The 115,343-nt window shown below is 58.8% G+C and carries 92 protein-coding genes, 1 tRNA gene and 2 pseudogenes (1 of these 95 running past the window's edge); 43 read left to right on the top strand and 52 right to left on the bottom strand.

Annotated features, from left to right (window positions below):
- A protein-coding gene (locus ACYVAC_RS14505; protein ID WP_461098417.1) for an NFACT RNA binding domain-containing protein crosses the window boundary here: on the top strand, positions 1-1,139 show its 3' portion. The gene continues 424 nt to the left of window position 1, outside the view; 1,139 of the gene's 1,563 nt are visible here — the last part of the coding sequence; the start codon falls outside the window, past its left edge; it ends in the stop codon at positions 1,137-1,139.
- Positions 1,140-1,181: 42 nt separating this feature from the next.
- Here ACYVAC_RS14505 and ACYVAC_RS14500 read toward each other — a convergent pair whose 3' ends face one another.
- The 18 genes and pseudogenes from ACYVAC_RS14500 to ACYVAC_RS14415 all read right to left on the bottom strand — a co-directional run bounded on the left by ACYVAC_RS14500 (position 1,182) and on the right by ACYVAC_RS14415 (position 24,808).
- Positions 1,182-2,381 (bottom strand): glycosyltransferase family 1 protein, encoded by a 1,200-nt coding sequence (locus ACYVAC_RS14500; RefSeq protein WP_461098416.1) that lies wholly within the window; start codon positions 2,379-2,381, stop codon positions 1,182-1,184.
- A gap of 129 nt (positions 2,382-2,510) precedes the next feature.
- On the bottom strand, positions 2,511-4,058 hold the full coding sequence (locus ACYVAC_RS14495) for a sensor histidine kinase (RefSeq protein WP_461098415.1): 1,548 nt from the start codon (positions 4,056-4,058) through the stop codon (positions 2,511-2,513).
- A 284-nt stretch (positions 4,059-4,342) separates the two neighbouring features.
- On the bottom strand, positions 4,343-4,771 hold the full coding sequence (locus tag ACYVAC_RS14490; protein ID WP_461098414.1) for a VOC family protein: 429 nt from the start codon (positions 4,769-4,771) through the stop codon (positions 4,343-4,345).
- A 14-nt stretch (positions 4,772-4,785) separates the two neighbouring features.
- On the bottom strand, positions 4,786-6,792 hold the full coding sequence (locus ACYVAC_RS14485) for a M1 family aminopeptidase (protein ID WP_461098413.1): 2,007 nt from the start codon (positions 6,790-6,792) through the stop codon (positions 4,786-4,788).
- Positions 6,793-6,836: 44 nt separating this feature from the next.
- Positions 6,837-7,514, bottom strand: coding sequence for a DUF4230 domain-containing protein (locus tag ACYVAC_RS14480; RefSeq protein WP_461098412.1), 678 nt, complete (start codon positions 7,512-7,514; stop codon positions 6,837-6,839).
- Positions 7,515-7,616: 102 nt separating this feature from the next.
- Positions 7,617-9,227 (bottom strand): ribonuclease Y, encoded by a 1,611-nt coding sequence (gene rny / locus ACYVAC_RS14475; protein WP_461098411.1) that lies wholly within the window; start codon positions 9,225-9,227, stop codon positions 7,617-7,619.
- Between the two features lie 101 nt (positions 9,228-9,328).
- Positions 9,329-9,601, bottom strand: coding sequence for a cell division protein ZapA (gene zapA, locus ACYVAC_RS14470; RefSeq protein WP_461098410.1), 273 nt, complete (start codon positions 9,599-9,601; stop codon positions 9,329-9,331).
- 55 nt (positions 9,602-9,656) lie between these two features.
- Positions 9,657-10,007, bottom strand: coding sequence for a hypothetical protein (locus tag ACYVAC_RS14465; protein ID WP_461098409.1), 351 nt, complete (start codon positions 10,005-10,007; stop codon positions 9,657-9,659).
- A 62-nt stretch (positions 10,008-10,069) separates the two neighbouring features.
- The gene (gene pheT, locus ACYVAC_RS14460; protein WP_461098407.1) at positions 10,070-12,529 is read right to left on the bottom strand and encodes a phenylalanine--tRNA ligase subunit beta; all 2,460 of its coding nucleotides are present in this window, start codon (positions 12,527-12,529) and stop codon (positions 10,070-10,072) included.
- A gap of 87 nt (positions 12,530-12,616) precedes the next feature.
- The gene (locus ACYVAC_RS14455; protein ID WP_461098406.1) at positions 12,617-15,187 is read right to left on the bottom strand and encodes a hypothetical protein; all 2,571 of its coding nucleotides are present in this window, start codon (positions 15,185-15,187) and stop codon (positions 12,617-12,619) included.
- A gap of 271 nt (positions 15,188-15,458) precedes the next feature.
- Entirely contained in the window at positions 15,459-16,736 is a 1,278-nt protein-coding gene (locus ACYVAC_RS14450; RefSeq protein ID WP_461098405.1) for a sensor histidine kinase, read from the bottom strand.
- A pseudogene (locus ACYVAC_RS14445) lies at positions 16,733-18,041 on the bottom strand (sigma-54-dependent transcriptional regulator). Before ACYVAC_RS14445 ends, ACYVAC_RS14450 begins: the two are co-directional and overlap by 4 nt.
- Before the next feature lie 16 nt (positions 18,042-18,057).
- Positions 18,058-19,230, bottom strand: a complete 1,173-nt coding sequence (locus tag ACYVAC_RS14440; RefSeq protein WP_461098404.1) for an FtsX-like permease family protein — start codon at positions 19,228-19,230, stop codon at positions 18,058-18,060.
- A 44-nt stretch (positions 19,231-19,274) separates the two neighbouring features.
- On the bottom strand, positions 19,275-20,525 hold the full coding sequence (locus ACYVAC_RS14435; protein WP_461098403.1) for an ABC transporter permease: 1,251 nt from the start codon (positions 20,523-20,525) through the stop codon (positions 19,275-19,277).
- Positions 20,526-20,529: 4 nt separating this feature from the next.
- A complete protein-coding gene (locus ACYVAC_RS14430) occupies positions 20,530-21,228 on the bottom strand; it encodes an ABC transporter ATP-binding protein (protein ID WP_461098402.1) in 699 nt (232 codons plus the stop codon).
- Between the two features lie 43 nt (positions 21,229-21,271).
- On the bottom strand, positions 21,272-22,744 hold the full coding sequence (locus ACYVAC_RS14425) for a TolC family protein (RefSeq protein ID WP_461098401.1): 1,473 nt from the start codon (positions 22,742-22,744) through the stop codon (positions 21,272-21,274).
- On the bottom strand, positions 22,741-24,000 hold the full coding sequence (locus tag ACYVAC_RS14420) for an efflux RND transporter periplasmic adaptor subunit (RefSeq protein ID WP_461098400.1): 1,260 nt from the start codon (positions 23,998-24,000) through the stop codon (positions 22,741-22,743). Before ACYVAC_RS14420 ends, ACYVAC_RS14425 begins: the two co-directional genes overlap by 4 nt.
- 178 nt (positions 24,001-24,178) lie before the next feature.
- Positions 24,179-24,808 carry a DUF1684 domain-containing protein gene (locus ACYVAC_RS14415; RefSeq protein ID WP_461098399.1) on the bottom strand — a complete coding sequence of 210 codons (630 nt, stop codon included), beginning with the start codon at positions 24,806-24,808 and terminating at the stop codon, positions 24,179-24,181.
- 222 nt (positions 24,809-25,030) lie between these two features.
- Between ACYVAC_RS14415 and ACYVAC_RS14410 the strand changes: the two genes are divergently transcribed.
- From ACYVAC_RS14410 to ACYVAC_RS14400, 3 genes are all read left to right on the top strand, one after another.
- Positions 25,031-25,438: a sugar 3,4-ketoisomerase gene (locus ACYVAC_RS14410; protein WP_461098398.1), complete on the top strand. Its 408-nt coding sequence runs from the start codon at positions 25,031-25,033 to the stop codon at positions 25,436-25,438.
- Complete coding sequence (locus ACYVAC_RS14405; protein ID WP_461098397.1) at positions 25,435-26,523, top strand: DegT/DnrJ/EryC1/StrS family aminotransferase; 1,089 nt, start codon at positions 25,435-25,437, stop codon at positions 26,521-26,523. The genes ACYVAC_RS14410 and ACYVAC_RS14405 overlap by 4 nt, the downstream gene beginning before the upstream one ends.
- Before the next feature lie 158 nt (positions 26,524-26,681).
- Positions 26,682-27,863 (top strand): alpha/beta hydrolase family protein, encoded by a 1,182-nt coding sequence (locus ACYVAC_RS14400; RefSeq protein ID WP_461098396.1) that lies wholly within the window; start codon positions 26,682-26,684, stop codon positions 27,861-27,863.
- 146 nt (positions 27,864-28,009) lie between these two features.
- Here the strand turns inward: ACYVAC_RS14400 and ACYVAC_RS14395 are convergent, their stop codons facing one another.
- Positions 28,010-30,424 carry a prolyl oligopeptidase family serine peptidase gene (locus ACYVAC_RS14395; protein ID WP_461098395.1) on the bottom strand — a complete coding sequence of 805 codons (2,415 nt, stop codon included), beginning with the start codon at positions 30,422-30,424 and terminating at the stop codon, positions 28,010-28,012.
- A gap of 241 nt (positions 30,425-30,665) precedes the next feature.
- Here ACYVAC_RS14395 and ACYVAC_RS14390 point away from each other — a divergent pair, with 241 nt between their 5' ends.
- The 3 genes from ACYVAC_RS14390 to ACYVAC_RS14380 are packed head-to-tail and all read left to right on the top strand — an operon-like array spanning position 30,666 to position 32,524.
- Positions 30,666-30,953 (top strand): YciI family protein, encoded by a 288-nt coding sequence (locus ACYVAC_RS14390; protein ID WP_461098394.1) that lies wholly within the window; start codon positions 30,666-30,668, stop codon positions 30,951-30,953.
- A 50-nt stretch (positions 30,954-31,003) separates the two neighbouring features.
- Positions 31,004-31,693, top strand: a complete 690-nt coding sequence (gene hxpB, locus ACYVAC_RS14385; RefSeq protein ID WP_461098393.1) for a hexitol phosphatase HxpB — start codon at positions 31,004-31,006, stop codon at positions 31,691-31,693.
- 27 nt (positions 31,694-31,720) lie between these two features.
- Positions 31,721-32,524 (top strand): PhzF family phenazine biosynthesis protein, encoded by an 804-nt coding sequence (locus tag ACYVAC_RS14380; protein ID WP_461098392.1) that lies wholly within the window; start codon positions 31,721-31,723, stop codon positions 32,522-32,524.
- Here the strand turns inward: ACYVAC_RS14380 and ACYVAC_RS14375 are convergent.
- Positions 32,515-33,795: an N-acetylmuramoyl-L-alanine amidase gene (locus ACYVAC_RS14375; protein WP_461098391.1), complete on the bottom strand. Its 1,281-nt coding sequence runs from the start codon at positions 33,793-33,795 to the stop codon at positions 32,515-32,517. The genes ACYVAC_RS14380 and ACYVAC_RS14375 overlap by 10 nt on opposite strands.
- Before the next feature lie 249 nt (positions 33,796-34,044).
- Here ACYVAC_RS14375 and ACYVAC_RS14370 point away from each other — a divergent pair, with 249 nt between their 5' ends.
- The 8 genes from ACYVAC_RS14370 (at position 34,045) to ACYVAC_RS14335 (ending at position 43,430) form a co-directional block, all read left to right on the top strand.
- A complete protein-coding gene (locus ACYVAC_RS14370) occupies positions 34,045-34,545 on the top strand; it encodes a GNAT family N-acetyltransferase (RefSeq protein ID WP_461098390.1) in 501 nt (166 codons plus the stop codon).
- Positions 34,546-34,580: 35 nt separating this feature from the next.
- Positions 34,581-34,901: a DMT family transporter gene (locus ACYVAC_RS14365; protein WP_461098389.1), complete on the top strand. Its 321-nt coding sequence runs from the start codon at positions 34,581-34,583 to the stop codon at positions 34,899-34,901.
- Between the two features lie 131 nt (positions 34,902-35,032).
- The gene (locus tag ACYVAC_RS14360; protein ID WP_461098388.1) at positions 35,033-35,410 is read left to right on the top strand and encodes a hypothetical protein; all 378 of its coding nucleotides are present in this window, start codon (positions 35,033-35,035) and stop codon (positions 35,408-35,410) included.
- 271 nt (positions 35,411-35,681) lie between these two features.
- Positions 35,682-38,018, top strand: coding sequence for a TonB-dependent receptor (locus tag ACYVAC_RS14355; protein WP_461098387.1), 2,337 nt, complete (start codon positions 35,682-35,684; stop codon positions 38,016-38,018).
- Positions 38,019-38,046: 28 nt separating this feature from the next.
- Positions 38,047-39,675 (top strand): PepSY domain-containing protein, encoded by a 1,629-nt coding sequence (locus ACYVAC_RS14350; protein ID WP_461098386.1) that lies wholly within the window; start codon positions 38,047-38,049, stop codon positions 39,673-39,675.
- 137 nt (positions 39,676-39,812) lie between these two features.
- A complete protein-coding gene (gene hemW, locus ACYVAC_RS14345) occupies positions 39,813-40,946 on the top strand; it encodes a radical SAM family heme chaperone HemW (RefSeq protein WP_461098784.1) in 1,134 nt (377 codons plus the stop codon).
- Between the two features lie 95 nt (positions 40,947-41,041).
- Positions 41,042-41,878, top strand: a complete 837-nt coding sequence (mtgA, locus tag ACYVAC_RS14340) for a monofunctional biosynthetic peptidoglycan transglycosylase (RefSeq protein ID WP_461098385.1) — start codon at positions 41,042-41,044, stop codon at positions 41,876-41,878.
- A gap of 136 nt (positions 41,879-42,014) precedes the next feature.
- Complete coding sequence (locus tag ACYVAC_RS14335; protein WP_461098384.1) at positions 42,015-43,430, top strand: glycoside hydrolase family 125 protein; 1,416 nt, start codon at positions 42,015-42,017, stop codon at positions 43,428-43,430.
- Between the two features lie 65 nt (positions 43,431-43,495).
- On the opposite strand, the gene ACYVAC_RS14330 is transcribed toward ACYVAC_RS14335, so the two are convergent.
- Positions 43,496-43,828, bottom strand: coding sequence for an MGMT family protein (locus tag ACYVAC_RS14330; protein WP_461098383.1), 333 nt, complete (start codon positions 43,826-43,828; stop codon positions 43,496-43,498).
- Positions 43,828-44,406, bottom strand: a complete 579-nt coding sequence (locus ACYVAC_RS14325) for a DUF3109 family protein (protein ID WP_461098382.1) — start codon at positions 44,404-44,406, stop codon at positions 43,828-43,830. The genes ACYVAC_RS14330 and ACYVAC_RS14325 overlap by 1 nt, the downstream gene beginning before the upstream one ends.
- Before the next feature lie 234 nt (positions 44,407-44,640).
- On the opposite strand from ACYVAC_RS14325, the gene ACYVAC_RS14320 reads away from it, so the two are divergent.
- Both ACYVAC_RS14320 and ACYVAC_RS14315 read left to right on the top strand, forming a co-directional pair.
- Entirely contained in the window at positions 44,641-45,804 is a 1,164-nt protein-coding gene (locus ACYVAC_RS14320) for a glycoside hydrolase family 88/105 protein (protein ID WP_461098381.1), read from the top strand.
- Positions 45,801-48,731 (top strand): glycosyl hydrolase, encoded by a 2,931-nt coding sequence (locus ACYVAC_RS14315; protein ID WP_461098380.1) that lies wholly within the window; start codon positions 45,801-45,803, stop codon positions 48,729-48,731. The genes ACYVAC_RS14320 and ACYVAC_RS14315 overlap by 4 nt, the downstream gene beginning before the upstream one ends.
- Positions 48,732-48,811: 80 nt before the next feature.
- Here the strand turns inward: ACYVAC_RS14315 and ACYVAC_RS14310 are convergent, their stop codons facing one another.
- The 4 genes from ACYVAC_RS14310 to ACYVAC_RS14295 all read right to left on the bottom strand — a co-directional run bounded on the left by ACYVAC_RS14310 (position 48,812) and on the right by ACYVAC_RS14295 (position 52,906).
- On the bottom strand, positions 48,812-51,148 hold the full coding sequence (locus tag ACYVAC_RS14310; RefSeq protein WP_461098379.1) for a LysM peptidoglycan-binding domain-containing protein: 2,337 nt from the start codon (positions 51,146-51,148) through the stop codon (positions 48,812-48,814).
- 68 nt (positions 51,149-51,216) lie between these two features.
- The gene (locus tag ACYVAC_RS14305) at positions 51,217-51,858 is read right to left on the bottom strand and encodes an O-methyltransferase (protein WP_461098378.1); all 642 of its coding nucleotides are present in this window, start codon (positions 51,856-51,858) and stop codon (positions 51,217-51,219) included.
- Positions 51,859-51,957: 99 nt separating this feature from the next.
- Positions 51,958-52,410: a D-aminoacyl-tRNA deacylase gene (gene dtd / locus ACYVAC_RS14300; protein WP_461098377.1), complete on the bottom strand. Its 453-nt coding sequence runs from the start codon at positions 52,408-52,410 to the stop codon at positions 51,958-51,960.
- Positions 52,411-52,492: 82 nt separating this feature from the next.
- Positions 52,493-52,906: a response regulator gene (locus ACYVAC_RS14295; protein WP_461098376.1), complete on the bottom strand. Its 414-nt coding sequence runs from the start codon at positions 52,904-52,906 to the stop codon at positions 52,493-52,495.
- 611 nt (positions 52,907-53,517) lie between these two features.
- On the opposite strand from ACYVAC_RS14295, the gene ACYVAC_RS14290 reads away from it, so the two are divergent.
- The gene (locus ACYVAC_RS14290; protein WP_461098375.1) at positions 53,518-54,828 is read left to right on the top strand and encodes a GAF domain-containing sensor histidine kinase; all 1,311 of its coding nucleotides are present in this window, start codon (positions 53,518-53,520) and stop codon (positions 54,826-54,828) included.
- 38 nt (positions 54,829-54,866) lie between these two features.
- Here ACYVAC_RS14290 and mgtE read toward each other — a convergent pair whose 3' ends face one another.
- The 3 genes from mgtE to ACYVAC_RS14275 form a co-directional block, all read right to left on the bottom strand.
- On the bottom strand, positions 54,867-56,219 hold the full coding sequence (mgtE, locus tag ACYVAC_RS14285; protein ID WP_461098374.1) for a magnesium transporter: 1,353 nt from the start codon (positions 56,217-56,219) through the stop codon (positions 54,867-54,869).
- A 45-nt stretch (positions 56,220-56,264) separates the two neighbouring features.
- Positions 56,265-57,086, bottom strand: a complete 822-nt coding sequence (rsmA, locus tag ACYVAC_RS14280) for a 16S rRNA (adenine(1518)-N(6)/adenine(1519)-N(6))-dimethyltransferase RsmA (protein ID WP_461098373.1) — start codon at positions 57,084-57,086, stop codon at positions 56,265-56,267.
- A 384-nt stretch (positions 57,087-57,470) separates the two neighbouring features.
- Entirely contained in the window at positions 57,471-58,385 is a 915-nt protein-coding gene (locus ACYVAC_RS14275; protein ID WP_461098372.1) for a site-specific tyrosine recombinase, read from the bottom strand.
- Positions 58,386-58,510: 125 nt separating this feature from the next.
- On the opposite strand from ACYVAC_RS14275, the gene aroQ reads away from it, so the two are divergent.
- The 10 genes and pseudogenes from aroQ (at position 58,511) to ACYVAC_RS14225 (ending at position 67,076) form a co-directional block, all read left to right on the top strand.
- Positions 58,511-58,933, top strand: a complete 423-nt coding sequence (gene aroQ, locus ACYVAC_RS14270) for a type II 3-dehydroquinate dehydratase (protein ID WP_461098371.1) — start codon at positions 58,511-58,513, stop codon at positions 58,931-58,933.
- A gap of 182 nt (positions 58,934-59,115) precedes the next feature.
- Positions 59,116-60,030: pseudogene (locus tag ACYVAC_RS14265) on the top strand (aminotransferase class V-fold PLP-dependent enzyme); the annotation flags it as partial.
- 164 nt (positions 60,031-60,194) lie between these two features.
- On the top strand, positions 60,195-60,770 hold the full coding sequence (locus tag ACYVAC_RS14260; RefSeq protein ID WP_461098370.1) for a MarC family protein: 576 nt from the start codon (positions 60,195-60,197) through the stop codon (positions 60,768-60,770).
- An 86-nt stretch (positions 60,771-60,856) separates the two neighbouring features.
- The gene (locus tag ACYVAC_RS14255) at positions 60,857-61,330 is read left to right on the top strand and encodes a pyrophosphohydrolase domain-containing protein (RefSeq protein WP_461098369.1); all 474 of its coding nucleotides are present in this window, start codon (positions 60,857-60,859) and stop codon (positions 61,328-61,330) included.
- 8 nt (positions 61,331-61,338) lie between these two features.
- Entirely contained in the window at positions 61,339-62,601 is a 1,263-nt protein-coding gene (gene pepT / locus ACYVAC_RS14250; protein ID WP_461098368.1) for a peptidase T, read from the top strand.
- 75 nt (positions 62,602-62,676) lie between these two features.
- On the top strand, positions 62,677-63,639 hold the full coding sequence (locus ACYVAC_RS14245) for an MBL fold metallo-hydrolase (RefSeq protein ID WP_461098367.1): 963 nt from the start codon (positions 62,677-62,679) through the stop codon (positions 63,637-63,639).
- 217 nt (positions 63,640-63,856) lie between these two features.
- Positions 63,857-64,492: a ribonuclease H1 domain-containing protein gene (locus ACYVAC_RS14240; protein WP_461098366.1), complete on the top strand. Its 636-nt coding sequence runs from the start codon at positions 63,857-63,859 to the stop codon at positions 64,490-64,492.
- The gene (locus tag ACYVAC_RS14235) at positions 64,492-65,187 is read left to right on the top strand and encodes a tRNA1(Val) (adenine(37)-N6)-methyltransferase (RefSeq protein WP_461098365.1); all 696 of its coding nucleotides are present in this window, start codon (positions 64,492-64,494) and stop codon (positions 65,185-65,187) included. Before ACYVAC_RS14240 ends, ACYVAC_RS14235 begins: the two co-directional genes overlap by 1 nt.
- 82 nt (positions 65,188-65,269) lie before the next feature.
- On the top strand, positions 65,270-66,262 hold the full coding sequence (locus ACYVAC_RS14230; RefSeq protein WP_461098364.1) for a glycosyltransferase family 2 protein: 993 nt from the start codon (positions 65,270-65,272) through the stop codon (positions 66,260-66,262).
- Between the two features lie 202 nt (positions 66,263-66,464).
- Entirely contained in the window at positions 66,465-67,076 is a 612-nt protein-coding gene (locus ACYVAC_RS14225) for an inorganic pyrophosphatase (RefSeq protein ID WP_461098363.1), read from the top strand.
- 72 nt (positions 67,077-67,148) lie between these two features.
- On the opposite strand, the gene ACYVAC_RS14220 is transcribed toward ACYVAC_RS14225, so the two are convergent.
- A complete protein-coding gene (locus ACYVAC_RS14220; RefSeq protein ID WP_461098362.1) occupies positions 67,149-68,150 on the bottom strand; it encodes a nitrilase-related carbon-nitrogen hydrolase in 1,002 nt (333 codons plus the stop codon).
- A 190-nt stretch (positions 68,151-68,340) separates the two neighbouring features.
- On the opposite strand from ACYVAC_RS14220, the gene bshB1 reads away from it, so the two are divergent.
- Positions 68,341-69,060, top strand: coding sequence for a bacillithiol biosynthesis deacetylase BshB1 (bshB1, locus tag ACYVAC_RS14215; RefSeq protein WP_461098361.1), 720 nt, complete (start codon positions 68,341-68,343; stop codon positions 69,058-69,060).
- An 84-nt stretch (positions 69,061-69,144) separates the two neighbouring features.
- Here bshB1 and ACYVAC_RS14210 read toward each other — a convergent pair whose 3' ends face one another.
- From ACYVAC_RS14210 to ACYVAC_RS14195, 4 genes are all read right to left on the bottom strand, one after another.
- Positions 69,145-70,137 carry a hypothetical protein gene (locus tag ACYVAC_RS14210; RefSeq protein WP_461098360.1) on the bottom strand — a complete coding sequence of 331 codons (993 nt, stop codon included), beginning with the start codon at positions 70,135-70,137 and terminating at the stop codon, positions 69,145-69,147.
- 33 nt (positions 70,138-70,170) lie between these two features.
- Positions 70,171-72,906, bottom strand: a complete 2,736-nt coding sequence (locus tag ACYVAC_RS14205) for a hypothetical protein (RefSeq protein ID WP_461098359.1) — start codon at positions 72,904-72,906, stop codon at positions 70,171-70,173.
- Positions 72,907-73,015: 109 nt separating this feature from the next.
- Positions 73,016-74,407 (bottom strand): protoporphyrinogen/coproporphyrinogen oxidase, encoded by a 1,392-nt coding sequence (locus tag ACYVAC_RS14200; protein WP_461098358.1) that lies wholly within the window; start codon positions 74,405-74,407, stop codon positions 73,016-73,018.
- A gap of 81 nt (positions 74,408-74,488) precedes the next feature.
- Positions 74,489-75,250, bottom strand: coding sequence for a glycosyltransferase family 2 protein (locus ACYVAC_RS14195; protein WP_461098357.1), 762 nt, complete (start codon positions 75,248-75,250; stop codon positions 74,489-74,491).
- Between the two features lie 261 nt (positions 75,251-75,511).
- Between ACYVAC_RS14195 and ACYVAC_RS14190 the strand changes: the two genes are divergently transcribed.
- The 6 genes from ACYVAC_RS14190 to ACYVAC_RS14165 all read left to right on the top strand — a co-directional run bounded on the left by ACYVAC_RS14190 (position 75,512) and on the right by ACYVAC_RS14165 (position 83,254).
- Positions 75,512-75,844: a winged helix-turn-helix domain-containing protein gene (locus ACYVAC_RS14190; protein ID WP_461098356.1), complete on the top strand. Its 333-nt coding sequence runs from the start codon at positions 75,512-75,514 to the stop codon at positions 75,842-75,844.
- Between the two features lie 81 nt (positions 75,845-75,925).
- The gene (locus tag ACYVAC_RS14185) at positions 75,926-78,478 is read left to right on the top strand and encodes a TonB-dependent receptor (protein WP_461098355.1); all 2,553 of its coding nucleotides are present in this window, start codon (positions 75,926-75,928) and stop codon (positions 78,476-78,478) included.
- 122 nt (positions 78,479-78,600) lie between these two features.
- Complete coding sequence (locus ACYVAC_RS14180; RefSeq protein ID WP_461098354.1) at positions 78,601-79,707, top strand: alkene reductase; 1,107 nt, start codon at positions 78,601-78,603, stop codon at positions 79,705-79,707.
- 86 nt (positions 79,708-79,793) lie between these two features.
- Positions 79,794-81,176 (top strand): MFS transporter, encoded by a 1,383-nt coding sequence (locus ACYVAC_RS14175; RefSeq protein WP_461098353.1) that lies wholly within the window; start codon positions 79,794-79,796, stop codon positions 81,174-81,176.
- Between the two features lie 43 nt (positions 81,177-81,219).
- Positions 81,220-82,431, top strand: coding sequence for a mannonate dehydratase (uxuA, locus tag ACYVAC_RS14170; protein ID WP_461098352.1), 1,212 nt, complete (start codon positions 81,220-81,222; stop codon positions 82,429-82,431).
- 43 nt (positions 82,432-82,474) lie between these two features.
- Positions 82,475-83,254: an SDR family NAD(P)-dependent oxidoreductase gene (locus ACYVAC_RS14165; RefSeq protein ID WP_461098351.1), complete on the top strand. Its 780-nt coding sequence runs from the start codon at positions 82,475-82,477 to the stop codon at positions 83,252-83,254.
- An 80-nt stretch (positions 83,255-83,334) separates the two neighbouring features.
- Here ACYVAC_RS14165 and ACYVAC_RS14160 read toward each other — a convergent pair whose 3' ends face one another.
- The 10 genes from ACYVAC_RS14160 to rpe form a co-directional block, all read right to left on the bottom strand.
- Positions 83,335-84,486, bottom strand: coding sequence for an acyltransferase family protein (locus ACYVAC_RS14160; protein ID WP_461098350.1), 1,152 nt, complete (start codon positions 84,484-84,486; stop codon positions 83,335-83,337).
- Positions 84,486-86,222: a hypothetical protein gene (locus tag ACYVAC_RS14155; protein ID WP_461098349.1), complete on the bottom strand. Its 1,737-nt coding sequence runs from the start codon at positions 86,220-86,222 to the stop codon at positions 84,486-84,488. Before ACYVAC_RS14155 ends, ACYVAC_RS14160 begins: the two co-directional genes overlap by 1 nt.
- Before the next feature lie 10 nt (positions 86,223-86,232).
- Positions 86,233-87,141 carry a transketolase family protein gene (locus tag ACYVAC_RS14150; protein WP_461098348.1) on the bottom strand — a complete coding sequence of 303 codons (909 nt, stop codon included), beginning with the start codon at positions 87,139-87,141 and terminating at the stop codon, positions 86,233-86,235.
- A gap of 100 nt (positions 87,142-87,241) precedes the next feature.
- On the bottom strand, positions 87,242-87,997 hold the full coding sequence (locus ACYVAC_RS14145) for a class I SAM-dependent methyltransferase (protein WP_461098347.1): 756 nt from the start codon (positions 87,995-87,997) through the stop codon (positions 87,242-87,244).
- A 137-nt stretch (positions 87,998-88,134) separates the two neighbouring features.
- Complete coding sequence (locus tag ACYVAC_RS14140) at positions 88,135-90,132, bottom strand: NAD-dependent epimerase/dehydratase family protein (protein ID WP_461098346.1); 1,998 nt, start codon at positions 90,130-90,132, stop codon at positions 88,135-88,137.
- A gap of 162 nt (positions 90,133-90,294) precedes the next feature.
- Complete coding sequence (locus ACYVAC_RS14135; protein WP_461098345.1) at positions 90,295-91,104, bottom strand: transketolase; 810 nt, start codon at positions 91,102-91,104, stop codon at positions 90,295-90,297.
- A gap of 22 nt (positions 91,105-91,126) precedes the next feature.
- A complete protein-coding gene (locus ACYVAC_RS14130) occupies positions 91,127-92,944 on the bottom strand; it encodes a glycosyltransferase family 39 protein (RefSeq protein ID WP_461098344.1) in 1,818 nt (605 codons plus the stop codon).
- 30 nt (positions 92,945-92,974) lie between these two features.
- A complete protein-coding gene (locus tag ACYVAC_RS14125; RefSeq protein ID WP_461098343.1) occupies positions 92,975-95,044 on the bottom strand; it encodes an OmpA family protein in 2,070 nt (689 codons plus the stop codon).
- A 160-nt stretch (positions 95,045-95,204) separates the two neighbouring features.
- The gene (locus ACYVAC_RS14120; RefSeq protein ID WP_461098342.1) at positions 95,205-96,614 is read right to left on the bottom strand and encodes an alpha-amylase family glycosyl hydrolase; all 1,410 of its coding nucleotides are present in this window, start codon (positions 96,612-96,614) and stop codon (positions 95,205-95,207) included.
- A gap of 42 nt (positions 96,615-96,656) precedes the next feature.
- A complete protein-coding gene (gene rpe / locus ACYVAC_RS14115) occupies positions 96,657-97,322 on the bottom strand; it encodes a ribulose-phosphate 3-epimerase (protein WP_461098341.1) in 666 nt (221 codons plus the stop codon).
- 240 nt (positions 97,323-97,562) lie between these two features.
- Here rpe and ligA point away from each other — a divergent pair, with 240 nt between their 5' ends.
- Positions 97,563-99,656: an NAD-dependent DNA ligase LigA gene (gene ligA, locus ACYVAC_RS14110; protein WP_461098340.1), complete on the top strand. Its 2,094-nt coding sequence runs from the start codon at positions 97,563-97,565 to the stop codon at positions 99,654-99,656.
- Between the two features lie 47 nt (positions 99,657-99,703).
- Entirely contained in the window at positions 99,704-100,603 is a 900-nt protein-coding gene (gene dapA / locus ACYVAC_RS14105; RefSeq protein WP_461098339.1) for a 4-hydroxy-tetrahydrodipicolinate synthase, read from the top strand.
- A gap of 79 nt (positions 100,604-100,682) precedes the next feature.
- On the opposite strand, the gene ACYVAC_RS14100 is transcribed toward dapA, so the two are convergent.
- The 3 genes from ACYVAC_RS14100 to ACYVAC_RS14090 form a co-directional block, all read right to left on the bottom strand.
- Positions 100,683-100,877, bottom strand: coding sequence for a hypothetical protein (locus ACYVAC_RS14100; protein ID WP_461098338.1), 195 nt, complete (start codon positions 100,875-100,877; stop codon positions 100,683-100,685).
- Between the two features lie 97 nt (positions 100,878-100,974).
- Positions 100,975-103,164: a carbohydrate binding family 9 domain-containing protein gene (locus ACYVAC_RS14095; protein ID WP_461098337.1), complete on the bottom strand. Its 2,190-nt coding sequence runs from the start codon at positions 103,162-103,164 to the stop codon at positions 100,975-100,977.
- A gap of 173 nt (positions 103,165-103,337) precedes the next feature.
- The gene (locus ACYVAC_RS14090) at positions 103,338-105,908 is read right to left on the bottom strand and encodes a M14 family metallopeptidase (RefSeq protein WP_461098336.1); all 2,571 of its coding nucleotides are present in this window, start codon (positions 105,906-105,908) and stop codon (positions 103,338-103,340) included.
- Positions 105,909-106,091: 183 nt separating this feature from the next.
- Between ACYVAC_RS14090 and ACYVAC_RS14085 the strand changes: the two genes are divergently transcribed.
- Together ACYVAC_RS14085 and ACYVAC_RS14080 are read left to right on the top strand one after the other, a co-directional pair.
- Positions 106,092-106,163: transfer RNA gene (locus ACYVAC_RS14085), tRNA-Glu, on the top strand.
- Between the two features lie 260 nt (positions 106,164-106,423).
- Positions 106,424-107,056, top strand: a complete 633-nt coding sequence (locus ACYVAC_RS14080; protein ID WP_461098335.1) for a YciE/YciF ferroxidase family protein — start codon at positions 106,424-106,426, stop codon at positions 107,054-107,056.
- 102 nt (positions 107,057-107,158) lie between these two features.
- Here the strand turns inward: ACYVAC_RS14080 and ACYVAC_RS14075 are convergent, their stop codons facing one another.
- The 3 genes from ACYVAC_RS14075 to ACYVAC_RS14065 all read right to left on the bottom strand — a co-directional run bounded on the left by ACYVAC_RS14075 (position 107,159) and on the right by ACYVAC_RS14065 (position 108,812).
- On the bottom strand, positions 107,159-107,476 hold the full coding sequence (locus ACYVAC_RS14075) for a hypothetical protein (RefSeq protein WP_461098334.1): 318 nt from the start codon (positions 107,474-107,476) through the stop codon (positions 107,159-107,161).
- A gap of 42 nt (positions 107,477-107,518) precedes the next feature.
- Positions 107,519-107,959: a hypothetical protein gene (locus ACYVAC_RS14070; RefSeq protein WP_461098333.1), complete on the bottom strand. Its 441-nt coding sequence runs from the start codon at positions 107,957-107,959 to the stop codon at positions 107,519-107,521.
- Between the two features lie 103 nt (positions 107,960-108,062).
- A complete protein-coding gene (locus ACYVAC_RS14065) occupies positions 108,063-108,812 on the bottom strand; it encodes a glucose 1-dehydrogenase (RefSeq protein WP_461098332.1) in 750 nt (249 codons plus the stop codon).
- A gap of 216 nt (positions 108,813-109,028) precedes the next feature.
- Between ACYVAC_RS14065 and ACYVAC_RS14060 the strand changes: the two genes are divergently transcribed.
- A complete protein-coding gene (locus ACYVAC_RS14060; RefSeq protein WP_461098331.1) occupies positions 109,029-109,931 on the top strand; it encodes a histone deacetylase family protein in 903 nt (300 codons plus the stop codon).
- A 60-nt stretch (positions 109,932-109,991) separates the two neighbouring features.
- On the opposite strand, the gene ACYVAC_RS14055 is transcribed toward ACYVAC_RS14060, so the two are convergent.
- The gene (locus tag ACYVAC_RS14055) at positions 109,992-111,065 is read right to left on the bottom strand and encodes a branched-chain amino acid aminotransferase (RefSeq protein ID WP_461098330.1); all 1,074 of its coding nucleotides are present in this window, start codon (positions 111,063-111,065) and stop codon (positions 109,992-109,994) included.
- A 98-nt stretch (positions 111,066-111,163) separates the two neighbouring features.
- The gene (locus tag ACYVAC_RS14050) at positions 111,164-111,724 is read right to left on the bottom strand and encodes a cob(I)yrinic acid a,c-diamide adenosyltransferase (RefSeq protein WP_461098329.1); all 561 of its coding nucleotides are present in this window, start codon (positions 111,722-111,724) and stop codon (positions 111,164-111,166) included.
- A 144-nt stretch (positions 111,725-111,868) separates the two neighbouring features.
- On the opposite strand from ACYVAC_RS14050, the gene ACYVAC_RS14045 reads away from it, so the two are divergent.
- The 3 genes from ACYVAC_RS14045 (at position 111,869) to tyrS (ending at position 115,023) form a co-directional block, all read left to right on the top strand.
- Positions 111,869-112,378, top strand: a complete 510-nt coding sequence (locus tag ACYVAC_RS14045) for a hypothetical protein (RefSeq protein ID WP_461098328.1) — start codon at positions 111,869-111,871, stop codon at positions 112,376-112,378.
- On the top strand, positions 112,371-113,603 hold the full coding sequence (locus tag ACYVAC_RS14040) for an S-adenosylmethionine:tRNA ribosyltransferase-isomerase (RefSeq protein WP_461098327.1): 1,233 nt from the start codon (positions 112,371-112,373) through the stop codon (positions 113,601-113,603). The genes ACYVAC_RS14045 and ACYVAC_RS14040 overlap by 8 nt, the downstream gene beginning before the upstream one ends.
- A 118-nt stretch (positions 113,604-113,721) precedes the next feature.
- Positions 113,722-115,023, top strand: coding sequence for a tyrosine--tRNA ligase (gene tyrS / locus ACYVAC_RS14035; protein WP_461098326.1), 1,302 nt, complete (start codon positions 113,722-113,724; stop codon positions 115,021-115,023).
- Positions 115,024-115,343 lie beyond the last annotated feature (320 nt).

Genomic DNA, 115,343 nt, shown 5'->3' with positions numbered 1-115,343 from the left:
ATCAGTTCGACCGCCCCATCGATCAGTCGTATGCGGCCTACGTACAGGCTGGCTATGATCACCGCCCGTTGTTTCCGACGTTCGGTAAGCTGGTGAATGAGTGGGTGTCGAGTCGGCGCGATCCCGCTACGCCCGATCAGTGGCCTCTTATTGAACAGACGCTGAACCAGCTCGAAGCCGGTCAGTACTACATTACCCGCTGGCAGCATCAACCCGCCCTCAGCCTGTTACCTGTGGGCGACATTCAGCGCGAAACGACGGATCCGCTCGAAGCCGCCAACCGATTCTACGTTGGCTTTAACGGTCTCGACGTTTTTGATCGGGAAAAGGGCAACTGGCTACGAGTTCTGGAGAAACGCCGGAAGCGGGCCGAAGCTCTGATCGAAGCGAACATGCAGCGGTTGATGGCCCGTGAGTCGGGCGTTGGTCACGAGCAGCTGGGACATATCCTGATGGCGAACCTGCACGACATTGTGCCGCAGGCGGGTATGTTATCACCTGAACGGGTTACCCTATACGACTTCTACCGGGATCAGCCGGTTACGATAAAACTCAAGCCGGAGTTGTCGCCCCAGCGCAATGCAGAGAACTTCTACCGGAAAGCAAAAAACGAAGCGATCGAAGAACAGTACCTGACCGATCAGGTTGCCGGTCGCGAAGCCGAACTGGTTCAGCTGGCGCAGCAACGCATGGCTATCGAAGCCACACAGAGCCTGAAAGAACTGCGCAAACTGGTAAAGCAGCTGGGTCTTACCGACGCAAAAGGGGGCAATGAAGACGAAGCGCAATTATTTAAGGAACTGACCGTGGACGGCTTCCGGATTCTGATTGGGCGAAATGCCCGTAACAATGACCTGCTGACGCAACGCCATGCCTACAAGGAAGACCTCTGGCTGCACGCCCGCGATGTGGCCGGCTCGCACGTACTGATCAAACATCGGGCAGGAAAACCATTTCCGCGCAACGTGATCGAGCGAGCGGCCGAACTGGCTGCCTGGTACTCCAAACGCCGAACCGACAGCCTGTGCCCCGTTACCGTGACTCCCAAGAAATTTGTGCGTAAGCCCAAAGGGCTGGCCGAAGGGCAGGTGATTGTTGAGAAGGAAAGTGTGGTGATGGTTGTGCCCCGGGGCGAATAACAAAGCAGGTCGGCTTCATAGCCGACCTGCTTTGTTATCTGGTTATTGCTCGATGGCCAGCTTCAGGTTAGCCTGAATAAGCCGGTTCATATCGTTCCAGGTATGATCCCAGGAATTTTCGGTCAGGAAAGCATCGATTTCGGCCCACTTGTCGGGATGACGACCCGACAGGGCTACCTCGATCGCCTGACCAAACGCTTCGGCATTATCGGCAATCTGCACGAAATCGGGATTTCCGTAGGTCCGAACGACATCGCGGATAGGGGTCGATACAACGGGCAGATGCGCTGCCAGATACTCAGGCGTTTTGGTTGGGCTGATGTAGCGCGTCGACTGGTTGAGTGCGAAGGGCAGCATGGCCACATCCCAGTTACTGAAATAAGCCGGCAGGTCGCGGTACGATTTCATACCCAGATAGTGCACATTGGGACCGTGGGGCAGCAGAGCCGGGTCGATCTTGACGATAGGGCCCAGCAGAATAAACTGCCAGTCGGGATGCTGATCGGCCAGCGTCCGCATGAGCTGATGATCGAACCGCTCATCGATCACCCCACTGAAACCGATACGGGGGCGGGCGATACCAGCCTGATCGGCCGGGTCGGTAAGCGACGTCCGGGCTGCCGAAAAGTGGTTAAAATCGATACTGCTCGGGAACGCAAACACCTGCGGATGGCGATTTCGCTTCGCTTCGTACAGGCTGATACCCCCCGTGAAAACCAGCGCAGCCCGATCGATAAGCCGTTGCTCCTGCTGCAGCAGTTGCGGGGGGGCACCCCAGAATGCCGACAGTTCGTCCATGCAGTCATAAACGGTGAGCCCGGGCATCAGGTGATCGCTGAACAGCAGGGCCATCGGGGTGTAGTACCAGGCCACAAAGTTGGTCAGCTGCCGCTCGGCCAGAAAGTTGTCGAGCAGTTGACGCTGCAGTACGATGGCCTCGTGGCCCGGCGTATGATGCGGAATGTGCGGAACGAGTACCGTGACGCCTTCGACGGGCTGATACGAAACCAGTTCAGTTTTGTCAGACCAGACGGGCTCTTCCAGAAACCAGACCCGATAATCGCGGGCTGCGCGGCTCAACAGATGCTGGGGGCGCTGGTAGACGAAGTTCCACCGAAGGTGGGAAAAACAAAGCAGGTCGGAGGTGGTACCGGCCTCGGGCCCGGCAGTGTGATGTTGGTCGGGTAGTTCAGCAGAAAACGCCGTGTTTGCAGACACGGGAGTCGAGTCAGTGTTAGACATACGTTAAGTAGAGAGAGATAGAGGCACAGGTTCGTTCACCAATAACCAACAAAATGCTGAACCGGCTTTCTCAGAACCTGTACGTCCGCGCAAAAGTTTATTCCCCGACCCAATATCTGAGTGAATGGATTAACAGGGCATATAGAGGCTGAAGGTGGCTCCCTGACCATCGGCACTGGTGGCCGTAATCGTGCCGCCGTGGATGTCGGCTACTTTTCGGCAGATGGCCAGGCCCATGCCCGTTCCGGTATAGTGCGATCGGCCGTGGAGCCGCTGGAAAATGGTGAAAATCCGGTCGAGATATTGCTCGTCGAAGCCAATTCCATTGTCGGCCACCGTCAGCAGCGCGTATCGTTTGTAGGGCTGCGGATTGAGCGATGCCGCAACGGTTTCGGGCAACTCAGCCGCCGAAATCTCCTGCCCGCTGATCTCGATGCAGGGGATGTGGCTGGCTAAATGGGTAGGCTGAAATTTCAGCGCGTTGCTCATCAGGTTCTGGAACAGCTGCTGCAGCAGGCGGGCATCGCCCGTAATGGTAGGCAGGTGGCCAACCCGAACAATGGCCCGTCGGTCTTCGATGGCCATCTCGAGGTCGTCGATGATCTGGGCCAGCAGGCGGTTCAGGTCGACGGGGGCGAAGGCTACACTCGAGCCCGAGACGCGGGCATAGCCAAGCAGGTCGCTGATCAGGGTTTGCATCCGGCTGGCCGCGTGCTGCATCCGCCGGACGATATCCGTTGCTGAGTCGGTCAGCTCACTGGCATACTGATTGGTCAGTATATCGCCAAACGACAGGATCTTGCGCAGCGGTTCCTGCAGGTCATGACTGGCGATGTAGGCAAACTGCTCGAGGCTTTGGTTCGACCGGTGGAGTTCCTGAACCGTTTTTTCGAGCTGAGTGCGCATCTGCCGGTCAGCCGTTATGTCCTGCACGGTAGCCACAAAACCATCGTTCAGCGTGGTCAGCGAAATGGATAGCCAGCGGTTGATCGGGCCAATGTACTCGTCAAACTGAACACTGCCCCCCGATTCGACCAGTTGCCGCAGCGTGGCAAAACGTTCGGGCGTAAGCGGGTAGATATCGGTTACCAGCTGGCCGATGAACGGCGTATCGACACAACCAGTCAGGTCGACAAACTGCCGGTTGGTCAGGGTAATCTGAAAATTTGTGATGTGCTGCTGCCGGTCGCGAACGGCCTCAAAGACCAAAATACCATTGGGCGACGAATTTAGCACGCTGTTGAGCAGGATGGTCTGGTTGGCCAGCCGGCGGGTCATCTGCTGCAGATCGCTCGGTTCGGTATAGGTCAGCAGCAACCCATCGACGCCGAACGCCGAAACCGACTGGGTGATGTGTACGTCGCGATCGTCGAGTTGATAATGCTGCTCGAGCCGACGCGGCTGCCCACGCTCGACCACATCGATATACGTAGGCCAGAGGTCGCTGGTAGTGATGTCGGGAAAATAATCGGTGAACAGGGCACCCTCGATGGCCGGGTTGGCGTCGGGTCGGTTTCCCAGTGTGTCGCGTCGGGCAACCGCGTTCAGAAACAGATAGCGAAAGTTGATGATCGGGCCCGTACCGTCGGCATTGGCCCGAACAGCTGTTAAACCCACCAGACCACCGACACTGTGTTCGAGAACCGGGGCCCAGAATGGCGGCATAGATTCCGGCATGGATTGCGTGATTAAGCCAGTTGAGCCGGGTACTGATTGGGATAAAGCAAGTGACATACGATGGTACGGAATAACGGGCTTCCTTATACAAGTGTACGTAAAATGCCCGGTCGCAAGTTTCGTATAAAAAGCACGTATCCCGAAAAAAAAGTGCTGATCGGTCGCTGCCACAGTTACTGGTGCCGCGCGCCGACTCAAGCCTGAACAAAACAAAAAAGCCGTCGGGCAACGAGTGTCACCCGACGGCTCTATGCATCAACTAACCGCAATCCGTTGATGGGTGTTTATTTTTTGGCTTCGTTCAGCTCGAAGAGGTAGCCATCGGGATCGGGAAAATACAGCTGAACAACCCCGTCGAAGCGTACCTGCTTATGATAATTGATGTTCTTTTCTTTCAGAAATGCTTCTGATTTGGCGATGTCGGCAACAAACAGGGCGAAGTGGCTGCCGTTGCGATCATGGCTGACCTGCGCCTGCCGACCATCGAGCAGGTGAATCATCTGGCCGTTGCCCAGGTCGAACCAGGCCCGGCTCGCCTTCAGGTTGTCGGGCACGGCAATGGGCGAGAGACCCAGAACCGTACGGTAAAAGGCTGCGCTGGTCGGAATATCGCTGACATGAATGGCCAGGTGGTTGAACTTAACGATACCCAGGTTGGTCTGGCCAAAAGCGGTTGCTGATACCAGCAGCAACAGGCATACGAGTTTTTTCATAGAACGAAAAGTGACTAACGAATCAAAACTACCTGACTTTGCCGCCCGCTGGCTGTCTCGACGGTGAGCACATACTGCCCTGTGGCCAGACCCGGTACGGAAAGTTGCCGACTGTGCTCGCCGGGCGGGAGCTGGGCTTCGGCCAGCCGGGCCGAAAGCTGGCCGGTGGGGCTGTGCAACGAGACCGTCAGCGGCCCGGTCGCAGCCGTCGCGAACCGCAGGGTCAGCAGATCGGTGGCCGGGTTGGGGTAGACCTGCAGGGGCAGGGTGAGGAACTCGGCTACGGCCGTCACAATGGCGCCGGCCTCTACCGTTTTCAGCAGCCAGTTATCGGGATCGATCACAATGCCGGTCACTGTTCCTTTACTGGGCAGCGTAAATGTCTGATCAAGCTGGTTGTTCAGTACCGTTACGGTGGTGTCGCCCGCGGCCGACTGAACCCTGATTTGCACCGGCATGGTAAAGAAAGTGGGATTACCCGAAACCGTGTTACGCTGTTGCAGCTGCACCGTTACGGTTCGGCCGGTCGGACTGCCAAGAATGGCTGATCGGTACGTTGGGTATCCTTCGCCGTAGACCCACTGTTTGAAGAAATAATCCAGTTTCTGGCCTGATACCTGTTCGGCTACGGCCTGAAAATCCTCGGTAACGGCCGTCTGATAGGCCAGTGTCAGCGTACCGGAATAGGTGCGCATGATCTTGTAGAACGTACTGTCGCCCACCACACCGCGCAGCATGTGCAGCACCGCGGCTCCCTTGGCATACGTCCGGTTCGCATCGAAGATGTTGCCAACGCTCGAAATATCCTGCACATAGAGGGTGCCCCGGGCATTGCGGGCGCGGTTCAGAAAGGTGGTCATGGTCGTCTGGTAGCCGGTGCGACCAGTCACTCCCTCGGCGTAAACGGCTTCGGCATACGAGGCAAATCCTTCGTTAAGCCAGATATTCTGCCAGTCGCGGCAGGTGATTTTGTCGCCAAACCACTGGTGGGCCAGTTCGTGGGCAATAACAGCCGGCGTAAAGGCACTGGCCTCCATCGAGCTGATGGTCTGGTGTTCCATGCCGCCGTTGCCCTGCCCAAACTGTGCATGGCCATACTTCTCTTTCAGAAAGGGGTAAGGACCGAAGCGGGCGGCAAACAGCTGGAGCATGTAGGGAGTGCGGTCGAGGCTGGCCCGGGCGCCCGGTAAGGTTTCCGGATACAGGTAGTGGGTCACCGGCATCGTTACCCGGTCGTAGGTGTAGGGCGTGTCGTAGCGCTCATAGTTCGACAGGGCAATCGAAATGAGGTACTGCGCAATGGGGTGCCGGTTTTTCCAGAGGTACGTTTTGGTTCCGTCGTTATTGGTGGTCACACTGGCAAGGGTGCCGTTTGAGACCGATACGAAGCGGGCAGGTGCCGTGATGCGTACATCCGACGAGTCGACCTTGTCGGCCGGTGTGTCTTTGCAGGGGAACCAGTCGGGCGCACCATAGGGCTCGCTCAGGCTCCAGATAACGGGTTCGGTATTGCTTTCGTGGGTGCCGAACTTAAAGCTGCTCTGGGCCGCGCTGTTCGGAATACCCTGGTAATAGACCGTCAGGTTATATATCTGTCCGTTGCTCAGCGTTCGGGCTGGCGTGATCGTGAGCCGGTTCTGGGCAAACTGAAAGGCAAGTTTGGTTGTCCCCGATTTTACCGAGTCGACCCGGAGGCCTTCGCCGGCGCTGCTGGTTCCCGAGTTCAGATCCAGAAAAAAAGACGTCAGGGTTGCTGCGGTGCACTTCAGCTGAACGGTCACGGCTCCGCGCAGGTAGTTGGGGGAGTGGGTCAGCTTGAGGTCGAGGCCGTAGTACTGCACATCGATGGTATTGTCGCCGGGATAAGCGAGTCGGGCTTTGGCATTATTGGCCAGCCGGGTGTAGGCACGTACCTTACCGGCCTGACAAAACTGACCGCCATCGTCGGCTCCATCGGAGCGAAACTGGGCCTGAGCGGTCAGCAAGCCGAGGCTCCAGAGTAAGGTAAAAAACAGGCGCATAAACGTGGGTTAGTTAGGGGTATTCACAGGTAGGGGGGACGGCCTTACAGCACGGGCCTGGCCGGGTCGTTGGGGCTCGTCAGCGCACTTGGCAACAGGGGTTTGTCCGACTCCGTCTGGGCTTTGAGCTGCTCCAGTTTTCGCTGCTGATCTTCGGGCAGCTGCAGCTGCCAGTTCATCGAACTGGCCAGCTGATACATCATGTACTGTATCTGGTTGTTGGCAATGCGTGGCAGATCGCTCTGCATGGCGCGCTCGTTCATTACCTGTTTGGCTTCGCTCAGAATCTGCGTGTAGTCAGCCCCGTTGAAGTGATTCAGTATGCCGGCCTGAATGTCGTAAAAGCGGTAGTCAGTATCGATCGAGAGCACTTCGGGCTCGGGGAACGCTTCGATCACCAGCGTTTTATCGCCTGGTGCGGGAATGCGAAACCGTACCTTGGCGAAATCGAAACCGACTAGCACTTTCGAGCGCGCAATCACCATGGCTTTTTTGGGGTCGTTGAGCAGATACAGAATCTTTTTCTGATCCTGGTAATTGTAGATTTCGGTGAAGTAGCCCTCGGCCATCACCACCTTGAATACTTTCTCGATACGCTCCAGCAACAGGGTCGATTCGTGCCGGACATCCGTAAGCCCCGATCGTTTGCGTAGTACACTGGCCGCAGCCACTCCGCCACCGGCACCCACCAGCAGCAGTAAAACAGTAGTGAGAAAGTCCATATATGGTTAAATGTATGACAATTAGGCTGAAACAAACAATGTGTACGGCGAAACGGCCCATGGCTGTTTCACTGTACACATTGCTCAGAACGGGCGTATCGCTTACTTGGCGTAGGCAACGGCCCGCATTTCCCGGATAACGGTTACTTTGATCTGACCGGGATACTGCATTTCTTTCTCGATTTTCTGCGAGATTTCGAACGACAGCACGCCGGCCCGGTCGTCAGACACATGATCAGCGTCGACCATGATGCGCAGTTCCCGACCCGCCTGGATGGCGTAGCACTTGGTAACGCCGGGGAAATTGCCCGCGAGGGCTTCCAGATCTTTCAGCCGTTTGATATACGACTCCATCATCTCCCGGCGGGCACCCGGCCGCGAACCTGACACGGCATCGCAAACCTGCACAATGGGCGAGATCATGCTCGTCATCTCGATTTCGTCGTGGTGAGCGCCGATCGCATTGATCACTTCCGGATTCTCCTTGTATTTTTTGGCCAGCTCCATACCCAGAATGGCGTGGGGCAGTTCAGCCTCTTCGGGCCATACCTTGCCGATGTCGTGGAGCAGACCGGCGCGTTTGGCCAGCTTGGCGTTGAGCCCCAGTTCGGCGGCCATGGTGGCGCACAGCTTGGCTACTTCGCGCGAGTGCTGAAGCAGGTTCTGGCCGTAGCTGGAACGGAAGCGCATCCGTCCTACCATCTTGATCAGCTCGGGGTGCAGCCCGTGAATGCCCAGGTCGATCACCGTCCGTTCGCCGATCTCTACAATTTCATCCTCGATGTTTTTGCGGGTCTTGGCCACAATTTCCTCGATGCGGGCGGGGTGAATCCGGCCATCCTGCACCAGGCGGTGCAGCGACAGGCGGGCAATTTCGCGACGCACCGGATCGAAGCCCGAAATAATAATGGCTTCGGGCGTATCGTCGACGATAATTTCGACACCGGTTGCCGCTTCGAGGGCTCGGATGTTACGACCTTCCCGACCGATCACCTTTCCTTTTACATCGTCCGATTCGATATTGAACACCGAGACGCAGTTTTCGATCGCGTGTTCGGTAGCCGTGCGCTGAATGGTTTCGATGACCACTTTCTTGGCTTCTTTGGTGGCCGTCAGCTTGGCTTCTTCGACGATGTTTTTGACGTACGACGAGGCCCGCGACTCGGCTTCGGCCTTGAGCGTATCGAGGAGCTGTTCGCGCGCCTGTTCGGCCGAGAGGCCGGCAATGCGTTCGAGCTGCGCTACCTGATCGGCCAGCATCTGATCGGCTTCCTGCTGCCGCCGTTCTACTTCTTCGCGCCGTTTGTTGAGGGCATCCGTTTGTTGGGTCAGTGCATTACGCTGCTGATTCAGTTCGTTGCGCTGCTGATTGAGTTCCTGTTCGCGGTTTTTCTGCTGATCGGCCTGCTGATTAAGCTGCTGTTCGCGCTGCTTCAGTTTGTTTTCGTTTTGCTGCAGCAGATTGCGTTTCTGACTGGTGGTTTCTTCAAATTCTGCCTTCAGCCGGATGTATTTATCCTTAGCTTCGAGCATGCGTTCTTTTTTAAGCGTTTCGGCCTGCAGTTCCGCATTTTTCAGGATTGCAGCCGCTTTTTCGTCGGCTTCCTGTTCGCGCCGGGCATGATCGCCGGCCATGGTTTTACGGCCAACCAGTAAGCCTACGCCACTACCCACGAGGGCAGCCAGAATGGCTAACCAAACTGGAATATCCATTGGACATATATCGTTAAGGATGAAAAAAATAAACCATCAACCTGTCGCGATACCAATGCCTGTCAATTGCAACATCATTCGAATTCACCCTGACCCGGCGGCTATCCCGTACTCGAAACGGCCCGGTCCAGTTGCGTAATTCGTTTGAATAACATCTGTTGTAGTTGTTGTACCTGCTGTTCGTTCCTGAGTTTATTGACCAGACCGTCGAACGCCACCCGCATCATCGCTTCGCGGGGGTTCTGTACGCCTTCCGACGCCTGCTCATCGAGCAGGGTCTGCAGCAACACGGCTGCATCGCGGACAAAGCCCTCCGATTCCGGCTCCACAAAAATGGTATAGTGGAGACCAGCGATTTTGACACGAATTGGCATTTCTTCCATCGCAGAGGCCGGCTCAGGCAGGGTTTCCCCTCGAGCCAATTATGGGTTATGACAAACTACTCCAGTGCGCAATACACCCTTCCAGATGTCGGATGTATTCGTCGAGTTGTTGTTTTAATTCGGCATTCGTATCTGTCACCGACAGCTTGTTACTTACAATCTTACCAATTTCTTTCGACTTTGGTGATTTTTTCTCCGCATTCTGCAGTTTTTTCTCTTGTTTTTTGGCTTCACTTTCGGCCTTTCGCAGGTCTTTCCGCAGCGTGTCCCGTTCGGTCTCGAGTCGGCTAATCGTTTTCAGTGCCTTATCATATTGCTGGTTGAGCTGGGTAATTTTACCCTCCAGCTGCTCGATAAGGGCAACGATCTGAAACTCACTGATCATGTGGTTATTCATGGTGGTGACAGCCGTAAAAAAAAGCCTGTGCGCGTTACCTGACGTGACCCCAAAGCGAACGGCTATTTCCGGATTACAGCCCCCAGATCCCGCTCGAATGCCTGCATTAGCCGTTGCATGGTTTTATCGATCGTGGCATCGGTCAGCGTCTGCGTGGCATCCTGCAGCAGGAAACTGATCGAATACGATTTTTTACCGGCTCCCAACGAGTCGCCTTCGTACACATCGAACACATTGACGGCCTGCAACAGTTTCCGTTCGGTCTGCTGCGCCAGCTTATTAATCTGTTCGAAGGCCACGGCCTTGTCGAGCACCAGCGACAGATCACGACGCACCACCGGGAACCGGGGCACTTCCTGATACCGCATTTTCGGACTGCCTAGCTTCAGCAGGTACTCCCAGTCGAAATCGGCGTAGAAAACGGGCTGCTTCAGGTCGACCAGTTTCGCCAGTTTAGGCTGTACCAGCCCCAGACTCACGACCGGTTTTTTATTGACCAGGTAGGTAAGTCCGTACTGAAACAACGCCGGATCGGCCGGTTGCGTATCGACCCGACGTTCCTGGCCTGCCCCGATCCGGAACAGGTTGAGTACCCGCTGCACGGCGGTGGCCAGATCGGCATAGGTAACGGGCTGACTTTTCTGCCGCCAGCTTTCTGCCGCCTGATTACCCGACAGGGTCAGACTCAGGCGCATCTTCTCGCTGTAGGTTGTCCGGCCCCCTTCGCCCGTATGCTGGGCGTACACTTTGCCGAACTCGAACAAACTCAGATCGCGTTGCCGGCGGTTTTGGTTATAAACCACCGTTTCGAGGGCCGAAAACAGCAGCGTTTGCCGCATAACCGACAGCTCGTCGCTTAGCGGGTTCAGCAGCGTTACGTCGGCACCGGTCAGGCTGGCCCGAATGGCATCGTGGTAGGCCGGCCGGGTGAGCGACAGCGTCAGAATCTCGAAGAAGCCATTGCCCGCCAGCAACTGGCCCACGCGGCTTTGCCACTGGTTGACATCGGTCTTGGGAAACTCCGACAGAGAGTCGGCCGCGAGGTTGGCCGAGAGCGGGATGTTGTCGAGGCCGTAAATGCGCAGAATTTCTTCGATTACATCGGCTTCGCGCGTGACATCGACCCGGTAGGGCGGCACCACAGCTACAAAGCCGGTTTCGGTTTCGTCGGCCTGCGCAATATCGAGGGCCGTCAGGATCCGGCGAATTTCGGCCCGGTCGATGGCGATACCGATCAGCCGGTCGATATGACGGTATAGTACCGGCACCCGGAACGGTTCGACGGGTTCGGGATACAGATCGACGATGTCGGACGTAACCTGTCCTCCGGCAATTTCCTGCAACAGCAGGGCCGCCCGTTTGAGGGCAAACACCGGCATGTTGGGGTCGGTGCCGCGCTCGAACCGGAACGACGCGTCGGTCTTAAGGCCATGATGCTGCGCCGTTTTACGCACCGACCGCGCCGAGAAATAAGCCGACTCCAGAAAAATCCGGGTTGTCGCGCTGGTCACGCCCGAGGTCTGACCACCAAACACCCCGGCAATGCACATGGGCTCCTCGGCGTTGCAGATCATCAGGTCGGTATCCGTGAGTTTGCGTTCGACCCCATCCAGGGTAACGAACGGCGTGCCGGCGGCTACCGTTTTCACGATCACGCGGTTTCCGGCAATCCTGTCGGCATCGAACGCGTGAAGTGGCTGACCCAGATCGTGCAGTACGAAGTTGGTAACATCGACCACGTTGTTGATCGGGTTGAGGCCAATAGCGCGGAGCCGTTGCTTGAGCCAGTCGGGCGACTCCATCACGGTCAGGTTGCTGATCGTAAGGCCGCAGTAACGGGGGCAGGCCTCCGCATCGTCAACCTGCACGTCGAGGGTCAGGCTGGTGCTGTCGACGGCGAAGGCATCGACACTGGGCCACCGGAGGGGGCGGTTCAGCACAGCGTGCAGGTCGCGGGCGGTGCCCAGGTGCGAGGCTGCATCGATACGGTTGGGCGTCAGCCCGATCATGATCTGATAGTCAGGCTCCAGGTTGAAATACCGGGCCGCCGGCGTACCGTTGGGCAGGTCGGCTACCGGACCGCTGGGGTCGAGCACCATAATGCCGGCGTGGGAAGTGCCCAGCCCGATTTCGTCTTCGGCGCAGAGCATTCCCTCCGACGCGGCTCCCCGAATTTTGGCTTTCTTGATCGTAAAAGGCTCTCCGCCGGTGGGGTAGAGCGTGGCACCTACGGTGGCCACCACAACCCGTTGTCCGGCCGCCACGTTGGGCGCACCGCAAACAATATGCAGGGGTTCCGAACCTCCCGCGTCAACGGTTGTCAGGCTCAGCGAATCGGCGTCGGGGTGTTTGGTGCAGGTCAGCACCGTGCCCAGTACCAGTCCGTCGAGACCACCCGGCACTGCATCGAATCGCTCAATGCCTTCAACTTCAAGGCCTGTACCGGTTAGCAGTTTACCAACTGCTTCGGGCGATTCGGGCAGATCAATGAACGTTTGTAACCATTTATAGGAAATCTCCATACGGCGGCTTTGCAAATAAATCACAAAGGTAAGGAGAAGGGCAACCCGGTAAAAGGCAGAACGCAGAAAGCACACTGTTTTGCTGCGTCAGCGCCTGATCTTGCGCCCTGTGGTGATTGGACACAAGACCGGGTAAGGCTCCGACAACCGCACGACGGCACTGCCCGACTGACACTGCGACCCCACCGTAACGGTGTACCGGCCCGCCCGGATATTGGTTAAATTCTGGGTAGTTGCTCCGTTCGACCAGCTATACGTGTAGGGAGGAGCTCCCCCCGTAACGCCCAGCGTGATACGCCCATCGCTGGCACCGAAGCAGGTGGGCTGAACGGCTGTTGTCGAGAGGGTTGGGGCCGAATAAACCGTTACGCTTCGGGTGGTTATGGCCGTACAGCCGTTGGTACTGGTAACGGATACGCGTACCGTTCCCGACGCGGCTGTCCAGTTTATGGTTGCTGTCGTACTGGTTGGCGTGCCCCCGCTGACGATAGTGCCGCCCGTTACCGTCCAGCTGAATGTACCCGCAGTGCTGCTGAGACTATAGGGGAGCGACGAACCGTTACAGGCGGTTGTAGCCCCACTGGCAAACGAAATGGCAGGCGTGTCGCCGGTCACCCGAATGGAGGTAGTATCCTGACAACCAAGAGCGTCCGTAACGGTTAGTTTAAACTGGCCGGTGCTGGTTGTCGAGATAGCGCGCGTGGTCAGTAACTGCTGGTCGGCCGTGATCCACTGGTAACTATAGGGCGTGGTTCCGCCGGTGGCGGAGGCCGTCAGCGAAACGGCCCCCGTGGGGCGGCAGACGATTGGGCTGGTAGGAGCGATGCTGGCCTTTACATCACTGCTGGCGTTGACAAATTCCAGGCAGACCGACCCGGTCTGCCCCAGGTTGTTTGTAACAGTTACCCGGATCGTATCCTTCGTACAGCCGGGGGTACCTGCTCGCATGGTGTAGAGCAGACACTGGTTGTTGGTTGGGTCGATGGTGACCGAGCCGGTCGAACCACCCCCGGAAACGCTCTGGATGAAGTTGGTGCCCGAGCAACTGCTCAGCTGAAGACAGTGCTGTTTTTGCTGGCCGGGTGTGACAAGGGCCGCCCGGTAAAAGCGGGTAGGCTGGCTGGTGGCGGGGTCCAGCACATCGACTGGCGCGTCGTAATTGGAGTAGTAGCCAAAATTACCTGTCGACCCCGAGCCGCTGATAACCCCTACGTGAAACCGCTGGCTGGCCGTGAGGGTGTTGAACTGCGAAAACGGTACGGCCGTGGTGGCGGTAAAGCTGACCACCGAGTAGGGTGTCCCGTTTATCACCAAACTGTCGCGCCGGCTGCCGCGCGTGGTGTAGGGCTGGCTATTGAGTTGCAGACTCGACAGGGCCGCCGTCGGAATAACCACCAGCGCCTGCTCGATGGTGCTGCCCACGTTGCGCGAAAAGTCGTTTCGTAAACTGCCCGTACAGGCCGTTATGGTGGGCAGAATACTCATACCGAATTCGTTGGCCGACACCGACGATACCTGATAGGCGTAGAACTTCTTGTTGCCGGCAAACTGAAAGGCCCGGTTCAGGGCCGAGTTGGTCAGGTTGTAGGTATACACCTGACCGGGTTCGAGTGTAACGGTGGTGAGCGACGTGGGTGGCCCATTGGCCGTGGCCGGGCCGGTAATGGTCAGGCTGGTACTCTTTTCGATCCCTACCACAAATACATAGTCGGAGTTGGCCGCCGTGTTCTGCCCGTGAACGGCAACGTACTGCTGGCCCGTGACCCGGGCCGGCACAAGCTGATCGAAACCAGCGTCGCGGTTGCCGCTGTAGGGCTGGTATGTGTGCTGTGAACCTGAATTGACCGCAATGGGTTTGTCCGACGTAACCAGCAAACCGGCTACCGAGGTGTTGCTGGATGTGGTAGTCGTTACCGTGCCGGAGGTCGTGGTGGTGGTCGCAGAGGTCACCATGTACGTTTCCCCCGCGTTGAGCGATACGGTGAAGTTGGACGGATTGGTAACGCCCTGCAGCGGTACCGGGCTCCGGATCTGAACAACGGTATTGGGTTCAGTAGCCATAATGCTCACGAAGTGGCGCTGATCTACCGCGTTCTGAGTGGTGGAAAGACGGGTCTGGCTGCCGGCGTAGAAAGCGTAGCCCAGCCCCGCCCGGCCTTTCAGCGAGATAATATCCTGGTTGTTTTGTGGGGTGAGCCGATAGGCCACCTGAATAGGCTGATCCGACTGCACGATCAGGCCTTTGTTGCGTTCCTTGGTATTGGGGTTCGGCGATTGTACCACCGACAGGGGCAGGGTCAGGCTGGTCGACGCGGTCGAAGTGAGGACAACCTGCTGGCTGTACGAACCATCGGGCGTTCTGATCGTAACGATGGCGTTGGCCGAGCGGGTCGACAGGATCAGATCCTGCGATCCATACTGCAGGTTGCCCGCCGAAGGGTTGCCGTAAATAGAGGGGAGGTAGTAGATATTGGGCTGGTTGCACGTGACGGTCTGGATACACTCCGGGCAGTCGGGATCCTGACAGTCGATCAGGTTGTCGCCATCATCGTCGATACCATTGTTGCAGATCTCCGCCGTGGTTTGCGCCTGCGCAGTGAAAGGAGGTACGCTGCACAGTAAGAGGATGATACAGAAGAGGTAACGTAAAAAGACCATCACGTCCGGTGAGCCTGGTATAGAAGCGCATCGATCGTGTCAACCCGCAATCAACATGCCAGAAACCGTATATGTTACTATTTGTAACCAGGTTGCTGGTATGTTGGCTCAATTCTGTTGGTTTGATTTTTTGCTGATAATAAGATTAATATCAGTATGTTATGAGTGGCTTGCGGGCGGCTGTTGACGAACGCACCCAAACAGGCCGTTGCCAGAATAACGAGCGTGTGGCAAGGGTCGGGTAGCTGCGAAGTGCCGTACGATCAGCCGGTCAGGGGTAGTCGATGGTAAAGGTAGTCCAGCCATCGACGCCGGTCTGTAGTGAAAACGAGAACCCGTGATTGCGCAGAATATCGCGGGTAAGGGTGAGGCCAATGCCCTGTCCGGTTGCCCGGGTACTGAAAAAGGGGTTGAATAAACGGCTGGCCACGGCCGCATCGATGGGTTGCCCATTGTTGCGGATCCGGAGCTGCCGGGCATCCAGCCGCAGTTCGACAGACTGACCCGGCTCGCAGGCGTCGAACGCATTCCGGATCACGTTGACCAGTACCTGCTCCAGTTGACCAACATCGACCCGCCAGATGACCGGTTCGGTGGGCAACTGTAGGGTCAGGCCGATGCCCAGCTGGGTAGCCTGTGGCTGCATCAGCTGACTCAGGGCCGACAGCAGCGTGGCCATATCGGTCGCGACGGGAGCAGGCAGCGGGAGCCGCACGACATCGGCAAACCGCCCCATAAACCGATTAAGTCGCCCGTTTCGGTCGATGGCGACGCGAACGGCGCTGCGCAGTTCGGTGTCGGGGAGTTCGGGTTCGGCCAGCGACAGAATGGTGTTGACCGCGCCGATCGAGTTGTTGACTTCGTGGGCCATTACCCGAATCACGTGGCCGTACGCGTTTTTCTCGGTGGCAATAACCTCTGCGGTCATCTCCTCCAGAAACAGAAATTGCCGCCGAAACCCCCGGTCGATGAACTGCCCCCGGAGCACGCGGTAGGTCTCCACCCCGTTGAGTCGGATGGTGTGGGGCTGGTCGGGCGGCAGCCCCTCAAGCTGGTTCAGCAGTGGATGCGTCAGCTCGGCCAGTGACCGCCCCAACAACGTCGACACCGGGCAGCCCAGCAGCCGGCTGGCCATAGGGTTGGCCGTGGTGATACGGCCGTCGAAGTCGAAGATCAGCAGCGCAATAGGGGCCGCGTCGACCAGCTTATCCAGAAAAAACTGTTGCTCGGCCTGACGCGTCCGTTCGAGCCGGAGCTGGCTGATCATCAGGTTATACATCCGAATCAGCTGATCGACTTCCAGATGGCCCGTTTCGACGAACGTTACCGTAAAGTCGTTGTCGCGCATGGCCTCAACGCCCGATGCCAGAAACTGGGCGGGTTGCCGCAGCCGCCGGTATAGCTGCCAGCCTGCCAGCAGCGAGCCCACTAGCAGCAGTTCGGCCCCGATAAACAGGGGCAGATCGGTGCGCAGGCTCCGGAACACCAGTGCCGCCAGCGCCAGATGAAGCGCGGCCACGTAGAGCAGGTAGCGGGTACTTAGTTTCATTCGGCAGTATAGGCAATTCCATACTTTTCGAGCCGGCGGTAGAGGGCAAAGCGTGTAATACCCAGCGCCCGGGCCACCAGGCTTACCCGTTGCTGGTGGTAGGCCATAGCCCGCTCAATCATTTGCCGCTCCATCTGTTCCAGCGTCAGGCTGCCCACGGCCGGCCCTTCATACCGGCCGATTGCCGGGCCGGTGCTGAGGTGCTTTTCAAAATCGGCCACGATCAGCGTATCGGTTGCGGCCAGCAGCACGGCCCGTTCCACCATATTTTTCAGCTGCCGGATATTGCCCGGCAGGGCCAGACTGCGCAGCCACGGAATCGCGTCGGGACTAACCCGCAGGCTGGGGCGTCGGTACAGGATTTTCAGGTTGTCGATGAAAAAGCTGACCAGCCGCGGAATGTCGGCCGGGCGTTCGCGCAGGGCGGGCAGCCGTACGGTAATCAGGTTGATCCGGTAGAACAGATCTTCGCGGAATGTGCCCTGGGCTACCATGCTCTCCAGGTTGCGGTTGGTGGCGCAGATGACCCGTACATCCACCGTGCGGGGCTTGCTGCTGCCTAGCGGCTCGAAGGTTCGGTCCTGCAAAACCCGCAGGAGCTTGACCTGCGCGGCCGGGTCCAGATCGCCAATTTCATCCAGAAAAATACTGCCTTTATTGGCCAGTTCGAACCGTCCCACCCGGTCGGTTCTGGCGTCGGTAAAGGCTCCGCGAACGTGGCCAAACAACTCGCTCTCAAACAGCGAACTCGATATGCCGCCGAGGTTGACCTTAACAAACGGGTGGCGGCTGCGCCGGCTGTTCTGNGGGGGCTTCGGTGGGCGCCACCCGCCCAATCGTCGACAGTACGTCGAGCAACTGCGGGTCTTCGCCAATGATGGCGTCGAAGGCAAACTGCTCGTTGAGTTGCCGGCGACCAGCCGATGGGGGTGTGCCCCCCGACAGACTGATGGCCGTTCGAATGGACTGTACGAGGTAGTCGTTCTGCCAGGGTTTGGTCAGGAAATCGCTGGCACCGGCTTTCATGCCGGCCACGGCCAGGTCGATACTGCCCCAGCCGGTAATGAGCACCACCGGCACCTGGGGCAGCTGCTCGCGCAGGTAGCGCAGCAGCCGCAGCCCATCGTCGCCGGTGGTGCTGATCGAAAAATTCATGTCGAGCAGAATGGCGTCGGGTGTTTGCCGGGTCAGCAGCTCACGGGTTTCGAAGGGGCCGTCGGCCAGCAGTACATCGAAGCCTTCCCGCCGGAAGAGCAGCGAGAGCGACGTTTGAACCGCCATATCGTCGTCGATAAGCAAAAGCAGGGGCATGGGTAGCAGATTAATCGTCGTGAAGCGCCACGGCCGGCTGAATGGTGGCTGCCTGCCGGCTGGGATACAGCGCGCAGACCGTGACGAGGGCGTAAACGATCAGCGAGGAGGTTGCCATGGCCAGCAGGTAAACGCCTGCGCGCAGGCCAAACGCGTTCAGTAGCGGAAACTGACCGGCCACCAGCAGGCCAATGACCAGCGCAAAGGTAGCCAGTACCCACATTTCGCCCACAATCTGCCACGACACATGGGCGGTGGTGGCCCCCAGCGCCCGGCGCAGGCCAATTTCGCCCCGCCGGCGGGTAATGCTCACGTTCAGGACACCGAACAAACCCAGGGCCACGTTGATGAGCAGAAAGCCGCTGACGACCGACGCGATCAGCATCGGAATCAGCGTAAACTGCAGCCGGCTCCGGCGCGATTCGCTCAGGTAGCTGACATCGACGCTCCAGCCGTTGACCATGGCCGTCAGGTCGCGCACCAGCTGGGCTTCCAGGCTGGCATCGGCGCCAGGTTTCACACGCACCAGCAGCGTGCGGTGGTCCTGATTGCGGTGGTTGAGCAGCTCGATCATCAGCGGTTCATCCACCGAGAATTCGCCCCGCCCCTTAAACCGGTCGATTACGCCCACCACGCGCCAGCCCGGTTTGCTGTCTGTGTCGGGGCTGAGGAACTTGCCAACGGCATCATCGGTGCCGAAGAGCTGGGCCTGAGCCGCCCGGTTGATAATCACGGGCTGGTAACGCCCAACGCTGTCGACGTTGCGGTACCAGCGGCCGGCGCGCAGCGGAATAGACAGGACCTGGGCAAACTGCTCGTCGGCGGTGTAGTACTGTGCCTGAATCTGCGTGCGCCCCCTGGCCACGCTCGAACTGTTGTAATAGGCCGAGAAGGGCGAGTTGTCGCTCATGCGCGAAACCACCTCGATGCCCGGGTAGGTTTGCAGCCGCTGCCGGATGGCTTCCGTTTTGGCGGCAACGTCGACCGTATCTTCGTTGTTGCCCAGATTGATGGCCCATACCCGGTCGTAGGCGAACCCAAGCGGTTGGCGATAATTGCCCAGGTTGTAGATGATAAGCGACGACAGGCCGAAGAGCACCAGAAACGATGCCGTCATCTCGACGATTAGCAGCGTATGGGCTTTTTTCTTGTTCCAGATCAGGGTAATCAGGTGACGGATCATAAGCCGGCAGGAGGTTGGGGTACGTAGATGAATGAAGGACGTGGCTAACTGGCCCGCAGGGCGCTGATGATATTGAGTCGGGCCATGCGCAGGGCCGGCAACACGCCCGATAGCAGCCCGAAGAGCAGGGCAATGAGCAGACTAACCAGAAAAACCAGCCCGTTGATGGTCAGGTCGGCGTAGGGAATCCAGCCGCTCTGGTTGATGAGCAGCAGCAGCATCGAGGTGAGCAGGAGGGCAATCACGCCACCCAGCAGGGTTACGAAGATGTTTTCGATGATGAACTGCCACAGCAGCGAACGCACCGGCGCACCGAAAGCTTTCCGCACCCCGATTTCCGAGGCTCGTTCCAGCATCCGGCCCACGTTCAGGCTGACCAGATTAACCGCCGGCAAGCCCACCAGCATGAGCACCAGAAACGTGAGCAGACCCAGAAAGGTGTAACGCAGGCCGGAGTTGCCATTCAGAATCGCGTTGAGGTAATTGTCCAGAAAGGGCTCGCTGTAAACCGTCATGATATTGTACTTGAACCCATACTGCACCACGGGCATCGGTACCTGAGCCATGCGGCCCTGAAACTCGGCTTTCAGCCGGGGACGGTCGGCCGCTGTGCGGGCCAGCAGCATGGCCTGGTAATCGCCCCGCCAGCCGGAGCTCTGGTAGTTGCTCTTGGGCGTCGTGTAGGGGAAGTACAGATCGGCCGTGGTGAACAGGCGCGTTGGCGGCACTCCGCGCACCACGCCGACAACCGTGTAGCGCACGTTCTCGATCGTGACCGGCTGGCCCACTACCGAATCGGTGTTGCTGCCGAAATAGGCGCGTTTGAACCCATCCGTAATCACGACCACCGACCGGTTGCTGGCCAGATCCTGGGCGTTGTAGGGCCGCCCCTCCAGAAAGGCAAACTGGGCCACCTGCCAGAACGGAACGTCGGTAAACCGAATATCGACCATGATGCGCTGGGTGCCCGAAAAGGCGCTCGACCGGCGGGTGGTCGAAAACACCGTTACCTGTTCGGCCTGACTCAGGTTTTTGGTGTACTGGCTCAGAAACCGGAACGACAGTGGCCCGTTGGTCGAGCGGGTCTGGGCCGAATCTTCGAGTGACATGCGTTCAACGTAGAGCGTACGGTCGCGCCGGGTTTCGGGGTAGTGTGCGCCGATGGCGTGGTCGAGGAAGGCCGTCAGCAGCATCAGCACCGTTAGGGTCAGGCTGATGCCGAACAGCGTGATAAAGGTGTAGAAGGGGTGCCGCAGCAGCACCTTCCAGGCAATGGTGAGGTAATTCAGCAGCATGGTATTAGTTGGTTTGAAGCAGGGAATCGCCCACCATCGAGCCGTCGAACAACCGCACGAGCCGGTGCGTTTTGCGGGCCATGGCCTCGTCGTGCGTCACCATCACAATGGTGCTGCCGTCGGCGTTGAGCCGTTGCAGAATGGCCATGATCTCGTTGCCCATGGCACTGTCGAGGTTGCCGGTCGGTTCGTCGGCCAGAATAATCGACGGTCGGCCCACAATGGCGCGGGCAATGGCCACGCGCTGCTTCTGCCCCCCCGAAAGCTGTCCCGGAAAATGCTTCATGCGGTTGCTCAGTCCTACTTTTTCGAGGGCTTCCTGCGCTAGCTGCCGGCGCGACACGCCCGCCGTGGGGGCATCGGTGCGGTCGCGGTAAAGCAGTGGTATCTCCACATTGTCGAGCACCGTCAAATCGTTGATCAGGTGAAAGCTCTGGAAAATAAAACCGATCTGCCGGTTGCGCAGGCGGGCCAGGTCGCGGTCGCGGTACTGTGTTACGGGCTGGTCGTTCAGCACAACCTGGCCGGTGCTGGGGGCGTCGAGCAGGCCCATCAGGTTGAGCAGGGTCGATTTACCGCAGCCGCTGGGCCCCATGATCGAGACAAATTCGCCGGCGCGGATACGGAGGTTGATGTTGGTGAGCGCCAGCGTTTCAATGGTGCTGGTGCGGTACACTTTTTCGATGTTCGAGAGGGCAATCATAGCCATACGGGTTTAAAGCAAGCGGTTCGATTGGGGCGGGCCGTCAGGGCAGTACGGGGGGCGCCAGTTTCTGGTTGGTTTCAAAATCATAGAGCGTCAGCAGACGAAGCGTGTAGTACGACTGCCAGTAGTCGCGCAGGGCCAGGATGGCGTCGCGCCGGGCCCGGTCTTTATCCTGCGTGGCAATACCGAGGTCGGTAACGGTCAGGTCGCTGAGTCGAAAGCGTTCCTGCGCGATCTGGTAGCGGGTTTGGGCAATCTGATCGGCTTCGGCCGTGAGCGTTACCTGCTGGCGCAGCATGTCGAGCAGTGTCACCTGCGTGTAGATCTGCTGCTCGAACGACCGGCGGGCCTGCTCGATACGCTGTACGGCCAGCTGCTGATTGGCGCGGGCGGTTTCGGTGCGGGCCTGGGCGCGCCCCCAGGTCAGAATGGGCACCACAAACTGAAGCTCGACCGACTGCCGGTCCTGCGGGCGCTGGTACACGTCGGCCGGGCGGCTGCCCCGGTTGGTCAGGCCAAAATCGGCGTTGAGCGTGGCGTTCAGGCCATTTTCCTTCCGGGCGCGTTCTACCTCGCGGTCGGCTTCGAGCCGTTGCCGCTGAAACCCGATGGCGTCGGCCCGGTTGGCGAAGGCTTCGGCAATGGCCAGCCGGCTGTCGATCCGGAAACTGGTCAGCTGGTTGGGAATGGCCAGATCGAGGGGGCGCATGGACTCCGCGTCGCCGGTCAGGTTGAGGTACGAGCGCAGTTTCAGCGAGGCTACTTCGGCGGCCTGCCGGGCCGAAGCCAGGTCTTTGCGGGCATTCAGGACGCTGAGCTGCAGCTGCAGCAGGTCGTTGCGCGAGATGTGGCCCAGCGTCAGCTTGTGCCGGGCAATGGTAAACAGCGTATCGTTGTTGGCGCGGTTGGTTTCGGCAATCTGGAGGTTTACCTGCGACACCAGCAGGTCGAAATACAGGGCCGTGGCGTCGAGAGCCACCTGCTCCATGGCCTCGATATACTGCTGGTTGCTTTCGGCATACCGCAGCGGCTCGATCTGCCGGTCCCACTTCATGGGGTTGAACCGGAACAGGGGCTGGCTCAGGCCCACGGCAAACGGAATGCCGTTGTAGAGCGTGTTGCGGTTCAGAAAATCGTCGAATCGCTGGAGCTGCTGCTGCACATAGATTGACCCGCCCGTAAGCGCTATCGTCTGACTCAGGGCCAGATTGACCAGCGAATTGTTGTTCGATACGGGTTGAAACGCAATGGTGCCGTCGGGCTGCTGCACCTGAATAAACGACCGTGTAAAACCCGGCAGCACACCATTCAGGCTTAGCTGAGGCTTGTAGTCGGCCCGGAACGACCGGTACTTCCAGTAGTTGGTCTGTTGCAGCGTGGCCGCCTGCCGACTGGCAATCGACTGCGTTCGGGCCAGACCGACCACCTCGGTCAGGCTCATACGTACGGGCTGCGCCAGCACCGATGTGCACAGCAGCCAGCCGAGCAGCGCAGGGAGGAATCGGCAGTTCATGGGCGGGTGGGGGTAATCGTAAGTTGCTGCAGGTGCTCGTACTCGTTCAGGTTGGTCAGAATAACCTGTTCGCCGGGCTGCAGCCCACGCTTGATCTCAACCCAGTCGAAGCTGGTTACGCCTACTTCTATTTCGCGCCGGTGCGCCACGTTGTCGGCCGATCGGACAAATACGTACTGCGTGCGTTTGCCGGTGAATGCCGGCCCGTTGGCAACCCGGATGGCGCGGCTGCGCTGCTGCGTGACCACGTACAGATCGACTTTCTGATTGGGGCGCAGCAGGCTGTTGTGGTCATCATCGAGGCTGACGGCAAACCGAACGGTACTGTTCTGCACGGCCGGTTTCACCTGCGTGATCAGGCCGCGCAGTTCGGTGTCGTTGATGCGGATAATAACCGGCAGCCCCGTTCGCAACTGATCGGCGTAGGCATCCGAGCAGGCCCCTTCGACCCGAAAACTGGCCAGATCAGCCACCTTGGCCAGCATGTCGCCCTCGGCCACGGCCGATCCCACATTTTCGTTGACCCAGGTCAGCACGCCCGCCCGGTCGGCCCGAACATCGGCCTGCCGGAGTTTCTGAGTCAGCACCCGCAGGTTGGTGCCTTCGATGCTGGCCTGCAACTGCGACTCTTTCAGGCTGGCCCCCATCGACCGGCGGTTATAGGCCAGTTCGTTTTCAAGCTGTTTTTTTTCGAGCTGGGCAATGCGCAGGGCGTTTTCCGCGCGGGTTACGTCTTCGGGAGTGCGCCCACCAACGGTTAGCAGGCGTTTGGCATCGTCGAGTTCGGCGCGGAGCCGGTTGATGTTGAGCGACTTGATCTGATCGCTGACATCGGCATCGTACAGGTTTTTGTCGAGCCGCATCCGCAGCTGCTCGATACTGTTCTGTTTGAGGGCCAGCTGATCCTGTAGCTTCTCAAGTTCGATCTGCGTCAGCGACTTGTCGAGTTCGACCAGCGGTTGTCCCGGTCTGACGCGGGCGCCGGGGGTGAGCAGTACGCGCCGGATGCTGGCCCGGATGGGGCTGGTAATGGCTTGTTCGAAGGCTGGAATGACCTCGCCGGTGGCCGTCAGGGTTTGTTCGACCGGGCCGGTCTGAACCACGGCGGTCCGGATTTTATCGGCGTCGATGGTCGTCTGGAGCCCGCGCTGCGTAGCCCAGACAAGGCCGCCCAGCGCGGTGGCGCCCAGCAGGCCGGTTAGCCAAAGGGTACGCCGGGAGCGGTTGCGGTGTTCAGTAGTAAGGACACGGTCCATAAAGCACAAGGGTAGTTGCCTGATAAGGTGCTACTACTGTGCCAGTTGGTAAGCTACTGATGGTGAGTTTGTTGATTGAGAAAGGGGCTCGTTTTCGTGTGCGGTTTCGATCAGTATGTGCGAAAACGCACACGGCAAGTGCGATCCGTGGCGGCTGCATAGCACCTGTCGAAATCGATCAGTCGTGGGGTTTGTAACGCTCGCCGGCCCGTACGGCGACTGGCAGTGTGTTTTCGGCGGGGGGGAGCGGACAGGCAAATGATGGATTGTAAGCGCAGTAGGGGTTGTAAGCCGTGTTGAAATCGAGAATCACCCGGTTGTCGGTGAATTCAGTCGGGTTCAGTTCAATATAGCGCCCCCCCCCGTAGGTATCCTGCCCCGTCGTCTTGTCGCGAAACAGAATTGAATAGGTGTCCTCGACTTTCACAACCAGCAGCCGGCAGGTTTCCCCGTTGAGCCGAAACACAGCGTGGGCAAATTTCTCATAAACCTCTTCGCTGCCATCGCTCATCCGAACCACCAGCTTCTGCGTTTTGTCGGCAAAGGGCTCAAGCCGCCCTTCGACCCGGTAAGCTGGGTCAGGCGCAAAATAGAGCAGCCCCGTAAAGCCAGTCTTGTCGGTCAGGGGCGAGTCGGTACCGTTGCGAAACGTTTCGTCTTTTTTGGCCCGTTTGGCCAGCATATCGGCCCGATAAGCCGCTGGATCGACGTTGGCACCGGTTGATGAATCAGGGCTAAAAAAAGTGACGTATGACAGGATTGCAATTCCTAACAGGAGCGCACCTGTCAGCAGTATTCGAATAGACATAGTGGGGCAACACGAGTTGAGTTGGCGAAGTACGCAGTTTGCTGCGGGTGTTCCAGCAGCCGATTGGACTATTACTGAATTAAAAATGAATTAAAAGTCTTCATCGTGGATTAACCGTAAAAGCGCTACTTTGTGAATATATTTGAATCTCGATAGGGCATAACTACTCAAAAGTCACCGTAATTCATCAACGGTTTCCTTTACATTTTTAGGTTCGACTTTATGGCTCGATTATACCAGCTAAAAACGTTTTCGTCTGAATCAGGTAACCTGACTGTTTTTGAAAACCTGGTTCCCGGAGAGATCAAACGTGTGTTTTATATCTACGGGGCAGGGGCCGCGCCCCGGGCCGGCCATCGGCACGTGCAGGCAGTCAACGCCCTGATCTGCCTGAACGGAAGCTGCCGGGTCTACTGTCACAACGGACAACAGGAAACTACTTATTACCTGGCCGACCCGACGCAGTGTCTGGTGCTGGAGCCTGAAGACTGGCACATTATGGACGAGTTTACGCCGGATGCCATTCTGCTGGTTGTGTCGAATCACCCCTACGAACAGGCCGACTACATCTACGAACCGTATCCGGGAAGCCGCCTGCTGGAAGAAGCAGCCGTGAGTGTCGGTAAATGATTCCTTTTCTGCGTCTTCAGGCGATCAACGCCCCGCATCAGGCGCGTATCCGGCAAGCCATCGATCGGGTTGTCGACTCGGGCTGGTATGTGCTGGGGCAGGAGGTGGCGGCTTTCGAAACTGCTTTTGCGCAGGCCTGCGGGGCGCGGCACTGCATTGGCGTAGCCAACGGGCTCGATGCGCTTACCCTTGTACTCAGGGCCTGGGCTTTCGAGCCGGGCGCCGAAGTGATTGTACCGGCCAATACCTACATCGCGTCGATCCTGAGCGTCACGCAGGCGGGGCTAACGCCCATACTGGTTGAGCCCGACCCCCGCACCTGCCTGATCGACCCCCGTTGCATCGAAGCCGCCATTACCCCCCGCACCCGGGCCATTCTGCCCGTACACCTCTACGGTCGCTGCTGCGACATGGACCCGATCCGGGTACTGGCCGCGCGCTACGGCCTGCGGATACTCGAAGATGCCGCTCAGGCCCATGGGGCCCGGTACGGCCATCGTCAGGCCGGCCAGCTTGGCGATGCGGCCGGCTGGAGTTTCTACCCAAGCAAGAATCTGGGCGCCCTGGGCGATGCCGGTGCCATCACAACCGACGACGATACCCTTGCCCAGACCCTGCGGGCCTTGCGCAACTACGGATCGCAGCAAAAATACGTAAACCAGCTGGCCGGGCAGAACAGCCGGCTCGACGAACTGCAGGCTGCCATTCTGATCGAAAAACTGCCATTTCTGGCCGCCGAAAATGAGCAGCGCCGGCAACTGGCCCGGCGCTACCTGACCGGTATTCGTCATCCGGATGTAGTGCTGCCACCCGCCGATCAGGTTGGGCAGGATGTATGGCACCTGTTTGTGGTGCGCCACCCCAGGCGCGATGCGCTGCGCACGTATCTCCACGAGCGCGGCATTGGCACCGACGTCCACTATCCCATACCGCCCCACCAGCAGGACGCGTATCCGGAACTGCATCCGCTGTCGCTGCCGATCTCGGAGCAGCTCCATGCCGAAGTCGTAAGCCTGCCGCTCAACCCCGCCCTCTCGCTCGATGAGGTCGATATCGTGTGTGCGGCCATTAACTCGTTTCGGTAACGAACAAACGAGCAGCGGTTACGAGCCAGCCCGATCGGCATTCATTTATCGGGCGGGCGGGTCGGTATGGGTTTATACCGTACCTTTGTGGGCCTTTTTTCCTACCTATCAAGCCCCGTAACGACCATCATTTGCTGCTCCATCAGCCGGAGCGTTCCATGAAACGTACCCTTTACCTGTTCATTGCCAGTATTAGTCTGCTTGTTGGGGCCTGCCAGCCGGGCGATGTACAGCCCGATCCGGTCCTGATTCAGTCGACAGCGGTAGCCAGCTACAGCAATGCGGTTCTCCATACGCTTACGTCGACCAACGACTCGCTTACCTACGAACCCGGTCAGTATGCCCTGACGATTCAGCGAATCACCTATCGTACGACCCTCGAAGATGGCACCCCCATTGTGGCGTCGGGGGTAATTTACCTGCCGACGCTACCCGCCGGCAGCGCCAAACCCCTGCCGATGCTGAGTTACCAGCATCCAACGGCGTTTTCCGAATCGGAAGTACCGTCGGGTTACGATTACACCCAGGCTCGGTTCTCCTACCCGCTTTACTTTGCTACCCACGGCTACATCGTGGCTTGCCCGGATTATATCGGCTACGGCGACGCGAAAGGTATTGCCCACCCCTACGAGAACCGCGCGACGCTGGCCCAGGCAACCGTCAACATGATTCGGGCCACGGGCGAATGGCTCGACAACACGGGCGTTGTCTGGAACAAACAGGTATTTATGGCCGGCTTCTCCGAAGGGGGCTACGCCACATTGTCGGCGCAGGAGCTGATCGAAAAGCAGTATGCCGGCGAACTGACCCTGTCGGGCACCAGCTGCGGAGCCGGGCCCTACGCCATGGCCACGTTCTTCGACTACATTACGCACCAGCCCACCAGCAGCCCCGGCATTGTAAACTACCTCTACACCTGGCAGACGCTCGTTTACAACAAACTTTACAACGGCAACAAGCCGCTCAGCTATTACTTCAACGCTCCCTACGCCGACCTGATTACCGAATCACTCGACAATGCCCGCCTGTTTACGGTGAGTTTCGATCAGCTCTGCACCGATCAGTTCCGGGCCGACGTCCGCAACCCGAGTTCTGCCTTTGGCAAGGCGCTGCTCAGCAACGACCTGACCGGCTGGGCGGCCCGCACCCGTACCTACCTGATTCACGGCGACCAGGATGAAGTGATTCCTTACTTTATTTCGCAGAAGACCTGCGATCTGATGAAGCTGAACGGCGCCAGTCAGACGAGCCTCGTTACGCTCAAAAACCTCAGACACGTTCCCTCCGAAATCATGTTCATGCGCCGGACCATCGACCTGTTTGAACCGCTGAAAAAATAAGCGCGTACACCGTCGGCCCCGACAGTACGGGATGCTGCCTTGAGTATAGCGTTTGAAAACAGACGCGGAGCGACGACCCGGCACAGATACAGGATGCTGTCTGTTGCCGGGTCGTCGCTCCGCGTTTTGGGGCCAATGAGGGCTGATTATAAGCGCTCCTCGAATAGTTTCAGAATGCGTTTGTACTCGTCCATCCAGCTGGTGGGTTCAACAAAGCCGTGGTCTTCAACGGGGTAGGGGGCCAGTTCCCAGTTTTCCTTTTTTAGCTCGATCAGCCGCTGCGTGAGTCGGATGGCGTCCTGAAAATGCACGTTTACATCGACCACACCATGGCAGATAAGCAGGTGGTTTTTAAGCCCTTCGGCAAAATTGATCGGCGACGACCGGCGGTAGGCCAGTGAATCGGTCTGGGGCTCGTTGAGAATGTTGGCCGTGTAGGGGTGGTTATAGGCCGCCCAGTCGGTAACGGGGCGCAGGGCCGCCCCCGCCTTAAATACATCGGGCGTGGTGAACATGGCCATCAGCGTAATAAAGCCGCCGTATGAGCCGCCGTAGATACCAATCCGGCCCGCGTCGACACCGTGGTTTTTAACCAGCCAGGCAGCCGCGTCGGTATGGTCGGTGAGGTCTTTGCCACCCATGTGCCGGTAAATGCCCGTGCGCCAGTCGCGGCCGTAGCCGGCACTGGCCCGATAGTCGATATCGAGCACGGTATAGCCTTTATCGACCAGCAGGTTATGGAACATATACTCCCGGAAGTACTGGCTCCACCACTTGTGCGCATTCTGCAGGTAGCCGGCCCCGTGGACGAATACCACGGCTTTACCGTTGGCTTTGTCGGGTTTGTAGAGCCGGCCGTAGATGGGCTGGCCATCGCCGGCCGGAATGGTTACGTAGCTGGGCTCCCGCCAGGGGTACTGTTTGAAAAAGTCGGTTTGGGAGTCGGTCAGGCGCAGCGGAACCAGGGCCGCCGTTTTGGCGCGGGTGCCGGCAGCGGGCTCCAGCGGCTGCACATACAGCTCCCAGGGCTGCGTGGCCGATGAGTAGCGGATAGCCATCCGGCTCTCGTCGGGTGCGATGGTGACATCGTTGGCGCCGGGCATCGTGGTCAGCCGGGTGCGGGGGCCACCCGTTACGGCCATGCGATACCAATGCTGTTCGCCGGGATGAACTTCGTTGGTTTGCAGAAAGAAAAAGCGTTTGTCGTTGCTGAGCTGGGCCTGCTGCACCTCAAATTTGCCCGTGGTCAGCTGCTGGCGGGTAGCCGGCGCCAGCGCATCGACGGTGTACAGGTGCGAATACCCATCGGCTTCCGATTGGAACCAGAGCGTGTGGTTGTCGGCCAGAAAGCCCATGCTGCCCGGTGAGAACGAACCGCCGATGCCCGGCCCGCCAATCCAGGCGTCGTCGTGCTGCCGGTCGAGCAGGGTAAGGGCCAGCGTAGCGGGATCGAGCCGCATAATCCAGCGGTCTTTGTTATCGGTCGAGCGGATCACGACCACGCAGACGCGGCTGTCGTCGGACCAGACGGCGCTGCTGAATACCACCGGCCGGGCTTTGCGGGCGGTGTCGCCCTTCGTCGGTTTAGCCAGGAAAGCGGGCCGGTCGGTAATACCCGGCAGGCTCTTCACCGACAGCGCCCGCACGGTGTCCTGCGCCAGGTCGTAGACAAAAAACTCCTGCGACGAGAGCGGTGCCCCCACTTTGGTGCGGGCGGGAATTTCTTCGGTGAAGCCCGATTCGGTTACGTAGTTGGGGACCTGGGCCGTTTTGGCACCCACGGCACTTTTAATGGCCCGGTAGGTGACAAACTGGCCATTGGGGCTCAGTTGAGCGCCCACGAGCTGCCGGTCGTCGAGGTAAATTTCCTTGGGGCGTTTGGGCCGGTCGAGTTTACTCAGCCGTTCCGCTTCGTCTTTGCGGGCTTTGCGCTCGGCCAGCACCGGCGACAGCCGCAGCTGATCGGCTTTCAGAAACTTTTCTTCGTCGTTGAGTTTGGGGTCGGCTTTCCGGCTGCCGGGCCGGAAATCGGTTAGCTGCGTCAGTTCGCCCGTGCCGAGGTGGATGCTGAACAGGTTGGAGCCGCTGCGTCGGAACGTGACACGCTGCTCATCGCCACTGAAAAGCGGGTCGGTTTCGGCATCGACGGTGTTAGTCAGCTGCCGCACCCGCCCCGTTTTCAGATCAACCCAGAACAGATCGCCCTGCTGCTCGAACAGGCGCTGGGTACGCGCCCGGTTGTACACTACCGACGGACCTGTGCGGAGTGCCCGGCGTTCGGCGGGGCTTACTTTTTCGGGTTTCGAAGCGGCCAGGCTGCGGCCGGCCGTCAGCGTGACTTTGTAGAGCGAGTCGCCCCGGTTGCGATCGGGGTTCCAGCTGAAATACAGCGTACGGGCATCATCGGACCAGAAGGGGTTCGAGGGAGCGGTGCCGACACTGATTTTCGGGTCGGCCATGATCGACTCAACGGTAAGTGTGGGTCGGGGGCGGGGGGGAGCCGGTTGGGCAAGGGCAACGAAGGGGAGCAGGGGCAACAGCCCGCTGAGCAGTCGATTCATCGGCTGAGGAAGTGGGAACAGGTCAGAAAAGGCGGAAATTAAGGAGAAATGGCTGAACATGGAGGCCGGGCCGGTGCCTTTGCCTCGGTAAACAAACTGTCGCCGTCGGGTAAGTGCCTGGCTGTCTGGTCGGTGCTGCGGGCCGGTTGCTGCCGGCGGGCAAAAAAGCCGTGCCAACAGCGACCGATGTGGGGCGAAGCCATCGGAAGTTGGTATCTTGCTTAATCAAACGATTGCCTGTATGCGTTACGTTATTCATGCTTACGACCACACCGACTCCGAAGCGCTGGCGCGTCGGATGGCGGCCCGGGCGGCTCATTTCGATTATGTCCGGCAGTTCAGTGCCCTGGGTAAATTTATCATGGGCGGGGCCCTGCTCGACCCGGCGGGTCAGATGATCGGGTCGATGCTGGTACTCGAACTCGAGAGCCAGGCCGAACTCGACACGTACCTCGCCGGTGATCCCTACGTGGTACAACGGGTCTGGAACACGATCGACACGCACCCGTTTATGCCCGCCAATCTGTAACCCGATGCGTGGCGGTAATCGCCATGGTCGATAAACAACAACCTGTTATTTTGATACGTGCTGCTTTATTTGATATGGATGGGTTGCTGGTGGATTCGGAACCCCACTGGCGGGCGGCCGAACGCGCTGTTTTCGACACGGTAGGCTTATTTCTGACCGACGATCAGTGCAAACAAACCACGGGCATGCCCATTCCGGCGGTAGTGGCATACTGGTTCGAGCGACACCCCTGGACCGAAGGGGCCGGTACCACCCGACAGGCCGTTGGCGACCGCATCACGGCGGGTGCCCATGAGCGCATCGGGGCGCTGGCCGAACCCATGCCCGGGGCGCTCGACACGCTTGATTTCTTCGTGTCGCGGGGGCTACCCGTGGCCATTGCCTCGGCCTCGCCCATGAGTCTGATCGAAGTGGTTGTCGACCGGCTGGGCATCCGCGACCGGCTGACGCTCTGGCACTCGGCCACGCTGGAAGCGCGCAACAAACCAGCGCCCGACGTATACTGGGGGGCGGCCCGCCGGCTCAATGTCGAGCCATCGGCCTGCCTCGCGTTCGAAGATTCGGGTTCGGGCGTCGCATCGGCGCATGCTGCCGGTACCATCACGGTAGCCGTTCCGGCTGATTTTGAGTATAATGACCCGAAATTTGCCATTGCTTCCCTGAAGATGCCGTCGCTGACGGCCTGGTCGGAGGCCCTATTTCAGGCGCTTTCGATTCCCTCGTCATTCCTAATCCCTTAATCGTTCCGTCAACCGTTTTTTCTCTTTATGCAGCGTCTCTACCAACTTGATGCGTTTACCGATCAGCTGTTTTGTGGCAATCCGGCCGCTGTGGTGCCCCTGACCGAGTGGCTCCCCGATGCCCAGATGCAGCGCATTGCGGCCGAAAACAACCTGGCCGAAACAGCTTTCTACGTGCCTGACGAGGGAGCCGATACCTTCCACATCCGCTGGTTTACGCCCACGGTAGAAGTCGATCTGTGCGGTCACGCTACGCTGGCAACGGGCTACGTGATCTTTTTTCTCGAAAAACAGTCCGATGCGGAGCAGATCTGCCTGAACTCGCGCAGTGGCGAACTAAAGGTGGGTCGTGGCGCCGATAACTGGCTGACGCTCGACTTTCCGGCCGATACCATCCACAAAGCCACGCTGCTGCCCCCCGCCCTGTCGACCAGTTTGCCCATTCGGCCAACGGCGGTCTACAAAGGCAAGAGTGACTACCTGCTGGTCTACGAAAACCAGGCCGACGTGGCGGCCCTCGACCCTGATTTCCGGGAACTGGGCACCATTCCGGCGCGCGGCATCATTGTAACGGCGCCGGCCGATGCCGACACGGGTGTTGATTTTGTGTCGCGGTTTTTTGCCCCCCAGTCGGGCATCGACGAAGACCCTGTGACGGGCTCTGCCCATACCACGCTGGTGCCCTACTGGGCCGAGCGGCTCGGGCGCGATCAGGTAACGGCCAAACAGATTTCACCCCGGGGAGGCTACCTCCGCTGCCGGCTCGAAGACAGCCGGGTGTGTATTGGCGGGCAGGTGCAGCTTTACCTGTCGGGTCAGATTCACCTGTAGGCCGGCTGGCGTTTGCCCACAAAACGCCGGATACCCCGACGGATTGCCGTGGCCATCTGCCCACGAAACCGCGCCGACTCAATGAGTCGCTCGTCGGCTTCGTTGCTCAGAAAAGGCCCCTCGACCAGGGCGTTGGGGTACTCCGTCGGGGTATTGAAGAAGAAATTGAAATGGCCCACGTTGCCAAACTCCGGCACGGGGTAGCGGGTCAGCTCCGCCAGAATGGCCTGACTCAGGGGCCGGAAACCCGCGTGTTTGTAGTAGGTGCTGACACCCCGCACGCTCCGGTTATCCGACGAGTTGAAATGCAGGCTGACCAGCAGATCGGGCATAGCCCGGCGCATGGCCAGCATCCGGGCCGATGGCCCCAGCAGTGTGTCGGTTTGCCGCACCAGCAGCACCCGCACCCCGCGCCGGCTCAGTTGCTGCTCCAGCCGGTGCGCCAGATCGAGCGTCAGGTTTTTCTCCAGCAGGCCGGTACGGGTGCCGGCAGCGCCCGTGTTGCTGCCGCCGTGCCCCGCATCGACCGCCACCGTCAGGCCCCGCAACCGCCGGCGTGCGGGCGGCCGCCGAACCCGAATCAGGAGCGTGTTGCGCTGGTAGGTGAGGGCATAGCCCCACGACTGCGGATGGGTCAGCTCGACGGTGATCCGGACGATATCGTCGGCCAGCTGTTCAAAGGAAACCTGCCGGATTTCGCGGGTCGTGCGTCGCTGCGTAATCCAGTTGGTGTTGGCCGTTACGCCGAACACATCGATCAGCAGTTTTGAGGGGGTGCCGGTCAGCTGGCTGCGGTAGGGCAGTCGGGCGGGTAGCCGAATGGCCACGTAATCGAACGTGGGGCCGGTGGTGGGTCGGGTGGTATCGCCGTAAACCGTCCAGTTTCCGGTAAGCGAGCCCGCAGGGTAAGCCCGGTTCGAGTCGATCTGTACCTGTTCGGTTGGCGCGAAGGCCGACAGCGACGGGGCCAGCCGTACCCGCCAGAACCGCCGGCTGGAGTCGAGGCCGGTTAGCTGGAGCACCACGCCCGAGTCGAGCGTTTCCAGCCGGGCGCCCCCCAGCCGATCGGTACCCAGGCCGTAGTACAGCGGAGTCAGGGCCGTTCGGGTGTGTCCGGTCAGCAGCGTATCGCGAAGACCCGGCTTCGCATGGCCGGCGATGCCGATGGCCAGCAGCAGGCCAGTCAACAACCCCCGGCACAGTCGGCTGCGGGCCGATAATTTCGTTTTCAGGCCCAACCCGTGAACCGGAACCAGGTACGACAAACCCATCTGACAGCGTTATTAAATGAACCTTAGCCGACAAAGGTGAGTTTTGTCGGGGTAAACAACAGCCTGCATGAATTGTGACTTGACAACTGCGACCGAGGGGTTGCTGACCGAAACCACTCGGTCTGTGCATGATACCCGATCGTTGCTGAGTACCGACTGCGTTCTGAAAAAGTGTTGCAAGAAGTATAAAAAGGGTAAACGCTGCAAGAAGTGCCCTGAATAGGCGGGCCGTGCTTAGTTCGACTGGTTATGCCGCTATCATTAACGTACCAATCGATGGATGGGCTACCCCCGGCCGGCCTCCTGTCGTCGCTGGTAACACTGCTGGCGTCGGTTTTTACGAATCAGACGCCCGAGTCGATTGCCGACGACCTGCACGCGCACCAGGCTTACCCCGCTTTCCGCACCGAGCTGGCGCTGCTGGGTGAGGTCGTAGTAGGCTGTAAGCTGGGCTACGAATCAGAACCCGATCGGTTCTACAGCTGGCTGGGCTGCGTGCGAACCGACTGCCGGGGACAGGGTATTGCCGCCACCCTGATGACGCAGCAGCACGACTGGTGCCAGCAACAGGGGTACCGCAGCATCCGAACCCAGACCTACAATCAGTGGCGCTCGATGCTGCTGCTCAACATCCGCGCTGGTTTCGACATCGTGGGTACCGAACCCGGTCGGTACGGGCTGAAGATCGTGCTTGAAAAAACGCTCTGGCCACTGGCTGGCAGGAGGAACGACCTCCCCCATAGTGGGTAAACGCACCGGGCCGACCCGGTTTTGCCAATGCTATAATGGCCTGGTTTTATCTGATCCTGGCCGGACTGCTGGAGGTAGTCTGGGCTTATTTTATGAAACAGTCGGCGGGGTTCTCACGGCTGGTGCCTTCGGTGATTACGGGCATTGCCATGCTGGCCAGTTTCGGACTGTTGTCGCTTGCCCTGCGTCAGCTGCCGCTCGGCACCGGCTATACCATCTGGACCGGTATCGGCGCCGTCGGTACGTTCGTTGTGGGCATTGTATGGCTGGGTGAGTCGGCCAGCGTGCTCCGGCTGGTGGCAGCCGGGCTGATTCTGGCTGGGCTGGTGCTGATGAAACTGGCCGCGCCAAACTAAGTTTTGGCTATAGGGTACTGGTTATCAGAAGAAAAGTCGAGTCACTTCATTTGCCGGTGGCATATGTCTGGATCAGCCCGGCCTCGCTATTCGTTTGGGCGTTATCTTTGTGCCTTCGCCCGGGTGATTCCATGAAAACGGTTGTACTCTACTGCCTGCTTTTCGCCACGCTGCTGCCAACGGTCAGCTCGTGGGGCATCATCGCACACTACAACCTGAACCGCGACTACATTGCGCGCGTACTCTGCGAAAACCGCGACCGCCCGCAACTCCACTGCGACGGTAAATGCTACCTGGCCAAACGCCTGAAAGCGCAGCAGGACCGGCAGGACAAAGAAACCACCGAGCGGGTACAGCGCCTGCCCGTAATGACGCTGTTCTGCGCCGACCACCTGCCGTTTGCCTTCGAGCCGAATGCGACAGGTACCGCAGCACCCGTTTTCGATGCCCGCCAGCCCGGCGCGTATCGGATAGCGCCTGACGCGCTTTTTCAGCCGCCACGGCTATAGCCCACCTTCGTTTCTGAACACCCACAACACCCTGTCGCAGACCGGGTGCTGCCCGGCGTCTGGTCCTGTCTGGATCGGTCAGGTGTTCTATATCGGCCATCGGGTCGGTTACAGGCTGATTAGTCGTCGGTTGTAACCGGTCTGGCCGGGCTGTTTTCATCTATTTTCCTGTTTCTGCAGTCCAACTGGCCAGCCTGCGCGGGTCGTAGGGCCGGCGTAGCCATACGGATATGCCCGGTTTCCAGCTGGCTGCCTGCCAAAAAGCTACTTCATGTTTCGATTTATAATCACCAGTCTGTGGCTGACGCTGATGATCGCATCGGCCTACGGACAGTCTGTTACGGTATCGGGCACCCTGTTCGATGCTATCACCCGCGAACCGCTCCCCGGCGCTACCATTCAGGTGCCGGGCACACCCGTCGGCACACGAGCCGACGACAAGGGCCGTTTTTCCCTGACAACCACCGCCCGCCAACTGCGCATCAGCAGCGTGGGCTATACCGATCAGCTGGTCGAGGTGTCGAATCAGCCGCTCCACATCGCGCTGGCCCCCGTTGAGCAGAGTTTACAGACCGTGGTTGTCACGGCCAGCCGGGAAGCGCAGCTGCGTACCGAAGCCCCCATCGCTATTTCGCGCCTGACGCCCAAACAGATCGATGAAACCAAGGCGACCAGCCTCTACGAGCTGATCAACAAAACGCCGGGGGTGCTGATGGTCAACCTGGTCAACGAGCAGCACTCGATGGCCATACGGCAGCCCATGACCACCAATGCCTATTACCTGTATATGGAAGATGGCGTGCCGATTCGGCCGATGGGTGTATTCAATCACAACGCGCTGCTGGAGCTGAACCAGTTTACGGTGAGTTCGGTAGAGGTAGTGAAAGGCCCCGTGTCGTCGATCTACGGGCCCGAAGCGGTGGGTGGGGCGGTCAATTTCATCACGCAGCGGCCCACCGCCGTACCTACCGCCCGCATCGGTATCCAGGCCGATCAGTGGGGCTACCAGCGGGTGCAGGCCGGGGCCGGGGCCACGGTGGGTAAAATGGGCGTCTACGTGGGGGGCTTTGCGGCCCGGCAGCGTAACTCGTGGCTGGCCAGTTCCGACTACGACAAGCAGGCGGCCAACCTGCGGCTCGATTACGCCCTAACGGCCCGTACCCGCCTGATCGGCACGCTGGCCTACGCCAACTTCTACACCCAGACCAGCGGCAGTATCGACAGCACCGCGTTCTATGCCCGGCAGTACAGCAGCACCACCGACTTTACCTACCGCAAATCGGTTGCGCTGCGTAGCCGGCTCACGCTCGAACACGACTGGGCCAACGGTTCGCAGTCGTTTATCACGGCCTTCGTGCGCAACAACCGACACGGGCAGAACCCGGCCTATTCGATTCGGTGGACAACGGGGCAGACCACGGCCACGGGCGAAATTAATTCCAGCGATTTCCGGTCGCTGGGGGCCATTGCGCAGCATAGCCAGCGGCTTGGGTTTCTGGACAGTAAACTCATCGTAGGAGCCACGCTCGACCTGTCGCCAAACAGCTACTACTCGTACCAGACCGGGCTGACGGCGCTGCTGCGGCCCGACAAGCGATCGGTAGAGCGCTACACCCAGATCGCCGAGTACCCCGACCGGCTCAACGCCAGCTACGACGCCGATATCCACAACGTGGCCGGCTACGCGCAGTATGATTTCTCGCCCATCAGCCGGCTCCGGCTGTCGGGTGGGCTCCGTTACGACCGGATGGCGTTCGACTACACCAACTACCTCGACAAAACGGCGGGGGGCAAAGCCTACAGTCAACTGACACCGAAGCTGGGCGCGACCTACGATCTGGGTGGGGGTAAAGGTCTCTACGCCAACTACTCGAAAGGCTTTTCGCCCCCGGCGCTGACGGCTATTTTCCGGAAACGCACGACGCCCACCCCCGAGGGTGATCTGTTTTACTACAACCTGCAGGCGGCCACCTTCGACAATGCCGAACTGGGGGGCTGGGCGTCGCTGCTGGGGACCAAAATGTACGTCGACGCGGCCGTGTACCAGATGAACGGGCGCAACGAACTGCTCAACATCCGCCTGCCCGATAACAGCTTCGATTACCAGTCGGCGGGGCGCACCCTGCACCGGGGCGTTGAACTGGGTCTGACTTACAAACCCTCGAAACAAGTGTTTTTCCGGTTCGGCGGCACCATGGCAACGCACCGGTTCGTCGAATTTACGCTGAGTCAGCGGGCGTCGGATGTGCTCAAAAACGTCGATGGGAAGGATATGCCGGCAGCTCCGCGCTGGCTCTGGAACACCGAGGTGAGCTATTACCCCGTCTGGTTTAAGAACTTCCGGGCCTCGCTGGAGTGGCAGCATGTGGCGGGCTGGTACCAGAACCAGATCAATACGGTACGCTACGACGGCTATGATCTGATCAACGCCCGGGCCGGCTACCGCTGGAAAGGCCTGGAACTGTTTGCCAACGTGCTCAACCTCGGCAACGCCCTCTACGCCACCAGCGTGAGCCGGGGCAATAACGCCACCGACCGCAGCACCTTTACGCCGGCCGCTCCGCGCACCCTCACCGTAGGCATTCAATACAACGTGGCGGGTCGGTAACCCGGCCTGAACCAAACTGACCAACCGAATGGAATCGATTACCGAACAACCCCTGGCTCCGCAGCCGGCCCGCCGGCCCCTGCGGGCCCTGGTGCAGCGCAACATGTACCGCTGGCACCGCATCATTGGCCTCATTACGGTGGTGCCCGTTATTTTCTGGACCATCAGCGGGCTGTCGCACCCGTTTATGTCGCACTGGTTTAAACCGACCATTGCCCACGAGTTTGCGCCGGCCGACGTGCTCGACAAAACCCGGCTGATCCGTCCGGTGGGCGAGGTGCTGCGTCAGAACCGGGTCGAATCGCTCCGCACGTTTCGGGTGGTACAGCTCGCTGGGCGGAGCTACTACCAGGTCAAGGGCGTCGATAACGCGCTTCGCTATTACGATACCGCCACGGGCCAGTTGCTGCCGCAGGGCGACGAGCGCTACGCCGAAGCCATGGCCCGCTACTTTATCGGCGACGCCAGCACCCCCGTCCAACTCGAACGGGTAACCCGTTTTTCGTCCGAATACCGCTACGTCAACCGTCTGCTGCCGGTCTGGAAGGTATCGTTTGCCCGGGCCGACGGTATGGATGTGTACGTGGAGACGGAGCAAAGCCGGCTGGCCAACTACAATGAGCGGAGCCGAAAAGCGTTTCTGTGGCTGTTCAACAATTTTCACAACTGGGACTGGCTCGAAGCTATCAGCAACAACACGCTGCGGGTAGGGGTGATGGTGATCTGCCTGTCGATCATTATGCTCTCGATGCTGAGCGGGCTGGTGATCTACGGGTTTATGTGGAAGCGGTTTCGCAAGCCCCGCAACGCGGGCGACCGGGTGGGCTTTCTGCGCAAAAACCACCGGCAGATCGGTATTGCCGTGTCGCTGGTCACGCTCACATTTGCCTTTAGCGGAGCCTATCACGTGCTGCGCAAACTAACGCCCGACAACCGAATTGCCTTTGTGCGGCAACCGGCCCTGTCGCCTGCCGTTCTGCAGGCCGACATGCTGGCGCTCCCCATCGACTGGACCACAGTGACCAACCTGTCGATGGCCGTGGTCGACGGAAAACCGTATTACCAGGTATTTACCAAACCCGCCGGCCCGAAAGGCTGGGGCAAGGCCGATGCGGGTCAGCGGCAGATCGACCGGGCGGAGGGCAGCGCCAAAACCGCCCCGGCGGGCAAACCCAACATAGCGTACTACGATGCCCAGACGGCGGCCCTGCTGCCCGACGGGGTAATGACCCACGCCAATGAACTGGCCTTGCGGTTCTGGGCGGCCGATGCCTCAGGCAAGGGGCCGGCCTGCTGTGAGCAGATGGATGCCAGTCAGCAGGCCGAAGCCGGCGACCCGCCCGCCTTGCTCGAAACGGCGTTGCTGACCAAATTCGACCGCGAATACGGCTTCATCAACAAACGGCTGCCCGTAGTGAAGCTGGCGCTCGACACGCCCGACCGGCTGACCTACTACGTGGAGCCGGCCACCAGTCGGCTGGCCGCCAAAGTAGTCGACAGCGACCGGCGCGAGGGCCTTTCGTTTGCTGTGCTGCACAAATACTTCCTGCTCGACTGGGCCGGTAAAAACGTGCGCGACATCGTGACGATGCTGGCGGCCCTGGGCGTACTGGTAGTCAGTGTGCTGGGGCTGATCCTGTTCCTGAAGGTGAAGTAACCGAAACGCGTCGGCGGCTTCGGGCCAGATACCGACCAGGCGTACTGATGGGGCGGGGGTGATGCACGGGCAACCGGGGTATCACCCCCGCTGTCGGTTTCCGGAACCCAACGCGGGCCGCCATTGTCTTGGGTATGATGCATCTGTACATTCATATTCCGTTCTGCAAGCAGGCCTGCCACTACTGCGATTTCCATTTCAGCACTAACCTGAGCCGTAAAACCGAACTGGTCGAGGCTATCGGGGCGGAGCTGGCCCTGCAGCGGGAATTTTTGCCCGGCAACACGCTGGAGACCATCTACTTCGGGGGTGGTACGCCGTCGCTGCTGACGGGCCCCGAACTGGGGGGGCTGATGGCCCGCATCCGGGCGCAGTACGCCGTGGCGCCCGATGCCGAAATTACCCTCGAAGCCAACCCCGACGACCTGGCCGATGCGGATAAGCTGACCATGCTGCGCCAGCACGTCAACCGGCTGAGTATCGGGATTCAGACGTTCGATGAGGCCAGCCTGCGCTGGATGAACCGCGCCCACACGGCCGCCGAGGCCGAAGCCTGTGTAGACCGGGCCCGGCAGGCGGGTTTCGATAACCTCAGCGTCGACCTGATCTACGGTATTCCGAACCGCGACCCCGCCCGCTGGACCGACGATCTGAACCGGATGCTGGCCCTCGATGTGCCCCACCTGTCGGCCTACGCCCTGACCATCGAGCCCGACACGGCATTCGGGCGCTGGACCCGTAGCGGCAAACTCACCCCGGCCGACGATCAGCTGGCGGCCGCGCAGTTCGACCAGCTGGTGGCGGGCCTGACGGGCGCCGGGTACGAGCACTACGAAATCTCGAATTTTGCCCGGCCGGGGCGCTACGCCCGCCACAATACGGCTTACTGGCAGCACCGGCCTTACCTGGGCATTGGCCCGAGTGCGCACTCCTACACGGGCACAACCCGGCAATTCAATGTGGCCAACAATGCCCGTTATCTGGCCGCTATCGAGTCGGGTACGGTGCCGGCTACTGTCGAAGTGCTGACCACTGCCGATCAGGTCAACGAGTATTTACTGACCGGGCTGCGTACGCAGTGGGGCTGTTCGGTCGTTGAGCTGAGTAGCCTGCTGGGGAGCGACTTTGCCGCTGCGCAAAGCCGCGAACTAACTGATCTGTACGCCACTGGCTGGCTCGAACGCACGGACGATACGCTGCGGCTGACGGCGGTCGGCAAACTCTTTGCCGACCGGGTAGCGGCCAGTCTGTTCATCGATTTCGACGAGTAGTGGGGCGCACCCGTTGCCGGCAGCGGATAAAAATCGGCGATGTGCCGCCGGCGGAACCCCAAAAATGAGCATTTTCGCCCTCTAGTCTTGTCCGTATGAACACCCGCCGAACCGGAAACAACCCGCCCAAACCGCCGTTCCCGAATGCCCCGCGTCCCAAAGCCGATTATAACCTGGCGGGTCGGCCGCGGCCTGCCGGGCGCTGGCAGCAGCTGCAGCGGACCCTGCGGCAGCACCCGCTGGTGAGTCGGATCTACGGGTTGCTGATCCGGCTTTTTCTGGTGCTCTTTATCAGTTCGTTCGGGGCGGTGGTGGTGCTGAAATACGTACCGATCTGGGTAACCCCACTCATCGTTTCGCGCTGGATCGACACGTTCGGAACCGACGAAAAAAGCCATATCTACAAAAACTGGCGGGCCTACGACGATATCAGCAAAGAAGCGGCCCTGGCCGTCGTTGCGTCGGAAGACCAGGCCTTTCCCACGCACTGGGGCTTCGATTTCGACGAAATTCAGGATGCTATCAAAGAAAACCAGTACCGCAAGCGTCCCCGGGGGGCCAGTACCATTTCGCAGCAGGTAGCCAAAAACGTGTTTCTCTGGACGGGACGCAGTTACATCCGTAAGGGCCTCGAAGTGTATTTTACGGCGCTGATCGAACTGATCTGGGGCAAGCGCCGGATTCTGGAAGTGTACCTGAACGTGGCCGAAACCGGGCCCATGACGTTCGGGGTTGAAGCTGCGTCGCAGCGTTTTTACCACCACCCGGCGGCTTCGCTGTCGCGCGATGAAGCCGCTCGCATTGCCGCCGTACTGCCCAACCCACGGGTGCTGTCCATTCGCAACCCATCCAGCTACGTGCAGCGCCGAACCCGGCAGATCAGCCGGCAGATGCGTTACCTGGGCGGGCAGAAATACATCCGCAGCCTGTAAGCAGGCCGTCGGCGGTTTGTTGTGTGGGGCAGACTGCCAAGACGGGCTGGTCACGCCTGCCTGTTTGGTCAGGTTCAGCCCACTCGCGCAACCAACGACAACCGATAAACCACGAACAATTAACCCCCAAACCTGAATGAATCGTCGTTCCTTTATCCAGCAAACCTCGCTGGCCACTGCCGGCCTCGCGGCTGCTCCGCTACTCAGTCGGGCCGGTGCCGATTTTCCCACAGTCCGGGTGGCCGCCAGCGCCCGCAATTTTACCAGCCCCGCCGTCGAGCAGGCCATCAGTACCGTGGCCAAAAGCAACGTAAACCGCGAACTGGCGTGGCTGTTCGGCAACTGCTTTCCCAATACCCTCGATACCACCGTTGAGTTTTCGACCGAAGGCGGTAAGCCTGATACCTACGTTATTACCGGCGATATCGACGCCATGTGGCTGCGCGATTCTACGGCGCAGGTGACGCCCTACCTGTCGCTTATCAAAACCGACGACAAACTGCGGCAGCTCATTGCGGGCGTCATCAACCGGCAGGTGCAGTGTATCCGGAAAGACCCCTACGCCAACGCGTTTTACAAAGATGCCAGTAAGGTAAGTGAGTGGAAAGACGACGTGACGGATATGAAACCCGGTCTGCACGAGCGCAAGTGGGAGATTGACAGCCTGTGCTACCCCATTCGGCTGGCTTATCAGTACTGGAAACGCACGGGCGACACGAGCCCCTTCGATGCCAGCTGGCGCGAATCGGTGGCTCTGACGGTGAAAACCTTCCGCGAGCAGCAGCGCAAAACCGGCCACGGTCCCTACAAATTTGAACGGCGCACCACTTGGGCGACCGACGGGGTGCCGCTCGGCGGCTATGGCTACCCGGCCAAGCCCAACGGCCTGATCTGCTCGATGTTTCGCCCCAGCGATGACGCCACGATCTACCCGTACCTGATTCCGTCGAACTTCTTTGCCGTGGTGTCGCTGCGGCAGGCCGCCGAGATGCTGCAGGCCATTCACAACGACAAGGCGGCCGCCACGGCCTGCACGGCGCTGGCCAGCGAAGTCGACACGGCGCTAAAGGCCCATGCCGTGGTTACGCACCCCACGTTTGGTAAAATCTATGCCTACGAGGTCAACGGATTCGGCAGTTACAACCTGATGGATGATGCCAACGTGCCGAGCCTGCTCTCGATGCCGTATCTGGGGTCGGTGCCCGTCAGCGATCCGGTGTATCAGAACACGCGCCGGTACGTGCTGAGTCCCGAAAACCCGTTCTTCTTCAAGGGGAAAGCGGGCGAGGGCATCGGTGGGCCGCACGCGGGCATGGACATGATCTGGCCCATGAGCATCATTATGCGGGCGCTGACCAGCACCAGCGACAGCGAAATTAAAACCTGTCTGGGCATGCTGCAGCACTGCCACGCCGGCACCGGCTTCATGCACGAGTCGTTCAACAAAAACGACCCGGCCAACTTTACCCGTAAATGGTTTGCCTGGGCCAACACCCTGTTTGGGGAGCTGATCTGGAAACTGTACAACGAAAAGAAAGCCCTGCTGGCTTAGCCAGATCAGGCTGGCCCGGGTAGAAAGGCAAAGCGGGGTTGGTGCCGGCACCAACCCCGCTTTGCTTACAGGGCGAGTTCAACGGAAGGGTCCCAGAGCAGGATCTTGAAATCGACGACCCGATCATCGACCACCCGCACACCCTCGTCGGCCAGCAGCTGTTCCATAATGGTAGGGCCACCGAAAAAATGCTTTCCTGAGAGTACGCCGGCGCTGTTGACGACCCGATGGGCCGGTACGTTATGGCCGTGCGAACTGTTCATGGCCCAGCCCACCATGCGCGCCCCGGCCCGCAAACTCAGGTAGCGGGCAATGGCGCCGTAGGTGGTTACGCGCCCGGGCGGCACCTGCCGTACTACCTCGTAGACTTCCTCGAAATAATCGCGCCGGGCTTCCATTACGAATTGTCGACACCCTTCTCTTCGATGGCTTTGGCCAGCCGCTCGTACCAGGTCTCGCCATAGGCCCGAATCAGGGCTTCCCGGACAAATTTGTAGACCGGCACATTCAGCTGTTCGCCGAAGCTGCAGGCCGGGCTGCAGATGGGCCAGCGGTCGTAGTTGAGGGCATGGAACGACTCGTATTTGGTAACCCGGATGGGGTACAGGTGGCAGGAAATGGGCTTTTTCCAGTCGACCTTACCATTGATATACGCTTCTTCGATGCCGCACTTCAGAATGCCCCGGTCGTCCCAGATGGCGTAGACACACTCGCGGTTGTTGACCGTGCTGGTCACGTAGCCACCATCGCCATCGGGTTCGTAGCCCCCCCGTTTTTCAATCACGGCAATGCCTTCGGGCGAGAGGTAGGGTTTAATGGCGGGGTAAATGCGGTCGAGTATAGCGGGCTCGTCGCCTTCGAGTGGGGCGCCCATATCGCCTTCAACGCAGCAGGCACCCTTGCATTTGTCGAGGTTGCAGACGAAAAATTTCTCGGCGACGTCGTCGCTGATGCAGGTATTGTCTAAGAGAATCATGTACAGGAACAGACTCCGCGTCTGTCGTTTCCGGCCGGCTGCCGCGCGTAGCCAGCCCAGTCGTGGGGGGGGCAGCCAGCGCGGCAGTTTTACCCGTAAAGATACGGGTTGTCGGGCAATGCACGGGTATGCCGGGGCAGCCGCAGGGGGCAATCCGGTGGCCGGGCGCGTGCGGTCTGATGAGTAGCCGGCAGGGGCGCGCGGGTTTATGGATCAGCTACACCCCTCTCTTCTATGTTCAAATGCGTTCCTGTTCTCTCCGTATGGATGCTGTTCATGGTGATCGGTCAGCCGGCCATCAGTCAGCCGATTGCGGATCAAACCGTACCCAGCCGGACCGATATTCGGCGGCAACTCACGCTGGCCAATGATTACTTTATGGCCAGGTGGCCCGACCCCGGCAAAGAAATTCTAACCAACAAGGTTCGGCCGAGCCACATCTGGACCCGGGCCGTGTATTACGAGGGGCTGATGGCGCTCTACGGCCTCGATCCGCAACCCCGCTACCGCGATTACGCCGTCGACTGGGGACAGCAGCACGGGTGGGGCCTGCGCTCGGGTGTACAGACCCGCAACGCCGATGACCAGTGCTGTGGCCAGACCTACATCGACCTCTACCGGCTCGATCCGAAACCCGAGCGTATCCGCGACATTAAGGCCTGTATCGACAGCCGCGTGGCCAGCGACCAGACCGACGACTGGAACTGGATCGACGCCCTGCAGATGGCCATGCCGGTCTACACCAAACTGGCGGCCCTGTATGCCCGGGAGCCGGCGGTGGCCAATGGCTACTACGAGAAAATGTATCAGCTCTACCTCCACGCCAAAACCCGGCACGGTGGCAACGGCCTGTTCAACCCCGCCGATGGCCTGTGGTGGCGCGACAAAGACTTTGTGGCGCCCTACAAGGAACCCAATGGCGAAGACTGCTACTGGTCGCGGGGGAACGGCTGGATCGTGGCCGCGCTGGTGCGGGTGCTCAGCGACATGCCCAAGGGGGCTCCCCACCGCGAAGAATACGCGCAGATGTACCAGACGATGATGAAAGCGCTGGCACCCCTGCAGCGGCCCGATGGCTTCTGGAACGTCAGCCTCCACGATTCGACCCACTTCGGGGGTAAGGAAACCAGCGGCACAGCTCTGTTTGTCTATGGCATGGCGTGGGGCGTTAACCGCGGGCTGCTCGACCGCAAAACGTACCGGCCCCGTATCCTGCGGGCCTGGAATGCCATGGTGCGTGAGGCCCTCCACCCCGACGGCCGGCTGGGCTATGTGCAGGGCACGGGCAAAGAGCCGAAAGACGGCCAGCCGGTTACCTACGACAGTGTTCCCGATTTTGAAGATTACGGCCTGGGTTGCTTTCTGCTCGCCGGTAGTGAAGTGTATAAACTCAAATGAATCTGCACCGCATTTTTCTAAGCGGATGGCTGCTTGCCTGCGCTACCAACCTGGTGGCGCAGCCGTCGGCACCCGCCCGGCCGCAGCCCGCCTGGCCGGCCATTACGCAGCAAACCCGCCCCTGGACCCGCTGGTGGTGGATGGGCAGCGCCGTAAACGACACCGACCTGACCCGGTTACTGACCGAGTACCGCGATGCCGGACTGGGGGGCGTAGAGATCACACCCATCTACGGCGTGAAGGGCACCGAAGCGCAGTTTTTGCCGTTTCTGTCGCCTGCCTGGATGGCCCGGCTCGACCATACCCTGGCCGATGCCCGGCGGCTGGGGCTGGGTGTCGATCTGGCGCAGGCGTCGGGCTGGCCCTTCGGTGGGCCGTGGGTAACGCCCGACGATGCCTGCCGCTACCTGGCCTACAGACACTGGACGCTGGCCGGGGGCGCTACGCTGCCCGAGCCTGTCCGGTTTGAGCAGAAAGCCCTTGTTCGCACCGTAGGCGACGCCATCGACATCCGGGCCCTGCGCGACCCCATCGCCACCAACCCCGATCTGCAGCGGCACGCCTTCGATCAGGTACGATTTCCGAAGCCGCTGCCCCTGCAGGCCCTGATGGCCTATGGCGCCAATGGGCAGGTTATCGACCTGACGAGCCGGGTCGACGCGCAGGGACAACTGAACTGGACCGCCCCGGCCGGTCAGTGGACACTCTACGGCCTGTTTATGGGCTGGCACGGCAAACAGGTCGAGCGGGCGGGGCCGGGGGGCGAGGGCGACGTGATCGACCACTTCTCCAAAACCGCTACCCAGCATTACCTGGCCCGGTTCGACCAGGCGTTTAAGGGACACAACCTGTCGGGTATCCGGGCCTTTTTCAACGATTCGTATGAAGTAGACGATGCACAGGGCGAAGGCAACTGGACGCCCGCTTTCTTCAGCGCCTTTCAGCAGCGCCGGGGCTATGACCTGCGGCAGCACCTGCCCGCCCTGCTCAGCCAGGCCCAGCGCGACGCCGGTACCACCACCAGTGCCCGCCCGGCTGCCCCTGCCGATAGCAGTGGACCGCGTGTCCTAAGCGACTACCGCGAAACGCTGTCCGATCTGTTGCTCGACAACTACACCCGCACCTGGCACGACTGGGCTGCGGGCCGGCAAACCAAAATCCGCAATCAGGCCCACGGTTCGCCTGCCAATATCCTCGACCTCTACGCAGCGACCGACATTCCCGAGATCGAAGGTACCGATCTGCTCCGCATCAAGTTTGCCTCGTCGGCGGCCAATGTGACCGGCAAACCGCTGATTTCGTCGGAGTCGGCCACCTGGGATAACGAGCATTTTCTGTCGACGCTGGGCGATATCAAGAAAGACCTCGACCTGTTCTGGCTGGGGGGCGTCAACCACGTGTTCTACCACGGCACCAACTACTCGCCCCAGGCGGCTGCGTGGCCGGGCTGGCTGTTCTACGCAGCCGTTCACATAAACCCCAACAATCCCTTCTGGCCCGACTTCGGCGCCCTGAACCGCTATGCGGCCCGCTGCCAGTCGTTTCTGCAGCAGGGAAAGCCTAATAATGAGGTGCTGCTCTACCTGCCCATCTACGACGCCTACGAACGGCCCGGCAAGGTGCTGCTGCAGCATTTCGACGGCATGGAGCACGGTTTCAAAGGGCTGCCGGTGGCTACGCTGGCGCAACAGCTGCTGGACCGGGGCTATGGCTTCGACTATCTGTCTGACCGGCAGGTACTGCGTCTGACCACCGAGCAGGGTGCACTCAAAACGGGTGTTATACGCTACCAGACCATACTGATCCCCGACGCCCGGCTGATGCCCCTGCCTACCTTCCGGCAGTTGCTGACCCTGGCCGAACAGGGGGCCACGGTACTGATAGCCGGGGACCTCCCCGCCGATGTGCCCGGTCTGGGCGATCTGGCCGGCCGCCGGCAAGCCTTTCGGAAACTGCGCGACGGGCTGCGGTTCAGCGCGCCCCGGAACGGTGTTCAACGGGCGGTGGTCGGTAAGGGCCGGGTGCTGCTCGGTGCTGATGCCGACGCGCTGCTCACCGACGCGGGTATCGCGCGTGAACAACTGGTCGATGCCGGGCTGGCCTATGTTCGGCGGCAGACGGCTCCCGGCAAACACACTTACTTTGTGGTGAACCAGCGTAAGGAGCCGTTGGATGGCTGGGTGCCGCTGCGGGCGCCAATCGGCTCGGTAATCCTCTACAACCCCATGACCGAACAGGCGGGGTCGGCTGCCATGCGCCAGACCAACACCGGCACGGAGGTTTACCTGCAGTTGCAGCCCGGCGAGTCGGCCGTGCTGACAACGGGCGAAACTACGTCGGTGCCCGTATACACATACGCCGTGCCCGTGGGCAAAGCCCAGCCGCTGACGGGCCCCTGGCAGCTTACCTTCGGCCCAACCCCCGATGGAACCGGTAGCCCAGCCCGCCCGGCATCCGTTACGATGGCCGGGCCCGGCTCTTGGACCGACCTGCCGGGTGAGGGCGCGAAAGCATTTGCCGGGTCGGTCGTGTACCGGCACACCTTTGCGCGGCCCGACGGGACTGCCGAGGGCTGGTGGCTCGATCTGGGTGGGGTAGACCAGAGTGCGCAGGTGTCGCTCAACGGCCGGGTGCTGGGCACGGTGCTGGGGCCGGTTTACCGGCTGCTCATTCCCGACAGCCTGCTCCGGGCACAGAACGAACTATCGGTTCGGGTATCGGGCGGGATGGCCAACCGCATCCGCGACCTCGACCAGCGCGGGGTCAACTGGAAAAAATTCTACAACATCAACATGTCGCCCCGGCTCAAGGAAGACCGCGGCCCCGATGGCAATTTCACGGCTGTCAACTGGCCGGTGCGCCCCGCCGGGCTGCTGGGCCCCGTTTCGCTGACCCCCCTGCGCCTGCGGCTTGGCAAACTACGCTGACCCAATAGCCATGGCCCTGTAAACAGAAAGCCCCTCCTGACGAGGGGCTTTCTGTTTGGGTGGGTTCGCTGATGAGCGGATTACGGTTTCACGATTTTAAGGCGCTGACCAAGTTTTACATTCGTGTCGGGCAGGTTGTTCCATTCCCTGATCTGATCGACCGTTACGCCGTATTCTTTCGAGATACGATACATGGTTTCGCCTTTGACCACCGTGTGATAAACCGTACCTGATTCAGACGTGGCCGTGGGTCTGGTTGTCACTTTGGCCGGTGGGTTTTCTTTTGCCGCCGAAGCTTTTACGATCAGTACGCGTCCCGTCGAGAGGGGCTGGTCGGTAGTAAGGTTGTTCAGCGCCAGCAGCTCATCGACGGTCAGGCCATACAGCCGCGAAATGCTGTAGTAGGTCTGGCCGGGTTCTACCGTGTGGGTCGAGGCCGACCGATTGACCGCAGCCGGGGCCGGTGCTGTTTTGGGGGCCGGTGCGGGCTCTTCCAGTACCGACGGGGCGGTTTTGGGCGTCGCTTTGGTTACCGTAGCCGGTGTCCGAACGGGTTGCAGGTCGTCGTCCTGAACGGCGGGTCGGCTTGTTTTGGCCGGGGCGTAGGTGCCGGTGGTCGAGCCTGATTTTGGCGCCGGCATGTTGTCGGCAGCGGCCGCCGGTACGCGCTCGGGTGTGGTCGCCACCGGCACCGCCCGCGTTTCGGCGGGTTCGGCAGAGCCGGGCGTGGTGGGCGTCCGGACAATAATTACCCGCTGGCTGCCCTCCGAGCTAACCGGCGCGGGCTGGGTAGTGCGGTTGGCTTTACGGTTTTTGTTGACGCCACTGCCGGTACTGCCCGTCGACCAGCCATCGGGGCGGCTGGGCGCCGGCTCCGGAATGGGCTGCGTAGTAGCGGGCTGCGAGGTGCCATCGTTGGGCGTTACGCCACCCCCCACCAGCTTGGGCTGGTACTTCTTGCGCTCCGAGGGGTCGCGGGGAATGTTGTCGCTGCCGGCTACCGCCCGGGCAGGCTGGTTGGCCGGGGTGCCGTTGTCAGCCACGTCGGTACGTGCCGGTGGAGCGGGCGTCTGATCGTAAACGGGGGGCGTCGGCGCCGTAATGATTTCGACGGGCTTGCTGGCAGGCCGGCGTTCGCGCAGCCACATCACCCGGCCCGTAGCCAGTTTCTGCATCCGGTCGAGCCGGTTGTAGCGCATCAGTTTTTTCAGGCGCAGGCCGTACCGCTGCGAAATACTGCGCGATGTTTCGCCTTCGCGCACGGTGTGGAACGGCACCAGTGCTTTCTTCCGCTTCTTGGCCAGGTAATACACATCGCCGGGCAGAATAGGGTCATTTTCGTTCAGGTCGTTGTAGCGCAGAAAGCTCGATAAACTGATCTTCGATTTGCGGGCCAGCGTGGCGCCGTTATCGCCGGGCTGCGCCTGAATACCGGGCAGTCCGTTGATTTCGTACAGGATCGGATCGTTTTTACCGCTCAGCCCCGTCGTGACCCGACGCAGCACTGGAAAGCCCACGTCGACCTGACCCGCGTCGACCGCCCTGCGGGGGCTGACACTGACGATTTTCTGGCGCACTTCGTTGATCTGTTCCGACGCAACCGGGATCACCAGGGCGTAGCTCTTGTCCGTCGGAATCGCGTCGCCCAGGGCCCAGCGGTTGTATTTGCGCAGTTCAAACTCGTCGACACCCAGCTCATCGGCTACCGACTTGAAGGTTTTGCCGTTGGCACCGGGGTATTCGAGCAGGGCAAACCGGTTGCTGGTCTGGTGGTACTTAAGTGCACTTTCAATGGCCAGTTTGTGGGCAAAAAACCGCAGAATGTAGCGGTCGGTACGGCCGTCGAGGGCCACTTCGCGCGCATAGGCCCAGTCGGGCGGAATGAGTTTGGCAATGCCGCCGGCCCCCAGGTAGTAGGAGTAGAGCGAAGCAATCCAGTTGTTGAACTGGGCATTACTTTTTTTCAGGTACTGGGCAGCCCCGTGGGTCGAGGCCGTGATGCTTTTGCGTTCGTCGATGTCATCGTCGACCCGCATCCCGAGTCCCATAGCGGTTTCGCGCTTGAACTGCCAGTACCCCACGGCCGACGACGACGAAACGGCATCGGGGGTCAGTGAGCTTTCCTGCACAGCCAGGTATTTAAAATCGGTGGGAACGTCTTCGTTGATCAGGATGGCTTCGATCACCGGAAAGTACAGCACCACCCGGTCGAGCTTGGCCGTCCAGTACTGCCGGTTGGCCAGCAGCGCATTGACATCCTGCTGCACGATGCGCCGGGCATCGTCGTCGAGCCGAACCGAGATGTCGGCGAACGTCATGCGATCAGGTACGAGCGGTACGGAGGACTGCGCCCATCCGGTCAGGGTCGTTAGCAGCAGCAGCAGTACGAGCGCGGCAGGGGAGGAACGTTTTTTCATAGTTGACGTATAAGGCGTTTCGTGGTTTTGTCGGGACTTCGGGGGCGCCTGCCCCGGTGGCGGATAAATTAGCGTTTACGAATGAGCATAATGCCATCTCGAATGGGCAGCAGGATGTTTTCGACCCGGGGGTCAGCCTGCACCTGCGCGTTGAAGGCCAGCACGGCGGCTGTGTCGAGGTCGTTGGGTTTGAGCGGGGCCGTCACCTTGCCGCTCCACAGTACGTTGTCGGCCAGTATGAAGCCGCCCGGACGAAGCCGGTCCATAATCAACTCGTAATACAGGTGGTTATTGCGCTTGTCGGCATCGATAAAGACCAGATCGAACACGTCATCGAGGGTCGGGATGAGGTCGGCAGCTGGTCCGATGCGCAGATCGATCTTCGCGCCGAGGGGCGAACGCTGCCAGTAGGATCGGGCAAAATCTTCGAGTTCTTCGTTCTGTTCGAGCGTAATCAGTAGCCCGTCGTCGGTGAGCCCCTCGGCCAGGCACAGCGCCGAATAGCCGGTGTAGGTGCCGATTTCCAGAATCCGCCGGGGCCGGATCATCTGGGCGATCATCGCCAGCAGTCGCCCCTGCAAATGCCCCGACAACATGCGCGGGGCCATCACCTGAGCCCGGGTGTTGCGATTAAGCTGTTGCAGTAATTCGGTTTCGGGCGACGTATGCGCTTCGGCATAAGCCGTCAGGTCAGCGGGCAAAAAATCCATGCATCAGTAAACCCACCGCGCGCCGTTCCGAAGCCGTGGCGGGGCGGTCTGGTTTTGGTAAAAGTAACGTTTCGGGCTCGAAAAGCGGCAGTTCGGGGCTCAAATTCGATTTTTTGTATCGATCACGATCGTGACCGGCCCATCGTTCAACAGCCGTACCTGCATGTCGGCGCCAAACACGCCGGTTTGGATGGGGTGGCCCACTTCAGCCGACAAGCGGGCAATCATGGCCTCGTAGAGCGGGATGGCTACCTCGGGGCGGGCCGCTTCGATAAAGCTTGGGCGGTTGCCCTTCCTGGTGCTGGCGTGCAGCGTAAACTGGCTGATCAGCAGTATACTGCCGCCGACGCTGGCCAGGTCGAGGTTCATTTTGCCCTCGGCATCGCTGAAAATGCGCATCCCGACGATCTTGCGGCTGAGCCAGTCGATATCGTCGGCTGTATCGGTGTGGGTAATGCCCAGCAGTACCAGCAGCCCGGCCTGAATCTGACCATGCACATGCCCCTCGATTGTAACGGAAGCCTCGGAAACACGCTGTAAAACGGCAATCATAGGAATTCGGGTAGAAGGCGCAAGTTTAGCGAGAATTCCTGATCCGGCCCACCCCGGCCTGGTGCAGCGTACGGGCGCCGGATCAAGTCAACGGCTGGTTCAGCCAGTAGCTGCGAATGGTTTCAATATATTTTTTCCAGTCGGGCAGTACATCCGGCTTCTCCGTAAAGGCGGTTGCGCCCAGGCTGAACGCGCGGCTGATGTCGGGTAGTCGATTCGAGTTTGTCAGCATGATGATGGGCGCATTTTGGCGAACCCGCCCGGCAATGATCGGCAACAGATCGAGGCCGGCCGGCATACCGTTGAAGTCGATATCGAGCAGTATCATGCTGGGGGTAGCGGGCTGCGTCGCATTCAGGTACTCGATGGCTTCGTCGGGTGAGTTGACGCCAACGAACGTGGCTTCGGTAAAATACTTCAGGCCAAACCGCTTAAACAGGTTGATGATAGCCGGTTCATCATCAATGATCAGAATGGTAGGCGACTGGATAGCCATAAGCGGGAAAGGATAACAAGCTGTGGATAGCGTGCGTAGCGAGCAAACGTGATCGGCACCGACAAGGCGCAACGATCCGGGATGGCAGGGCCAGGTAGAGGCCCATCACCAGCGGTCTGTTGCTGGAATCGCTCTACAAACCGCGCGGCTGACGATGATCCAGCCCGATCTATAGGGTGATTTACCAACTGTTACTATAAAGTGACAGTAAGTTATTAATGGGTTACTTATTTATATAGCTTGTTGATATACATACTAAAATGAGACTATTTGTGATTGATACTTCTATTATTTATTATACGGTGGTTTTACATATATATTATGTTATAATAGGCGATAAATACATAGTTATTGTAGTAAATAGTTTTAAAAAGGTTGCTTATTGGCGGCTTTTATGCTGGACTGAATGTACGGTATTCGTAATCAGATACATAGTTAAAAAATGTTGATATAGTACTACGTTTTGTTAATTAACTTAAAGTTAAGTAATTGCCACACCCATATACTTAGGTAGTGAAATCGACTGCATAGCTGCCAAACGGTACAGCTGCATGAAGTGGCTACGCAATAGCTCACGAGTTTTTCTTCGTTCGTTAATCACGCATTCGTTTATGAGCCGGGTACTTTCACTTGAGAAAATTCGTCTTAATACGCTGTATCATCACCACATTCTGGACACGGATCCCGAACCGGTGTTCGACGATATTACCCGGCTGGCTGCCGAGATTTTCAACGTCCCCATCGCGCTGATTACGCTGGTCGATGAAAAACGGCAATGGTTCAAGGCTGCCGTTGGGCTATCGGAAAAGCAGACATCGCGCGACGTGTCGTTCTGTGCGCATGCTATCAGGCGGCCGGATGAGCCATTTATCGTGACCGACGCCCGCGCCGACGCTCGCTTTCAGCACAATCCGGTAGTGATAAATAGTCCACATGTGGTTTTTTACGCCGGTATACCCTTGATCGCCACCAACGGCATGGCGCTCGGGACACTCTGCATCATCGACAGGCAGCCCCGCGAACTGGTTCAGGCCAAGATGCGCGTGCTGCACTTGCTGGCCGGGCAGGTGACGCAGCTACTAACCAGCCGGAAGCGTGAACGCGAGAGTCGGCTGCGGGAACGTTACCTCCATACCCGGCTGGAGCAGGCATCGGATAAACTGGCCCAACAGCGCAGACAACTGATGCAAACGATGCCGGCTACAGATCAGGTTATGACAGGAGCTATGCAGCGGCTGCAGCAGCCGATCAGTCAGATTCAGGCCAGTGGCTTTACGCTGGTCGATCAGCACCTTGACCGGCTGGGCGCAAAGGGGCGCGAGGCACTGCTGACAATCAACAGTGCCGTTTCGCGCCTGTCGGCCCTAACGCAGGATCTGGAGCAATACGCATCGATCCCGACCCGGGTAATCGATGGGCAGCCGGTAGCGATCGCTGATGTGATCGATCGGGCCACGCGTGAACTGTGGATTCTGATCGATGCCGCCGATGCCCAGCTGACCGTTGATGCGATGCCGACCGTGTGGGGAGATCCGCAGCAGCTCGAAGCGCTGTTTTATCATCTGGTTTATAATGCCCTCAAATTCAGGTGTCCGCACATAAAACCTGTAATCCGGATCAGTTGCGAAATGAGTGCCGGCCCGGCCGATTACGCGGCAAGTGCCGACGGAGCAGGGGCGGCCTACTATCGCTTTACCGTAACCGACAACGGCTACGGTTTCGGACAGTCGCAGGCTGAGCGCATTTTCACCCTGTTTCACCAGTTGAATCACCCGACCGGTGCTACCGGTTCTGGCGTCGGTCTGGCCATTTGCGAGCGAATTGTGCGGGGGCACGGCGGCTTCATCACTGCCGAAGGCCGGGCCGGTCTGGGTGCGACAATCAACGTGTATCTGCCGGCCGGTTCGCCCGTCAGCGAGTAATCGGGCCGGCGCCAGGTCGGCCAAACTGTACGGTGGGGCTATACCTCGGCCAGCAGCAGCTGGGCGATCAGGAAATACACGCCGATGCCGATGAGGTCGTTGGCGGTGGTGATGAATGGCCCTGAGGCTACGGCGGGGTTGATGCCGATACGACTCAGCAGCAGGGGCGTAACCGTACCCATGAACGACGCCAGCAGCACAACCGACAGCAACGACGTGGCCACCACGAAAAACAGCCTCGGCTCGCCAATCAGGAAAGTGTAGGTGCCGGCAATAAGCCCTACGACCAGACCGTTGATGAGCGCCACCAGCAACGTGCGCAGCAGGCGCCGACCCAGGGTGGTGCTTAGCCCGGAGGTATCGGCCAGGCTTTGCAGAATAAGCGACGAGGTTTGAATACCCACATTGCCGCCGGTTGAGCCAATGATCGGAATAAAAGCGGCCAGGGCCGCAATCTTGCCCAGTTCCTGCTGAAAGCCGTTGATTACTGTAGCGGCCATCAGGCTGCCCAGGGCGCCGGCCACCAGCCAGGGCAGCTGTACCTTCGAGCGTTGCCACACGCTGTCGTCTTCTTCGACTTCGCCGGCCAGACCCGAAATAACCTGCATGTCTTCTTCGGCCTGATCGGTAATTACGTCGACCACGTCGTCGATGGTGATCCGGCCTAGGAGTCGCTGCTGCACGTTGACAACCGGAATGGCGTCGAGGTCATACTTCTGCATCAGCTCGGCTACCTCCGTTACGGGGCGGTAGGTCTCCACAAAAACAATGTCGTCGTCGTAGATATCGGCGATTTTGGCCGTTTTGCGGGCCAGCACGATTTTCTTGAGCGATACCAGTCCCAGCAGTTTGCCCAGGTCATCTACCACGTACACGGCGTAGACGTTTTCGACGTCCTCGGCCTGCTGCCGGATTTCTTCAATGCAGGCATTGACCGTGAGGTTTACGTTGATCTTGATGAGCTCCTTCTGCATCAGACTACCCGCCACGCCGTCTTCGTAGTGGAGGAGGTCGATGATGAAGCGGGCCTGTTCGCGGTCTTCGAGCAGCCCGATAACCTCCTCGCGCATCTGAATCGGCTGCTCGTTGAGCACGTCGACGGCATCGTCGGAGTCCATCTCGTTGATGAGCGGAGCCAGTTGTTCCGACGTGAAGCTTTTCAGAAAATCGGTGCGGTCGCCGGTATCGAGATTAGCCACAATCTCGGCCCCAACGCTTTCGTCGAGCAGGCTCAGCAGGTAGCGGGCCGACTCGGGCTCGAGTTCGTTGAGAATGCCCGAAATATCCGCCGGGTATAACTCTTCCATCTCGGCGCGCAGGTAGGCCTCATCGCCGGCCTCAATGGCCGTCTGCAACTGATCGAGATAGTCTTTGGTGAGTTCGAACGTCATGAGTTGGCTAAAGAAAAAGGGTCGGCGGGGTGATGGCAGCCAGACTTAGGCGTTCTGCTCCGGCCCGGCCTCCATCAGCTTCGTCAGTTCAATAAACTCGGCCACGCTCAGCTGTTCGGCGCGTTTGTCCATAAAGCGGCTACTGAGGGCAGCCTCGGTAGGGTTAAGGGGCTTGAGCGCGTTGCGAAGGGTTTTCCGGCGCTGACCAAACCCGTGCTTGACCACCTGTGTGAACTTACGGAAATCGCAGCCCAGGTCGATGACGTTGTTGCGCCGGAGCGAAATCACGCCCGAAAACACGGCCGGGGGGGGATTGAACACGTCGGGATTAACCGTGAACTCGTATTTAATATCATACCAGGCTTGCAGCAACACGCTCAAAATGCCATAGTCTTTATTACCCGGTCCTGAAGCCACCCGCTGGGCCACTTCGCGCTGGAACATGCCTACCACTTCGGGAACCCGGTCACGCATATCGAGCACCTTGAAAAGGATCTGCGTCGAGATGTTGTAGGGGAAGTTGCCGATCACGGCAAAGGGGGCTGTGCTGTCGGGTTGTTTGGTCGGCAGTAGGTCGGGCCGGATGTTGAGAAAGTCGGCGGGCAGGATGCGGCCATCCAGCGCCGGAAAGTGCTGCTTGAGGTAATCAACCGATTCGCGGTCGATCTCGATCACGTAGGTCTCGAAGCGTGCATCCTGCAGTAGAAACTGCGTCAAAACCCCCATACCAGGCCCGATTTCAAGAATCTGGCGGTATGGTTCCTGCCCGGCAGCGGCATGGCCCGTCAGGAGCTGGGCAATACCCTGGGCAATGCTGAGATCGGTCAGAAAGTGTTGGCCGAGTTCTTTTTTGGGTTTGACGTTCATACAATGGGGCGTTTTCGGCCGCAAAGGTAGCCTGCATCGGCCACATTCGTACGGGGTCGTCCGTTTCGATACGCGCCGGCTTCAGCCGGGAGCCCCGGTGCCCGCCTGCAGCCCCGACCGGATGGCTGGAAAATATTTTTCGAAAATTAGAGAAAAACAAAAGGTGCTGTCAAACTATGGCATACAGTTTGTTTCTTAATATGTCAAATGAGTTACTAGGAGTGAGTGACTTATCCATCAAGAACGATCGCGGTTTGCCCGCATCTCCGATATAGAAAGCATTCATGTAGTTTTGGGTTAGTTAGGTTGGGGGATCCCCGCTGTCGGCTTCGACGGCGGGGACTTTTTTTTGCCCCTGCCCGACCCACGTTGGCGACTCCCCGATCAGGCCTTCGGCCGGCCACCGGCCCGGGGATGGAACTCGCGCAGGGTCTGCTGCAGGTAGTCGCGGTCGAGGTGGGTGTAGATCTCGGTGGTCGTGATCGACTCATGGCCCAGCATCTGCTGTACCGCCCGCAAATCGGCCCCGCCCTCGATCAGATGCGTGGCAAACGAGTGCCGAAACGTGTGGGGACTGATGTTTTTCTGAATACCCACCTCGTCTGCCAGTTTCTTGATCGTTGTGAATACCGACACCCGTGACAGCTGTTTGCCGCGCAGATTCAGGAAAATCGTGTCTTCGTCGCCCTTCTGGATGGGTAGCTGGCTGCGCACGTGTTCGATGTACATGCGGGTGTAATGCATGGCATCCTGCCCGATCGGTACGAGCCGCACCTTATCGCCCTTCCCCAGCACCCGGATAAAGCCCGCGTCGAAGAAGCAGTTGGTCAGGCGCAGCCCCAGCAGCTCCGACACGCGTAGTCCCGAACTATAGAGTACTTCGATCATGGCCCGGTCGCGGGCACCGCCGGGTGTTGACAAGTCTATTGCGTGGAGCATCGATTCTATTTCCGGGAAATTCAGGGTGTCGGGCAGCTTCCGCCCGAGTTTAGGCGCTTCGAGCTGCCGGGTCGGGTCGTGCTGGATCAGGTTTTCGAGAAGCAGGTAGCTGAAGAACGATTTCAACCCCGACAGGATCCGGGCCTGGCTGTGGGGGCTCAACCCCAGTTCGCCCAGATACCCCAGAAACCGGAGCAGATGATGTTCGCTAACCTGCATGGGGGTCAGGGCCGGATCGATCAGCAGTATAAACTGATGCAGTTTGTCGGCGTCGTGCAGGTAAGCTTCGACGGAGTGGCCCGACAGGGAGCGTTCGAGCCGCAGGTAGTTCTTAAAGGCGTTTATATAACTTTGCCACACAAGTCAGTTCGCAGTTTATGGTTTGTCGTTTAGCCTTCGTAGCTGGCCGGCGCGCTGGTGGCTGACCGCCCGGGTCAATCCCTGTCGGTTCATCACAAGCTACGAACTCAAATGACAACCTGTGTATGAAACAGATTTTGATTATCAATGGGCCGAACCTGAACCTGCTGGGCAAGCGGGAGCCGGGTATCTACGGCAGTCAGTCGTTCGACGCTTACCTGGAAACGCTGCGGAGCCGCTTTTCGGATATCGACCTGCTGTATGTTCAGTCGAACCATGAAGGAGCGCTGATCGACGCGATCCACGCGCATGGTTTCACGGTCGATGGCATCGTGATCAATGCCGGGGCCTATACCCACACCTCGGTCGCTATTGCCGATGCGCTGGCTGCCGTGTCGGCTCCGGCCATCGAAGTTCACATTTCCAACGTCCACGCCCGCGAATCGTTCCGCCACCACAGCTATCTGTCGGCACGCTGTAAAGGCGTCATTCTGGGACTGGGTCTGCCCGGTTACGCCCTCGCCATTCAGGCGCTGGCTGATCGGTGAGGTTGGAGCGTTATAGGGTTGTAATGTTGTAGGGTTGTAGAGTTGGGTGTTGCAGGCAATGCGTTACAGCCACAACGCACCATCCGGCCAATCCCGGACCCGTCACCTCATAACCTGCCAACTCCCAACTTCATAACTTCACAACCCTACAACTATCCAACTTTACAACCCTTCCTTTGTCCATGATTACGTTTTATCCTGGTCCGTCGAAAGTCTATCCACAGGTAGCCAGCTATGCAGCCGAGGCTTTTGCGTCGGGTATTGTCAGCCAGAACCACCGCAGCCTGGCGTTTATGGCCGTGGTGGAACAAACCGTGCGGCTGCTGCACGAAAAACTGGCGATTCCGGCCGACTATCACATTGCGCTAGTTTCGTCGGCAACGGAATGCTGGGAGATTGTGGCCCAGTCGCTCACCGCGTCGACCAGTCTGCACCCCTACAGCGGGGCCTTTGGCAAGAAATGGCGCGACTACGCCCATAAGATTCGCCCAATGATCGAGCCGTCGCTGGCCGACACGCTCTGTATTGTTCAGAACGAAACCGCCAACGGCACCCAGGTCGACATGGGGGCGCTGGCCGACTTTCGGCGCGATTTCTCGGCCCTGATCGCCGTCGATGCCGTCTCGTCGATGGCGGGCATTGCCTTCGACTGGCGGCTGGCCGATGTCTGGTTCGCATCGGTGCAGAAATGCTTCGGCCTGCCGGCAGGGCTGGCGGTGCTGGTTTACTCGCCGGCGGCTCTTCGGCGCGCCCAGGCCGTGGCCGAAACCGATCATTACAACAGCCTGCTGTTTATCCATGAAAACTTCAGCAAGTACCAGACGCCCTACACCCCCAACGGCCTGGGTATTTACTGCCTGATGCGGGTGCTGGAACAGGTGCCGCCCATTGCTGACGTCGACGCCCGGATTCGGCGGCAGGCCGCTGAGTGGTACCAGTTTTTCGAGACTGAGCTGGCCAACTCGCCTTTTAGTCCCCTAATCCCGGCTGCCGACAGTGCGGGCCGCAGCAACCGCTCCGACACGGTGATTGCCGTAACGGGGTCTGAGGTCAATATCGGCCTGGTGAAAAAAGCTGCACAGCAGGCTGGCATTACCCTGGGCAATGGCTACGGCGACTGGAAAACGACTACGTTCCGCATTGCTAATTTTCCGGCTATTGAGGACTGGGAACGCGATAAACTAAAGGATTTTTTGCGGAGCTACTGCCAATAAGCCCGTATTTTGCTGCTGCTCTACCGTACGTACATCCCTCTCTGGCTATGCTTAGCTTCAAAGAAATTATTTCTGTCACCCTGATTCTGTTCTCGGTGATCGACATTGTCGGGTCGTTACCGGTCATTATCGACCTGCGCAAGAAAGTGGGTAAGATCGAATCGGAGCAGGCAACCATTGCCTCCGGCGCGCTCATGGTCTCGTTTCTGTTCGTGGGCGAGCGAATCCTGAAGCTTTTCGGTGTCGATGTCGCGTCGTTTGCTGTGGCCGGGGGGCTAATCATTTTTCTGATCGGGCTCGAAATGATTCTGGGGCGTACCATCTTCAAGTCGGAAGTGGAGTCGGGCGGGGCGGCTCACATTGTGCCCATTGCCTTTCCGCTTATCGCGGGCGCCGGCACCCTGACCACCATTATCTCGCTGCGGGCCGAGTACCAGACGCTCAACATCATCGCGGGCATCGTGATCAACCTGGTGCTGATCTATATCGTGCTTAAATCATCGGAGTGGCTCGAAGCGCGGATGGGCCCCGGCGGACTGGCCATTCTGCGGAAGATTTTTGGGATTATCCTGCTGGCTATTTCCATCAAGCTCATCAAAACAAACCTGATTGCCGGGTTCTGACCGGCCGTTTTCCGGCGGTGGTGCGCCCACGGGCCCAACCGACCGGCACCAATCGTTAGTAGTTCGTTTCATACCCGTTTATACCCATGCAGTCTCCCGATTCGCTCAACCAGGTTGCGGCCTTTCACCGCACGTTTCACGCCCCCGTTCTCGATACGCCCCAGATACCCGACGCGGCCCGCGCCCAGCTGCGCGTAGCCCTGCTGGCCGAAGAGCTCGATGAGTTTCGGGAGGCTATTGCAGCCAACGACCTGGTGGCAGCTGCCGATGCTCTCTGCGATCTGCAGTACGTACTGTCGGGGGCAGTGCTCGAGTTTGGTCTGGGCGATACCTTCAAAACGCTGTTCGACGAGGTGCAGCGTTCCAACATGAGCAAAGCCTGCCTGACCATCGACGAGGCCGAAGCAACCGTGGCCCTCTACCAGGGCAAGGGCGTTCCGTGCCACTACGTCGAATCGGCGGGTACCTACCTCGTGTTTCGCGACGCCGACCGAAAAACCCTGAAAAGCGTTAACTATTCGCCAGCCGATCTGGCGGGTATTCTGGAACCTCTTCGTTAAGTAATCCTATGCAGGCCTATTCGTTCTCCGTTGTTGACCGGTTTCTGCGCTACGTGCAGATCGACACGCAGTCTGACCCCCAGTCGGTCGCTAACCCCAGTACCGAAAAGCAGAAAAATCTCAGCCGCCTGCTGGTTGCCGAACTGCAGGCGCTGGGTATTGCCGATGCCGAACTCGACGAGTGGGGCTACGTGTATGCGACCATTCCGGCCAACACCGATAAACCCAATGTGCCCACGCTGTGCTTCTGCTCGCACGTCGATACGTCGCCCGATGTGACGGGGGCGGGGGTGAAGCCGCTGATTCATCGCCACTACGACGGCACCGATCTGGTGCTGCCCGACCGGAGCAGCCCCGACGAACCCCCTGTGGTGATCCGGGCGGCCGAGCATCCTGATCTGGCGCAGCAACTGGGCAACGACATCATTACGGCCAGCGGTACGACCCTGCTGGGCGCCGACAACAAAGCCGGGCTGGCCGAAATCATGGATGCGGCCCAGTACCTGCTGACGCATCCGGAGGTAAAACACGGCCGCATCCGGCTGCTCTTCACCCCCGACGAAGAAGTGGGCCGGGGTACCGAAAAGGTCGACATGGCCCGACTGGGTGCCGACTACGGCTACACCATCGACGGCGAATCGCTGGGTACGCTCGAAGACGAAACGTTTTCGGCCGATGGCGTGTCGATTCAGATTCGGGGCGTCAGCACCCACCCCGGCTTCGCGAAGGGCAAACTCGAAAACGCGCTCAAGATCGCGGCCGATCTGCTGGCCGCCCTGCCTAAGCAGCATCTGTCGCCCGAAACCACCGACGAAAAAGAAGGCTTCGTGCATCCGACCCGGCTGGAGGGCAATCAGGATCAGGCCGTGGTCGACTTTATTATCCGTGACTTCACCGAAGCCGGGCTGCACGAGAAAGAAACATACCTCCAGAATCAGCTCGACACGGTGCTGAAAAACTACCCGGGTTCGTCGGCTACGCTCACCGTGAAGCAGCAGTACCGCAACATGAAGGAAGTGCTCGATCAGCACCCCGCCGTGGTCGACAATGCGCTCGAAGCCATCCGGCGGTCGGGACTGTCGGCGCGGCAGCGCAGCATACGGGGCGGTACCGATGGGTCGCGGCTGTCGTTTATGGGGCTGCCCTGCCCGAATATTTTTGCCGGCGAACACGCGTTCCATTCGCGGCAGGAGTGGGTCTCGGTGCAGGATATGCAGAAAGCCGTCGAGGTAATCGTCAACGTGGTGCAAGTCTGGGAAGAACGCAGCTAGCCACAGGGTCAGCCGGCAAAACAATCGGGAAAAGGGTTGGGTTGAACAGATAGATCAATCCAACTCAACCCGCTTATGGAAACGACCGTACTGGCCAACCCGCCCCAAACGACGCTGGCTACACCCTACGACGTGACGGCCGACGTGGCCGGCATCAAGACCCTCTTTGTCAACGTATATTTTGTCGGTACGCCCGGCCCCGGCAACCCCTGGGTGCTGGTCGACACCGGTTTTGCTGGCTTTGCCGGTGCGGTCAGAGACCGGGCGGCCGAGCTTTTCGGAGCCGGCACCCAACCCCGCGCCATCGTGCTGACCCACGGCCACGCCGATCATACCGGGAACCTCAAAACGCTGCTCGAAGACTGGCCCGTACCGGTCTATGCCCATCGACTCGAAACGCCCTTTCTGCAGGGCCTGTCGAGCTATCCGCCACCCGACCCGGCCATTGGCGGGGGCGGCATGTCGTACATGTCGTGGGTGTTCCCGATTGGGCCCGACGACTTTGGCAATGCCATCACCTATATCAAGGGGGGCGACGTAATTCCCGAACTGCCCGACTGGCAGGTGGTCGAAACGCCGGGCCATGCGCCGGGCCACATCTCGCTGTTCCGCGCGTCGGACCGCACATTGCTGGCCGGCGATGCCTTCGTGACAACCAACCAGAACGAATTAAGCGCGGTGGCCACGCAGCGCGAGGAATTCCACGGCCCACCGGCTTATTTCACCTGCGACTGGACAGCGGCCCGCGACTCGGTAAAAGCCCTGCATAAGCTGAAACCAGCCGCCGTTGGCACTGGCCACGGTGTTGCTGTACGGGGGCAGGCGCTGGCCGATGGCCTGCAGGATCTGGTCAGTCGGTTCAACGAGTTGTCGATTCCATCGATGGAAGGCCGTTATGTGAAGCAGCCCGCCATTACCGACGAGTCGGGCATTGTGTCGATGCCGGTACCGGTATCGTTTCACGCGAGTCGGGCCATTGGTATTGGTGTGGTGCTGGGGCTGGTTGGCCTTGCGCTCTGGAGCCGCCGACGGTCGTAGCCGAATTACGGTCGAAATGTTGGCCCCGCCCCGGCCGGTTGTTCCCCCAGGGAGCCGCTGACCGGGGCGGGGCCGTTTTTGATTCAGAGCCCGGGAACGCCCCGGCAGGATTGTCCCGAACAAGCCCGAAAAGCCGTTACTTTGTAGTCGGACAGATTGCCGGCGGCCCCATGGGCGCCTGCCTGTTCGGTTCATCTTTTATCGAATCGGGGTTCTCATGGCTCAGAAAAAGCCAAAATTTTATGTGGTCTGGAAGGGCCATAAGCCAGGGGTGTACGACACCTGGGACGAAGCCAAACGCCAGACGGATGGCTTTGCCGGGCCGCTCTTTAAATCGTTCGACAGCAAGCCACAGGCCCTGAAGGCGTTTAAAGACAAACCCCACCTGCACATTGGCCAGACTACCAAACCGGCTCCGCAGGGCAAACTGACCGAGCTGGTGGGCCAGCCCATTCAGGATAGTCTGGTGGTCGATGCAGCCTGGAATACGGCTACCGGCGATATGGAATACCAGGGCATTTACCTGGCTACCCGGCAAAAACTGTTTCTGAAAGGGCCCTATCCCGATGGTACCAACAACATCGGTGAGTTTCTGGCCATTGTGCACGCGCTGGCGCTGCTGCATCAGAAAAACAGCAACATTCCCGTTTACTCCGATTCGCGCACCGCTATCGGCTGGGTGCAGAAAAAGAAAGCCAATACCAAACTCGAAGAAACCGAGCGCAACGCCGAACTGTTCGAGCTGATCGACCGGGCCGAGGCCTGGCTGCAAACGCACCGCTACGGCAATAAGGTGCTGAAGTGGGAAACAACCGTCTGGGGCGAAAATCCGGCGGATTTTGGTCGTAAATAATGTTCCGCTTCAAGCAGTTTACCATCCGGCAGGAGCGGGCCGCTATGAAGGTCTGCACCGACGCCTGTGTGCTGGGCGCCTGGGCCGATGTGGGCATGGGCGGGCGTTTGCTCGATATTGGTACCGGCACGGGTCTGCTGGCCCTGATGGCGGCCCAGCGTAACCCTACCGCCCGGATCGATGCCGTCGAGATCGATGCCGATGCAGCCGCCCAGGCCGCCGACAACGTGGTCGCCAGCCCCTTTGCCGATCGGGTGCAGGTGCATCATCAGGCGATTCAGGCATTTACGGCCGCGCCCTACGACCGCATACTGACCAACCCCCCGTTTTATACCGACCATCTGCGCTCGCCCGATGCGGCTGTCAACCGGGCGCTGCATACCGACGAGCTGCCGTTCAGTGACCTGCTGTCGGGCGTCAGCCGGCTACTGGCGCCCGATGGGCGGTGGTGGGTACTGTTGCCTCCCTACGAGATGGGCCGGCTGACCGGGCAGGCAGCTGCGCACGGGCTCTACCCGATCCAGACGCTTACCCTGCGCCACCGGGCGCAAAAGCCGGTATTTCGGCATCTAACGGGCTTCGCTGCCGCGCCCGCCGAGGCCAGCACGACCGAACTGCTGATTCATGAGGCCGACGGACGTACCTATACCGATGCGTTCTGGGCGCTGCTGCGCGACTTTTATCTCATATTCTAAAACTGTTTCCGACCTTTACAGCGAATTGATCGGGGAATGATCTTGTTTTACCCAAAAACGATACCCCGGCGCTAGTAACTCCATGACCGAATCACTGCAATTAACCGTTCTGATCCCCCTGTTCAACGAAGACGAGTCGCTGCCCGAACTGCACGACTGGATCGTCCGGGTGGTGACCGAACAGCGCTATAGCTACGAGATCCTGTTCGTCGACGATGGCAGTTCCGACACCTCCTGGTCGGTGGTGGAGGGGCTGGCCCGGCGCAATCCAAACGTACGCGGGGTGCGTTTCAACCGGAACTACGGTAAAACGGCGGCTCTGCAAACCGGTTTTCAGGCCGCGCGCGGTCAGGTCGTTATTACGATGGATGCCGACCTGCAGGATAGCCCCGACGAGATTCCGGAACTGTACCGCATGATTACGCAGGACGGCTATGACCTGGTGTCGGGTTGGAAACAGAAGCGCTACGATCCTATTACCAAGACCCTGCCCACCAAGCTGTTCAACGCCGTATCGCGCTGGATTTCGGGCGTGCAGCTGCACGATTTCAACTGTGGTCTGAAGGCCTACCGGCAGCGCGTGGTCAAAGTGATTGCGCCCACGCTCTACGGCGACATGCACCGCAACCTGCCCATTGTGGCCAACTGGAACGGGTTTGGGCGGATTGGCGAGAAGGTGGTGCAGCACCGCGCACGCAAATACGGCTCGACCAAGTTTGGGCTGGAGCGGTTTGTCAACGGGTTTCTGGATGTGCTGGTGATTGCGTTCGTACACCGGTTCAGCAAGCGGCCCATGCACTTTTTTGGAACCATGGGTACGCTTTCTTTCTTCGTGGGGTCGCTGCTGGCCATCTGGCTCATTGCCGAGAAGCTGATCAACATTGCCAACGGCGAGCGTTACCGCAACGCTACGGATAACCCACTGTTTTTCATTGGCTTAGTCGCTATTATTCTGGGTGTACAGCTGTTTCTGGCGGGTTTCCTCGCCGAAATGCTGGTTCGGCAAACCCACGACAAGGCGGGCGAATCGACTATTGCTGAGCGGGTTGGCTTTTCTGAAATGCGGTCCGTTTAAACAGAAAACCGCGCTGAGCCAATTTCGCGTTGTATCTTTGTGTATCGATAGGGGCATTCCGCCCGCCTTTGCCGCGCCCATTGGGCTATTTTACGGCAAAAGCGGACGGAATGCCTGTTTTACAGACCTAGTAACATTGATTAATACAGTTTTTTCTTTAAATCGTATGCAGGCTTATTTAGACGCAACCTCTCCTGATACAATGCCGAAAACCCCCGCTAAAGCACACCCCTGGCATGGCATTTCGCCAGGTGAAGAAGCTCCCGATATCATCACGGCTTTCATCGAGATCGTACCAACCGACACGGTGAAGTATGAAATCGACAAAGAATCGGGTTACCTCAAAATCGACCGTCCGCAGCAATACTCCAATATCATTCCGGCACTCTACGGCTTCGTGCCCCGCACCTACTGCGGTGATGGCATCGCGCAGCTGGCATCGGAGCGCTCGGGTACAACCATTGCCGAAGGTGATGGCGACCCGCTCGATATCTGCGTACTGACCGAACGCGAAATCACCCACGGCGACATTCTGCTGAAAGCCATTCCCATCGGTGGTTTCCGCCTGATCGACAAGGGTGAAGCCGACGATAAAATCATTGCCGTGCTCAAAGGCGACGCTATGTACGGTCATTTCCGTGAGCTGGCCGAACTGCCCGAAGGAGTCGTCAAACGGCTTCGCCACTACTTCCTGACCTACAAGAACCTGCCCGGTGAACCTGCCGTGATGGAACTGGCCAATATCTACGGTCGGGAAGAAGCCTGCGAAGTGATCCGCACGTCGATGAGTGATTACGACAAGCTCGAACTCTAGGCAGATACTGCTTACCGAATAAAAAAGCGGCCTGATGAGAACATCCGGCCGCTTTTTTTTGGGGTAGGGAGACTAGCTGGTGTACAGCTTTCGAATCACATCCTGCTGGGTCCGGACAAACAGCTGCCGGTCGGGTGTCTGGCTCAGCAGCGTGCCCGGCGGATAGACGTTATGCTGGGCGTAGCTGTTGGCGTATAGCTCAGTCCGTAGCTGCGCCAGGGTATTGCCCGTACCGGGTCGCTGCCGAAATTCACGCAGGGCCGCCAGGTCGATATCGGCATGGGCGCTGAGGCTTTCGCCGTAGCTGGTTTCGGCCAGTACCAGGCCTCTGGGATCGATGATCTTTGAACTGCCACCGCCCATGGGCAACGTACCGGTGGTGCCGGCCGAATTAGCCGATACCACGTAGGCCATGTTCTCGGCCGCGCGTGCCAGCTTGGCTACCGAACGTGGGGTTGGCAGCGGGCTGCCCGTATCGGCCGTCGAATGCAGCAGTACTTCGGCCCCGCGCAGGCTCAAACAGCGCGCTACTTCGGGATAGAGGATATCGTCGGCGGCTACACAGGCAAGCGTACCGATATTCGTTTTGGCCACCGGAAACAGCGAATCATAGCCGTAGGCATCCAGATACAGCTCCCACACATCGTGGGGAGTTGGTATGTAGGTGGCGTTTAGCCGGCGGTAGCGCAGCAGCACATCGCCACTGGGGCCCATCAGAAAGCTTGTCTGGAAAAACAGCTCGGGGAAAAAGGTGTCCTGTTCGTAAACGTTGCCGGCGAAGTAGAGCTGGTGCCGCTGTACGACCGTGCTGAGGGCTTCGTAGATGCGTCCGTCAATTTCCAGCGCGGCTTTATCGCGCCATTGTTCTACCGTTTCGTCGGCGGGTAAGCCGGTCAGAAACGCTTCGGGCACCACCACCAGCAGCGTATCGCGCCCGATGTGATTCAGCGTAGCGCCTAATTGCTGATCGAGCCGGTCGATCGTTTGAAGCATAACGGCTTCAGCGTCCTCGCGGGTGGCGAGGCTGGTAACGGCGGGGGTGGTAACCTGCAGGGCAAGTGCCTTATATGCCATGTTGATGGGAACTAAAAGCGGCCTGAAACCGCTGAGTTACGGGGGGAATGTCGGCCAAAAATAGCGTTTTCGCGCACAATCGCCATTGCCCGCTTTTAAACAAATTGTTGCCTTACTGACTTGTTCCACCAGCATAAGTCACACCCATCCATACGCCTGGCCCAGCGCCGGGCCCTGAACCATTGCTCGAATGACTGTCGACGTACTGGCCATTGCGGCCCACCCCGATGATATTGAAATGACCTGTGGCGGCACCATTCTGTCGCTCATTGCCCAGGGCCGCACCGTGGCTGGCGTCGACCTGACGCGGGGGGAGCTGGGTACGCGGGGCACCCCCGAAATCCGGTTGCAGGAAGCCGCCGAAGGAGCGCGGCTGATGCAGCTTTCGGCCCGCGAGAATATGGGGTTTCGGGATGCCTTTTTCCGCAACGATGAGGAGCACCAGCTGGCGCTGATTCCCATCATCCGGCAGTATCGCCCCAGGATCGTGCTGACCAATACCGTCGATGATCGGCACCCCGATCATGGCCGGGCGGCCGAACTGGTTGTACAGGCCTGTTTCTACGCCGGGCTGCGGCAGATCAAAACGGTTGGGAAAGACGGACAGCCGCAGGAAGCGCACCGCCCCGATTTTATCTACCACTTTATCCAGGACCGGTCGCTGACGCCTGATTTTGTGGTCGACATTACGCCCTACTGGTCGGGCAAGATTGCGGCCATCAAAGCGTACAAAAGCCAGTTTTTCAACCCCGACAGCACTGAGCCGCAAAGTTATATCTCGGGCGAGCCCTTCATGAAGTTTCTGGAAGCCCGCACCCGCGAGCATGGTCACATGATCGGCGCCGAATTCGGCGAAGGCTTCATCAGCAAGCGTATGCTGGGCGTCGACGATATGTTCAGCCTCCGCTAGGGCCACTCCATACAGCAACGGCCATCCAATCCAGTCAGACTGGGTCGGATGGCCGCTTGGTTTGTAGCCGCTTTGCCGATGCCGTTACAGCTGCATCACCCGACGCACTTCGTCGAGCCATTCGCTGCGGCCGAAGCAGGTCCAGTGTGTATCGCCCCGCTCATAGGTAGGCTGGCTGGCCGCCCGGTAACGGCTGTAGATATCGATCACGGGCACGCGCAGGGCCGGATGCTGCTGTACGCGCTCGATGAGGTGATTATAAACACCCCGGTTTGGCTCCAGTATAGTGGCTTTGTTGGGAATGATAGACAGGTAAACCGCATCGAATCCCTGCTGTTTGTAGTGCTCGGCTACGGCATTCACGCGGGCGACCAGCGCCGTTACTTCACTATCGGGCAGGGTCGAGTATGACGACTGGCGCCTGGTGGTGTCGGTGTCGCTGGCCAGAAAAATATGCTTCCGGTCGCGCGATACGCCAACCCCCGTACTGTAGCGGTCGAACCAGCGCTCGGTCAGGGACGCCTTGATTTCTTTAAAGGCAAAGGCCCAGTCATTGCTGAACAGCAGCGACTCCAGCCGCTCTTCCACATCGGACCGGTGAAACTCCTCCGACAGCGTCTGAAGAACCGGCTTTCGGTACGTCTGACTGGTATCGGCAACAATAGTAAGTTCGTTGATAGGCCGCTCGAAATGGTCGCGGAAGTGTCGCTCCACCGTTTCGATCAGCAACACGTTACGCTGCGCCGTGTCGAGCCTGGCCTGCTGCGGGAAATCCCACTTGATACGCTGGTAGTGCCGCACCCGAAAGTCGGACCGGCCCAGCCGCTCGGCTTCGGAGAAGCTGTCGCCAATCAGGTATAGATCGGTGCGGGCCGTGTCGCTGGCCCGGTTGGCCGGGGGACAGCTCACCCGCGGTGTTTTAAACTGGGGCAGGGGCGCAATTCGGTACAAATCGCCGTAGCGGTAGTCGTCGGACACCAGCCCGGCTGCATAGAGCCAGTGCCCCACCGTCGACGACAAGCCGCCGGCCCAGAACAGGGCCGCCACGATCAGAACACTATAACGCAAATAACGCATGGACAAAAAAGCAAAAGAGCCGGTGGCCTTGGCCTACCGCATCCGGATACTGAATAACTGCACGGCTTTCTGAGCCGCGCTGAGGACGTAAAGTTCGTTTGTTTGGGCGTCGAATTGGAGCGCTACCGGAAAATTACCCGGTATGGGCCGGTCACCGATGATGCGTCCGTTGAGGTCGTAGAGTGTTGTAAACTCACCCGACTGCACACTCACCAGTTCGATGCCCGCGCCAAGCCGGTGATAACGCACCGTGTGCTGGCCGGGTTGCAGGGCCCGGACATCGAATCGCTGCTGCCCTTTCTGATCCAGAATGGCGGCTTCGGTGTCGGTACTGCGCAGCAGCAGCCAGTTGGTCTGGGCTTCATCGGGAAAGAGTCGGAAAACGCCACTGCGGATGGGCCGGTAAAGCTGCGTGCGACCAACAATCTGCCCCGCTGTCGAAATGCGGATGAGCTGGCCTTCATCGGTAATGGTCAATAGCTGAGTCTGACCCGTGGGCAGCAGGGCCGGGCCAACCAGCTTTACTTCCGGATCTTCCTCGGTTCGACGCTGAATCTGCACCGGAAAGTGGGGGAACTGACTGCCGTTTTCCTGCCAGTAGTTGATGGTGCCATTTTGCTGGGCGGCCAGAACGGTGATGCCGGTGGGTGTAGTCCGTACCTGCAGGGGTAGCTGCAGCGCGCCTTTGTGGCGGGGCGACATGATCCGGACAAACGACTGCCGTTGCCGGTCCAGCGCATAAACAGATCCATCGGTATGAACGGCCAGTGCCAGCCAGTTGCGCTGCAGGGTACCCTGCGGACGTGTCAGGTAGGTGGGGTCTAAGCCGGCCGGCAGCCGGATAGAGCGCAGGGCCGTTGCGCGTGGGCCGGGGTCGGCCACGTAGAGCGTCTGGTCGGTCATGAACAGATACTGGAGCCGGCCATTGTTCAGGAAGTCGACGGCCAGCGCATTGCTGCGGATAGGCCCGTCGAGTGTAGCCTGCGGCATCTGTTCACCATCGGGCGTCGTGAACACCAGTTGGCCACCACCCGTCTGGGCATAAAACTGGGTCAGCCCTTCGATCAAACTACCCGTTACGACCGGCGCCGACACGAGTGGCGCACCGAACTCGATTTTCTTCTGCAACAGCAGGCGGTTCAGTACTGCCTTGCTTGCCTGCCGGGTGGTGCGGCCCAGCACCAGCGTCGACAGAATGTTGTCGTTGCCGTAGCTGGCCTGATAAGCCATGTTTTCGAGGTTGGCAAACGACGATTCGGCCCCGTCGGGTGTCTGGTGGTCGAGCAGGTTTTGCCAGGCAGGGGGCCAGCTGGCCGTTACAACGGGTTGCGCCCGGTCGGTAGCCAGTCGGTTGAGCCGCACAAACGCGGTAAAATTGGCCGGGCGCAGGGTGGTGCCCAGCAGATCGACCTGCCGGTCGTCGGCTGCCCAGACGGCTCCGCGCTGCACCTGCTGCAGATAATCCTGCATGACGGCTTCGCTGTTGGTGACAACCAGCGACGTGCCGTGCTGGGTAATCCAGCTTTGCGGAAAACCGGCAAACAGCCGGCTGAAGAGCGAGGCCGGCAGCTCGGGCACGTCGAGCCGAAGAATCTTGTGGCCCAGAAACGACTTCGGTGTCAGGGCGCCCCGGGCACCCGCCAGAAAGGCGGCTTCCTGGTAGGCTGCCGACAGGGTTTTCAGGGTCTGGGGGCTACCGGCATTCAGGATCAGCACCTGCTGGTCGGTACCACTCGACGATTCGAGCCGGCACAGCAGCAGATCGGCTCCCATGGCCCGGTAAAACGGTACCGTGGCCGACTTGATCTGGTTGAACCGGTCGCGCAGGAAATCGCCCGATGCCGAACTGAGCAGCTGGCTCATGGAACGACCGAATCGAACCGGATCGGTGATGCCGATGTGGTAGAGCGTGGCGGTGGTTTGCGGAATCAGGGCGGCACTCTGAATCCGGCGGGGCGTTTGTCCCTCGAAGAGTGTAGCCACATCGCGCCGGTTGCCAATGGCATCGGCAGCGTAGCCGATCAGGTGTGTGCGCGAGGCCGAAGGGCGGAATACGAGGTCAATGGTTTCGGGTAGAAAAATCCGGACCAGCGAACCCGTTTTGTCGAAGAGCGACTGCAGAATCTCGGGTCGAATCGACAGGCCTGCCCAGTGGTCGGCATCGACCTGAAAAGTGGGTTCGGGCTGGGGCAGGGCCAGGGGCTGATGCAGCCGGGCGGCCACGTTTTCCATCAGGATCCCCGACGGGCTAACCACCAGAAAATCGTCGGTAACAATAAACGACCCCAGCTGCTCGCCCGACCGGGAGACCAGATCCAGAATTTTCTCGGAGCGGAACGTGTGGTTCAGAATCCGGTGGAAGCGGGGATCCGGATTGGTCAGTTTGGTCAGAAACGCCTGATCGCTGCTGCCAACGGGAATGTAGATAATGTAGTCGAGGGTAGTTTTGCTGATGGTGTGCAGCGAATAGCGCACGTTTTTGCCCTTGATGAATGCCTGCGCCGTGGCCGAATCGGTGGCGGCATACAGAAACGCGTCGAGTCGTTGCCGGGCTTCGGCAAAGATGGGCAGCTGCTGCAGCGAAATTTCGGTGCGCAGCGTTTGCGCCGATACGGTGTCCTGAAGCCGGTCGGAAGCCAGCACGAGCAAAGCGCCCGAGGGCATGAGCGAGCCGATCAGCCGGCCGGGCGGATGCATCTGCCGATAGCCGAGCCAGCCGGCCAGGGCTACCACAACCAGACCAATACCAATCAGGACACGTCGGTTCATACAGGTGGTTTACGGTTTAACGTATACGGTTTACAGTGTTCAGCTGGATCGGGGTAAACATACCCGCCCGAAACTGAAAACTGTAAACCGTATGCTATAAACCCGATTTTTACTTACCCCACATGGCATTAGCCGTTTCGGGGAAGGGCAGGGTCAGTTCAGGAACGCCCAGGGCCACTTTGTTGGCCCATTCGACCCCCTGCATCAGGGAGTGATCCTGGTTGCTGACCTCGTATTTCCAGGCACCAAACCGCCCGCGCGACGAGATGCCAAACGGCTCCAGTTTGGGCAGCACGGCTTTCAGAATGCCATCGCGCTCAACCGACGGAGTTGGATACCCGTAGTCGAACGCCATGTGGAACGTCGATATCACATCGTCGGCCGATTCGATCAGCTGATCTTCGATCAGCGCCCGAATGGTGTCGGCAACCAGCGTTTCGCGGTTGACCGGTTTAGCCGACGATTCGCTCGTTTCGGTCATCAGCGACCAGTTCTGCGTGATGTCGGGTACGTTGTTGGGGCTATAGTTCGAGAAAACCGTAACGCGATAGTAGGGGCTGTTGTACTCGGGGAAGTACATCCAGCACATGGTTTCGAGACTTGGCTTTGGCTTGCCTTTGAGCCCAATACCGACCACATTGGTCGACGAGTGCTTGAGCCCCTGCGCTTTCTGCACGGTTTCGGCATCGAGCCCTTCGACGCGCTGCGTGAAGAGGTCGAGCGGTACGGTGCTCATCAGGTGGTCGTACTCGATGGTTTCGCCATCGGCCAGCACAATTTTCTTCTCGGGCCCGATTACCTTCTCAACCGTTGCGTTGAGTTTGATGTACTCGTGGCCGACCAGGTTACCCACGGCTTCCCAGATGCCGCCCGTGCCGCCCTGTTTGGGGAACTTGAACGTACTGTTGGGACCCCACGAAAAATCGTCCTGGTTGAAGATGATATTTTTCGTGACGCGCTGCAGGTCGGTAACGGCTACACGCTCACCCACCCAAACGGCGTTCATATCTTCCGGCGGGTAAGCCCACACCTTGAAGTTGTAAGGGAACATGAACGTATCGGCCAGCCCCTGCCCAAACGTCGCCAGAATCCACTCGCGGAAATTGGCGGGTTTCTGGGTAGTCGGATGCTTATAATTCTGGATAATGCCTTCGAGGCATTTCCACATCGTATCGGGCGTGAGGTACTTGATGTTGTTCTGAAACGGATATGGAACAAACCGATTCTCGATCCAGACCCACGATTCGCGCTGATGGCTCAGCCAGCCATCTTCGCCGAGGGCGGCAATCATTAAGTCATCGAAATACTTGTAGTGCGAAAACTGCACGTGTCCGCCAACGTCCCAGGTAAATCCTTTCTCGTCGACAAAGCTTTTGGAGAGGCCACCAATCCGATTTTCTTTTTCAAGAACGATGAAGTCGGTGATACCCAGTTCTTTAAGGCGGTAGGCCGCGCCAAGCCCCGTTGGTCCGGAGCCAATGATAACATACTTATACTTCATGGATTGAGGGATGTGTACCGTACTGCAGGTCATTCTGGTCTGCCGGTCTGTCTGGAAAACCAAAAAGTACGGTCGCCTGTTTTAAGCGGTTACGGCTTCGGGCTTCCGCAGCTCCTTTACTTTATCGCCCAGTTCGAACCGAAACTGAGCCAGCTCCTTGAAACTCTGCATGCAGACTTTAAGCAGCTTCCATTTCAGAATGGATACGGTGCCGGTCTGCCGTTCTTTATGCGTGATGGGCAGGTCGAACGTGTTGTAGCCCGCTTTCTTGGCCATAACGGCCAGAAAAATATTGGGGGCAAATGGGGTCGGGGTGGGCAGCTGGGCCAGCAGTTTTTTCAGGAAACTACCCCGAATCAGCCGGAACGGGATATTGCTGTCCATGATATACGTGCCGTAGATGGCGGCAATGCTCATCCGCAGAATACGGGTGATGACCAGGCGGGCGGGCGCATCGAAACGCTCTTCGCGATACCCCAGAATAAAGGGTGAATCGTTACGTTTTGCCCAGAGCCGGTCGAAATCGTCGGCAACGAACTGGTCGTCGCTGTCGGTCTGAAACACATACTGCGAATCGAGGGCAACCGCCTGCCGATACCCATTGACCACTGCATTGCCGTGACCGCCGTTGGGTTGGTGGACTACCACCAGCCGGGGGTAGCGCCCTTTGATTTCGTCAAGAATAGCACCGGTGCGGTCGCGCGATCCATCGTTGACAACAATAAGACGGGTCTCATCGGCTGGGAACTGACGGGCTAATAAATCCGTCCACTGCTTAACAACGACTTCGATTACTTCTTCTTCGTTGTAAGCTGGCATTACAATTGACAGCAGGAGGCTCATGCAGCGTATGTGTGTGATTCGATAGGGGTGGGCCGTTTGCCAGTCCACCCTGACGCCGGGCATGAAAAAGAGCCGCAACGTACGTCGGGTAATTGACTTACAAGGCGTATAACATCGCAAATATAAGGAATTGTTAGGCGTTTGTGCCGAAACTTCCCGTTAGCTTATCCACTGGGAATTGGCAGATAGGAGCAGGCTGGCCGGCACGCGCAGCAAGCCCGGAAAAGCTACCTTTGCGATGCTATCAACTTCACCGCAATTATGCACATACAAGTCAGAGGGCGGGTCTGGCTCGAAAGTCAGGAGCGCTTTTTCGGCATCGGCCGGCTCGAACTGCTCACCCACATTCAGCAGACAGGCTCAATCAACAAGGCTGCTAAGGCCATGAACATGTCGTACAAACGAGCTTGGGAAATGGTGCAGTCGATGAATGGTCAGGCCGATGCCCCCCTGGTCGTTACCCAGACCGGGGGCGAAAAAGGGGGCGGGGCCGTGGTGACGGATGAGGGCCTGCGGTACCTTACTTATTTTCAGGGACTGCAGGAGCGCTTTGCCCAGTTTCTGGCCAGTGAAGAAGCGCAGCTGCCCCGTTAATCAGAAAATCGCCGGTTTCTGAGCGTTCGGTTTTGAGAAACATAACGGGTCGTTATTTTTGATCGGAAATAACGACTGTTTATGCTTTATCCGCTACTCGTTGCCTGTATGGGTGTTCAGCCTGCCCCAGCCGACAGTCTGCCCGCCAGCCGGGCCGACTCGCTGCGGCAGGTGCAGCTGAGTGAGATCGTGGTGTCGGCCTCGCGGGTGCCCGAGCGGGTGCTGCGATCGGCGGTAAGCGTAGAGGTAATCAGCGCCCGGCAGATTCGGCAGTCGGCCCAGCCGTCGTATTTCGATGCTATCGAAAACCTCAAGGGGGTGCAGGTGCTGACGTCGAGTCTGGGGTTCAAGGTGTATAATACGCGCGGTTTCGCCAACACAACCAACGTGCGGTTTGTGCAGCTTGTCGACGGGCGCGACAACCAGGCTCCGCACATCGGCGCGCCCATCGCCAGTGCGCTGGGTCCGTCGGATCTGGACATGCAGCGCGTGGAGGTGGTGCCGGGAGTGGCCTCGGCCTTGTACGGTATGAATGCGCTCAATGGGCTCACCAACCTGATTACCCGCAATCCGTTCGAGTCGACCGGATTCAGCCTGAGCCAGAAAACCGGAGTCAACCACCTGGGCGATGCGCAGCAGTCGGCCCAGCTCTACAGCGAAACGAGTGTGCGCTACGCCCGGCGGCTAGGCAACCGGCTGGCGTTCAAAATCAACCTGGTGTATCAGCGCGGTTACGACTGGATTGCCGGCAACCCGCAGGATCTGAATCCGACAGCCAATGCCTCGCTCGGACTGCTGGGTGCCGACAACCCGGCCCAGGATCCCGTCAGTTCGTACGGCAACGAATCGGCCAACCGCCGGACCCTGACGCTGGGAGGCAAAAAATACGTGGTGGCCCGCACCGGCTATTACGAGGCCGATGCTACGGATTACCGACTGCGCAACCTGCGGGGCGATGTGTCCGTAAACTACCGGTTCTCGCCCACCACTGAGCTGGCCTATACCTACCAGGGTGCCACCCTCGATAACGTGTACCAGCGCACGAACCGATTCCGGCTCGACAACTACCGACTCGACCAGCACAGCCTCACGTTTACCTCGCCCTCGGTGCAGCTACGGGCTTATCGCACGAGCGAAAACACGGGTGATTCCTACAACATCCGCTCAATGGCCGAAAACATCGACAAGTCGTTCAAGGCCGATAATCAGTGGTTTGCCGATTTTGCCGGGCAGTTTCTGGCCAGCACCAGCGCCGACCGATCGGTTGCCGATGCCCTGCGCGACGCCCGCGCCCGCGCCGATCGGGGCCGGCCACAGCCCCATACGGCGGCCTATGAGGCTGAAATAGCCCGGTTACGCACCATCAACAACTGGGATATCGGGGCCGCTTTACAGGTGAAATCCTGGCTCTATCACGCCGAAGGTCAGTTCGAACCCACCCGGGCGCTGCTGCAGACATTCCGGCAGCAGACCGGCATCGACCTGCTGATGGGCTTCGACGTCCGGCGCTACGTGGTGTATCCCGACGGCAATTACTTCATCAATCCGACCGAACCGGGGCAGAATCTGATCTATGGCAAAACGGGGGGCTTCGTGCAGGCCAGTCGTTCGTTTGTCGACGAGCGGCTTAAACTGACGGCATCGGTACGCGTCGATAAGAATACGTATTTCGACGCCCGGCTGAATCCCCGCGTGGCGGCCGTTTATGCGCTGAGCCCCGAGCAGACCCTGCGGATTTCATACCAGAACGGGTACCGCTTTCCGTCGCTGTTCGAAGCGTTTTCCAACGTCAATTCGGGGGGCGTAAAGCGGGTCGGCGGGCTGCGTATCATGTCGCAGGGCATTTTTGAACAGTCGTATCTGCGCACGTCGATCGACGCGTTTCAGGCGGCCATCAATACCGATGTCAACACCAACCGGCTTACTACCGAACAGGCCATCCAGAAAAATAAAGGCTTGCTGAAAAGCAACCCCTACACCTACCTGAAGCCCGAGCAGGTCAATAGTCTGGAGATCGGTTATCGGGGACTGCTGGCCCGTAAGCGGCTGTATGTGGATGCCGATGCCTACTATACGATCTACCGCAACTTTATTGCGCAGGTCGAGGCCAACGTGCCCGCAGGACGCAACCCCGATTCACTCGTGTATTACCTGGCCGACCGCACGCAGCAGACGCGTTACCGGCTCTGGACCAACGCTAAAACAACGGTTTACAACTACGGTGTCAGCCTGGGGCTGCGCTACTCGTTCGATGGGGAGTGGGCCGTGGGGGGCAACGCATCGCTGGCGCGCCTGGCCCGCACCGCCAACAGCGACGGCCTGGAGGAGGCTTTCAATACCCCTCGCTGGATCACCAACGTATCGGTGTCGAATGCCAATCTGTGGCGGGGTGTGGGTGCAGCGCTGACCTACAAATACCAGGACGCTTTTCTTTGGCAGTCGTCGCTCGCAACGGGCACCGTGCCGGCCATTCATACGGTCGACGCGCAGCTGACTTACCGACTGCCCAAACAGGGGCTGGCGTTCAAGCTTGGCGGTACCAACCTCCTTAATCACTATTACTATACCTTTATCGGCGGACCGGCCGTGGGGGGCTTTTATTATACCGCGCTGACCTGGGAAACAGGCCGTTAAGTCGGGCGTGATGAGTCTGGCCCTGGCAATTTCGGCCCGGCGGGCGACAATTGGTGGTGTTTTCGTGTTGATACATCGACCCCATTGCTGGCAACTGCCACCGGTGGCTGACTGATACTATCATGGAAAAACAACCATTGCTCGAACCATATCAACTAGGGCCGATTCGGTTACCGAACCGGGTCGTTATGGCTCCCCTCACCCGTAGCCGCGCTACCAATCCGGCCCACGCGCCTACCGATCTGCACGTTACCTACTACACCCAGCGGAGCACTGCCGGCCTGATTATCACCGAAGGCACGCAGGTAAATCCACAGGGCGTGGGTGCGGTCGATACGCCGGGTATCTATACCGACGAGCAGGTAGCAGCCTGGCAGACCGTAACGTCGGCCGTACACGCAGCGGGCGGACATATCTTTTGCCAGCTCTGGCACGAAGGCCGGATGTCGCACCCCGATTTTCACAAGGGCGAATTGCCGGTAGCCCCGTCGGCCATCAATCCCAAGGTGAAAATCCGGACGCCGAATGGTAACACCGAAACCGTAACGCCCCGCGCCCTGACGGTCGATGAAATCCGGCAGACGGTGCAGGACTACCGCACGGCGGCTGCCAACGCGCTGAAGGCTGGTTTCGACGGTGTTGAAATTCACGCGTCGAACGGGTACCTGCTCCACCAGTTTTTTGTGGGGGCCTCGAACCAGCGCACCGACGAGTACGGCGGGTCGATCGAAAACCGGGCCCGGATTCTGTTCGACGTGCTCGACGCCGTGGGTGAGGTAATCGATTTTGAGCGGGTAGGAGTGCGGCTCAATCCCGACGCGCACAACCTGTTTGGCATGACAATCGACGAGCAGACGCGCCCGACGTTCGACTATATCGTGCACCGGCTGAATGATTACGGACTGGCTTATCTCCATCTGTCGGAGCCATTCACGCCCGTCGACGATGTGCCGCTGGCGATCAAACACATTGCGAAGCATTTCCGGCCGATTTACGCGGGTACGCTCATGACCAACAAGAGCTACACGCGCGAAACGGGTAACCAGATTATTGCCGATGGCTACGCGGATCTGGTTTCGTTTGGTATCCCGTACATTGCCAACCCTGACCTGGTAGCGCGGTTTGCGGCCGGTGCTCCGCTCAACGAAGCCGACCGGTCGACGTTCTACGGGGGTGAAGCCGCCGGTTACACCGACTATCCGTTTATGGCCACAGCCTCAGCGCAGTAGACGCCGACCCGGCCAACTATTGCCGGATCATAGGAGTAGCATCGGACCAGTTTTTCGTTTGGGTACTATACCTGAAACCGGAGACTATGTCTGTACCTACCCGACCTACTAGCTTACCTCTATCAGCGATATCGCCTACCGATCCGGCCGATGGCCCGGTGGGGCGGTATCGCTGGGTTATTGTTGGCCTGCTCTTTTTCGCCACAACGGTCAACTACCTCGACCGGCAGGTGATCAGTCTGCTCAAGCCTGTGCTGGAAAAAGAATTCAGCTGGACCGAGTCGGACTATGCCGGCATTGTGATGTCCTTTACGGCGGCCTATGGCCTCAGTACCCTGCTGGTTGGCTACATCATCGATCGGGTTGGCACCAAGCTGGGCTATGTCGGGGCCATTCTGGTCTGGAGTCTGGCGGCTATGGCCCATGCGCTGGCGGGGAGCACGGCCGGGTTTATGGTGGCGCGGGCCCTGCTTGGCATTGGCGAAGCGGGCAATTTTCCGGCTTCTATCAAAACCGTTGCCGAGTGGTTTCCAAAAAAAGAGCGGGCGCTGGCCGTGGGTATCTTCAACTCCGGGGCTAACATCGGTGCCGTTGCGGCTCCGGCCGTAGTTCCCTGGATTGCGCTGGTTGCCGGCTGGCAAATGGCGTTTATTGTGACAGGGGCGCTCGGCTTTGTCTGGATCGTTGCCTGGTGGCTTATGTATGAAGTGCCCGCCCGCCATCCGCGCCTGAGTGCTGCCGAACTGGCGTATATCAACCACGAGCCTGTTGCTGTCGGCGATGAGCCGGCCCCGGCGCTGCTGGCCGGTGAAACGGCTACCAAATACCCCATTTTTGCCAACCGCGCCATCTGGGGGTTCATGGGGGGCAAACTCCTGACCGATCCGATCTGGTGGTTTTTTCTGTTCTGGCTGCCCTCATACCTGTCCGACGTGTACCACCTCGACCTGAAAAAGCTGGGCCTGCCGCTGATTATGATTTACCTGGCGGCCACAGTTGGCAGCGTGGGCGGAGGCTGGCTCTCGTCGCAGCTTATTCGCAACGGCTGGCACCCGACCCGCGCCCGGCAGTATGCCATGCTGCTGTTTGCCATCTGCGTCGTGCCCGTTATGGTCATCAGCCAGGTCAGCAGCATGTGGATCGTGATTGCCATTCTGTCGCTGGCGGTGGCCGCACACCAAGCGTGGTCGGCCAATATTTTCACCGTGGCTGCCGATCAGTTTCCCAAGTTTGTGCTGAGTCGCGTGGTGGGGCTGGGTACGATGGCCGGCACCCTGGGCGGGGTGCTGTTCCCGATTCTGGTGGGTAAGCTGCTCGATCATTACAAACAGCTGGGGAGCCTGTCGGAAGGCTACTATCAGCTGTTCTACATTGCCGGCACCATGTATCTGATTGCCTGGCTGTTGCTCTATGTATTCGTGTTCCGGCACGTCAAACCAAACCGCACGGGCGCAGCACCGTCGCTCTAATCCTGTTGGGCCGCGCCGGCGCGGCCCAATCATTTTTCCTGTTATGATACAAACCATGCGCTGGTTCGGTCCGTCCGATCCAGTTTCACTGATGGCCCTCCGGCAGGCGGGCTGTACGGGGGTTGTCACGGCCCTGCACCAGATTCCGGTTGGTACCGAATGGTCGATAGCCGCCATTAACGAGCGGAAAGCCCTGATCGAAGCCGACAACGACCGTTATGTGCCCCTCCACTGGTCGGTTGTCGAGAGCCTGCCCGTCCACGAAGACATCAAAAAAGGGCGTCCTGCGCGCGATGGCTACATTCAGGCGTACAACGCATCGCTCCGCAACCTGGCTGCCTGCGGCATAACCACCGTGTGTTACAACTTTATGCCCGTGCTCGACTGGTCGCGTACGAACTTAAGTTATGAGATGCCCGATGGCTCGCGGGGGCTGCGGTTTGTGTGGGAAGATTTTGCCGTTTTCGATCTGCACATCCTGCAACGGCCCGGTGCCGAAGCCGACTACGAGCCGGCCGTGCGCGAAGCTGCCCGGCAGCGCCATGCCGCCATGGACACCGACGCGATTCAGGCACTGAGCGACATTGTGTTGCTGGGGCTGCCGGGGTCAGAAGAGCGATTTTCGTTTGCTTCGTTTCAGGCCGTCCTCGACGAATACGCCCAGATTGGCGACGCGCAGCTCCGCGAAAACCTGTATTATTTTATCCGGTCGGTGGCGCCGGTGGCCGAGGAACTGGGCATGCGACTGTGCATTCACCCCGACGATCCGCCGATGCCGCTGCTGGGACTGCCACGCGTGGTTAGTACCGAAGCCGATCTGCAGCGACTCCTGGATACCTGCGATGTGGCTGCCAACGGCATCACGTTCTGCACGGGTTCGCTGGGTGTTCGGCCCGACAACGATCTGCCGGGTATGATTCGGCGGTTTGGCCCGCGCATCCATTTCCTGCACCTGCGGGCTACCAAACGCGAGCCTGTAACAACGCCGGGGTCGTTGGTCTTCCACGAAGCCGACCACCTCACGGGCGATGTAGACATGTACGAGGTGGTGCGGGCGATTGTGGAGGAGGAGCAGCGCCGGGCTGATGCGGGCGTGGGCGAGCCGGCCATTCCGATGCGCCCCGACCACGGCCACCAGATGCTCGACGACCTCGACAAAAAAACGTACCCTGGCTACTCGGCCATTGGCCGGCTGCGGGGGCTGGCCGAAATCCGGGGCCTTGAACTGGGCATCCGGCGCAGCCTGATGGCCTGATTTAGTATTTTCTCATTCTCCCAGTATCAACCCGACGGATTCCATGACGGATACAGTACAACCTACGCTTCCCATTTTTTCACTCGCTGGCGACGTGGCCCTGATTACCGGGGGCGGCAGTGGCATCGGGCTGGCCATTGCCCACTGCATGGTGCAGGCGGGCGCCACCGTGATCATTACAGGCCGGCGCGAGCAGCCCCTGCAGGAAGCCATCGCCGGGCTTGGCGATAAGGCACATTACGTTGTCAATGACGTGGCCGACCGCGACGCGCTCAATGGGCTCGTTGCGGGCATCGAAGCCACCTACGGCCCCCTTACAGTGCTGGTCAACAATGCCGGTATCAACCAGAAAAAGCCGGCGATCGAACTGACCGACGATGAGTTCGACCGGATTCTGCACACCAACCTGCACGCCGTTTTTGCCCTTACCCGCGTGTGCGCCAAACGCATGCTCGACCGGCGCAAAGGCTCGATCATCATGATCTCGTCGATGGCTGCTTACTACGGTATCGACCGGGTGGTTCCCTATGCTGCTTCGAAATCAGGTATCGAAGGCATGGTGCGGGTAATGGCATCGGAATTTTCGGGGCAGGGGGTGCGTGTCAACGCCATTGCGCCGGGCTTTATCGAAACGGCCATGAGCCGCACGGCCATGAACAGCGACCCCGACCGGCGCGACCGCGCCATGCGCCGGACACCCATGGGGGCCTTCGGCAAACCCGACGACATTGGCTGGGCCGCCGTTTTTCTGGCCTCGGAGGCCGCCCGCTATGTTACCGGCGTTTCGCTGCCCGTCGATGGCGGCAACTCCATCGGGTTTTAAGGCTGGACGTAATACAATCGGGGGCGGTAGCGAACAACAGATTCGCTACCGCCCCCGATTCGTTGTAAACGACAGACCTGTCAGACCGTAAACCGGTCTTTCAAATTGTTGATCGGCTTCTCGATCAGATACCACGACAGCGTGGCCAGCGCAACCGTCAGCGCCAGGAAGAAAAGCACCTGAAAGCCATACGAGCTGTTGAGCACGGGCAGCACATCGGTAATACGGCGCCAGGCCCGCAGCGTGAAGTGGGTAGGCTGGGTGTGGTAAACGTTGTAGATAAAGTTGTGGTACAGGTAGAGCCCGTAACTGATGCGTCCCATGTATTGGCTGACGGGATTCTCGAGTACCCACTTCATCGGCCCTTCGAAACCGATAACCGCCCGTCCGATCAGGAAAAAGCCGATCAGCGACGAGGCCAGCCGCTCCCATACATCCGACATGACGTTGTGGTGGCCCGGCAGGCCCGTTACGTCGGGAATGGCAGGAAGCATCTTGGTCGATACCGACACGGCGATAAGCAGCGCAATGCTGACCCAGATCCAGATCGAATGGCGGAATACGGCCACGAACCGGTCGCGCTGGTAAAGCCACCAGAACGCCATCAGGGTGCCCAGGCCAAACGAGTCGAGGCAGGCTGGCATCGTTACGTAGCCGATAAACCAGGGGTAGCGGTGACTGTAGAGGTAATAGCGCATGGCAATGGCCCCACCGATCATTAGCCAGGCCGTCAGCGGTACCCACCGGCGGGGCACGAAAAACAGCAGCAATGGGAAAAACAGGTATACCTGCTCCTCAACCGCCAGCGACCACAGGTGATCGACCGTACCCATCCAGGTGGTGTAATAGGCCATGTAGAGGTTGGTCGCGTAGAGCGCCAGCCAGCCAAACGTGCGCCGGACGGGGGGCTCGTTGATAGCATAGAGAACGAACAGGGTCAGGTAGTAGACCGGAAAAATGCGCAGCGTTCGCCGGATGTAGAACACCTTCAGGTATTTGCCCAGCCCGCCCCCCGGCAGCTGACTCAGCTTGTCTTTGCTGGAAAGCAAAATGCGGGTGATGAGAAAGCCACTGAGTACAAAAAAAATTGTGACGCCCAGTGCTCCAAATGGCATCTCGACGCGGCCGGCCATCCAGTGGTCGAACAGCACCAGCCCAACCGCCAGAAAACGGATGCCATCCAGCTGTCGCAGGTGGTTGAGTACAGGGCGGGCGGTAGGTTGTTGTATCATTACCAGTTTTTCTTCGTCGTGTCGGCCGGTGGTCCGGTCGACGTAATCTGTTGATTGGTTGGATAAAGATGGGCAGTACCATCGGCTCCTACAACCAGAATGAGGAGTTGATAGGTGCCGGCGTCCAGTTCATAATGGGTCAGGCCCGACCGGAACCCCGGCCCGAACAGCCGGCTGGAGCGAAAGCGGGCACCCGTAGGCGTTACCGATTGCTGTCGTACCGGAAACAGGTACGTGCGGGCCGCCGACCGGGCAACCACGTAAGCACCCGCGTCGGGCGAGGCCATTGGCGAGGCCGCCAGCGTGCGCTGTACTACATCGAAACCCACCGGCGTCTGCGTTACCTGCACCGGTACAGGGCTACCCGCTGGCGACTGGTAAAGCACGGGCAGCAGGCGGGTATAGAAAGCGGGTGCCGGGTCGATGTACTGATCGGTCTGCGCATCGGTATGCGACACGGGCACGCTGGTCGAGTAGCGCCAGTTGAACTGGTTGGTGGTGAGCCAGTGCCGCCACCATATTGTGTCGTCGATAAACGAAAGATAGGAGAGCCAGGCAAACACCAGGCCCCCCACCAGGCTGACACGCATGAGCCAGCGCCCCGTTTGCCCTTCGACCCACACAACGGTATATGTGTACAGCAGAGCCAGCAGACACAGTGAGTAGAGTTTATAGCGGCTCGTCATGAGCAGGTCGAGACCGAAGCCTACCCGCGCCCGTGCCACCACCAGCCCCGTGACGAGCAGAAAGAGCGCCACGCTCCAGAAAAAAAGCGTACTCGGCGGCAGCGATCGGTTCGGTGTTGCCGTTGGCAGCACACTGGTCTGAAACAACCGGGTCAGGCTTCGGCCGAGCGTAGTGCGGTAAACCAGGGCTGTCCAGCCGATCAGCACCAGGGCTGCCACCGTCATGAAGCCGCCCAGCGCCATACAGACGCGGAGGGGTACCGTGGCGGGCAGCACTTCGCCGGCCGCCCCCATAAAGGCAAACCAGCCGCCCAGCAACGTAGGCAGATCGGCCTGAATGTAGACCGTATCGGCGGGTTTGGCGAAACCAATAAAGTAGAGACCGATACTGATCAGCCCGCTCAGGCTCCAGATCAGCAGGGGCCTGCGGTTGGCGTGGGGCTGGGCCAGACGCAGCAGCAGCATGCCGAAGCCAATGGGCCAGACCAGCATGCCGTTGCCACTGGTGAGTGTGGCCAGCAGCGCCAGACCCACAGCCCAGTAAATCCGGTTGCGGTAGGCCAGCACATAGCAGGCGGCTACTACCCAGAGTACGACCGAAAAGTTTTGCAGGGCGGCCATGCCCCAGTACATATTCTCCCACTGCGAGAGATTGAACAGCAGGAAAGCCACCGGTACCGCGTAGAGCAGCGGCCGGCCCGCCCGGCGCAGCACCGCAGCAAATACGGCCAGCAACCCAACCAGGCTCAGGTTGCCGATCACCATCAGGTGCCGAAAGTTTAGCTTACCGGTCAGCTGGTAGTCGAGCCAGCTGACGAGTCGGTCATACACGATCCGGTGTTCGTTATGCTGTTTCAGAAACTGGTGGAGCTTTCCCGAGAACGTGGTTTCCTGGTCGACCAGATACAGGAAATGCCGCAGGGCATGGTCGTCCCACTTCGGCACGTTGACGGCGTACCGTTGCCACAGTAGGGCAAAGAAAGCGACAGGCAGCGCCAGCAGGCCGTAGGCCAGCACAGACTGACGCTGCAAACGAATAAATTTGGTCATATGCCCTGAATCAGTTCGCCAGGGTAGTCAGCTGCCGGGCAATGTTTACGGGGTCGAGACCCGACTGCTGCTGATGGTATTTCTGATCGCCATAGAGGCCGTTGGTGTAGCCTTCGGCCGTCAGGCTGATAAACTGACTGGGAGTTGCACCCAGGCTCAGCAGCCGGCCCGACAGTTGCTGCCCCAGGCCGCCTATCGCAACGTGCTCTTCGACTACCAGCATCGGCTTGCCGCGCCAGCGCTCGGCCAGCTCGACGGGCAGGTCGAGGGGTAGGTTGGTAGCCGTAAACACATCAAACCGACCCGCCAGCGATTCATCCTGCAGGGCCGTCATCACGTTGGCGGTAACGGGACCGAGCGACACGATGGCGCCAGCCGGTTCGGCGCTGCGGACAATGTGGCGAAACGTGCCGATCGTTTCGGCACCGTCGGGCGTTTTGGGCCCCACACCCAGCCGCAGATAAGCCGGCCGGGCTTCCGCCACGATCTGGTTGATCATGGGCGCCACTTCGTCGGCAAAAGCGGGGATGTACGTATTCACGTTCTGCAGGCCGCTCAGGCAGGCCAGATCTTCGATCGCGTGGTGGGTACTGCCCATGATGCCATAGCCGTAGCCCCCGCCGTTACCAACCAGAAAAACCGGCATGTTGTGCAGGCAGGCGTCGTTGCGGAACTGCTCCAGGCAGCGATAGACGGCGAACGGGGCGATGCTGTAACAAAAAACCTTATAGCCCCGGTAGGCCAGGCCGGCGGCCATACCCACCATGTTCTGTTCGGCCACCCCCGCATTGATGAAACGGGGGCCCAGTGCACTGACTACTTTTTCGAGCGCATTGTAGCCCAGATCACCGGTAATAAACACGACCGATTCGTCTTCGAGCCCGATTTTCTCAATGGCAGCTGCAAATTCGTTACGCATAATCGACAAACGGGATATCCCGCTTTTGAGGGTAATTGCCGGAGCTGAACTCCCGCGATGCTATCAAAATGGCCGGGTTATCTGGTCAGAAACCCGCCGGTTATTTCACTACCCGAATCGTATAGCCCAGCGGATCGTCGGCCGAACCCCAGCCGAAGGTCAGTGCCAGGTGCCCCCACAGGACCAACAGACCGATCAGTGGAGCCGCTACCAGCAGCAGCAGCACCTTGATCGGGAGCCACAGAATCGATTCGGTCAGGGTCGACACATTACCGAAGTAAAGTACAATGCTTTTATTAACGATGGCATTGATGTCGGTGCCCCGGTTCACTACGTCGATGGACTTGAACTGACCGAACAGCGTATTAAGCGTCGAGGGTGTGTACCGATGGTAGTCGTAGGGCTTGTAGTGAAACCGGGCCGACCACGGAATCGTTACGATGCCCACGCCACCCGGTTTGAGTACCCGGTGCATATCGGCGATCAGTTCGTGCGGATCGGGTACATGTTCCAGTACTTCGGTGCAGATGAACTGATCGACGGTCGCTGTCTCAAACGGCAGGTGTTTGCCATCGTAGGTAATAATTTTACTGTTCTCATAATCCCACTTGTCTGCATCGGCTACATCGACACCCACGTAGCGGGCTTTGCGGGTATCGACGAGGTGCTCGAATGGGCAGTTACCGCAACCAATGTCGACAACTGTTCCCTGAAAATCGGGCATATTTCGTCGAAGCATGCCATAGATCGTGTTGAACTGAAAGTCGAGCAGCCACCGCAGGGCAAAAAGCAGTTTACTTTTTACGCCCGTGGGCGCATTGTGAGCGGGCGGACGAAACCGTTCTGGTGTGGACATAACCGGGTTAGGGCTGGATTAGGTGTTCTGAACTGTTTTTAGGCTGCGTGTTGCGCAGTGGGTCTGCTGACCATATCTGGGAATGAGGTACTTACTAAACAACTAACCTGCGTGTTCTGTTGCCCCGTCGGGGCTGCCTACTTCGTCCGGCGCTGTTTTACCAGCGTCTCGATCTCGGTAGCCGTCGTGTACACCTGTTTGCCCTTCCGAACCATAGTCCGGATAAACTTGGGCCGTTTTTTTGTCTCTTCGAAAATCTTGCTGATATATTCACCCAGGAACGACAGCCCCAGCATGTTGATACCGCCGAAGAACAGTGTCAGTACAATGATGGTCGGAATGCCGTGGGGCAGGGTAGGGTCGAGAATACGGCCAATTACCTGCGCAATGGCCGCTATAAACGACAGGCCCGTCAGCAGAAATCCGCCGTAGGTCATCAGTTCGAGCGGGGCAAAGCTGAACGAGAAAATCGCTTTCTTGGCCCACCAGATATTCTTCGTCCAGTTGTTGGTCGAGACGCCAAACATCCGCTCGGGCCGTACATAGTCGACCCCCGTCTGTTTGAAACCAACCCAGGCCCGCAGACCCCGCAGAAACTGCTCGGTTTCGGGCAGGTTGACCAGTTCCCGGACCACCTTCCGGTCGATCATCGAGAAATCGCCCGCGTCGACCGGGATGGTGATATACGCCGTTTTCTTGAACAGCCGGTAGAACTGTTTGTAGAAGAAATGAACATGGGGCGGCATTTCGCGCTGCACCCGCACCCCGTAGACCACGTCGAAGCCCTGCTGCCATTTCTCGTAGAAGCGCGGAATCACCTCGGGTGGGTCCTGCAGGTCGCCATCCATCAGCACCACACTGTCGCCGGTAGCAATCTCCATTCCGCTCAGGAAGGCCGACTGCGAGCCGAAGTTGCGGGAGTGTTTGATAGCCATCACGTTGGGGTCTTTGGCGCAGATGGCGTCGAGAACCTCATCCGTATTGTCGGGCGAGTTGTCGTTGACGAAGATAATCTCGTAGCGGACCTTCATCTCGTTGAAGGTTTTTACGAGTCGTTCGTACATGTACGGAATCGCCTGGGCGTCTTTGTAGCAGGCAATGATGGGCGAGATAACGGGGTTGAGCGTTGGGGTCTGGAACGCGGGTATAACCCGCTCTTCGTACTGGTGCGCCACCTGCCATTCGGCCGTCCGGCGCAGGCCGTCGCTCAACGGGGTTTCGGCTTTCCAGCCCAGATCGGCTTCGGCCGCCGACGGGTCGCCATACCACTCCGAGAGGTCCCAGGCCCGGTTACCCATGCTGCCCCAGACCGGCTCGGGGATGCCGCCAAACGTTTGCCGGGTTACATCGACCAACTCCCGCATGGTTGTTTTGCGGCCCGTAGCAATGTTGTAGGAGTTGCCCCGGTTCGAGGCATCGACCCGTAGGGCCGCCTGTACGAATGCATTGACACAGTCGTCGACATATACGAAGTCGCGGCTGATGTCGGGCGAAACGAGCGGGGGCAGCTGGCTCCGCCGGGCCTCTTCGACCAGCCGGGGAATAAGGCGGTCGGGCTCTTCCCAGCCGCCGTAGATCGAATAGAGCCGCAGGTTGAGCGTATTCAGCTGATGCACTTTGGCGTAGTAAGCCAGGGTGTAGGCCGCCGATACTTTCGAAACGGCGTAGTGGCTGTTTGGCTCGACCGGATCGGTTTCTTTGGGGGCGGTGCAGTTAAACCCATATTCCGAACTACTGCCAGCATGGATATACACCATATCGGGCGTGCAGTTTTCCAGAATATTGACCGTTCCGAGCACATTGGTTTCGTAGGTCAGGCCAACGTTCTTCTGCTTGCTGTAGGCACCATAGGCGGCCAGGTTGAAAATCGTTTTGGGTTTCAGTTTCCCAAACACGTCTTTCAGCGACGAGTCGGATAAAATATCGCAGTGTACGACGTTCTCAGCCGGTACATCGAGCAGTTTAAGCCGCCAGGCTTTGGTAGCGTCGTGGGTCAGCGCGTAAACATCCGTCCGGACGCGAAACAACTGTTCGAACAGGTTTGCCCCGATGAAGCCACTGGCTCCGAAAACAACGATGGGCCCCTTGAGCCGGGCAATGCCAGCTGCTGCTAGTGTAGGATTATTCTGATTCATTCAGACCGCAATAGTACGGAAAAAGCCCGGATTAGCGGTGCCGAATCCGGGTTTCAGAGCGAGTGGTTTCGGGTACCGGCACGCCAGACCAGAGTCGGTACCAGCCGCCCGACCCGGCTCCGGCCTTCCAGCAAACGGGTGCTGGGGGCCGCCCGGGTGGTTTTAGAGGTAGTTGGCCCGCACGTCGGCCGTGGCCTGTTCGTATAGTTCAGGCGTCATGGGCAGGTAGTGCCACTCCAGCCGGTCCTGCATGTACGATACGCCTTTGCCCTTGATGGTATGAGCCAGAATGAGTTTAGGCTTCCCATTCGCCTGGGTCGAAACACGATCGAACGCCTGGGTCAGGGCCGCCACATCGTGCCCGTCGGCTTCGACGACCTCGAATCCAATGGCCCGCCAGACGGCTGCGTCGGCCGTGTCGCCCATTACCTCGCTGGTGCGGTCGAATCCCTGCAGCCCGTTTTTGTCGACGATCACGATCAGGTTGTCGAGCTGGCGCTGCACGGCAAAATGGGCGGCTTCCCAGGTGGTACCTTCATTGGTCTCGCCGTCCGACATCAGCACGAGCGCGCGGGAGTCGTCGCCCCGCATTTTGCCGGCCTGGGCAATGCCCGTACTGATGGGCAGGCCATGCCCCAGCGATCCGGTGGCAAACGGAATGCCGCGGTGCTTGTTGGGCGCGGGGTGGGCCGGCAGGGTAGTGCCGTTCTGGTAGAACGTAGCCAGCACGTCATCGCTGATCTCGCCCATGTGGTTAAGACAAACGTAAAGGGCTGCTGCGGCATGGCCTTTCGACAGCAGAAAGGTATCCTGCTCCCGTTTACGCAGTACCAGGGTCGCAATCATAAGATCGATACAGCTCAGAGAGCAGCCGATATGCCCGGCATGGGCCTGGTTATAAAGTCCCAGCAGTTTCAGGCGAAGCTGTCCCTGCAGTGTTTGTATATCGGTCGATTCGGTAGTCGATACCATAGCTGGCTGATGAGTAAATGGGCTAGTCACCGTAACGGTAGGTAGCGCCTTTGAAATCAAAAATAGTGATTTTTTTTCCGGTGCGCCCCTTCACCAGTACGATGCGGTCGGGCTCGCCCGCGTCGATACGCTGAATATAGGTAGCGTCTTTGGGCAGGTAAACGTTCATCAGCTGGGCATCCAGCAGCGAAAGTGGCGTAAAGCTCTTATCGATTGCTTCGGAATAGATGACCCGTTTTTTGTTTGGATACAGAATGGTATCGCCCGGGCTGTACTGCTGAATCAGGCTCTGAGCGGCCCGCCAGTAGGGGTTGGCTTCGCGAGGCCGGTCGAAGTAGGTGTATTTGGGGGCTTTATCGTCGTAAATAGCCCCCAGCAGTTGTACGATGTGTGCCAGCTGCAGCAGCACCAGCGCCCAGATCGGTGTGGCCAGCCACCAGCGGGCGGCCGTCAGCTGCCGCACGCCCATCGCCACAAAGATGCAGACATAGGGAAAGGAGAAGCCCGAATACCGCTGCGTAATGCCAAAGGTGTGGCCAGCGCGCCAGGCCGAAAACAGCAGGAAAAAGGTAGGTATAAACGTGAGCAGCACCAGCATCGTGATGAGCGGGCGACTGGCTGGCGTGGTATGCCCGACCACGTAACGCCATATCAGATACAGGAACGGCAGGGCGCCCGACAGGACCAGCAGCCGATCGGGCACCACGGTATAGATAGGGACACCCGCCAGCAGCACCAGCGGAATGGCCACGTAGGCCCAGACGGGCGGTTTCTCGACCGACCAGAACCGGTGGAGCAGAAAGGTAGCCACGGCGCCCAGCACGAGGGCCAGCGCGGAGTTTCGGATACCGGTCATAGCCACGCCCAGGCCGTTGGTCGGCATGAACAGGTCGGCGAAGATCGGCAGGGCCCGCACGGCAATGTTCGGAATGGTGGCCGGCAGGATCAGGCCGAAGGGACTGCCCGTTGGATTGGTGAGGGCGATGTTGCGGTAGAATTTGGCCTGGTAATCGAGGGTAAAGAACGTGTATTGCCCGCCCCCGAAAATAAACCAGAGCGAAACCAGCCCGAGCCCGATAGCGCCCGTAACGGCCAGACTGACCCAGGCGCGGGGGTTGCGCAGGTAAAGAAGGGCGTAGATGCCGTGGCAGAGAAACACCGTCACGGTCAGAAAATGACACAGGACCGAGGTGATAAACGCGAGGGCATAAAAAACGTACAGCAGTGGTAGCGACGGACGTTTGCCTGGTGCCGCCGTGGTTCCGCGCTGGCCGGTCCGCTCCATGATCAACAGGAACAGATGTGTAGCCAGCAGCGTCATGCAGAACGTCATCGAATAGTTACGGGCAATGTGACTGTAGGCTACAAAAAACGGCTCGATGGCCGCTATGAAGGCGCTCAGCAGCGCCAGGGCATTGGTTTCGCCCTCGCCCAGAAAGCGGAAATGGCGCCTGACAAAGGCAAAGACCAGAAAGACCAGCAGCGTGCTGAAAATAACCGAGGGCATACGAAGCGACGCATCGCTTGGCCCAAACAGGTTGATCCAGGCCCACACGACGGCGTAGTAAGCCGGGCTGTTGCCGATATCGCTGCGCGTGTCGGCTTCCATGAAATCGGTAAAAGTCTTGGGCTTCCAGAATTCGGCCGGCGTGAAATACGGCTTGCCAAATACATCTTTCTGGTTGTAGCCCTCCATCACTACACTCTGGCTGACGAGCAGGGTCGCTTTTTCATCGAAGTAGATGCCGTAGGTGTCGAGTCGGTAGAGCCGCAAGCCAATAGTCAGTAACAGGATCAGGCCAACGAGTAACCGGGTAGTATGGGTGGTTAGTGCAGTCATTGCGCCAAAACTACAGCAAAATGCCCGTACCTATAGTTTCAGGATGGTGAATTCTACCCGCCGGTTCAGCTTGCGCTTTTCCTCGGTTTCATTGCTGGCTACGGGCTTGCTGGGCCCCCAGGCTTTGGTCTGGAGCCGATTGTCGGCGATGCCTTTGCCCAGCAGGTATTCTTTTACCACGCGGACCCGGTCGTTGGCCAGCTTCATATTGGGCTCCCAGTCGCCCTGATTGTCGGTGTGGCCTTCGATGAGCAGCTCCATGGTTGGGTAGGTCGTGAGCATCTCGGCTACCTGGTCGAGTTCGGCGTCGGCACCGGGCGAGAGCGCATACTGGCTCTGTTCGAACAGGACTTCGCGCATGGTAATGATCTGACCCGGCTCAATTTTGAGCAGGTACAGATTCCGGCGAATATCGCGGAACCGTTTGTCTTTGCTCAGATCGAGTACTTCGGTAGTCGGGAAATAGCCCTTCTGGGTGGCTCTGAGCGTGTACCGGTGCTGGGTAGGCAGAATCAGTTTGAATTCGCCGGTTTCGGGGTCGTAGGCTACCTTGGTTATCGAATGTTTTTCGCCAAACAGATCGGAGACAACCTCAGACGCAATCGGTTTTTTGGTCTGGGCATCGAGCACCTGCCCCGATACAATGGCCACCGGATCGGGGCGGATGGTCGGGAACAGCTTGAGCCGGAAAATATCGTCTTCGCCCATCGACCCCGCCCGCGAACTCAGGTAGGCATAGTCGCCGGCGGCCGGGATGGTAAAATAGCCGTCCCATTCGGCGGTATTGATGGCCGGCCCCAGATTCTCGGGCTCGCTCCAGTTACCCCACGACTCATCGAGCCGGCGCGATACGAAAATGTCGCCGTTGCCATAGCCGGGGTGGCCTTTAGAGGTGAAATAGAGCGTTTTGTTGTCGGAGGCCAGGAAGGGGGCACTTTCCGTATCGGCCGTATTGATCACGTTGCCCAGGTGCACGGGCTCACTCCAGGTACGGTCGGGCAACAGCAGCGTCACGTAGAGATCGCGGTCGCCCTGCGTGTCGCGCCGGCGCACCGATAGAATCATGGCCCGCTCATCGGGCGACACGGTCAGTTCGGTCAGCACCGAGTTGTCGCTCTCGCGTTCGGGCAGGTTGTAGTTGTTTTTAATTGTTAGCCCAACTGGAAACGACCAGCCGATTCGGGTCCGGATCGACTTGGAAAAGCCGTAGGTCGTGGCTCCGTTGGGCTGGTACAGATTCAGAAGATACACGGTTTTGCCATCGGCCGAGATACCACTGATGGCGTTGTCGCTGGCGTTGTTGATGGGCGGGCCGATGTTCACGGCTTCCGACCAGCCGGCCGGGGTGCCGTTGGTACCCGTAGACAGGGTCGAGTACCAGACATCCTGCCGGTCGGGATCGCCGATGTTGGCTTTGTTGTAATTGCGGGTGAAGTAAAGCGTACGGCCGTCGGGTGTAATTACGGGGGCTACTTCCTGCCCGGGCGAGTTTACGGTTTTGCCCAGGTTCTCCTTAACAATCTGACTGGGCGTACCCTTGGCCAGTCTGATGTCGGCCACAACCGGGTTGGTGTGGGTGGTCAGGCCAATGGCGTCGATCTGGTTGATACCCTTGATGGCGGCTCCGTTCAGAAATACCTTCACCTGGACCACCGTGAGGCCGGTACCGGGTAGCGGAACGCGCAGGATCGGCTCGGCGCGGGGCTGCGGGGTTGGGTTGGTGAATACCGTATGGTCGGTACCCTTGTCGTCGGTAACCACAATGCGCGATACCGCGCCGGGGTTTACGTTTTCGGCAACCACCACCTGCCGGGCGGTCATGGGCGCCGGAAAGCCCACCTGAATCCAGTCGTCGGTGGGGTTGTCGGGTAGCTGCGGAGCCCAGGCCGTTGGGCTGGCACCCAGCTGGGGTAATTTGCTGGGGTGGCCAAGCGCCTGTGAGGCCCGATACTGCTGCCCGTATTGCTCGCCCCGTTTTTCCGATGACACGCCGATAACGCGACTCGCCCACTGTAAGGTGACTTCTGTTGCGGGTTGCGCCTGACCGGCTGTCACCGCTGCTACGCCCAGCCAGCCTGTCAGGATACTCCAGATACGCATAATAACTCAGTTGATAACACAGTCTGCCAGGGGCCACCACCCGTCTTAGCTTACAAACGCTGGGCGAACACCCGTTTGTGTAGCCATCACCGGTTTTATCGCGCCCACTGGTAATCGATTGTAATGAGTTGCCAGCAAATCATGTACCGACAGGCAGGGCCTAGTTGGTCATGATCCGGTACGACCAGGGTTTGAGCGTCATCGACATGTTTGGAATCAGCTCGATGGGCTGGCGGCTAAACACATCGGTGTAGGTGCCTTCGTAGCCTTCGCCCGTCAGCCGGAATGTCTGGGGCTGATTGCTCAGGTTTACCAGTACCGTTACCCGGTCGTTGTCGCGTTGCCGGTGAAACGCATAAATAGCTTCGTCGTGGTCGGTAACGATCTTTTGTACCGGGCCGCCGTCGCGACCATTCCAGAGTGCCTGGTTGCGGTGCTTCAGGGTTAGCAGGGCCTTGAAAAAGCCTGCCTTTTCGTACGTACCCCAGCTGATGCTGTCCTTCTCGAAAAAAGGCAGCCGTTTGTTGAGGTTCGACTCCATACCGTTATACACCAGCGGCATTCCCTCGAGCGTGCTGCACAGCACGATCATGGCGTTGGTCGCCGGTCCGAACGATTCATTGAGCGTACCGTGCCAGCTGTTCTCGTCGTGATTCTGCGTGAAGAGCATCTGGTAGTACCAGGCCGGATACCGTTTGCGGTTGGCGTCGCGGAGCGAGTCGAGACTGGGCGCCTTGCGGGCCCCTTTCGCGATGGCCTTCATCATGTTGTGCAGACTCCAGCTGTAATTCATGTTGAAACAGGCCTTGAACAGCTCCGGGTCGTCTTCCGATTCGGCCAGCATAAACACGGTCTTCAGGCTGTCGAGCTGGGGGCGCAGCTGCTTCCAGAAATCGATCGGCACGAAGCTGGCCACGTCGCAGCGGTAGCCGTCGATGTCGGTTTCTTTCACCCAGTAGCGCATGGCATCGATCATGCCGGCCCGCATGGCCGGGTTGTCGTAGTTCAGGTCGACCACGTCGGTCCAGTCGGTAGGCTTGCCGTTTTTAGGATCGATCGGCGCCACCATTTTTCCTTTCACCAGCGTGTACCAGTCGGGGTGCTTTTTTACCCACACATGATCGCGGCCGGTGTGGTTGGCCACCCAGTCGAGTACTACGTGCATACCCAGGGCGTGGGCCCGGTTAACCAGCGATTTGAAGTCGGCCAGTGTGCCGAGGGCGGGATTGATGGCTTTGTAGTCGGCAACGGCATAGGGGCTGCCCAGCGTACCTTTTTTGTTTTCCTGACTAATCGGAAAAACGGGCATCATCCACAGGATGTCGACGCCCATTTCCTTCAGTCGGGGCAGCTGTGCTTCCACGGATTTGAAGGTGCCCTCGGGCGAAAACTGACGCGTATTAACTTCGTAGATGGTGGCGTTTTTGGCCCATTCGGGAGCCGCGGGCGCGCCGGCCATCAGCGTATCGGCAGTCGATGGGGGCGTATCGGTCGTAGTTTTCTGAGTTTCCCGGCAGGCGGTTGTCAGCACACAGGCACTGACCAGGGTAAGCAGATACGTCTTAATCATGTGGTACGGATGTAAAAGCGATCCGGTTAGGATAGGTGTCAGCTAGGCAGGCCAGGTTGTTGAGGTGTGCTTCAGGGTGTGGATGGCGGCTGCCGGATCGTCGGCACCGAAAACAGAACTGCCGGCCACCAGGATATCGGTGCCGGCCCGCAGCAGCGCCGGAGCATTATCGGCGCTGACGCCCCCGTCTACCTCGATCAGCGCCGACGACCCATTGTCGGTCAGCAGCTGTTTGAGCCGGGCAATTTTGCGAAGCGTATGGGGTATGAACGACTGCCCGCCAAAACCCGGGTTAACCGACATGATCAGCACCACGTCGATCTGGTCCAGACTGTCTTCGAGCAGCGAAACGGGTGTATGGGGGTTGAGGGCCACACCTGCCCGGCAGCCCAGCTCCCGAATACGGGCCAGCGTTCGGTTGAGGTGGGTACAGGCTTCGTAATGCACGTGAATCACAGCGGCTCCGCCTTCGGCAAAGGCTTCCAGGTAACGATCGGGATCGTTGATCATCAGGTGCACATCAATTGGCTTCTGGCAGTACGTCTTAGCTACCTGCAGCAGCGGAAAGCCAAAGGAGATGTTGGGCACGAAGGCCCCGTCCATGACGTCGAAGTGTAAGAGGTCCGCTTCGCTGTGGTTGACGAGTTCGAATGCACGCTGAAGATGGGCAAAGTCGGCGGCAAGGAGCGATGGGGCGATAGCAGGCATAGGCGTTCAGAGCGGTTCGCTGGCGCGTTGGTTTGCCGGCCCGGATGGTGTCTGCTCGACAAACCAGTTGAGCCAGCACCCGGCTCAGCGAGCGCTTTTTTATCCTGTAAAACTACTATTTTTTTGGTTGATCGACGAAACAAAACCAATATTGCCGGCTTTATCGAGGATTCGGCATAGGCTGCCGCAAACTGCCTCACTGACCCGCGCCAACCGGCTGGCGCCCCTGTTTTTCGCTCTATGAATCCCCAGCAGCAAATCAATGAACTGACCGACCGACTCAACTGGTACAACCATCAGTACTACCAGAACAGCACCTCGGAGGTCGATGATTTTACGTTCGACCAGACGCTTCAGCAACTGACGGAGCTGGAGAAACAATACCCCGATCTGCGCCGGCCCGACTCGCCGACGCTCCGCGTGGGAGGCACTATCAGTAAAGAATTTCCAACTGTCTACCACCGGTTCCCTATGCTGTCGCTGGGGAACACCTACTCGGAAGAAGACCTGGCCGAGTTCGACAACCGCGTCCGCAAAGGCCTGCGCGATGAGCCTTACGAATACATCTGTGAGCTGAAATTCGACGGGGTAGCCCTCAGCCTGACCTACGAAAACGGCGTGCTGGTGCAGGGCGCTACCCGGGGCGACGGTGTGCGGGGCGATGATATCACGAACAACATCCGCACCATCCGCACGGTACCGCTCCGGATCCGGGCCGACGATGCGCCGGCGCTGTTCGAAGTGCGGGGCGAGGGCTTTCTGCCGCTGGCCGAGTTTGAACGTATCAACCGCGAGCGCGAGGACATCGGCGAGCCCCTGCTGGCTAATCCGCGCAACGCAGCATCGGGCACCTTTAAGCAGCAGGACTCGGCCGCCGTGGCCCAGCGCCGGCTCGACTGTTATCTCTACTCGTTTCTGGCCGATCCCCAGGCCGACGGCACCGACGTGGTGCAGACCCACGAGGAAAGTCTGATTGCCATGACCCGCTGGGGGTTCAATGTGTCGCCTACCTGGCAGAAGTGCGCCAGCATCAGCGAGGTCATGGCCTATATCCACTCGTGGGAAACCCGCCGGTTCGAGTTGCCGCTGGGTACCGATGGCATCGTTATCAAGGTAAATCGCTACGATCAGCAGCGCGAGCTGGGTTATACGGCCAAGAGCCCACGCTGGGCCATCGCCTACAAATACAAGGCGCAGGCAGCCAGCACCACCCTCAACGGCATTCAGTACCAGGTGGGGCGTACTGGGGCTGTGACGCCGGTGGCGCTGCTGGCCCCGGTTCTGCTGGCCGGCACGGTGGTCAAACGGGCCTCGCTCCACAATCCCAACGAGATTGAGCGGCTGGGTGTGCAGCTCCACGACACGGTATTCGTAGAGAAGGGGGGCGAAATCATTCCTAAAATAACGGGCGTCGATCTGGGACGACGAACCGGACAGACCAAACCGATCGTGTACCCCATCACCTGTCCGGCCTGCGGTACGCCACTCGTGCGGACCGAGGGCGAGGCCAACGTGTACTGCCCCAACGAAGCCGGCTGTCCGCCCCAGCGGCAGGCCCGTTTCGAGCATTTCATTCAACGCCGGGCCATGAACATCGAGAGCCTGGGCGAAGGAAAAATTCAGCTGCTGATCGACCGGGGGCTGGTGTCGACCCCCGCCGACCTCTATGACCTGACCAACGAGCAACTGCTGGGACTGGAAAAAGCGTATCCGATAGCCGAAACAGCCGATGCCCTGAGCGACGAGCCGACCCGGGTACGGGTCGTGAAGTTCGGCCAGAAAACGGTCGACAATATCCTGACGGCTATCGAACGATCCAAAACGCAGTCGTTCACCAATGTGCTGTTCGGGCTCGGTATCCGCTACGTGGGCAATACTACCGCCGAGCGGCTGGCCGATTATTTCGGCACGATGGACGCGCTGATGGAGGCTTCCTTCGAGCAGCTATCGGCGGTGCCCGACATTGGTCCCCGCATTGCCCGAAGCGTAGCCGACTGGTTTGCTCATGCGGAGAACCGGGCCTACGTCGAGCGGCTGCGGCAGGCAGGGTTGCGGTTCGTTACGGAGAAAGTGGTGGTCGAGGCCGAGAGCGATCGGCTGACCGGCAAAACGTTTCTTTACACCGGCACATTTGCCAACTTCGGCCGGGAAGAGCTCGAAGCGAAGATCGAAGCCAACGGCGGTCGGGTGCTCAGCGGCATTTCCAAGAAGCTGAACTACCTGATCGTGGGCGAGAATGCCGGACCGTCGAAGCTCGAAAAAGCCCAAAAGCTGAACGTGCCCATGCTGACCGAAGCCGAGTTTATGGCGATGCTGGGCGACGAAATCATTTAACCCCATAAAACTCGTAACTTTGTCGTAACATTCCGGCTTGCAGCAGCATGAACACAACCTTTCACGGCGTCGGCGTCGCTATCGTGACGCCCTTTACCGCCGATCATTCGATTGATTTCGACGGCTTCGGCCGGGTAATCCGCCACGTCTCCGACGGGGGCGTTCGCTACATCGTTCTTCAGGGCACCACCGGCGAATCGCCCACGGTGACCAAGGCCGAAAAGAAACAGCTGCTGCAGTATCTGAAGGAAAACAACCCGAAGAATCTGCCCATCGTGTACGGGGTTGGCGGCAACGTCACGAGCGAGGTTGTAGCCGGTATGAAAGACATCGATTTTCAGGGGGTCGACGCCATCCTGTCGGTTTGCCCCTATTACAACAAACCCGGCAAACGGGGTGTCATCGAACACTTCACCCGCGTTGCCGACGCCAGCCCGGTGCCGGTAATCCTTTACAACATTCCGTTCCGGACCGGCATCAACATGTCGGCCGAAACCATCTGCGAACTGGCCCAGCACCCCAACATCATCGGCGTGAAAGAAGCGTCCTGTGTGATTGAACAGTGCATGGAGATTGTGCGCGACAAGCCCGACGATTTTCTGCTCATCTCGGGCGACGACGTGCAGGCCGTACCCATCATCAGCATTGGTGGCGTGGGCGTGATGTCGGTTATTGCCAACGCACTGCCGGCCCGGTTCTCGGCTATGATCGATGCTGCCCTGCAAGGCGATTTTGCCTCTGCGCAGAAAGAGCTGGGGCATTTTCTGCGGATCGACCCACTGCTTTATGAGGAAGGCAACCCGGTGGGTGTAAAGAGTCTGCTCGACATGATGGGCCTGATTTCGGCGGAGGTTCGACTACCGCTGATGCGGGCGTCCGACGATCTGGCCGAACGGCAGCGCGTGGTACTGCAACGCGACGGTCTGCTCGAACTGGTTGCCCAGTAAAGGCCCTGCGCCCATACACAACAAGGCCCGACTACGCTTGTAGTCGGGCCTTGTTGTGTATAGCGGTTGTTCAGATGAGCTAGGCGTTGCCCCGGCCACCACCGAACAGCTTGGAAATAACCCAGATGATAACGGCAACCACCACAATGACGCCGATGATGCCGGTATAGGCACCCGCTTTAAATATATCGCCGATAGCGGCACAGCTGGTCATCAGTGTGAGCAGCAGCACGGCTACAAATGCGATGGGGGCAAAACGCAGGTAAGTTTTCATACTGTCGATTGATTATCAGTGAGTGAAATACACCCGGCCACAGGTCAGGAATGTAAACTAAACTGCTACCAATCGGCTTTGTTTGCGCCCGAATCCCCTATACATTCCACCAGTAGGTGAATTTGAGAACAAGCGCCCGGTTTTTAATCGAAAATAAATCCGGACCGCCCATGTTAGGGAGGTAATTGTCGGTATAAACCAGGAACAGGTCAGATGCCGGTTTGTAACGCCACTGCAGACGGGCGTTTATGTTCATGTTTTTCTGCTGTTCATTGTACTGTACAAACGTAGTGAGGTAGACCGTGTTGGTCATCGTTAGGTCGAAGCGAGGGCCTACCAGCCAGAACCTGGTTCGGCCCCAGGGAGCCATCAACCGAATGTCATTATAGCTGGCGCTGGCGGCCAGACTGACGTAGGGCTGAAACCGGTAGCCCAGATCGGCGGTCAGGTTCAGGCGGGTGCCGTCGGCGTAGTAGCCGCCATAGCGGGACGTGAATCCGTAGGTAAAGAGGCTCTGCGGCTTCGATACGAAACTCGTGCCCCAGGCGGTCCAGCGGTGCTCGGTACCCGTTGCCAGTGTTTCGCGCCCCGAGTTGGTTGGATCGAACGGGCTCAGAAGCCGTACAAAATCAGTGGCGACCCAGCCCGTCAGTACACTGCGGCTGCGGAACGTCAGGCTGTAGCTCAGTACCGATTCGTTATCGCTCTGCCGGCCGCTGGCGTCGAAGAAATAATACGAGCTAACCGTGGGGCCGTGGCTTAGCACCGAGCCGCCTACGGGCAGAAAGCTGTAGCCCAGCGTAGCCATGCCGCGCCGATACCCACGCCTGGGTACGTAGCCGGCTTCGGCGGTGTAGTTGCGCCCTACCGATTCCAGCTGTCCGCCAATGAGCCACTGCCGGCTGTTATACTGCAGGTTGCCCGCCACCACGGCATCATCGCCCGACTGGGTTGGGCTGAACGATTTCAGGTACAGCGCTTTACCGCTCCACAGGTTATTGGCCGATGCCAGGTTGTATTCAACGCCCAGGTTGCGGTTGTAGCGGGAATAGCCACCCTTGTCGGTAACCGGGTTGTAGTTCAGCGACTCTTTGTTCACAAAGAGCACGCCTACATTCGACCGGGCGAAAACCCGCCGTTGCAGCGCCATAACGGCAAAGTTCTGGGCGGGCAGTCCGGTTTCGTCGACCTGGCCGGTTTGCATGTCCATAATACCCAGCCGCCAGTCTTTGTTGAGTTTACCGCTCAGCCGCGCTCCAAACCGGATGGGCACGCCACCCAACCCGATGCGCCGGCTGAAAAAGGGGCGGATTGTGCTGTAGCCAAAGTTGGTGAACTGATCCCCGTTTTCGAGGAAGAACTGCCGGCGCTCCGGAAAAAACAGTTCGAACCGGTCGAGGTTAGTTACCTGCTGATCGACGTCGACCTGCGAAAAGTCGGGGTTGACGGTCAGATCTAGGTTGAGCGACGATGTAATGGCCACCTTGGCGTCGAGCCCGGCGGTAAAGCGCGTCTGATTCGGTATGCCGTTCTGATAGTCGCGGGTGAGGCCCCCCAGCACATACGGAATCAGCGAGATATTGGGGCCGGGGGCCGGGGGCGCCTGATCCCAGACCAGCACACCTGTGTAAGCAAGCGAAGCCGTCGGGAACTGCCGTGGAACGGGTGCCCAGGCTGATTTTTCGGTTGATTTGAGATCCTGCCGACCGAAATTGATCCCCCAGCGGGTCGTACCCTGTTTGTAACGCAGGGTTTTAAAGGGAATCGCCATCTCGATCACGTAGCGATCGGCATAGTTGCGAACCGCCGAAATCCATTTGTTGTCCCAGCTCTGATTGGCCTTACTGCCTTCGAAGAGCAACGCATCCCACTGCGCGCCAACCGCGTTCAGGCCGAAGGCAAACCCATTGGTTTGATCGTCGAACGTATCGAGAAAGAGGAGGAAGTTATCATTCTTGGCGAAGGCCCAGTCGCGCCGGAGCGATTCGACGATGTAGGGGCCAGGCACGTCGCTGTGGTGGCACACGGCGCTCAGATAAAGATACTGATCGTCGTAGGCCATCCGTACGTCGGTCCGTACACGGGCCCGGCTGGTATCCATCGGCAGTACCATCCAGAAGTTCGACGCCAGTTCAGTAGTCGACCAGGCAGGTTCGTCGGCCGCCCCGTCGATCACAATGGGCGCTGTCGCCCGACTGATGTGGAGTTGATAGGGTTCATTCTTTTTTTGCGCCCATGCGGGTGTACAAAGTGCTGCCGCAATCAGTATCGATAAAAGTGCTTTCACCGCCGGTTTATTGTTTCAAGTGACAAAGAACGGCATCCTAGGCAAATACCCCGACCATCAGCCCTGTAATTCTACATAAGTAGATGAGTGGTCGCTGGAAACGATAAGCGGCACCGGCCTACCGACCGGTGCCGCTCTGGCACCCTGAAAATAACCTGATTGCCCGGATGGGTTTAGTTCACCATGAAGACGGCGTTACCGAACAGGAGTTTGCCGCCATACCAGAAGCCCCGGAACAGCGGGTCATCGGCCAGATACACGATGTTGCCACGGCCCATCGACTGAACACCCATGAGCAGCGTGTTCTTCAGCTTGTTTTTGGCGTTGCGGCCAGTGAAACCAGCCACGTAATTGTCGTTTTTAAGATACCCGACGTTCCAGCCTTCTTTCAGGAAATCGAAATTGTAGGCGTTCTGAACAAGCGAGTAGTAACCATCGGCCAGACCAAAACCCAGCGGGTGGCTGCTGTCCATGGTAACGCGGTAAATGCTGCCCGGCGTTTCGTCGGAAATGGCCGAACGTTCGCGGTCTGCATAGAGCTTGAGCGAATCGATGAGGGCCCCTTTGCTGGCTTTACTGTCGGTGCCGGCTTTTTCTTTCAGGTCGAACCCATCTTTTCCCGCCAGGAAGGCCGTGGCCCGTTCGAGGGCAATGAGTTTACCGCCCCCCCGAATCCAGTCTTTAAGCTGGGTCAGCACACGATCGTTCAGGAAACGGCCGTAGTTATAGTTGGTGGGCAGCACCAGCACGTCGAACCGGTTCCACTCCGTATTGCCCAGACTGTTGCCGTCGAGCAACGATACGGGGTACTGCAGCTCCCGGTCGAAGTAATGCCAGACCTCACCGGCAGCCGGAGGCAGCGTGCCTTCGCCAACCACAAGGGCCACCCGGGGTGCTTTTAAAGCCGTTACGAAATCAGACCCGAAGTCGGAACCCTTGGCCACAAAGCCGCTTTGTACGGGGGTCATATCGGCCCCGGTGCGGGTTGCTTCGGCCCGAATCAGCGCGTCGAGCCGGGCGCCCAGGTGTTCGTTGTTACCCCGGGTCACGATCAGCGTACCGGTGGGGTAGGTTTTGCCCTCGAGTTCGAACGGTTTTTCGGCTACCCGCACCCGTACTTTCTGCTTCAGCAGGGCCGCCAGCATTTGAACGGCCGGCATCGACTGCCACCGCACCACGTAGCCATAAGGCCGGGTGGTCGTAGCGGCCGATGTGGTTGTGGCCGGTTTGGCAGCTGGTGCCTGGATGTCCGGCGTCAGCCGTGTGGTCAGGCCATAGGTGGGCAGGCCAAAGGCGTAGGGGAGCGACCAGGCCGTGATGTCGTAGGTCGCCGAATCTTCAAGGGCCGATTTAGGCTCGAACAGAATCTTGAGCAGCGTCGATTTAGGCTGGTAAGCGCTGATGACCATATCCTCGGCCGCTATCGTTACCGACTTTTCATTTTTCTGATTCAGGTAGTTGAAACCGGGAGCGTTGAACCGTTTGCCCGCGTAGCCATAGCTGATTTTGTTGCGGTCCAGCAGTTGCTGCAGGGCTTTGAGCCGGCCGGCATCGCCATTGGTTTTGACAACGTAGCTTTTGTATGTGCCGATGGGGGCCGTTCGCGATTTCTCGAAAAATCGCCCGAACTCCGTAACGATTTCAGGCGCTTTGTCGGCAACCGACTCCAGCGTGGCAATACTGCTGGTCACGTGGTGATCGATCCGCTGGCGCAGCGTGAGCGTGTCGCCATCGGCTTTTTCGATAGCCAGCCCTGCCCGGCTGTTGCCGCCCTGCTCATAGGTCATGCCAATGGCCCCGTTGTAGGTAGGGTAGGTGTCACCATAGCTCGGGTAAAACAGGTCGAACCGTTCGCGGGTGTAGTACAGCCAGCCCTTCTGGTCGAAATAGCGGCTGCAGTACTGCCCGATGGTTTGCTGAAACTGACGCTGGAAAGGGGTGATGTCTTCGTGATAAGGCTTAGCCGACGGCGCGAAGTAATACGGGCTTTCATACCCCATCTCGTGAAAATCGCCGTGTACGTGGGGCATCCACTGGTGGTAGAGCGCCATGCGCTGCTGCGTAATCTCCTGCGTTTGCCAGGCCCAGTCGCGGTTCGGATCGAACAGGTAGTGGGTGTACCGGCCACCGGGCCAGGGTTCGTTATGCTCGCGGGCCGAGGGATTCGGGTCGGGTACAGAGCCCACCATCTGATTGAACCAGTTCACATAACGGTCGTGTCCATCGGGGTTGAGGCCGGGATCCAGAATAACGACCGATGTATTCATGACCTTCTGCGAAACCGGATCGTTGTTCAGCGCCAGCCGATACAGCACGTCCATGAAAGCCTCGGAACTGACCGCTTCGTTGCCGTGTACGTTGTAACTGAGCCAGGCAATGGCGGGGTTATTGCCGCTGGGCTGGCCGTCGAGCAGGCCCGCCCGTTTGAGGTTGTTGGTCCGTATTTCCTCGAGTCGGTTCATATTGGTTTCCGAAGCCAGCAGTGCTACCATAAGCGGTCGCCCTTCATACGACTTACCGTACGGAATCAGTTTGACCCGGTTGGGCAGTTGTTTGGCTACCTGTTCGGCATAAGCCAACACTTGCCGGTGGGGCGTATACTGTTCACCAACACGATAACCCAGAAACTGCTCGGGCGACATTAGGGTACTGGCCGACTGGGCCGTGCCCGGGGCAGGCGTGGTCTGCGCCCTACCCGCGAGTGTGGCTGTCAGTAAGCCTGCCATCAGGAAAACGTACTTCATAGAGGAAGAAAAATTTTTAAATGCTAACGTGCTCAAAAATAGGCCTAAAACGTACAGGAACGGCTTTTTGTAAATTTTTTTTTGAGGCAGGTATTGCATTATTGAATCGGCGCCTTACCTTTGCACCACGATTCGCCACTAGCACGGCACACACCGACAAGCTAGTGGGTCTTTCACAAAGACGGCCGATTCGTCTAGCGGTTAGGACATCGCCCTTTCACGGCGGTAACACGGGTTCGATTCCCGTATCGGTCACCTAACGATCAAGTTGAAAAGCCCACCCTCACCGGTGGGCTTTTTGCGTTTCGGACCCCGCCGAACGCTGCGCATAACCCGCTCACTGGTTGCCGGAACCACCAAACGGGAAAGGCCCGATGGGATATAATAGGACAACTCGGGGAAAAATGCACACAAACGGACTGCCTTGTTTAGGGTAATGCATTGATTGTCAGCAGGTGGCACGAAAATGGCACTCTTTCAGTGAGCAACTGAACAATCTCGTAAACAACAGAACGATGGTATCACTAACCGACCGAATTTCAAACTTCTTGGGTGGTCAGGACACCGAAGCCGACGAAGGCCTCCGGGACTTATTTATTACCGAACTGAAAACCATCTTTTACGCCGAACGCCATATTGTCGATGCGTTAGGGAGGCAAGCTGATGCCGGCACCAGCGACGAAGTACGGGCTGCCTTTGCCGACCACCAGAACGAAACCCGCACGCACATCAGCCGGCTCGAGTCGATATTCAGAATATTGAGTGTTGAGGCAAAGGAAAACGCAAGCCACGCGGTCGACGGCCTGATCAACGATGCCAAATTTGCCGTAAACGACACACAGGATGGCTCACTGACACGCGATGCCTCGCTGATCATTGCTGCCCAGAAGCTCGAACACTTCGAGATTGCATCCTACGGGTCGTTACTGACGCTGGCGCGGGTGCTTGGGTTCGATCAATCGGTCGAACTGCTGGAACAAACACTCAACGAAGAGAAAGCCGCTGACCGCCGGCTGACCGAACTGGCCGAATCATTCGTAAATCTGCAGGCCCGAAAAGAAGAAACGCCCGGCAGTCATCACGAGAGCCGGGCACCTTTACATACGACCGACAGCGATGTCACCCTGGGCGGCCCACTGGGTGTCTGATCGGAAACAGTTTCATCTGGTATTTAACGCAATTGCCCCGCTAGTTCCGACTTACCCATCCGGGAAGTCGGAACTAGCGGGGCAATTGTGTGTTGGAGTGAATCAGATGGACTCTTCGTCGGTGCGCTCAGGGCTGGGCTCGGTACCGTCGTTGTTGCCAAGTGTATCGCCGTTGCCCCAGTTGTGATTGTCGGGCTCCATGTTTGGGCTACCCGATGCAGCTCCGAACCGGCCAGCTGCCTGATCCTGCTCGTCGGTCGGCGTCGACGGCATCGTTTGCGCGTCGCCCGACAGGTCAGTGGGGTCGTACTGTTCGTCCATCATGGTCGATTCGTCGGGCGTCTGCACCGGACCACCGGTTTCGGGGCTAAAGGTCGGATCCTGCTGATTCAGCATGGCATCCTGGTTGGTATTTTCCATAGGTTGGGTTGGGTTGCGTAATGCGGCTGCACCGGGAGTCGACTAGCCGCGGGTAAAAACTTCCCAGAGTCGGGTGTATAGCTTTTTGGAATACGTAGTTACGTCGGCCAGCGACGCGTGAATCGTGAAGGGAGTAAAGGGTAGGAGCGCCGAATCGAGCGGTTCGATAAACACGGTACGCCCGGTTGTCCAGCGGCCGGCCAGTCGGCGCACCGAACCCGTTAGCCGGATGCCGGCATCGATCAGGTCGACCTGACAGTTTTCCGGATACTGCGCTACGGCCAGTTCCTGCGAGAAACGCTGTAACTGACTGGCATCAAACCAGGTCAGCGACGGAATATTCAGATGGCGATTGGCCCGCCCCGACCGGTACAGGAAATCGATAGAGAGTCGCAGCGATCCCAGCACCCGGGGGGTAGAAACCTGCAGATCAAGTACTTCAAACGGAGCTGTCTGCGAGTCAGTGGTAACCTCTATAGTCATAGGATGATGAAGTATATCTGGCTAGTTAGGCAGAAGTTGGCAATAGTAAAAGCTAAACTGTGTTAGTGGTTCCTATGTAACCAGATGCCTTGCGCTGGTGTTTTTATACGTAAATCATTTTTCGGGTCATGCCCCCATCCACCACGAAATTCTGGCCGGTGATGAAGCTGTTCTCGGGGGCAATCAGAAACAGAATCATGCGGGCGATATCGTCGGCTGTACCTACCCGGCCGGCCGGGTGCTGGGCATGATCTTCGGGGCGGAGTTCTTCGGGTTTGGCCTTCGCGTTTTTCTTGAGACCCGACACGTCGATCCAGCCCGGACTGATGCAGTTAACCCGCACATCGGGGCCCAAACTGATGGCCAGCGAGTGGGTGAGGGCCAGTACGGCACCTTTAGAGGCCGAGTAGGCAAACGTATCCGGTTCCGACTGGAAGGCCCGGGTCGAGCACATATTAACGATCGAGCCGCGCTGGGCAGCGATGTGTGGGGCACAGTGTTTAGCGCACAGAAACGTACCGGTCAGGTTGGTGCCGATCACCCGGTTCCATTCCTCCAGGGTGAGTTTCTCGAGCGATTTCTCCGTCATCTGGGCCGCGTTGTTGATCAGTACATCGATCTGGCCAAAATGGGCAAGGGTCTGTTCAACAGCTTTGCGCACATTGGCATCGTGCGATACGTCGCAGGAAACAAACAGCAGCTGTGCCGAGGAGGCTTTGAACGCATCGCGCAATTCGTTGATCGCTTCGGTATCGGCTTCCCAAACGGCCACGCGAAAGCCGTGGGTAAGTAAATATTGGGTGGCAACACGGCCGATGCCCTGGCCTCCTCCGGTGATGATGGCTGTCTTCATAAATTGCCTGGGTTATGCAGCGATTGATTAACTACGTTCTCTGGTAACACCATCGGGCAACAGCTGGTTACGAAATTAATGGGTTTTGCGTGAAGCCTGTCTGACCCCAGGTATGCCGAACCGACACCCGATTGCCTGGTGTTCGCTTATCGGCGGGCCAGCACGGCTCCGTATTCATCAACTGATTTACCCGGGCCCTGTGGCCTCATCTGCTGCATGTTACAAATTGCGTTTTCGTCGGTCTATCGGCTTCGGCTACCAGAAGGTCACCGGTTTCCGATGCTGAAATACGAGCTGATTTATGAGCAACTACTCTATGAAGGAACCTGTACGGAAGCTAATTTTTTCGGACCCGGCCCTGTCAGCGATGCGTGGGTGCTTGGGGTGCACACGCCTGCCTATGTCGATCAGCTCAGGACGCTTACTGTGCCACCGGCTATGGTGCGCCGGATCGGGTTTCCGCTGACGCCCGAACTTATCGAACGCGAATGGATCATTACGCAGGGAACAATCGACTGCGCGCAGAAGGCACGGCAGGATGGTATTGCGCTCAATGTGGCCGGCGGTACGCACCACGCTTACCCCGATCGGGGCGAGGGGTTCTGCATGCTCAATGACGTAGGTGTGGCGGCCCATTACCTCCTCAGCACGGGGCTGTCCCGTCAGGTGCTGGTGATCGACCTCGATGTGCACCAGGGTAACGGCACCGCCGTGATGTTTCAGCACGAGCCGCGGGTGTTTACCTTCAGTATGCACGGAAAAGACAACTACCCGCTTCGGAAAGAACAGTCAGATCTCGACATCGAGCTGCCCACGGGAACCGCCGATGAGTTATATCTGAACACGCTTTACGACACGCTGCCTCGCCTGATTGCGCAGGTGCAGCCCGATTGTCTGTTTTTTGTGTCGGGGGTCGATATTCTGGCATCAGACCGGCTGGGTAAAATGGCGGTCAGTCGGGAGGGGTGCCGGCAACGTGATGCATTTGTGATGGAAGAGGCCCGGCGGCACAACCTGCCCCTGACGGTGTCGATGGGGGGCGGCTACTCGCCCCGCCTGACCGATATTGTCGAAGCGCACTGCAATACGTTTCGCCTGGCCAGCTCGCTTTATTTCTAACGCAAAACGGCCGCCCGACTACTCGGACGACCGTTATAAATGCCTGTGGGGGCGGGGTGATTACGCTACCCGGTGCACCCAGCCAAATGTGTCCTCGACCTTACCCGTCCGGATGGCATTCAACTGATTTTTCAGCCGTACGGCCATCGAATCTTCGGGGGCAAACTCGGGCAGCATGTAATCGGTGCCGTTGTAGCCGATAAGGGAGTAGGGCGATACAACCACGGCGGTGCCGGCGCCAAAGGCTTCGGTCAGGCGGCCGTTTTCGATGCCACTCACTACCTCGTCGATCGATACCTGCCGCTCTTCCACGTCGATACCCCAGCCTCGGGCAATCTGCAGGAGCGTATCGCGGGTCACACCTTTCAGAATTGAATCCGACGTAGCGGGGGTAACCAGCTTACCGTCGATGACGAACATGATGTTCATCGTGCCCGATTCTTCAATGTATTTATGCTCGCGGGCGTCGGTCCAGATCAGCTGATCGTAGCCCTGCTGCTGAGCCAGCAGGGTAGGGTACATCGAACCGGCGTAGTTACCGGCGCATTTCGCATAACCAACACCACCCGGTGCCGACCGGATGTACTCCGTTTCGACTTTCAGCTTGGGCGGATTGGTGTAATAAGCACCAACCGGGCAGGTGAAAATGCAGAACCGGTATGTTTTCGATGGCGCAACCCCCAGGAAGGTATCGGTAGCGAACATGTAGGGCCGGATATACAGCGAACCGTCGGGTGTAGTGGGTATCCAGTCGGCATCGATTTTAAGCAGGGCTTCGAGGCCACCCATGAAGACCTCTTCGGTGAGCGTAGCCATGCACATCCGTCGGGCCGATTCGTTCATCCGCTCCAGATTGGCGTGGGGCCGGAACATAAGCACATCGCCCGCATCGTTTTTAAAGGCTTTCATGCCTTCGAAAATCGACTGACCATAATGTAGCGACGACAAAGCCGGACTTAGGGTGAAATTGTCGAAGGGGACAATCATCTGATTTTGCCACTGACCATCCATGAAGTCAGCAACAAACATGTGGTCAGAGAAATGTTTTCCGAAAGGCAGATGATTAAAATCTACCTCCTGAATCCGGGAGCGTTCCGCTTTCCGTAATTCAATTTGCAAGACGTCCGTCGTCATGATCAGGCTATTGGTTAATACGTTAGGCCGCTGTGGTCTGTCTGTGGCAAAGCTAAAAAATTAGCGGCAGGATGTTTAGTTGTCAAGACAACTTTCTTTTACCCGGCTGTCCGTCGGGGTGTCCAGGCGATTTCATCGGCCCCTAGCTCCTGAGTCATTGCCCGGCTCAGCATAAACAGGTAATCAGACAGGCGATTGAGGTACTGCAGCACCAGTGGGTCAACGGGGTGCTGTTCGTTGAGGGCAATCACGAGCCGCTCGGCCCGCCGGCAGACCGTACGGGCCAGGTGGCAGAACGACACGCTCGGATGACCGCCCGGCAGCACAAAGGCCCGCAGTTCGGGTAACGTGGCATCCATCGCATCCATACTGGTCTCGAGCAGCGTGACATCGTCGGCAATAATGGCGGGCATGGGCCGGTTAACGCCTTTCTCGGGATCGGTAGCCAATTCGGCACCAACTGTAAACAGCCGGTCCTGAATTTCCTTGAGCACATCGGCGCGACTGGTATTGACCGGCTGATCGCGCAGCAGGCCAATCCAAGCGTTCAGTTCGTCGACCGTACCATAGCTATCGATCCGCAGATCGGCCTTACTAACCCGGCGACCACCAATGAGCGCGGTCTGGCCGGCGTCGCCTGTTTTTGTGTATATCTTCATAACGATCGGGTGAAGCAGGGCCAAATCTCCGCACAATCTGTGTAAACCGCGCAATCCTCGGCTACCTTTGCACCCTGATTTTAATGCAGGCGTCGGTGCTGCCCATGGCGACACCGGCTCCTGCCGATTTACGCTTCGATTGTCATGAAAACAGGTACCTTTTTTGTTCGTGTCTGGCGGATCCTGTCCATCCTGGGGTTTCTGGTTGCGCTGTTCAGTAGCTACATCGCCTATCCCGAGGAGGTGGCCGTTCGTTTCGACGATACTAACCGCGCCATCCAGTACGTCAACCGCGAGACCCTTTTCTATGTGGCTATTGGTATTTTTCTGTTCAGCCTGACCAGTCTGAATGCCCTGGGGCGCCTATTTCCACGGGTGCCCTCCGAGCGGCTGGCTGTGCCCAATCAGCCCCTCTGGACGGCGCATCGCTCCCAGCTCAATACGGTGTTCATCAACTGGTTTCAGGCCCTGACGGCGGCTGTTACAACCATTTTGGCGCTGGGCCTGCTAGTCTTATCGTTGCTGAACCGATCCGACCGCCCCGCCCGTTTTCTGGATTACGGTTTTCTGTTGCCCGTCTGTACAGCGATTCTGATTGTCGTACTGGCGGCTCTGCCCATTCGGTTATTCATGAAACCTGCTGCCGATGAATGAGCTGCCCGATCTGCTGCTGAGTCAATACCAGTATGATCTTCCCGACGACCGTATTGCCCGCTTTCCGCTGGCACAACGCGATGCATCCCGGCTATTGGTCTACCGAAACGGTCAGATTCAGCACGCTGCCTTCACCGATCTGCCGGCCCAGTTGCCGGCCGATAGTTTCCTGGTTTTCAACAATACCAAAGTAATTCCGGCACGACTGCACTTTGCGCGGGCTACGGGGGCACTGATCGAGTTGTTCCTGCTTAATCCGTTCTCGCCCGATGCCGAAATGGTGCCCCCGATCAGCCTGGCGATGGAGGCAACCGGATCGACCGTCTGGCAGGCTATGATCGGTAACCGCAAACGCTGGAAGGCTGGCGAAACGCTCGAAACGATAATACCTACGCCCGATGGCAAGCTGTTGCTGCGCGCCGACTGGTTCGACGTCGACCAATCGGCCGTACAGTTAAGCTGGAGCCCGGCTTCCTGGTCGTTCGCGCAGGTAATCCGCCAGGCCGGAGCTATTCCGCTTCCACCCTACCTGAAACGCGATGCTACCCTGGCTGATCGGGAAACCTATCAGACCGTTTATTCATCGCAGGATGGTGCTGTGGCGGCCCCGACGGCCGGACTGCATTTTACGCCGGCTGTGTTCGAGGCCCTGGCGCAGCGCGGTATTCAGCACGACTATCTGACTCTGCACGTTGGAGCCGGTACATTCCAGCCTATCAAGACTGACGACGCACGGCAGCATCAGATGCACGCCGAGCAGGTTGTGTACACGCAGGCTAATATCCGGCAGCTAATAGGCCATATCGGCCGCATCATTCCTGTTGGCACGACCTCGATGCGGGCGCTCGAAAGTCTCTACTGGATTGGTGCCCGGCTGTTGCAGCACCACCCCGATCCGTTTCAGCTCGATCAGCATTACGCTTATCAGCTGCCAGCCGAAGCGCAGCCAACACCAACGGCTGCTCTGGAAGCCGTGCTAAACTATCTGACCGTGTCTGGTCAGGCATCGGTGGTGGCCCATACCGCTATCTACATAACGCCCGGCTATAAACTACGGCTCTGTAAAGGAATCGTGACCAACTTTCACCAACCCGGGTCAACGCTGATTTTGCTCATTGCGGCCCTGATCGGTGAAGACTGGCGTCGGGTGTATGCAGAAGCACTGAATTCGGGATACCGTTTTTTAAGCTACGGCGACTCGTCGCTCCTGTTGCCCGCTACCTGATGCCTTACCTGTCGACCCTTTAGTTTCGTTCTCTATAAACGTACAAACAGATAGCCCTGCCAGCCCGGTTGCGCTGCCTAGCTATGGGCGCGGGCGCTACGTATTCTTAATACACGCTATGAATTTTATTGATGAACTCCGCTGGCGCGGCATGCTCCACGACATGACACCCGGTACCGAAGAGCAGTTTCAGAAGGAGATGACGGCTGGCTACATCGGATTTGACCCTACAGCGGCTTCGCTGCACATCGGTAACCTGGCAACCATTATGCTCCTTGTTCATCTGCAACGGGCCGGCCACAAACCGTTTGCGCTGGTAGGGGGGGCCACGGGAATGATCGGAGACCCATCGGGACGTTCTACCGAACGCGATTACCTGTCTGAAGAAACCCTGCGCCGGAATCAGGAAGGGATACGGGCGCAGCTAACCCGATTTCTCGATTTCGATTCGGGAGCCAACGCGGCCGAAATGGTCAACAACTACGACTGGTTTAAAGAGATGAGTTTTCTGGACTTTCTGCGGGAGGCCGGTCAGCATATCACCGTAAACTATATGGTGGCGAAAGATTCGGTCAAGAAGCGGCTCGAGACAGGTCTGTCGTTTATGGAGTTTTCATACCAGCTCCTACAGGGCTACGACTTTTACTGGCTCTATAAGAATAAACAGGTACGGCTACAGATGGGCGGCTCCGACCAGTGGGGCAACATTACCACCGGCACCGAACTGATTCGCCGGAAAGAAGGCGGTCAAGTTGAAGGTAAAGACGATCATCAGGCATTCGCCCTGACGACCCCACTGATTACAAAAGCAGACGGAACCAAGTTTGGAAAGTCGGCCGGAGGCAACATCTGGCTTGATCCGGCTATGACATCGCCTTATCAGTTCTACCAGTTCTGGCTTAACGCAGCCGACGCCGATTGTCCGCGATTCATACGAGTATTCACGCTGCTGTCGAAAGAAGCGATCGAAGAACTGGAACAGCAACATACCGAAGCACCCCACCTGCGGATTCTTCAGAAAGCCATTGCCAGAGACGTAACGATCCGGGTGCATTCGCAGGCGGGCTACGAACTGGCGGTGAAAGCGTCTGAGGTTTTGTTCGGCAAAGCCACGCTCGAAACGCTGCAATCGATCAACATTGATGAATTCGATGTGATCTTCGAAGGTGTACCCCAAACTGAGGTCACGGCCGAAGCGCTGGAAGCCTGTAAAGACATAACGGATCTGCTATCGGTAGCAAGTCAGGGTGAAGTGTACGCATCGAAAGGGGAGGCCCGTCGGGCAATCACTCAAAATGCAGTCAGTATAAATAAGGCCAAGGTGAGCGATCCAGCGGCTCCAGTGTCGGTTGAGTGGCTACAGGGGCGGTATTTGCTGATCTCGAAGGGCAAGAAAAACCATCTACTCAAAAAAGTTTAAAAAATTATGAACAGGTAAGTGGCGCACGATGAGCCACTTACCCACCTGTCCGCCCGGCGGTTCCCACTATTTTGGCCGCCGGGCTTGACAACCGCCCCTTTTTCGCCCTACCTTTGCACTCCCAAATCGAACGAAACACGCCGATCTGGGAAACACCGGCAGGCAACGGCCCGCCCCTTTCAACATCCCGGCGATCGGACTTGCGAAACCAGCTTGAAAAAAGTTTTTTACTTTTTACTTGACTTTCCCAAAACAAACCGCCACCTTTGCACTCCCAAATCGAACGAAGCGGGAAACATCAGCAGGCAACGGCCTGACGA

The organism is Spirosoma luteolum (assembly GCF_054778875.1).
This window is presented reverse-complemented; position numbering and strand designations above follow the sequence as displayed.

Excerpts from the sequence above, each read along its gene's own strand:
- ACYVAC_RS14370 (WP_461098390.1), top strand. The coding sequence starts at position 34,045 with ATGCCGCTATCATTAACGTACCAATCGATGGATGGGCTACCCCCGGCC.
- ACYVAC_RS14500 (WP_461098416.1), bottom strand. The coding sequence starts at position 2,381 with ATGTCTAACACTGACTCGACTCCCGTGTCTGCAAACACGGCGTTTTCT.
- ACYVAC_RS14320 (WP_461098381.1), top strand. The coding sequence starts at position 44,641 with ATGTTCAAATGCGTTCCTGTTCTCTCCGTATGGATGCTGTTCATGGTG.
- ACYVAC_RS14185 (WP_461098355.1), top strand. The coding sequence starts at position 75,926 with ATGCTTTATCCGCTACTCGTTGCCTGTATGGGTGTTCAGCCTGCCCCA.
- ACYVAC_RS14295 (WP_461098376.1), bottom strand. The coding sequence starts at position 52,906 with ATGGCTATCCAGTCGCCTACCATTCTGATCATTGATGATGAACCGGCT.
- ACYVAC_RS14225 (WP_461098363.1), top strand. The coding sequence starts at position 66,465 with ATGCCGAAAACCCCCGCTAAAGCACACCCCTGGCATGGCATTTCGCCA.
- ACYVAC_RS14140 (WP_461098346.1), bottom strand. The coding sequence starts at position 90,132 with ATGAATCAGAATAATCCTACACTAGCAGCAGCTGGCATTGCCCGGCTC.
- ACYVAC_RS14075 (WP_461098334.1), bottom strand. The coding sequence starts at position 107,476 with ATGGAAAATACCAACCAGGATGCCATGCTGAATCAGCAGGATCCGACC.
- ACYVAC_RS14395 (WP_461098395.1), bottom strand. The coding sequence starts at position 30,424 with ATGAATCGACTGCTCAGCGGGCTGTTGCCCCTGCTCCCCTTCGTTGCC.
- ACYVAC_RS14245 (WP_461098367.1), top strand. The coding sequence starts at position 62,677 with ATGGAAACGACCGTACTGGCCAACCCGCCCCAAACGACGCTGGCTACA.
- ACYVAC_RS14130 (WP_461098344.1), bottom strand. The coding sequence starts at position 92,944 with ATGACTGCACTAACCACCCATACTACCCGGTTACTCGTTGGCCTGATC.
- ACYVAC_RS14410 (WP_461098398.1), top strand. The coding sequence starts at position 25,031 with ATGGCTCGATTATACCAGCTAAAAACGTTTTCGTCTGAATCAGGTAAC.
- pheT (WP_461098407.1), bottom strand. The coding sequence starts at position 12,529 with ATGGAGATTTCCTATAAATGGTTACAAACGTTCATTGATCTGCCCGAA.
- ACYVAC_RS14305 (WP_461098378.1), bottom strand. The coding sequence starts at position 51,858 with ATGGATTTTTTGCCCGCTGACCTGACGGCTTATGCCGAAGCGCATACG.
- ACYVAC_RS14090 (WP_461098336.1), bottom strand. The coding sequence starts at position 105,908 with ATGAAGTACGTTTTCCTGATGGCAGGCTTACTGACAGCCACACTCGCG.
- rsmA (WP_461098373.1), bottom strand. The coding sequence starts at position 57,086 with ATGAACGTCAAACCCAAAAAAGAACTCGGCCAACACTTTCTGACCGAT.
- ACYVAC_RS14400 (WP_461098396.1), top strand. The coding sequence starts at position 26,682 with ATGAAACGTACCCTTTACCTGTTCATTGCCAGTATTAGTCTGCTTGTT.
- ACYVAC_RS14125 (WP_461098343.1), bottom strand. The coding sequence starts at position 95,044 with ATGCGTATCTGGAGTATCCTGACAGGCTGGCTGGGCGTAGCAGCGGTG.
- ACYVAC_RS14135 (WP_461098345.1), bottom strand. The coding sequence starts at position 91,104 with ATGGTATCGACTACCGAATCGACCGATATACAAACACTGCAGGGACAG.
- ACYVAC_RS14260 (WP_461098370.1), top strand. The coding sequence starts at position 60,195 with ATGCTTAGCTTCAAAGAAATTATTTCTGTCACCCTGATTCTGTTCTCG.
- uxuA (WP_461098352.1), top strand. The coding sequence starts at position 81,220 with ATGATACAAACCATGCGCTGGTTCGGTCCGTCCGATCCAGTTTCACTG.
- ACYVAC_RS14435 (WP_461098403.1), bottom strand. The coding sequence starts at position 20,525 with ATGCTGCTGAATTACCTCACCATTGCCTGGAAGGTGCTGCTGCGGCAC.
- hemW (WP_461098784.1), top strand. The coding sequence starts at position 39,813 with ATGCATCTGTACATTCATATTCCGTTCTGCAAGCAGGCCTGCCACTAC.
- ACYVAC_RS14235 (WP_461098365.1), top strand. The coding sequence starts at position 64,492 with ATGTTCCGCTTCAAGCAGTTTACCATCCGGCAGGAGCGGGCCGCTATG.
- aroQ (WP_461098371.1), top strand. The coding sequence starts at position 58,511 with ATGAAACAGATTTTGATTATCAATGGGCCGAACCTGAACCTGCTGGGC.
- ACYVAC_RS14100 (WP_461098338.1), bottom strand. The coding sequence starts at position 100,877 with ATGAAAACTTACCTGCGTTTTGCCCCCATCGCATTTGTAGCCGTGCTG.
- ACYVAC_RS14255 (WP_461098369.1), top strand. The coding sequence starts at position 60,857 with ATGCAGTCTCCCGATTCGCTCAACCAGGTTGCGGCCTTTCACCGCACG.
- ACYVAC_RS14330 (WP_461098383.1), bottom strand. The coding sequence starts at position 43,828 with ATGGAAGCCCGGCGCGATTATTTCGAGGAAGTCTACGAGGTAGTACGG.
- ACYVAC_RS14180 (WP_461098354.1), top strand. The coding sequence starts at position 78,601 with ATGGAAAAACAACCATTGCTCGAACCATATCAACTAGGGCCGATTCGG.
- ACYVAC_RS14290 (WP_461098375.1), top strand. The coding sequence starts at position 53,518 with ATGAGCCGGGTACTTTCACTTGAGAAAATTCGTCTTAATACGCTGTAT.
- ACYVAC_RS14050 (WP_461098329.1), bottom strand. The coding sequence starts at position 111,724 with ATGAAGATATACACAAAAACAGGCGACGCCGGCCAGACCGCGCTCATT.
- ACYVAC_RS14205 (WP_461098359.1), bottom strand. The coding sequence starts at position 72,906 with ATGAACCGACGTGTCCTGATTGGTATTGGTCTGGTTGTGGTAGCCCTG.
- ACYVAC_RS14480 (WP_461098412.1), bottom strand. The coding sequence starts at position 7,514 with ATGGACTTTCTCACTACTGTTTTACTGCTGCTGGTGGGTGCCGGTGGC.
- ACYVAC_RS14415 (WP_461098399.1), bottom strand. The coding sequence starts at position 24,808 with ATGTCTATTCGAATACTGCTGACAGGTGCGCTCCTGTTAGGAATTGCA.
- ACYVAC_RS14165 (WP_461098351.1), top strand. The coding sequence starts at position 82,475 with ATGACGGATACAGTACAACCTACGCTTCCCATTTTTTCACTCGCTGGC.
- ACYVAC_RS14230 (WP_461098364.1), top strand. The coding sequence starts at position 65,270 with ATGACCGAATCACTGCAATTAACCGTTCTGATCCCCCTGTTCAACGAA.
- ACYVAC_RS14080 (WP_461098335.1), top strand. The coding sequence starts at position 106,424 with ATGGTATCACTAACCGACCGAATTTCAAACTTCTTGGGTGGTCAGGAC.
- ACYVAC_RS14040 (WP_461098327.1), top strand. The coding sequence starts at position 112,371 with ATGAATGAGCTGCCCGATCTGCTGCTGAGTCAATACCAGTATGATCTT.
- ACYVAC_RS14350 (WP_461098386.1), top strand. The coding sequence starts at position 38,047 with ATGGAATCGATTACCGAACAACCCCTGGCTCCGCAGCCGGCCCGCCGG.
- tyrS (WP_461098326.1), top strand. The coding sequence starts at position 113,722 with ATGAATTTTATTGATGAACTCCGCTGGCGCGGCATGCTCCACGACATG.
- bshB1 (WP_461098361.1), top strand. The coding sequence starts at position 68,341 with ATGACTGTCGACGTACTGGCCATTGCGGCCCACCCCGATGATATTGAA.
- ACYVAC_RS14365 (WP_461098389.1), top strand. The coding sequence starts at position 34,581 with ATGGCCTGGTTTTATCTGATCCTGGCCGGACTGCTGGAGGTAGTCTGG.
- ACYVAC_RS14405 (WP_461098397.1), top strand. The coding sequence starts at position 25,435 with ATGATTCCTTTTCTGCGTCTTCAGGCGATCAACGCCCCGCATCAGGCG.
- ACYVAC_RS14145 (WP_461098347.1), bottom strand. The coding sequence starts at position 87,997 with ATGTCCACACCAGAACGGTTTCGTCCGCCCGCTCACAATGCGCCCACG.
- mgtE (WP_461098374.1), bottom strand. The coding sequence starts at position 56,219 with ATGACGTTCGAACTCACCAAAGACTATCTCGATCAGTTGCAGACGGCC.
- ACYVAC_RS14420 (WP_461098400.1), bottom strand. The coding sequence starts at position 24,000 with ATGGACCGTGTCCTTACTACTGAACACCGCAACCGCTCCCGGCGTACC.
- ACYVAC_RS14315 (WP_461098380.1), top strand. The coding sequence starts at position 45,801 with ATGAATCTGCACCGCATTTTTCTAAGCGGATGGCTGCTTGCCTGCGCT.
- ACYVAC_RS14070 (WP_461098333.1), bottom strand. The coding sequence starts at position 107,959 with ATGACTATAGAGGTTACCACTGACTCGCAGACAGCTCCGTTTGAAGTA.
- ACYVAC_RS14390 (WP_461098394.1), top strand. The coding sequence starts at position 30,666 with ATGCGTTACGTTATTCATGCTTACGACCACACCGACTCCGAAGCGCTG.
- ACYVAC_RS14375 (WP_461098391.1), bottom strand. The coding sequence starts at position 33,795 with ATGGGTTTGTCGTACCTGGTTCCGGTTCACGGGTTGGGCCTGAAAACG.
- ACYVAC_RS14440 (WP_461098404.1), bottom strand. The coding sequence starts at position 19,230 with ATGATCCGTCACCTGATTACCCTGATCTGGAACAAGAAAAAAGCCCAT.
- ACYVAC_RS14220 (WP_461098362.1), bottom strand. The coding sequence starts at position 68,150 with ATGGCATATAAGGCACTTGCCCTGCAGGTTACCACCCCCGCCGTTACC.
- ACYVAC_RS14210 (WP_461098360.1), bottom strand. The coding sequence starts at position 70,137 with ATGCGTTATTTGCGTTATAGTGTTCTGATCGTGGCGGCCCTGTTCTGG.
- ACYVAC_RS14190 (WP_461098356.1), top strand. The coding sequence starts at position 75,512 with ATGCACATACAAGTCAGAGGGCGGGTCTGGCTCGAAAGTCAGGAGCGC.
- ACYVAC_RS14065 (WP_461098332.1), bottom strand. The coding sequence starts at position 108,812 with ATGAAGACAGCCATCATCACCGGAGGAGGCCAGGGCATCGGCCGTGTT.
- zapA (WP_461098410.1), bottom strand. The coding sequence starts at position 9,601 with ATGCCAATTCGTGTCAAAATCGCTGGTCTCCACTATACCATTTTTGTG.
- ACYVAC_RS14160 (WP_461098350.1), bottom strand. The coding sequence starts at position 84,486 with ATGATACAACAACCTACCGCCCGCCCTGTACTCAACCACCTGCGACAG.
- ACYVAC_RS14060 (WP_461098331.1), top strand. The coding sequence starts at position 109,029 with ATGTTACAAATTGCGTTTTCGTCGGTCTATCGGCTTCGGCTACCAGAA.
- ACYVAC_RS14240 (WP_461098366.1), top strand. The coding sequence starts at position 63,857 with ATGGCTCAGAAAAAGCCAAAATTTTATGTGGTCTGGAAGGGCCATAAG.
- ACYVAC_RS14355 (WP_461098387.1), top strand. The coding sequence starts at position 35,682 with ATGTTTCGATTTATAATCACCAGTCTGTGGCTGACGCTGATGATCGCA.
- ACYVAC_RS14455 (WP_461098406.1), bottom strand. The coding sequence starts at position 15,187 with ATGGTCTTTTTACGTTACCTCTTCTGTATCATCCTCTTACTGTGCAGC.
- dapA (WP_461098339.1), top strand. The coding sequence starts at position 99,704 with ATGAACACAACCTTTCACGGCGTCGGCGTCGCTATCGTGACGCCCTTT.
- ACYVAC_RS14490 (WP_461098414.1), bottom strand. The coding sequence starts at position 4,771 with ATGAAAAAACTCGTATGCCTGTTGCTGCTGGTATCAGCAACCGCTTTT.
- ACYVAC_RS14055 (WP_461098330.1), bottom strand. The coding sequence starts at position 111,065 with ATGACGACGGACGTCTTGCAAATTGAATTACGGAAAGCGGAACGCTCC.
- ACYVAC_RS14425 (WP_461098401.1), bottom strand. The coding sequence starts at position 22,744 with ATGAACTGCCGATTCCTCCCTGCGCTGCTCGGCTGGCTGCTGTGCACA.
- mtgA (WP_461098385.1), top strand. The coding sequence starts at position 41,042 with ATGAACACCCGCCGAACCGGAAACAACCCGCCCAAACCGCCGTTCCCG.
- ACYVAC_RS14200 (WP_461098358.1), bottom strand. The coding sequence starts at position 74,407 with ATGAAGTATAAGTATGTTATCATTGGCTCCGGACCAACGGGGCTTGGC.
- rpe (WP_461098341.1), bottom strand. The coding sequence starts at position 97,322 with ATGCCTGCTATCGCCCCATCGCTCCTTGCCGCCGACTTTGCCCATCTT.
- ligA (WP_461098340.1), top strand. The coding sequence starts at position 97,563 with ATGAATCCCCAGCAGCAAATCAATGAACTGACCGACCGACTCAACTGG.
- ACYVAC_RS14380 (WP_461098392.1), top strand. The coding sequence starts at position 31,721 with ATGCAGCGTCTCTACCAACTTGATGCGTTTACCGATCAGCTGTTTTGT.
- pepT (WP_461098368.1), top strand. The coding sequence starts at position 61,339 with ATGCAGGCCTATTCGTTCTCCGTTGTTGACCGGTTTCTGCGCTACGTG.
- ACYVAC_RS14335 (WP_461098384.1), top strand. The coding sequence starts at position 42,015 with ATGAATCGTCGTTCCTTTATCCAGCAAACCTCGCTGGCCACTGCCGGC.
- rny (WP_461098411.1), bottom strand. The coding sequence starts at position 9,227 with ATGGATATTCCAGTTTGGTTAGCCATTCTGGCTGCCCTCGTGGGTAGT.
- ACYVAC_RS14495 (WP_461098415.1), bottom strand. The coding sequence starts at position 4,058 with ATGCCGGAATCTATGCCGCCATTCTGGGCCCCGGTTCTCGAACACAGT.
- ACYVAC_RS14045 (WP_461098328.1), top strand. The coding sequence starts at position 111,869 with ATGAAAACAGGTACCTTTTTTGTTCGTGTCTGGCGGATCCTGTCCATC.
- ACYVAC_RS14430 (WP_461098402.1), bottom strand. The coding sequence starts at position 21,228 with ATGATTGCCCTCTCGAACATCGAAAAAGTGTACCGCACCAGCACCATT.
- ACYVAC_RS14195 (WP_461098357.1), bottom strand. The coding sequence starts at position 75,250 with ATGAGCCTCCTGCTGTCAATTGTAATGCCAGCTTACAACGAAGAAGAA.
- ACYVAC_RS14360 (WP_461098388.1), top strand. The coding sequence starts at position 35,033 with ATGAAAACGGTTGTACTCTACTGCCTGCTTTTCGCCACGCTGCTGCCA.
- ACYVAC_RS14150 (WP_461098348.1), bottom strand. The coding sequence starts at position 87,141 with ATGCGTAACGAATTTGCAGCTGCCATTGAGAAAATCGGGCTCGAAGAC.
- ACYVAC_RS14485 (WP_461098413.1), bottom strand. The coding sequence starts at position 6,792 with ATGCGCCTGTTTTTTACCTTACTCTGGAGCCTCGGCTTGCTGACCGCT.
- ACYVAC_RS14465 (WP_461098409.1), bottom strand. The coding sequence starts at position 10,007 with ATGAATAACCACATGATCAGTGAGTTTCAGATCGTTGCCCTTATCGAG.
- ACYVAC_RS14155 (WP_461098349.1), bottom strand. The coding sequence starts at position 86,222 with ATGACCAAATTTATTCGTTTGCAGCGTCAGTCTGTGCTGGCCTACGGC.
- ACYVAC_RS14175 (WP_461098353.1), top strand. The coding sequence starts at position 79,794 with ATGTCTGTACCTACCCGACCTACTAGCTTACCTCTATCAGCGATATCG.
- dtd (WP_461098377.1), bottom strand. The coding sequence starts at position 52,410 with ATGATTGCCGTTTTACAGCGTGTTTCCGAGGCTTCCGTTACAATCGAG.
- ACYVAC_RS14120 (WP_461098342.1), bottom strand. The coding sequence starts at position 96,614 with ATGATTAAGACGTATCTGCTTACCCTGGTCAGTGCCTGTGTGCTGACA.
- ACYVAC_RS14310 (WP_461098379.1), bottom strand. The coding sequence starts at position 51,148 with ATGAAAAAACGTTCCTCCCCTGCCGCGCTCGTACTGCTGCTGCTGCTA.
- ACYVAC_RS14325 (WP_461098382.1), bottom strand. The coding sequence starts at position 44,406 with ATGATTCTCTTAGACAATACCTGCATCAGCGACGACGTCGCCGAGAAA.
- ACYVAC_RS14450 (WP_461098405.1), bottom strand. The coding sequence starts at position 16,736 with ATGAAACTAAGTACCCGCTACCTGCTCTACGTGGCCGCGCTTCATCTG.